The organism is Streptomyces sp. NPDC093071 (genome assembly GCF_044754545.1).
Classification (GTDB): Bacteria; Actinomycetota; Actinomycetes; order Streptomycetales; family Streptomycetaceae; genus Streptomyces.
In genome coordinates, this window is the sequence record NZ_JBIVPH010000005.1 from 270,860 (window position 1) to 382,322 (window position 111,463).

The window sequence follows — 111,463 nt, forward strand, 5'->3', positions numbered from 1 at the left end:
ATGACGTCCAGGGACGCCTCGCGGGGTGGTTCCGCGCCGCCGTTCATGGGGGCTCCCTCGTCGTGGTGCGGGCTCGTGCGGACGCTGTTCGCCCCTCACGGCCTTTCGGTTGTATAGTACAACGGTTCTTTAGTTGTAAAAGCCAACCATGGAGGTCTCGGTGTCCGCAGGACCGAACACCAGGGGAGCGTTGAAGCACGTCCTCGGGCATCTGCTCACCCCCCTGCTGATGTGCGTCGGCATGGGACTCGCCTACCTCGGCGCCTTCCACGCGCCCGCACCCCACGACCTGCGCGTCGACGTCGTCGGCTCGGCACCCGCGCACCAGGTCCTCGCCCAGTCGCTCCAGGACGAAGGGGCGGGCGCCCTCGACGTCCGGACCGTCGCCGACCGGGAGGCGGCCGTCACCGCGCTGCGCGGGCAGCACAGCTTCGGCGCGTACGTACCGGGCGAGAAGCCCGAACTCCTCGTCGCCTCGGGCTCCTCCGACACCAGCGCCATGGCGGTCGAGAAGGTGTTCACCAAGGTCGCCGCCGCACAGGGCGCCCCGCTGAAGGTCACCGACGTCGCCCCCACCGCCTCCGGCGACCCCACCGGCCAGGGCGTCTTCTTCCTCCTGGTCGCCCTCAGCATCGGCGCGTACGCCTCGGTCGCCGTCATCGGCGGCGCCGGAGCCGTCCTGCCCCTGCGGATCAGGGTCCTCCTCGCCGCCGGGATGTCGTTCGTCGTCAGCCTGATCGGCACCCTCTTCGCCGGACCGGTCTTCCACCTGGTCGACCACGGACTCGGCGGGGTGTGGGCGATGTCCTGGCTGTACGCGGCGGGCATCCTGCTGGTCGGCGTCGGGCTGCACACCTTCCTGCGCCGCTGGACCACGCTCGGCGTGATGGTCCTCTTCGTCATGCTCAACTTCACCAGCTCCGGCGGCATCTACCGGCCCGAGCTCCAGCCCGGCTTCTTCGGCGCCCTGCACGCCTTCTGGAACGGCGCGGGCTTCGTCGAGGGCGTGCGCGCCCACGTGTACTTCGACGGCCACGCCCTCGGCGGGAACGTCCTCGTCCTCGCCCTCTGGCTCCTCGCCGGAGCCGCTCTCGTCGCCGTCGCGGGCCGCGCGGAGGCACGGCGCGCGAAGGCGGCCGCCGGGCCCTCCGAGGCGCGGACCGTGGAGAGGAAGGCCGAGGCCGAGGAGGAGATGGAGGAGGCCGTCGCGGTCTGATTCCCGCCCCGGGCCCGGCGGCGGGGAGTTGTCCACAGGTGCTTGTCCACAGGGGGAGACGGCCGATCGGCGGCGGAGGTACCGTCAGGGCCGAACGAGGACGAACATCGCATCGGGGGAGGGCGTCCCATGGACGTGATCACGGCTGTCGTGCCGGAGCGGCGGGGCACGGACGGAGCGCCGCGCGCGGAGCGCGTCCCGCACGTGCCGGGGTTCGCGCGCCGGGCGGACGCGGGGGCCGGCGCCTCCCCCAAGGAGCGGGGCAAGGAACTGCGCCGACGGGTCCCCCGTTCCTCGCACGACCGGCAGGACCCCGTCGCCGACCGCCCGGACGCCGTCCGCGCCGTCGAGGAGTCGAACTTCGGCCGGGTCCCCGAGCTGACGCCGATGCGGGTCGGCAGGATGGCGGCGAGCCCGTTCGCCTTCCTGCGCGGCTCCGCCGGACTGATGGCCCAGGACCTCGTCGGGACCCCTGTCACCGGGATCGCCGCGCAGATATGCGGCGACGCGCACGCCGCCAACTTCGGCCTCTACGGGGACGCCCGCGGCCGGCTCGTCATGGACCTCAACGACTTCGACGAGACCGTCGTCGGCCCCTGGGAGTGGGACCTCAAGCGGCTCGCCACCTCCCTGGTCCTCGCCGGGCGGGAGGTCGGCGCGAGCGAGGAGGTCTGCCGGGCCGCCGCCTTCGACGCCGTCGGCGCCTACCGGCGCACCATGCGCCTGCTCGCCCGCCTCCCCGCCGCCGACGCCTGGAACGCGATCGCCGACGAGGAGCTCGTCTCCCACGCCGACGCCCACGACCTCCTCGGCATCCTGGAGAAGGTCTCCGCCAAGGCCCGCAACAACACCAGCGCCCGGTTCGCCGCCCGGTCGACCGAGGCCGTGGCGGACGCCGAGGGCGGCGGCCGCAGGTTCGTCGACGCTCCCCCGGTGCTGCGCGGGGTCCCGGACGCCGAGGCGGCCCTGGTCGCCTCCTCCCTCGGCGCCTACCTGGAGACCCTGTCCGAGGACCGGCTGCCGCTCCTCGCCCGGTACGCCGTCCACGACGTGGCCTTCCGGGTGGTCGGCACCGGCAGCGTCGGCACCCGCTCCTACGTCGTGCTGCTCCTCGACCACCGGGGCGAGCCGCTGGTGCTCCAGGTCAAGGAGGCCCGGCCCTCGGTCCTGCTCCCCCACCTCCCGCCCGCCGGGTTCGGGGTGGAGGACGCGGGCCACGAGGGGAGGCGCGTGGTGCTCGGGCAGAAGCGGATGCAGGTCGTCAGCGACATCCTGCTCGGCTGGACCACGGTCGACGGGCGCCCGTTCCAGGTGCGCCAGTTCCGCAACCGCAAGGGCAGCGTCGACCCCGCCGCGCTCACCGCCGACCAGGTCGACGACTACGGGCGGATGACCGGGGCCCTGCTCGCCCGCGCCCACGCCCACAGCGCCGACCCGCGCCTGATATCCGGTTACTGCGGCAAGAGCGAGGAGCTGGACGAGGCCGTGGCCTCTTTCGCCGTCGCGTACGCGGACCGCACCACGGCCGACCACGCCGACCTGCTCTCCGCCGTCCGCTCCGGACGCGTGGCGGCCGAACTCGGCGTCTGAACCCCTCCGTGGGGGCGGGCTCCTCCGCGAGGGCGGGCGGTCCCGGCCCCTTACGCTGGGAGGGTGACGAGCCGGAGCGAGGACAGCGACGTGGACCAGGGCCGGGATCAGGAGCGGGACGGCACCGAGAACGCGGTCGGCGGTGCGGCCGAGGGCGTGACCGGTGACGCGGACGGCGGCGTGGCCGACGGTGCGACCGGTGGCGTGACCGGTGGTGCGGACGGCGGCGTTGCCGGTGGGCAGCCCGGGGCGGACGCCGGGGGTGACGAGCGGCCCGAGGCGCGGCTGGAGCGTGCCGTGCGGGTGGCCGAGCAGGCGCTGATCGAGTTCGAGATCGCCGTCGAGACCTTCCGGGTCGAGGTGGAGAACTTCTCCCGGCTGCACCACCAGAAGCTCGGCCCGATGTACGCGCGGCTCGACGAGCTGGAGGCGCTGATCGCCGAGGCCCGGGCGGCGCGCACCGGCGATCCCGAGGACCTGCGGCGGGCCCAGGAGGCCCGGGCGGCGGTCATGCCGATGCCCGGGGTGGAGGAGCTGTTCCACGACTGGATCGACACCGACGGACTCTCCCCCGAGGCGGCGGCCATGCTCACCGAGCGGCCGGTGCAGCCGCCGAAGCGGGTCCGGCCCGGCGAGGAGGCCCGCAGGCTCTACCGCGAGCTGGCCCGCAAGGCCCACCCCGACCTGGCCCGGGAGGAGGGCGAGCGGAAGCGGCGCGAGGAGTTCATCACCCGGGTCAACGCCGCCTACGCCCGGGGCGACGAGGGACTGCTGCGCGAGCTGTCCGCCGAGTGGGAGGCCGGTCCGGCACCGGCCGAGGAGCGGCTCAGCGAGAGCGAGGAGCTGTACGCGCGCCTGGAGTGGCTCGCGGAGCGCAAGGACATGCTGTCGGCGGTGGCGCGCGAGCTGGAGGAGAGCGCGATCGGCGCGATGCTGCGGATGGCGCCGGACGACCCCGACCGGCTGCTCGAAGAGATCGCGGAGCAGCTGCTCGCGCAGGTCTCCGAGCGGGAGAACGAGCTGTCCGGCCTGGTGCAGTAGGTTTTTCCGTGCGCCCGAGACCCCGCTTCGGGCGGTTCCGGCGAGAGTCGGGCGGTTTCGACGAGAGAAGGCCAATCCCATGAATTTCTCCCCGCTGCCCTCGGTGGACGCGGCTGCCGTGCCGGCCGATGCCCTGGTGCTGGACGTCAGGGAGGAAGACGAGTGGGCCGCGGGCCACGTCGAGGGCGCGGTGCACGTGCCGATGAGCGACTTCGTGGCCCGCTTCGGCGAGGTCACGGAGTCCCTGGCCGAGCACGGCCGCGCCTATGTGATGTGCCGGGTGGGCGGCCGGTCGGCGCAGGTCACCCAGTACCTGGTCCAGCAGGGCTTCGACGCGGTGAACGTCGACGGCGGAATGCTCGCCTGGGACGGAGCAGGGCGCCCGATGGTGACGGAGAACGGCGCTCAGGCGTTCGTGCTCTGAACCCTTCCCGGGAGCCTCGGTCCCGGCCCCCGCGCCGTTCTCCGTGAAAGCCGGACCCGACCGGCCCCGTCAGCGGTCGAAGTCCAGCTCCACGTCGGCGGTGGTGGGACGGGACTGGCAGGCCAGGACGTAACCGGCCTCCGTCTCGTCCGGCTCCAGGGCGAAGTTGCGGTCCATCCGCACCTCGCCGCCGACCACGAAGGCGCGGCAGGTGCCGCACACCCCGCCCTTGCAGGCGTACGGGGCGTCCGCGCGGGCGCGGAGCACGGTGTCCAGGAGCGTCTCGCCCCGCTCCACCGGCCAGGTGCCGGACCGGCCGTGCAGGGTCGCGGTCAGGGTGGCGTGCGCGGGGGCGTCGGCCGCCGGGGCCGCCGAGGGCGCGGAGCCGTCGTCAACGTGGAAGATCTCCTGGTGGATCCGGCCCCGGTCGACGCCCAGGTCGCGCAGCGCCCGCTCGGCGCCCTGCACGAGCCCGAACGGCCCGCACAGGAACCAGCCCTCGACCTCGCCGACCGGCAGCAGCGCGGGAAGCAGCCCGGCGAGCCGCTCGCGGTCGAGCCGGCCGGACGGCAGGCCCGCCTGCTGCTCCTCCCGGGAGAGCACGGTGACCAGCTGGAAGCGGCCGGGGTAGCGGTCCTTGAGGTCGGCCACCTCGTCCAGGAACATCGTGGACGCGGCGGTGCGGTCGCTCCGGACCAGGCAGAACCGGGCCTCCGGCTCGCGAGCGAGCAGGGTGGCCGCCATCGAGAGCACCGGGGTGATGCCGCTGCCGCCGACGACGGCCGCGAAGTATCCGGGGCGCGGGGCGAGCGTGAAGCGGCCCATCGGCTCCATGACCTCGACGAGGTCGCCGACGGCCAGCTCCTTGAGGGCGTACGTCGAGAACGCGCCGCCGTCCACGAGCCGGATGCCGACGCGCAGGACGGGGGGCTCGCCGGCCGGGGCGGCGGGGGCGCAGATCGAGTACGTGCGCCGCACCTCCCCGCCCCGCTCGTCGGTGCGCCGCAGCGCGAGGTGCTGGCCGGGCAGGTGCCGGTACGTCTCGTGGAGCTCGGGCGGGACCGCGAAGGTGACGGCCACGGAGTCGTCCGTGAGCCGCTCGACCTCGCTGACCGCGAGCGGATGGAACCCGGCCCGTCCCGCGCCTGAGGACACCATCTACAGCTCCTTGAAGTGGTCGAACGGTTCGCGGCAGGCGGTGCAGCGGCGTAGGGCCTTGCACGCGGTGGAGGAGAAGCGGCTCAGGAGCTCGGTGTCGGTGGAACCGCAGTGCGGGCAGCGGATCGCCAGCGTCAGCGGCACCGGGCCGCCGGCCGGGCCCTGCGGGCGCGGCGGGGCGATGCCGAACTCGGTGAGCTTGCGCCGCCCCTCCTCGCTGATGTCGTCGGTGGACCAGGCGGGGGTGAGGACCGTGACGACGGAGACCTCCGGGACCCCGTGGTCGTGGAGGGCGCGCTCGATGTCCGAGGACATGGCCTCGATCGCGGGGCAGCCCGTGTACGTCGGGGTGAGGGTGACCTCGACCCGGCCGGGGCCGGTGACGTGGACGCCCCGCATGACGCCCAGCTCCTCCAGGGTGAGGACGGGCAGCTCGGGGTCGGGGACGGAGCCGGCGACCCGGCTCAGCTCCTCCTCCAGGGCCGTCATGGTCACCACGACGCCCCCGGGTGGCTGCGGTGCAGGTGCTGCATCTCGGCCAGCATCCGCCCGAAGGACTCGGTGTGCAGGCCCTGGCGGCCCGCGCCCGCGCTCCAGGCGCCGGTGCGCGGCCCGGAGGGCACGGTGAGCGTGGCCCTGCCGAGGACGTCCGTCACCGACTCCAGCCAGGCGCTCTCCAGGGCCGCGTGGTCCACGTCGAGTCCCTCGACCGGCCGGAACAGTTCGCCGGTGTACCGCCACAGGGCCTCGCAGGCCCGGCTCATCCGCGCGTGGCTCTCGGGGGTGCCGTCGCCGAGGCGCAGCGTCCAGTGCTCGGCGTGGTCCCGGTGGTAGGCGACCTCCTTGACGGCCTTCGCCGCGAGGCCCGCGAAGGGCCCGTCGCCGGAGGCCAGCCGCGCGTACAGGAGGTGCTGGTAGGTGGAGAAGTACAGCTGCCGGGCGATGGTGTGGGCGAAGTCGCCGTTCGGCTGCTCGACGAGCTGGACGTTCCGGAAGGAGCGCTCCTCCCGGAGGTAGGCCAGTTCGTCCTCGTCGCCGACGAGGGAGAGCAGGACGCGGGCCTGGCCGAGCAGGTCCAGCGCGATGTTGGCCAGGGCGACCTCCTCCTCCAGCACGGGGGCGGAGCCGGCCCACTCCCCCAGGCGGTGGGAGAGGACGAGGGCGTCGTCGCCGAGGGCGAGGGCCGCGCCCACGGGCACGGCGGCACCGGTCTCGCGGGTGGCGGGGCCTTCTCGGGTGTCCGGGGTGCTCACAGGTGCTTCACCCCTTCCGGGATCTCGTAGAACGTCGGGTGGCGGTAGGGCTTGTCCGCCGCCGGGTCGAAGAAGGGGTCCTTCTCGTCGGGCGAGGAGGCGGTGATCGCCGCGGAGGGCACGACCCAGATCGAGACGCCCTCGCTCCTGCGGGTGTACAGGTCGCGGGCGTTGCGCAGGGCCATCTCCGCGTCGGGCGCGTGGAGACTGCCCGCGTGGGTGTGGGACAGTCCGCGGCGCGAGCGCACGAACACCTCCCACAGCGGCCAACCGTCGCTCGTCATGCCTGTGCCTTCCCGTTGTTCCCGCCGGTGTGCTTGTCCGCGTAGGCCGCCGCCGCTTCCCTGACCCAGGCGCCGTCCTCGTGGGCCTGGCGCCGCCTGCTCAGCCGCTGGTCGTTGCAGGGGCCGTTCCCCTTGAGGACGTCCCAGAACTCGGTCCAGTCGATCGGCCCGAAGTCATAGTGCCCGCGCTCCTCGTTCCACCGGAGGTCCGGGTCGGGGAGGGTGAGGCCGAGCGCGTCGGCCTGCGGCGCGGCGATGTCGACGAAGCGCTGCCGCAGCTCGTCGTTGGAGTGGCGCTTGATCTTCCAGGCCATCGCCTGGGCCGTGTGGGTCGACTCGTCGTCCGGCGGGCCGAACATCATCAGCGAGGGCCACCACCAGCGGTCCACCGCGTCCTGCGCCATGGCGTGCTGGGCCTCGGTGCCGTTCGACAGGGCGAGCAGCGCCTCGTACCCCTGGCGCTGGTGGAAGGACTCCTCCTTGCAGACCCGGACCATCGCGCGGGCGTACGGGCCGTAGGAGCAGCGGCAGAGGGGGACCTGGTTGGTGATCGCGGCGCCGTCGACCAGCCAGCCGATCGCGCCGACGTCGGCCCAGGTCAGCGTGGGGTAGTTGAAGATTGAGGAGTACTTCTGGCGGCCGGAGTGGAGCTTGTCGAGCAGCTCGTCGCGGCTGGTGCCGAGGGTCTCCGCCGCGCTGTACAGGTAGAGGCCGTGGCCGGCCTCGTCCTGCACCTTGGCCATCAGGATCGCCTTGCGGCGCAGCGAGGGCGCGCGGGTGATCCAGTTCGCCTCGGGCTGCATCCCGATGATCTCGGAGTGGGCGTGCTGCGCGATCTGCCGGACGAGCGAGGCGCGGTAGGCCTCGGGCATCCAGTCGCGCGGCTCGATGCGCTCGTCGGCGGCGACGGCGGCGTCGAAGACGGCCTCGTGGGCGGCCGCCTCCACCGCGGCCGCGTCCGCCGCGCCGGTCGTGCCCGCGCCGCCCGCCGTGCCCGCGGTCCCTGCCGTTCCTGCCGTCACTGCGGTCATCAGATCCCCTACCGACCGATCGTTCGGTTCATTGGCTTCAATGGTGAGACGGCGGCCCGTATGGTGTCAACCCTGTGGATAACCGAGGTGGGCCGATCGGGATCGGGGCGGGATGGACGCGTACGTCGAAAAGGACGCGGTCGAGGTGAGCGGCGACCGGCGGACACCCCCGGAGGAGCCGCCCCCCGCCTCCCTGGACCCCGCGTCCCCGCAGGCCGCCGGAGGGCCCGGCACGACCGGCGGGACGGGGACGCCCGGCACCTCCGGGGCGGGCACCGGGATCATGGCCCTGTCCCTGCCGTACCAGGTCGTCGTCGCCGTCGCGCTCGCCGTCACCGGCGTCTTCGCCTGCGTCCACCTGGCGATGGTCTTCCTGCACGTGGCGCCGTCCAACACGCTGACCAAGCAGAACGGCCAGGCCGTGGACGACTGGATCTACCCCGAGTTCGAGCAGAACTGGAAGCTCTTCGCGCCCAACCCGCTCCAGCAGAACGTCTCCGTCGAGGTCCGCGCCGAGGTCACCGCCCCCGACGGCACCCGCCGGACCACCGGCTGGATCGACCTCACCGCCCAGGACACCGAGGCGATCCGCCACAACCCGCTGCCGAGCCACACCCAGCAGAACCAGCTCCGCAGGGCTCTGGACTTCTACTCCAACACGCACTCCGACGACCACCGCTCCAACGGGCCGCGCGGCCGCCTCTCGGAGCAGTACATGCGCCGGATCGCGGTGCAGCGGCTCGACGCCCTCCCGGCCCTCGCGGACTCCGAGGTGCGGCGCATCCAGCTCCGCTCCGTCACCCGGCGCGTCCCCGCGCCGGCGTGGAGCACCGAGAAGTCGAAGCCCTCCCCCTCCTCCCGCGACTTCCCGTGGTGGCGGATCACCGACGCCGACCGGTCCGCCGACGCCGGCGCCGACCGGAACCCTACGGAGGAGGCCCGATGAGCGCCCCGACGCCGACGCCCGTGTCCGCCGCCACGCCCGCGCGTGCCCGCGAGCCCTTCGACCGACGGCTCGCCCGCGCCGTCCAGACCGTCACCGGCCGCTCCCTCGGCCCGTACCAGACCGCGATCGTCCGGATCGGCTTCTCGCTGACCTGGTTGGTCTTCCTGCTGCGCGAGCTGCCCCACCGGCACCGGCTGTACGGCCTCGACAGCCCCTGGTCCTGGGGGATGGCCGAGCGGCTGATCTCCGACAACCGGGCCTTCAGCGTGCTCATGTGGTCGGACGGCCGGATCTGGTTCGAGCTCGTCTACGCACTCGCGGTGCTCTCCGCCGCCCTCCTCCTGGTGGGCTGGCGCACCCGGGCCGTCTCCGTGGTCTTCATGGCCGGGGTGCTGTCACTGCAGAACCGCGCCGTCTTCGTGGGCGACGGCGGCGACAACGTCCTCCACCTCGCCGCGCTCTACCTCGTCCTGACCCGCTGCTCGCAGGTGTGGTCCCTGGACGCCCGGCGGGCGGCCCGCGAGGACCGCGCCGCCCGCGCCGGGGAACCCCCGCGCCGCGACCTCACCGGGCCACTGCTGTGGGTCGTGCTCGGCGGCTTCCTCATGGCCGCCACCTGGTTCTCCGACGTCAGCGGCGAGTGGTGGATGCCGGTGCTGCTGTGGGTGCTCTGGCTGGGAAACGCGCTGTGGTGGCTGGTCTCCCGGTACGCCCCGGGGGAGCCCCGCACCCTGCTCGACGCCCTCGCCCACCTCGCGCACAACGCCGCCCTGCTGGTGCTCATGGCGGAGGTCTGCCTGATCTACGCCACGGCCGGCTGGTACAAGATCCAGGGCTCGCGCTGGCAGGACGGCACCGCGCTGTTCTACCCGCTCCACCTCGACTACTTCACGCCCTGGCCCGCCCTCTCCGAGCTGCTCGCCTCCAGCGGGATCATGGTCATGGTGCTCACCTACGGCACGGTGATCGTGCAGGTCGCCTTCCCCTTCACGCTCTTCAACCGCAAGGTCAAGAACGTCCTCCTCGTCGCGATGATGCTGGAGCACGCCGGGATCGCCCTGCTCCTCGGCCTGCCGGTCTTCTCGCTGGCGATGATCTCCGCCGACGCGGTGTTCCTGCCGACGGTCTTCCTGGTGGCCCTGGGCGCCCGGGCGACCCGGATCCGCGACCGGCTGCTGCGGCGGACGCCGGACGGGACGCTGCCCGAGCAGCGCCGTACGGACGAGGAGCACGGCCCCCGTACCCTCGTCGGGTGAGCACCACCGAAGAGACGCCCGGGACCGGGCCGGAGACCGCCGGGCCCGACCGGGAGCCGGTCCAGTACGACGAGGGGTACGGCCCCGAGGTCGGCGTCGGGCCGCACCCGGAGCCGTGGCCCGAGGACGAGCGGTACGACCCCGAGCTGCTCGCCGGGGGCGACCGGCGCAACGTCGTCGACCGCTACCGGTACTGGACGCGCGAGGCGGTCGTCGCCGACCTGGACACCCGGCGCCACGACTTCCACGTGGCGGTGGAGAACTGGGGCCACGACTTCAACATCGGCTCGGTGGTGCGGACCGCCAACGCCTTCCTGGCCAAGGAGGTCCACATCGTGGGCCGGCGGCGCTGGAACCGGCGCGGCGCCATGGTCACCGACCGCTACCAGCACGTCCGCCACCACCCGGACACCGAGTCGCTGACCTCGTGGGCGGCGGCCGAGGGCCTGCCCGTCATCGGCATCGACAACCTGCCCGGCGCCGTGCCCCTGGAGCGGACCGTGCTCCCCCGGCGCTGCGTGCTGCTCTTCGGGCAGGAGGGGCCCGGGCTCACCGAGGAGGCCCGCGCCCATGTGGAGCGGGTCTGCTCGATCGCCCAGTTCGGCTCCACCCGGTCGATCAACGCGGGGGCGGCCGCCGCCATCGCCATGCACGCGTGGATCCAGCGGTACGCGGAGATCGACGCCCCTTAGGACACCCCTGAGGACGGCGGGGCCCGGCCGGGCCCCGCCGCACGCGGGAGGTCAGGCCTGGCGGCGGACCTCCACCACCCGGAAGCGGTTGGAGACGAAGGCGCCGTCGCACAGGGCGGCGTTCGCCGCCGGGTTCCCGCCGGAGCCGTGGAAGTCGGAGAACGCGGCCGTCTGGTTCACGTACACCCCGCCCGTCAGGTTCAGCGAGAGCTGGGCCGACTCCTCCAGGCAGACCTCCTCCACCGCGCGCTCGACCTCCGCCGAGGTCGTGTACGCGCCGACCGTCATCGCGCCCTTCTCGCGGACCGTGCGCCGCAGCAGCTCCAGGGCCTCGGCGGTGGAGTCCACCGCGACGGCGAAGGAGACCGGGCCGAAGCACTCCGAGAAGTACGCGTCCTGGGCCTCCGGCTTGGCGCCGTCCAGCTTCACGATCACCGGGGTGCGGACCACGGCGTCGGGGAAGTCCGGGTTGACCACCTCGCGGGAGGCCAGCGCCACCTCGCCGAGGTCGGCGGCGGCCTCCAGGCGCGCCTTCACGTCCGGGTTGACCAGGGCGCCCAGCAGACCGTTGGCCCGGGCGTCGTCGCCGAGCAGGCCGCCGACCGCCGCCGCCAGGTCGGCCGTGACCTCGTCGTACGACTTGGGGCCCTGGTCGGTGGTGATGCCGTCGCGGGGGATCAGCAGGTTCTGCGGGGTGGTGCACATCTGGCCGCTGTAGAGGGACAGCGAGAAGGCCAGGTTGCCGAGCATCCCCTTGTAGTCGTCGGTGGAGTCCACCACGACCGTGTTGACCCCGGCCTTCTCGGTGTAGACCTGGGCCTGGCGGGCGTTGGCCTCCAGCCAGTCGCCGAAGGCGGTCGAGCCGGTGTAGTCGATGATCCGGACCTCGGGGCGCACGGCCAGGGTCTTCGCGACGCCCTCGCCGGGACGCTCGACGGCGAGCGCCACCAGGTTCGGGTCGAAGCCCGTCTCGGCGAGCACCTCGCGGGCGATCCGGACGGTGAGCGCGAGCGGCAGGACCGCGCGCGGGTGGGGCTTGACCAGGACCGGGTTGCCGGTGGCGAGGGAGGCGAACAGGCCCGGGTAGCCGTTCCAGGTGGGGAAGGTGTTGCAGCCGATCACCAGGGCGACGCCCCGGCCGACCGGAGTGAACTCCTTGCTCAGCTCCAGGGGGTCGCGCTTGCCCTGGGGCTTGGACCAGCCGGCCCGTCCGGCGGGGGTGCGGGTCTGCTCCGCGTACGCGTACGCCACGGCCTCCAGGCCGCGGTCCTGGGCGTGCGGGCCGCCGGCCTGGAACGCCATCATGAACGCCTGGCCGCTGGTGTGCATGACGGCGTGGGCGAACTCGTGGGTGCGGGCGGAGATCCGGGCGAGGATCTCCAGGCAGACCAGGGCGCGCGTCTCGGCCCCGGCGTCCCGCCAGGCGCCCACTCCCGCGCGCATGGCGGGCAGCAGGACGTCGATGTCCGCGTGCGGGTACTCGACGCCGAGCTCCGGCCCGTACGGCGAGACCTCGCCGCCGGTCCAGCCGTCCGTGCCGGGCTGGTCCAGCTCGAAGCGGCCGTTCAGCAGGGACTGGTACGCGGCGAGGCCGGCCGCCGCGTCGAGCGAGCCGTCCGCCCCGTACGCCTTCGGGTGCTCGGGGTGCGGCGACCAGTAGGCGCGGGTGCGGATGGTGTCGAGCGCCTGGTCGAGCGTGGACCGGTGCTTCTCGGCCAGACGGTCGGTGGTCGGCTGAGCGGTGGCCATGGATGGACCAACTCCTCGTCGAGCTGGGCAGGGAGACACGTACGGAGTTAGAGTAACCGAACGATCGGTCGGGACAAGGGGGCCCGGCGATCCTGTGGAAAACCCATCGGGGAGGATCACTCCCATGAGTGCCGACGTGACCGTCAGGGGGAGCGACGACGTGACCGCCAACGAGGCCGCCGCCGTGGAGCAGGAACGCGTTGAAGCCGTGGAGACGGACCGGGCCGGGGCTGTGGAACCGGACCGGACCGAGGCCGTGGAGCCGGACCCGGCCGGGGCCGCGGAGCCCGTCGGGCGGGACCGCGTCGTCGCCGTCGTCGGCACCGGGACCATGGGGCAGGGCATCGCCCAGGTCGCGCTGGTCGCCGGTCACCCCGTGCGCCTCTACGACAGCGCCCCCGGCCGCGCGGAGGAGGCCGTGGCCGCCCTCGCCGCCCGCCTCGACCGGCTCGTGGAGAAGGGTCGCCTGGACGCCGGCGCGCGCGAGGCGGCCGTCGGACGGCTGCACGCGGCCGGGGAGCTCGCCGAGCTCGCGGACGCGGCCCTCGTCGTCGAGGCGATCGTCGAGGACCTGGCGGTCAAGCGGCGGCTCTTCGCGGACCTGGAGGAGGTCGTCGGCGACGACGCCGTCCTCGCCACCAACACCTCGTCGCTCTCCGTCACCGCCATCGCCGGGGGCCTGCGGCTGCCCGGCCGGTTCGTCGGACTGCACTTCTTCAACCCGGCGCCGCTGCTCCCGCTGGTCGAGGTCGTCAGCGGCTTCGCCACCGACCCGGACGTCGCCACGCGCGCGTACGGGACGGTGAAGGGCTGGGGCAAGACGCCGGTGCGCTGCGCGGACACCCCCGGCTTCATCGTGAACCGGATCGCCCGCCCCTTCTACGCCGAGGCGCTGCGGGTGTACGAGGAGGGCGGGGCCGACCCGGCCACCATCGACGCGGCCCTGCGCGAGAGCGGCGGCTTCCGCATGGGCCCGTTCGAGCTGACCGACCTGATCGGCCAGGACGTGAACGAGGCCGTCACCCGCTCCGTCTGGGACTCCTTCCACCAGGACCCCAAGTTCACCCCGTCGCTCGCGCAGCGCCGGCTCGTCGAGTCCGGGCGCCTCGGCCGCAAGACGGGCCACGGCTGGTTCTCGTACGCGGAGGGCGCCGAGCGTCCCGAGCCGCACACGGCCCCGCCGGCGAAGGCCCCGGAGAAGATCACCGTCCGGGGCGACCTGGAACCCGCGGAGCCGCTGGTGGGGCTCTTCGAGGAGGCCGGGATCAAGGTTCGGCGCAAGGGTGGCAACGGGTACATCCAGCTGCCCGGCGGCGCCCGGCTCAGCCTGGCCGACGGCGAGACCTCCTTCGAGTACCCCGACGAGGAGATCATCTACTTCGACCTCGCGCCGGACTACGCGCGCGCGTCCCGGATCGTGCTCTCGACCGGCGAGCACACCTCGCCCGAGTCCCTCGCCGAGGCCGTCGGCCTCTTCCAGGCCCTCGGCAAGCAGGTGTCCGTCATCGGCGACGTGCCCGGCATGATCGTCGCCCGTACGGTCGCGATGCTGGCCGACCTCGCGGCCGACGCGGTCGACCGGGGGGTCGCCACCGCCGAGGACGTCGACACGGCGATGCGGCTCGGCGTGAACTATCCGCTGGGGCCGCTGGAGTGGGCCGGGAAGGTGGGCCACGCGCGCGTGCGGGGCCTGCTCTTCTCGCTGCACGAGCGCTACCCGACGGGGCGGTACGCGCCGTGCCTGGGCACCGTCCGCCGGGGATACGCCGAGGAAGGACGGGAATCGCGATGACCACGGCGAAGCGCGACACGTACACCCCCGAGACGCTGCTCTCGGTCGCGGTGCGGGTCTTCAACGAGCGCGGTTACGACGGCACCTCCATGGAGCACCTGTCCAAGGCGGCGGGCATCTCCAAGTCGTCGATCTATCACCACGTGTCCGGCAAGGAGGAGCTGCTCCGGCGGGCGGTCAGCCGGGCGCTCGACGGCCTGTTCGCGGTCCTCGACGAGCCGGGGGCCGGGCGGGGCCGGGCCGTCGAGCGGGTCGAGTACGTCACGCGCCGCACGGTCGAGGTGCTGGTCGAGGAGCTGCCGTACGTGACGCTGCTCCTGCGGGTGCGCGGCAACACGGCCACCGAGCGGTGGGCGATGGAGCGGCGCCGCGAGTTCGACCACCGGGTGGCCGACCTGCTGAAGGCGGCCGTCGCCGAGGGCGACCTGCGGGCCGACGTGGACATCCGGCTCGCGACCCGGCTGCTCTTCGGCATGATCAACTCGCTGGTGGAGTGGTACCGGCCGCACCCGGACACGGTGGCGGAGCGGCGGCGGATCGCCGAGACCGTCGTCCACCTGGCCTTCGACGGGCTGCGGACGGCCCGCTGACGTTCTCGGCGGGTCCGGCCCGGGCGTCTCAGTGGTCCGGCCCGGGCGTCTCAGTGGTCCGGGTCGAGGTCCGTCTCCTCGAAGACCAGCAGGGTCCGGGTGGAGAGCACCTCCGGGATCGACTGGAGCTTGGTGAGCACCAGCTCGCGCAGGGTCCGGTTGTCCGGGGTGTGGACCAGGAGCAGCACGTCGAAATCGCCGCTGACCAGCGCGATGTGCGCGGCTCCGGGCAGGGCCTGGAGCTGCTCGCGCACGGTCCGCCAGGAGTTCTGGACGATCTTGAGCGTGATGTAGGCGGAGGCGCCGTGGCCCGCCCGCTCGTGGTTCACGCGGGCGCTGAAGCCGCGGATCACCCCGTCGTCGATGAGCCGGTTGATCCGCGCGTAGGCGTTGGCCCGGGAGACGTGCACCCGCTCGGCCACGGAGCGGATCGAGGCGCGGCCGTCCGTTTGGAGTATGCGCAGGATGTCGCGGTCGATGGCGTCCAGCGGGCGCGCGGGCGGGCCCGGCAGCGCCGCGTCGGGCGCCGGTGACACGACCTGCTCCCATTCGTCGGCCATTTGTTCATCCGCCATGTGCCCCCGCCTTCCTCCGGTGGACGACCTGTTCCCATCCCAGGCTGTGGAGAACCGTTTGTCCACAGGCTGGAGGCGCCTGTAGCCAAAATGCCTCCACGACCGAACAATCGGTAGGTGAGGCGCACCACACTCGCGCCGCCCGCCTTCGGGCTGTATGCCCGCTCCCACGAGGAGGTGGACTCGTTGCGACAGCGCAGTTCGACAGTCCAAGAGCCGCCCGGTGCCGCCCACGCCCACCGGACCACCCCGCCGACGTGGCAGCCGCGCACCGACCCCGCGCCGCTGCTGCCCGACGCCGAGCCGCTGCGCGTGCTCGGCACGGACGCCGTGGCCGACGCCGATCCCGCGCTGTTGCTGAGGCTCTACGCGGAGCTGGTCCGCGGCCGCCGGTACAACACGCAGGCCACCGCCCTCACCAAGCAGGGCCGGCTCGCCGTGTACCCGTCCACCACCGGCCAGGAGGCGTGCGAGATCGCCGCCGCGGCCGTCCTGGAGGACCGGGACTGGCTCTTCCCCTCGTACCGCGACACCCTGGCGGCGGTGGCCCGCGGCCTCGACCCCGTCCAGGCCCTGACCCTGCTGCGCGGCGACTGGCACACCGGCTACGACCCGCACGAACACCGGATCGCCCCGCTCTGCACGCCCCTGGCCACCCAGCTCCCGCACGCGGTGGGCCTCGCCCACGCCGCCCGCCTCAAGGGTGACGACGTCGTCGCCCTCGCCATGGTCGGCGACGGCGGCACCAGCGAGGGCGACTTCCACGAGGCGCTCAACTTCGCGGCCGTCTGGCAGGCCCCCGTGGTCTTCCTCGTCCAGAACAACGGCTTCGCGATCTCCGTGCCGCTCGCCAAGCAGACCGCCGCCCCCTCCCTCGCCCACAAGGCCGTCGGATACGGGATGCCGGGCCGGCTCGTCGACGGGAACGACGTGGTCGCCGTCCACCAGGTCCTCACCGAGGCCGTGGCACGCGCGCGGCGCGGCGGCGGACCGACCCTGGTCGAGGCCGTCACCTACCGGATCGACGCCCACACCAACGCCGACGACGCCACCCGCTACCGGGAGGCCGACGAGGTCGAGACCTGGCGGGCGCACGACCCCGTCCTGATCCTCGAACGGGAACTGACCGGGCGCGGCCTGCTCGACGAGGACGGCAGGCGCGCCGCCGCCGAGGCCGCCGAGACCATGGCCGCCGACCTGCGCGAACGGATGAACGCCGACCCGGTGCTCGACCCGATGGACCTGTTCGCCCACGTGTACGCGGAGCAGACCGCGCAACTGCGCGAACAGGCGGCGCAGCTGCGCGCCGAGCTCGAAGCCGAGGGTGAGGCGTGATGACGACCGCGACGACCGGACCCAAGGCGGCCGGGACCGGCGGCAGGGCCGGGAAGGCCAAGCCCGCCACGATGGCGCAGGCGCTCCAGCGTGCCATGCGCGACGCCATGGCCGAGGACCCGACCGTCCACGTGATGGGCGAGGACGTCGGCACCCTCGGCGGGGTCTTCCGGGTCACCGACGGGCTCGCCAAGGAGTTCGGCGAGGACCGCTGCACGGACACCCCGCTGGCCGAGGCCGGCATCCTCGGCGCGGCCGTCGGCATGGCCATGTACGGTCTGCGGCCGGTCGTCGAGATGCAGTTCGACGCCTTCGCCTATCCGGCGTTCGAGCAGCTGATCTCCCACGTGGCGAAGATGCGCAACCGCACGCGCGGCACGATGCCGATGCCGATCGTCATCCGGGTGCCGTACGGCGGCGGGATCGGCGGCGTCGAGCACCACAGCGACTCCTCCGAGGCCTACTACACGGCCACCCCGGGCCTGCACGTCGTCACCCCGGCCACCGTCGAGGACGCCTACGGCCTGCTGCGCGCGGCCATCGCCTCCGACGACCCGGTGGTCTTCCTGGAGCCCAAGCGGCTCTACTGGTCCAAGTCCGACTGGTCCCCCGAGGCGCCCGCGGCCGTCGAGCCGATCGGCAGGGCCGTCGTGCGGCGCCGGGGCACCAGCGCCACCCTGATCACCTACGGCCCCTCGGTGCCGGTCTGCCTGGAGGCCGCCGAGGCCGCGCAGGCGGAGGGCTGGGACCTCGAAGTCGTCGACCTGCGCTCGCTCGTGCCGTTCGACGACGAGACCGTCTGCGCCTCGGTGCGGCGCACCGGACGCGCGGTCGTGGTCCACGAGTCGACCGGCTTCGGCGGCCCCGGCGCGGAGATCGCCGCCCGGGTGACCGAGCGCTGCTTCCACCACCTGGAGGCGCCGGTGCTGCGGGTCGCGGGCTTCGACATCCCGTACCCGCCGCCGATGCTGGAGCGCCACCACCTGCCCGGTGTGGACCGGGTCCTGGACGCGGTGGCCCGGCTCCAGTGGGAGGCGGACAACTGATGGCCCAGGTCCTCGAATTCAAGCTGCCCGACCTCGGCGAGGGACTCACCGAGGCCGAGATCGTGCGCTGGCTGGTCGCCGTCGGCGACGTCGTCGCCGTCGACCAGCCGGTCGTCGAGGTCGAGACGGCCAAGGCCATGGTCGAGGTGCCCTGCCCGTACGGCGGCGTCGTCACCGCCCGGTACGGCGAGGAGGGCACCGAACTGCCCGTCGGAGCACCGCTCCTGACGGTCGCCGTGGGCGGTACGGGGGAGGCGGAGCCGGTGGCCGTCTCCGCCGTCGCGGAGGGAGCCGTCGCCGGGTCGTCCGAGTCGGCGGCGTCCCCGGAGTCCGCAGTGTCCTCCGAGTACTCCGGCAACGTCCTCGTCGGGTACGGCACCGCAGGGCCCGCCGCCCGGCGCCGCCGGGTGCGGCAGACGGGTCCGGCCGCGACCCCCGCGCCCGTGCCCGCACCCGCACCCGTCCCCACCCACCAGGGGCCCGTGCCCGTCATCTCGCCGCTCGTCCGCAAGCTGGCCAGGGACGGGGGGCTCGATCTGCGGCAGGTGCGCGGGTCGGGGCCCGAGGGCCTGATCCTGCGGGCCGACGTGGAGCTGGCCCTCGCGACGGACCGGGGCCCGCAGGATGCCTCTCCGGCGCCCGTCCCCGTGGCCCCTGCCGTTCCCACCGCTTCCGTCACGTCGGCGGGCGAGCGGGTTCCGCTGCGCGGGGTCCGTGGCGCGGTGGCGGACAAGCTGTCCCGCAGCCGTACGGAGATCCCGGACGCGACCTGCTGGGTCGACGCCGACGCGACCGAGCTGATGGCCGCGCGGGCGGCGATGAACGCGGCGGGCGGGCCGAAGATCTCGCTGCTCGCGCTCCTCGCCCGGATCTGCGTCCACGCCCTGGCCCGGTTCCCCGAGCTCAACTCCACGGTCGACACCGCCGCCCGGGAGATCGTCCGGCTGCCGGACGTGCACCTCGGGTTCGCCGCCCAGACCCCGCGCGGCCTGGTCGTCCCCGTGGTCAGGAACGCGGGGACGCGGACGGCCGAGTCGCTGACGGAGGAGTTCGGGCGCCTGACCGAGGCCGCCCGGCAGTCCGCGCTCACCCCGGCCGATCTGACGGGGGGCACGTTCACCCTCAACAACTACGGGGTGTTCGGGGTCGACGGCTCCACGCCGATCATCAACCACCCCGAGGCCGCCATGCTCGGCGTCGGCCGGATCATCCCCAAGCCCTGGGTGCACCGGGGCGAACTGGCGGTCCGTCAGGTGGTGCAGCTCTCGTTCACCTTCGACCACCGCGTCTGCGACGGCGGCACGGCGGGCGGCTTCCTGCGGTACGTGGCGGACTGCGTCGAACAGCCGGCGGTGCTGCTCCGCACGGTCTGACGGCACCCGCCGCCGCCCGGCCCGTCCCTCCCCGTGGGACGGGCAGGGCGCCCGCGACCCCCGGCGGCCCATACTGCTGGGGTGACCACCGCATACGACGCCGTCGTACTCGCCGGGGGCGCCGCCCGGCGCCTCGGCGGCACCGACAAGCCCGGGGTACGGGTCGGGGGCCGGACCCTCCTCGACCGGGTCCTCGCGGCCTGCTCCGGCGCCGGCCGGACCGTGGTCGTCGGATCCCCCCGGCCGACCGCCCGGCCCGTCCGCTGGACCAGGGAGGACCCGCCCGGCGGCGGCCCGGTGGCCGCCCTCGACGCGGGAGCGCGGGAGACGGAGGCCGCCGTCCTGCTCGTCCTCTCCGCCGACCTGCCCTTCCTGGACGGCGACACCGTCCGGAGCCTCCTCGGCGCGCTGGACGAGGACCCCGGCGCCGAGGCCGTGCTCCTCACCGACGCCGAGGGGCGCGACCAGCCGCTCGTCGCCGCGTACCGGACCGGTTCGCTGCGCCGCGCGCTGGACCGGCTCGCGGACGACCGCGACGGTCTCGCCCACCTGCCGCTGCGTCACCTCACGCACGGGCTCCGGCTCGTGAGGCTCCCCGCCGGTCCCCTCGTCTCCTTCGACTGCGACACCTGGGAGGACATCGCCACGGCCCGCGCCCGCATCAGGGAGCATGGGAGCGTGCTGGACGAATGGATCACCGCAGTCAAGGACGAACTGGGCATCGAGCTGGACGTCGACACCGGCGTGCTGCTCGATCTGGCCCGCGACGCCGCCCACAACGTGGCCCGTCCCGCCGCGCCCCTGACCACCTTCCTGGTGGGGTACGCGGCGGCGTGCGCGGGCGAGGGCGGCCCCGAGGCGGTCGCGGAGGCCGCCCGCAAGGCCGCGGCACTGGCCCTGCGCTGGGAGGCCGAGCAGGACGGAGCCGGATGAGCCTGAAGGAGCCCGCTCCCGTGGCCCCCGGACCCACCGACGGCCCCCCTGGATCCGCTGAGGAGCCCGCCGGGCCCACTGACGAGTCCGCCGGACCTGCCGCCGGGCCCGCCGACGGTCTTTCCGGCTCCACCGACGAGTCCGCCGGACCCGCCGACAAGCCCTCCGGGCCCGGCGGTGGCCCGCAGGCCGGTCATGCGCACCGGGCCACCGGCTGGCCCGAGGCGCGGGCCGTCGCGCGCCGCGCCGGGGTCGCGGCCCGGACCGGCCGGGAGCCGCTGGCGCTCCCGCTGGGGCGGGCGCTCGGCCAGGTTCTGGCGGGGCCGCTCCCGGCCCTCGCCGACCTGCCGTCCTTCGACACCTCCGCCATGGACGGTTGGGCGGTCGCGGGCCCGGGCCCCTGGCGCGTCCGCGAGGAGACCGCCGTCCTCGCCGGTCACGCCCCGGCCGCCGCGCTGGCCGCCGGAGAGGCGGTACGGATCGCCACCGGCGCCCCCGTCCCGCCCGGGACCACGGCCGTCCTCCGTACCGAGCACTCCCGTACCGAGCACTCCCGTACTGAACAGGCCCGTACCGAACAGGCCCGTACCGAACAGCCCCGTGCCGCAGACCCGTCTGCCGAGCACCTGCCCGCCGAGCGCCTGTCTCCTGAGCGCCCGTCCACCGAGCGCCCGTCCACCGAGCGCCCGTCCACCGAGCGCCCGTCCGCCGAACGACCGGCCCCCGCGCACCCGGGCCCCGGGGCTCGCCCCCTGCTCCACGCCCTGCGCGAGGTCGTCGACGGGCAGGACATCCGGCCCCGGGGCCAGGAGTGCCGTTCCGGCGACGACCTGCTGCCCGCCGGTACCGCCGTGACCCCCGCCGTCCTCGGTCTCGCCGCGGCCGCCGGATACGACGAACTCCTCGTCCTGCCCCGCCCCCGCGTGGAGATCCTGGTCCTCGGCGACGAACTCCTCACGTCCGGGCTCCCCCGCGAGGGGCTCATCCGGGACGCCCTCGGACCGATGCTCGGCCCCTGGCTGGCGGCGCTCGGCGCGGACGTCCTCGCCACCCGCCGGATCGGCGACGACGCCGAAGCGCTGTACGCGGCCGTCACCGGCTCCACCGCCGATCTGGTCGTCACCACCGGGGGCACCGCCGCCGGGCCCGTGGACCACGTCCACCGCGTGCTCGACAAGGCCGGTGCCACGCTCCTGGTCGACGGGGTGAAGGTGCGGCCGGGGCACCCCATGCTCCTCGCCCGCCTCGGCACCGATCCCGCCCGCCCGCTGCACGTGCGCCATCTCGTCGGTCTTCCCGGCAATCCGCTCGCGGCCGTCTCCGGCCTCCTCACCCTGGCCGCCCCGCTGCTCGCCGCCCTGGCGGAGCCCGGGACCCCCGCGGAAGGCGGGGCCGGATCAGAGCCCCGCACCCCCGTGCCGTACCGTGTGCCCGTTCGGGACGAGGTGCACGGGCACCCCCATGACACACGGCTCGTCCCGGTCGTCCGTCGCGGCGGGTCGGTCGTACCGCTGCGGTACAACGGCCCGGCCATGCTCCGCGGCATCGCCGCCGCGGACGGTCTGGCCGTCGTCCCGCCCGGCGGGGCACGGCCCGGACAGGAACTGGACGTCCTCGATCTTCCCTGGCCGCCGACGGCGGGGGCCGTACCGGCCCAAGGAGCGTGTTTCACGTGAAACTTCCCAGTCGTGACGTGATGGCCCGCCACGCGGAGGAGAAGATCTCCGGCCCGCGGGTCACCCTGCCCCGCCGGGAGGTGGAGAGGCCGCTCCGCCAGGTCGGCAAGCGTCTCCTCATGGCGCTCGGCGTGCTCGTCGTGACGATCTTCCTCGTCTACTTCGACCGCGACGGCTACCACGACAACGCCGACGAGACGCTCGACTTCCTCGACTGCGCCTACTACGCGACCGTGACGCTCTCCACCACCGGATACGGCGACATCGTCCCGTACAGCGACACGGCGCGGCTCGTCAACATCCTGCTGGTCACGCCCCTGCGCGTGCTGTTTCTGATCATCCTGGTCGGCACCACCCTGGAGGTCCTCACCGAGCGGACCCGGGAGGAGTTCCGGCTGAATCGCTGGAGGTCCACCTTGCGCGACCACACCGTCATCGTCGGGTTCGGCACGAAGGGGCGGTCCGCGATCCAGACCCTCTGCGCGACCGGGCTCAGCAAGGAGCAGATCGTCATCGTCGATCCCTCCAGCAAGGTGATCGAGACGGCGAACGCGGACGGCTTCGTCGGCGTCATCGGCGACGCGACCCGCAGCGCCGTGCTGCTCCGCGCCGAGGTGCAGCGGGCCCGGCAGATCGTCATCGCCACCCAGCGCGACGACACGGCCGTCCTGGTCACCCTGACCGCGCGCCAGCTCAACAGGGGCGCGAAGATCGTCGCCGCCGTCCGCGAGGAGGAGAACGCGCCGCTGCTGCGCCAGTCCGGCGCGGACGCGGTCATCACCAGCGCCAGCGCCGCCGGGCGCCTGCTCGGCCTCTCGGTCCTGAGCCCCAGCGCCGGCACGGTGATGGAGGACCTGATCCAGCAGGGCTCCGGCCTCGACCTGGTCGACCGTCCCGTGACCAAGAGCGAGGTGGGCAAGGGCCCCCGGGAGACCGAGGACCTGGTGGTGAGCGTGCTCCGGGGCCACCGCCTGCTCAGTTACGACGACCCCGCGGCCAGCCCGCTCCAGGCCACCGACCGGGTGATCACCATCGTGCGCGCCACGCCGGTGACCCGGCTCTCCACCCCGCCGGAGGACTGAGCCCGCCGCACCCGCCCCGCTGCCGGACCGCCCCCGCCTCACCGCCGGACCACCCCCGCCCCGCCGCCGGATCGATCCCGACCCGGCGGCGGTCGCGGGAGTAGCCTCGCCGCCATGTATGCGATCACGATTCCGGAACCCGGCGGGCCCGAGGCCCTGGCCTGGGCCGAGGTGCCCGATCCCGTACCCGGCGAGGGTGAGGTGCTCGTCGAGGTGGTGGCGAGCGCGGTCAACCGCGCCGACCTGCTCCAGCGGCAGGGCTTCTACGACCCGCCGCCGGGCAGCTCCCCGTACCCCGGTCTGGAGTGTTCGGGCCGGATCGCCGCGCTCGGTCCGAGGGTGTCCGGCTGGAGCGTCGGCGACGAGGTGTGCGCGCTGCTCTCCGGCGGCGGTTACGCGCAGCGGGTCGTGGTCCCGGCCGGGCAGCTCCTGCCGCTGCCGGAGGGCGTCGACGCGGCCACGGCCGCCGCGCTTCCCGAGGTCGCGTGCACCGTCTGGTCCAACGTCTTCATGATCGCCCACCTGCGGCCGGGCGAGACGCTCCTCGTGCACGGCGGCGCGAGCGGCATCGGCACGATGGCGATCCAGCTGGCGAAGGCGATCGGGGCCCGGGTCGCGGTCACCGCCGGAAGCCCCGAGAAGCTGGCGCGCTGCGCCGAGCTGGGCGCGGACGTCCTCATCGACTACCGCGAGCAGGACTTCGTCGAGGAGCTGGCCAAGGCGACGGACGGGGCCGGGGCGGACGTCATCCTGGACATCGTCGGCGCCAAGTACCTGGAACGGAACGTGAAGGCGCTCGCCGTGAACGGACGGCTCGTGATCATCGGCCTCCAGGGCGGGGTGAAGGGCGAGCTGAACCTCGGGGCGCTGCTCGCGAAGCGCGGCGCCGTCATGGCGACCACGCTGCGGTCCCGTCCCCCGCAGGAGAAGGCGGCGATCGTCGCCGCCGTCCGGGAGCACGTCTGGCCGCTGATCGGGGCGGGTACGGTCCGGCCGGTCGTCGACCGCACGGTGCCGCTGCCGGAGGCCGCCGACGCGCACCGGGCGCTGGAGGCCGGCGACCACGTCGGCAAGGTCCTGCTCCTCGCTCCCCGGGACTGACCCGGCACACGGACACGGACGCGGAGGGGCCCGGCACACACCGGGTGTGCCGGGCCCCTCCGCGTGCGTCCTACAGGTACGGCCCCGAACGGACCGCGTGGCCCGGGCCGTGGTCGTCGTCATCGTCGTGACCGGAGCCCGGCGGCAGGGCCCGGCGCATCTGCTCCAACTGGGCGCGGGCCGCCATCTGCTGGGCGAACAGCGCCGTCTGGATGCCGTGGAAGAGGCCCTCCAGCCAGCCCACCAACTGGGCCTGCGCGATGCGCAGTTCCGCCTCGGAGGGGATCGCCTCGTCCGTGAACGGCAGGGAGAGGCGCTCCAGTTCCTCGACCAGCTCGGGCGCGAGCCCGTCCTCCAGCTCCTTCACGGAGCTGGCGTGGATGTCCTTGAGCCTGACCCGGCTGGCCTCGTCGAGAGGAGCCGCGCGTACTTCTTCCAGGAGCTGCTTGATCATGCTGCCGATCCGCATGACCTTCGCAGGCTGCTCGACCATTTCCGTCACCGGGACCTCGCGGGATTCGTCGTCGCCCTGAGCGCCGCCGAGGGCCATCCCGTCCTGTCCCACGATGAGGACCTGGGGGCTCTCCTGCGACCTGTCATTCCTCGGCATCTCCATGCCGCCATTCTCTCGTACACGTGCCTCACCACGGGGTGTGCCCCTGTACGAGGGTGATCCACCCTCGTACAGGGGCACAGATGGGCGACGAAGACCGTCAGGTCGCCGCGCGCCGGGCCAGCGCGCCGCGCGAGCGGGTCACGAGGGCGGCGAGCAGGGCCGCGCCCAGCGGGACGGCGACGAGCAGGAGGCCCAGGGTCTCCCACGGGACGACGATCGGCAGGTCCGGCGGCGCCGTGTCGGCGCTCCAGCCCTCGGCGACGCTCATCTCGTGGTAGCGGAGCCGGTCGCGCTCCTCGGTGAGCCGGAGCCCCACGGCGGGCAGCAGCCCGGCCGCCGAGCCGAGGACCACGCCCATCGCGGCGACGACTCCGCACTGGAAGCCGCTGAGCGTACGGCGGACCCGGGGCGGGGCGCCCACGGCGGCGAGCGTCTTCAGATCGGCCTCGGCGTCGGCCTGGGCGAGCCCGGTGGCGATGCCGGCGGCGCCGATGGTGACGAGGCCCGCGAAGATCGCCAGGGAGAGCAGGACGATCCCGTACTCGTTGACGAAACCCTCCTCCACGTGCAGGTCCACGCTGCTGCCGAGCTTGGCGAGCTCGCCGTCGAGCTTCTGCCGCTGCTCGCCGTCCGCGAGCCGGTCGGTGGCGGCGTACACGCCCAGCGGCACGGTGGAGAGACCGGCGGCCTTGGCCGTGGCCGGGGTGATCAGGGCCTGGAGCCCGTAGGAGTTCTTGTCGCCGGGCACCAGGTAGGCGGGCACGGAGCTGACCTTCCCGGGCACGGGCCGGCCTTCCTCCATGGCCTTGTCGGCGGCGGCGGTGTCGGTGATCTGCTTGAGCCCGACGGTGCCGTTCTTGTCGATCTGGGCCCGGTCGAAGGTGACGACTTTGCCGTCGGCGAGGGCCTTCACGGCCCCGGGGTCGTCGACGCCGAGGACCTGGAGGACCTTGGCGTCACCGACGAGCAGGCCGCCGTCGACGTAGATCCCGGCGTGGAAGGACTCCTTGCAGCGCCAGTCGTCGGTGATCAGCTTCCGCCGCTGGTCGGGCGTGAACCGCTCCGCGGGGTCGCCGCCGCCCGGCAGCGACACGTACAGCGGGCACTCGTTCGCCGGGGGCACGACGACCTCGAAGCGGCCGCAGCCCGCGTCGTCGCCCCACGGGGGGCAGCCGGGCCTGCCGACCGAGACGCGGTCGACATCGGCGCGCAGCTCGACGGGCAGGTACCGCTGGATGGCCTCGCGGACCGCCGGGACGTCCCGGCCGCCCTCTTCCCGGACGAAGGCGGCGGCGGCGCCGTACGGCAGCTTGGGCTCGTACGAGGCCCTGTTCTCGGCCTCCCGGCTCGCCATGTACGTGGAGACGGCGACCGTTCCCGCGACGGCGGCGAGGACGGCGGCGACGGCCGGAGCCGTACGGCCCCGGTTGCGGACGGCGTCCCGCAGCGCGAGGCGCGGCGAGAGCGGGAGCCAGCGTCCGCTGCGGCCGAACAGGCCCACCAGGGCCGGGGTCATCGCGACGACACCCAGCTCGGCCAGGGCGGAGCCGGCCGCCACCACGGCGACCTGCTCGGTGACGAGGGAGCCGAAGAGGGCGACGGACCCGCCGAGCAGCAGGGCCACGAGACCGATCACCGGCAGGACCCGGTTGCTGCGGCGGACACCGCGCCGGCCGGTGAGCGAGGAGAGGACGCTCTGCCGGGAGGCGGTGACGGCCGGGACGATCGCGGCGAGCAGACCGGTCAGGACCGCGAGCAGCGCGATGACCAGGATTTCGAGCGGCCGGACGTCGAAGGCGCCGAACCGCTGGCCCATCGCCTGTTCGAGGAGCGGCTGGAGCGCCAGGGTCAGGACCACGGCGAGCACGGTGCCGACGACGGCCGCCGCGACGCCGATGACCAGACCGCCGCTCAGCACGATCGCCCGGATGTGGCTGCGGGCACCGCCGTTGGCACCGACCAGACCGAGCTGGCGGCGTGAGCGGCGGGCGCCGACCGCGAAGGCGGGACCGGCGAGGAGGCAGATCTCCAGCATCGCCAGGCCCACGACGGTCGCGACCGCGGCGAGTTCGGCGGCCCGGTCCGCGCTCCCGGCCTCGTAGGTGCCCCAGCCGTCCTTCTGGTAGAGCGGGACGTCGGCGTCGGCGGGCGGGGAGAGCAGCACGGCGCGCGAGGCGACGAGAACGCCCTTGGTGTTGATCTCCTGGACCGTGTTCCACGTGAAACCACCGGGCTTCCGCACCAGGTACGACACGGAGGAGTCCGGGGCCGACAGACCGGCCTTCTCGGCGGCCTTCCCGTACGGGGCGAGGAAGGCGCCGGGGAGCGCGTTGACCTGATCCGTCTTGAGCGAGTCGGGAAGTTCGTAGGAGCCGACGATGCGATACGGACGCTCGAAGTTGCGAGCGGAAAGGGTCGAGCCGATCGACAGACCGCTGGTCTCCAGGAAGTGCGAGGTCGCCATGATCTCGTCGTTCTTCTCCGGGTAACGCCCTTCCAGGAGCGGCATGATGCCCCGGGCGACGGGGTCGGACGCCTTCAGCTCGCGCACCTCGGTCATCAGCAGACCGTGGGACGTGGTCAGCTTCGCCGATCCGACGCGGTCCGTGAGGACGGTGGAACCCGCCGGGAAGGTCTTGGTGACGTCGGTGGGGCCCGACGGCCACCGCTCGTCGTCCTCCTTCCTGGCCGGCGCGCTCATCTCACCGGCCGGGTCCTGGAGGATCGGCACGCCGGCCATGTCGGCGTCCCGGAAGCGGGCGTCGGCCGCGCCGATCGTCCGGTCCAGCTTCTCGGCGGGGGACAGCTCCGCGCTGCGGAAGGTCAGGTCGAAGGCGCTGACGCCCAGGATGGGCAGGGCGATCATCGCGAGGACGAGGGCGCTGCGGCCCTTGGCGCGCCAGGCGTCACGGCGGGCTATGCGGATCGCGGCCCGCCAGGAGTGGAACCAGGTCTTCACGCTTCCGCCACCCGGCCCGAGAGGAGGGAGTCGGCCTCGCTGCGCACGGTCTGGTCGACGATGGCGCCGTCCCGCAGGAACACGACGCGGTCGGCCCAGGCGGCGAACCGCGGCTCGTGGGTGACGAGGACGCCGGCGGCGCCCGCGTCGCAGCGGGAGCGGAGCAGGGCGAGGACGGACTCGCCGGTCTCGGAGTCGAGGGCGCCGGTCGGCTCGTCGGCGAGGACCAGCCGGCGGTCGCCGACCAGGGCGCGGGCGATGGCCACGCGCTGCTGCTGGCCACCGGACATCTCGTCGGGGAACCGGTCGGCGAGGTGGCCGAGGGACATCTCCTCCAGGGCGGCGAGGGCCTCGACGCGCGCCTTGCGGGCGGAGGTCCCGTCCAGCTCGCGGGGCAGGGCCACGTTCTCGGCGGCGGTGAGGGCCGGGATGAGGTTGTAGTCCTGGAAGACGTAGCCGATGCTGCGGCGGCGCAGGGCCGCGAGCTGCTTGATGCCGACCTTGGTGATGTCGGTGTTCTCGACGATCACCGCGCCCGAGGTGGGGGAGTCCAGGCCGCCCGCGATGGTGAGCAGGGTGGACTTGCCGGATCCCGAGGGGCCCATGACGGCGACGAGCTCACCGGGGTACACGGCGAGGTCGATGCCGCGCAGGGCGTGCACCTCGGTGGCGCCCGAGCCGTGGACCCGGGTCAGGTTCTTCAGTTGCAGCACGGGCTGCTGTGCGGACATGGAAGGGTTCCCCCCTTGGGCGTGCCGGGCGGTCGGCCGGGCACGGAGCGTGCGGTGGAAGGTGGTGCGTCAGAGGTTCGGAGGTGGAGCGGAGGTCGTGCGGAAGCGGTGCGGAGGTGAGGTGAGATACGGAAGGGGCGCGGGCGGTCGGCCTCCGCGCCCCGGTGTCACGGGCGGGCGGCGTCCGCGCGAGCCGGGACGTCCTGGGCGTCCTGCGAGGCCGGGGTGTCCTGCGCGCCCGGGGCGTCCTGTGCGTCCGGGGCCGACCGCGCGGTCGCCGAGAGGCGGATCAGCCGGGACTCGCAGTGGTCCAGCCAGCGCGCCTCGGCCTCCGTCTGGAAGATCAGCTGCTCCAGGACGAGCAGCCAGGCCACGTCGTCCCGCTCCCGCGCCCCGCCGCTCTCGACGGCCAGGAGCGCCTGGGCCTTGAGCCGGGTGTAGTCCTGCATCGCCCGCACGGTGTGCCGGCGCTGGGACTGGATGACGTCGCGGATGTCGACGCTCGGCGCGCCCACCGCCATGGCGAGCTTGATGGCCAGCTCGTCACGGGCGGGGCTGGTGCGGTCCACCGGCTTCTCGAACCAGGCCCGCAGCTCGGCACGGCCGTCGTCGGTGATCGTGTAGAGCGTGTGCCCGGCCCCGTCCTCGCCGCCCTGCCGGACCATGCCGTCGCGCTCCAGACGGCCGAGGGTCGTATAGACCTGGCCGACGTTGAGGGGCCAGGTGGAGCCGGTGCGGGACTCGAACTCCGTACGGAGCTGAGAGCCGTAGCGCGGGCCGCGTTCGAGGAGGGCGAGGAGCCCGTGGCGGATCGACATACTCAGTATGTATACCGGGTATGCAGCGGCGGACAACCGACCTGAGGGGGAAGCCGGAGGTCCCACTCAAGGGGGACCCCGGTCCTTCGCGCCGGCTCAGCGGCGCCGCATCCGAAGCCCCAGGAAGCCGATTCCGAGCCCCACCAGAGCGAGGCCCACGCCCAGGGTCAGCACGGGAACCCGCTGGTGGGCGAGGTCGGGAGCGGCCTCGCCGTCCGCCCGGGGCGCGACGGCGGGCAGGCTGGCGGGCGCGGCCTCGGGCGGCAGGGCCTCCTCCTCGGGTACGGCTCCGATCCCCTCCTCCTCGTCCTCCCAGGGGTCCGCTTCCGTAGCGGTTTCGGTACGGGAGGAGCTTTCCGAGGGAGGCGGGGCGGTCTCGGTGCGGCCGGGCCGGAGCCGGCCCTCGGCGGCGGGCCGGCCCGCGAGGGAGGCGGAGGGCTCCGGCGCGGGGGCACCGGAGGGCCCGGTCTGCGCGACCGGAGAGACCGCGCCGGAACCGGCGGGAGCGGGAGCCGGCGCGGGCCCGGGCGGGACGATGCCCCCGGTCCGCCCCGGCGCGACGGAGACGGGAGCGGGGGCCGGCGCGGAGACAGAGGAGGATGCGGGGGCGGACGGCGGGGCGGTCGCGGAGGGCGGACCCGAAGGGGGCTTGGAGGACGTCGAGGGAGCCGGGGGCGCCGCCGGGGTGGTACCGGGGGGCGTGGACGCCGGTGCCGTGGCGCTCGCCGTGGCCGCGGGAGGCTCCGCCGCGTGCGCGAGGGGTGCGGCGCACAGGGCGCAGGCGCAGAGGAACGCGCAGGTGAGCGCGGGGCGCAGGGCTCGCGCCCGCGCCCTGCGGAGTACTGGAGTCACCGGGTGACCCCCTCCCGTACCGAGCCGCCGAGGTGTTCGACCCAGCGTCACATGTCGGGACGAAACCGGCATCCGGTAGGCCGCCGGTAGGCGACCGGCAGGCCTCCGGAGGGGGTGGACAGAGAGCGCCGGTATCTACTTGCCCACCGCTCTACTCGCCCGCCCGCCTGTCCACCGCCCGCCCGTCCACCGCCCTACCGCTCCACCGCCCTACCGCTCCACCGCCCTACCGCTCCACCGCTCTACTGCGGCGGGTTGCCCGTCGAGATCTGGAGCGTGAACTCCGCGTCCTTGGCGGTGATGTCCGTACCGGACGGCGGGTACTGCTCCAGGACCGTGCCCTCGCCGTACGTGGACTCGTCCACCGGGGTCTCGACCTTGATCTTCCACCCGGCCGCCTGGACGCAGTCCTTCACCGACTGGATGTTCCGGTACTTGAAGTTGGGCACCTCGAACTTCTCGGGGTCGTCGCTCGACTCCCTCGGCTGGGTGCACTTCTTCGCGTCGATGGTCTTGGTCAGGTCGGGGCCCTTGTGGCCCGGCGCCGCCGTCTGGGTCTGCTGGGTGCCGGTGCCTCCGGTGCCGCCGGCCTGCGGGTCCTTCGGGTCGTCCTTGTCGAGGTTGAGCGCCACGAGCAGGCCGCCGATCGCGAGCACGGCGACCGCGATCGCGCCCACGAGTACCGGGGTGTTCCGCCGGGAGCCGCCGCCCGCCGGGGCGGGCACGTGCTGCGCCTGGGTGTACGGCGCCGGCGTCGGGGCCTGGGCGTACGGCGCGGGCGTCGGGGCCTGCTGCGGGTAGCCGTACGTCGGGGCGGGCGCCGGGGTCACGGGGCCGTACGGGCCCGGCTGCGGCGTCGGCGCCATGTACTGCTGCACGCCGTGCGGACCGGAGTGCGGACCGGGCGGCGGGGTCTGGCCGACCGGCGGGAAGACGGCGGAGCCGACGCCCGAGCCGCTGCTGACCGGACCGCCCGCGACGATCACGGGGGCGCCGGTCTGCCCGGCCGACAGGACCCGCAGGCACTCGTCGCGCATCGCCGCCGCGCTCGGGAACCGCTCGTTCGGGTTCTTCCGGAGCGCGCGGGCGACGAGCGCGTCCATCGCCGGCGTCACCGAACGGTTGACGGAGGACGGGGCGACCGGCTCCTCCTGCACGTGCGCGTACGCGATGGCGAGCGGGGAGTCGGCGTCGAAGGGGAGACGGCCGGTGAGGAGCTGGAAGAGCATGATGCCGACCGAGTAGAGGTCGGAGCGGGCGTCCACCGCGCGGCCGAGGGCCTGCTCGGGGGAGAGGTACTGCGGGGTGCCGACGACCATGCCGGTCTGCGTCATCGAGGTGACCCCCGACTGCATGGCCCGCGCGATGCCGAAGTCCATGACCTTGACCACGCCGCGCTTGGTCGTCATCACGTTGCCCGGCTTGATGTCGCGGTGGACCAGGCCCATCTCGTGGCTGACGTCGAGGGCGGCGAGCACGTCGGCCGTGACCTTCAGCGCCTTGTCGGCCGGCATCGCGCCGTACTGCCGCACGTCGGAGGCGAGGACCGCGCCGAGCGGCTGCCCCTCCACGTACTCCATGACGATGTACGGCATGACGGCGCCGTCGAGGGTGTCCTCGCCGGTGTCGAAGACCGAGACGATGTTGGTGTGGGAGAGCTTCGCGACGGCCTGCGCCTCGCGCCGGAACCGCTCGCGGAAGGACTGCTCCCGGCCCAGCTCCGTGTGCAGCGTCTTGATGGCGACCTGCCGGTCGAGGGCGGTGTCGTACGCCAGGTACACCGACGCCATGCCGCCCTCGCCGAGAAGATCGCGCAGCTGGTACCGGCCGCCCGCGACCGAACCGCCCGCGTAGCGGCCCTGTGCGCCGTCCTGGCTCATCTGTGCTTCCCCCTACGCGCGCGTGGCGGCGTCGTTCCCGGATTTTCCCGGCCAAGTCTGCCCCAGGGCGGTGACACGTCAAGCCGGGTGCCCGTTACGTGACCCTCCGCACAGGAAGCGTTTCCGAACCGGTGCGGGAATGCGTCGAATTTGCACAGGTGTACGTGAACGGGATTGGATGGCCGGTCCATCTCGGACCGTGATGTCGTACGGAGCCTGTAGCGTGACGACTGGACACGGCACGACAGACGACGGCGAGGACTGATGGCACCCGAATCCGGAGCAGGCGGCGGCGTGCCGGACTCGTCGGCGGAGTCCTGGGGCGTCGGCGGAGTCGTCGGCGACGGGCGCTACCGCCTGACGCACCGTCTGGGACGCGGCGGCATGGCCGAGGTGTTCGCGGCGGAGGACGTACGGCTCGGCCGCACCGTGGCGGTCAAGCTGCTGCGCGCCGACCTCGCCGAGGACCCGGTCTCCAAGGCCCGCTTCACGCGCGAGGCGCAGTCCGTCGCCGGTCTCAACCACCACGCGATCGTCGCCGTGTACGACTCCGGCGAGGACCTGGTGGCCGGCCGCCCCGTGCCGTACATCGTGATGGAGCTGGTCGAGGGCCGCACCATCCGCGACCTGCTGCTGAGCGCCGAGGCGCCCGGCCCCGAGCAGGCCCTGATCATCGTCTCCGGGGTCCTGGAGGCGCTGGCCTACTCGCACCAGCACGGCATCGTGCACCGCGACATCAAGCCGGCGAACGTGATCATCACCCACAGCGGTGCGGTGAAGGTCATGGACTTCGGCATCGCCCGCGCCCTGCACGGCGCGCAGTCGACGATGACCCAGACCGGCATGGTCATGGGCACGCCGCAGTACCTCTCCCCCGAGCAGGCGCTCGGCAAGGCCGTCGACCACCGCTCCGACCTGTACGCGACGGGCTGCCTCCTCTACGAACTCCTCTCGCTGCGTCCCCCGTTCACCGGCGAGACGCCGCTGTCCGTCGTGTACCAGCACGTCCAGGACGTGCCGGTCCCGCCGTCCGACGTGACCGGGTCCGTGCCGCCGGAGCTGGACGGCCTGGTGATGCGCTCGCTCGCGAAGGACCCGGACGACCGGTTCCAGAGCGCCGAGGAGATGCGCGGGCTCATCCAGTACGCCCTCCAGATGCTCCAGCAGCAGGGCGGCTACACCGGCACGTGGAACACCGGTCCGATCGAGGTCCACGAGGGCGGGCGCACCCCGGCCGGCGGCGTGGCCGCGACGACCGCGATGGGCCACCCGATGCACGGCGAGACCGCGCAGGGACCGATCCTGCCGCCGGTGAACCCCGACGACGGCGGGTTCGGCGGCTACGACGGCGGTACGGGCGGCAGCGGCGGCTACGGCCAGGGCGGCTCGTACGGGTCGCAGGGCGGCGGTGGCGGCCGGGGCAAGGTGTGGCTGTTCGCCGCGCTCGCGCTGGTCGCGGTGGTCGCCGGGGTCGCGTTCGCCCTCAGCAAGGCGGGCGGGAACGGCGGCGGCACCACGGAGGACAAGACGCCGACCGTCACCACCTCGCCCTCGGTGACGGCCTCGGAGGAGCCCCCGCCCTCGGAGCAGCCCACCCAGGACCAGACGCAGGACCCGGGCACGTCCAACGGCGGGTCGACCCAGCAGCCGTGGACCGAGCAGCCGACGCGGCAGCCGGACTGGCCCACGGGCACGCCGACCACCGAGACCCCGACCGAGCCGGCCACCACGCCGCCGGTCGAGCCCACGGGCACGCCCACGAAGACGACCGCGCCGCCGACCCGTCCCACGACGCCTCCGGTCACCGAGCCTACCGGCGACCCCTCCGGGGGCACCGACGGCGGCGACGACGGCGATCCGGGCACCCAGCCGCCGGCCACCGGCGAAACCGGCTGACACGGGGCTCCGCCGCCACGGAGACCGCCCTCCGACACGGAGAGCCCCTGAGACACGGGGACCTTCCGACACGGAGCCCCTCTGACACGGGGGCTCCGCCGGGCGCCCGTCGCGGTCACCCCGCGAAGGCCTCCCGGACCGCCTCGTACTCGCGGGTCCACCAGACCGCCAGGGCCGACACCGCGGGGAACTGCGCGTCGGCCCTCCGGTCGTGCAGCTGGTAGCGCCAGCGCAGGGTCCAGAAGTCGTTGAGCCGCTCCCACCACACCCGGTGCGCCGCCGCCGCCAGCTCGGCGCCGTCGGCGCCCGTCGCCCGCCGGTACGCGCGCGCGTAGGCCCGCACCTTCCCCAGGGGCAGCTCGCCCCCGGGCCGTACGAAGAAGATGGCGGCGGCCCGGACCGCCTCCTCGGCCCTCGGGCGGCGGCCGAGCCGGTCCCAGTCGACGATCGCGGCGGGTTCCGCGCCCCGGTAGAGCAGGTTCAGCGGGTGGAAGTCGCCGTGCACCCAGCCGGCGGCCGAGGCGGCCGGGGGCCGGTGGTGGGCGTGCCGGGCGAGCAGCCCGCGGCGCTCCCTGAGCCGGTGCTCGGCGAGCGCGTCGAAGCTGTCGCGGGGGCGGTGCGCGCGGACGAGGCGGATCAGCTCGTCGATGGCCCGGAAGGTGTCCTGGGGGTCCGCGCTCGCGCACGCGCCCGCGTCCGTCCCGCCGGGACCGCCGGCCTCCGGGTCGTCCATCACCCGGTCGAGCGCGGTGTGGACCTGCCCGAGGAGGGTGCCGAGGCGGCGGCAGCCGCCGGTGGAGAGCTGGCCGCCGTCCCGGTGCCGACCCTCGACCCAGGGGTGCAGGGCGTAGCAGTGACCGCCGATGACGGCGACCGTGCGGCCCCGGGCGTCGGCAAGCGGCGGGGCGACGGGCAGGCCCAGGGCGTGCAGGCGGTGGGTGGCCCGGTGCTGGCGGGCGACGGTGGCCCGGTCGGCGGTGGCGGCGTCCAGGTGCTGCTTGAGGAAGTAGGTGCCGCGGGTGGTGGTGAGCCGGAAACCGCGGTTGAGCAGCCCCTCGGTGACCGGCACGCAGTCCAGCGCCTCCCCGGCGTGCCGGTGCCGCCGCAGCAGCGCGTCGACGGGCGGGGCGCCGACGGGCCGGACGCCGCCCGGGCGGGGGGCGGTGGGCCGGGAGCGTGCGGGCGGTGCGCAGGTCGGCGGGGTGAGGGTTTCAGATGAGCGCGGCACCCGCCAGATGTTAGATCACGCTACGTGGTGAAGGTGTCGCCGTACGGAACGGGCCGCGGGCCGCGTGCTCCGCGACTCGCTCGGGTAGTCGAGCGCGTGCACCGTCACGAACTGGGGTTCGATCCGCAGGTAGACGGGGACGAAGGGCTCGCCGTCCACCAGCTCCGGCTCGGGCCCGAAGGCCGCGCGCTCCTCCCGGGTCGGCTCGACGACCCGCGCGGTGCCGCTGAACTGCACGGACCAGATGTGCTCGGCCCCCGAGCCGAAGTTGTCCGCGCCGTACGCGACGACACCGCCGTTGCAGGCGCGGTGGTAGCCGAGCCCCTCGTGCATCCGCAGCAGCACCCGGCCGTCGACCACGACGTGGCGGGCCGGGGCGACGAAGGGCATCGCCCTCATGCTCGTCGCCACCCGGCCGTACGACACGCGGTTCAGCAGCTCGATGGCGCGGATCTCGTCGGTGGACATGTCCTCCACCCTCCGTCACCACCGCGCGTCCGGAAAAGGGGCCCCCGCCCCCTCGCGGGGGGACGTAGGTCCCGAAGCGGACCGGTCAGCGCTTCTCGGCCTGCATCCGCGCCACGTACGCCGCGGCCTGCGAGCGCCGCTCCATGCCCAGCTTCGACAGCAGGCTGGAGACGTAGTTCTTGATGGTCTTCTCCGCGAGGTGGAGCCGCTCGCCGATGGCCCGGTTGGTCAGGCCCTCGCCGATCAGGTCCAGGATCCTGCGCTCCTGCTCCGTCAGATGGGCGAGCTTGTCGTCACCCTTGGGGGCGTTCCCGTCGCGCAGCCGCTCCAGGACCCGGGCGGTCGCCACCGGGTCGAGCAGCGACTTGCCGGCCGCCACGTCCCGCACCGCGCTCAGCAGCTCGTTTCCCCGGATGGCCTTGAGGACGTAGCCCGAGGCGCCGGCCATGATCGCGTCGAAGAGGGCCTCGTCGTCCGCGAAGGAGGTCAGCATCAGGCACTTGATGTCCTCGTTCTGCGAGCGGATCTCCCGGCACACCTCGACCCCGCTGCCGTCCGGCAGCCGGACGTCGAGCACCGCGACGTCCGGACGGGTCGCGGGGATCCTGACCAGCGCGTCCGCCGCCGTTCCGGCCTCGCCGACGACCTCGATGTCCGCCTCCACGGAGAGCAGCTCGTGGACGCCGCGCCGGACGACTTCGTGGTCGTCCAGCAGGAATACCGTGATTTTTCCATCTTCGCGCACGCTGTCAGTCTCACATATTGGCTCTTCCCGCGCCCGGGGTGCGCGGGATAACGTGCCGCTTGTTCCGGCGGCCCTCCAGGCCGTTGCCGACGCGCTGACCAGCCGCTGTTCCCCCTTTTCTCGATTTACTTGGAAATCCAAGCAAAATCGCAGGTCAAGAGGGGTTTCGCGGGAATGCCGCGCTGTGGGTAACGTGCCTATGACAGGGCGCTCGCCGGGGCACTTGTCACGCCCGACCCCGGCCGCGTCGCACCCACCCCGTGCGAAGGGTACGGACAAGGCGGAGAGCCGCACTGGCCTCACCGGCGAACCCGGGGGCCGGACCGACGGAGGAGCACGCACGTGACCGTGGAGAGCACTGCCGCGCGCAAGACGACGCGACGCAGCAGCGGCACCAAGCGCACCGCAAGCGCGAGCCCGAGCACCACCAAGAAGACGAGCACGCGCGCCGCGGCGGGAGCGACGGAGCCCGAGCTCGTCCAGCTCCTGACGCCCGAAGGGGAGCGCGTCCAGCATCCCGACTACGACATCGACCTGAGCGGCGAGGAGCTGCGCGGCCTCTACCGCGACATGGTCCTCACCCGTCGCTTCGACTCCGAGGCCACCTCCCTCCAGCGCCAGGGCGAGCTGGGCCTGTGGGCCTCGCTCCTCGGCCAGGAGGCCGCCCAGATCGGTTCGGGCCGCGCCCTGCGCGACGACGACTACGTCTTCCCGACCTACCGCGAGCACGGCGTCGCCTGGTGTCGCGGGGTCGACCCGACGAACCTCCTCGGCATGTTCCGCGGCGTGAACAACGGCGGCTGGGATCCGAACAGCAACAATTTCCACCTGTACACGATCGTCCTCGGCTCGCAGACCCTGCACGCCACCGGTTATGCCATGGGCATCACCAAGGACGGCGCGGACTCCGCCGTGATCGCCTACTTCGGCGACGGCGCCTCCAGCCAGGGCGACGTCAACGAGTCGTTCGTCTTCTCCGCGGTCTACAACGCCCCGGTCGTCTTCTTCTGCCAGAACAACCAGTGGGCCATTTCCGAGCCCATCGAGAAGCAGACCCGCGTCCCGCTCTACCAGCGCGCCCAGGGCTTCGGCTTCCCCGGCGTCCGGGTCGACGGCAACGACGTCCTGGCCTGCCTCGCGGTCACCCGCTCCGCCCTGGAGCGCGCCCGCCGCGGCGAGGGCCCGACGCTCATCGAGGCGTTCACCTACCGGATGGCCGCCCACACCACGTCCGACGACCCGACCCGCTACCGCCGCGACGCGGAGCGCGAGGCGTGGGAGGCCAAGGACCCGATCCTGCGCCTGAAGGCCTACCTGGAGAACGAGGGCCACGCCGACGCGGCCTTCTTCGAGGAGCTGGAGGCGGAGAGCGAGACCCTGGGCAAGCACGTCCGCGAGGTCGTCCGCGCCATGCCCGTACCGGAGCACATGGCGATGTTCGACAACGTGTACGCGGACGGGCACGCGCTCGTCGACGAGGAACGCGCGCAGTTCGCCGCCTACCAGGCGTCCTTCGCGAACGGAGAGGCCGAGTAACCATGGCTGTTCAGAAGCTCCCCCTCGCGAAGGCGCTCAACGAGTCGCTGCGCACGGCCCTGGAGACCGACCCCAAGGTCGTCGTCATGGGCCTGGACGTCGGCAAGCTCGGCGGCGTCTTCCGGATCACCGACGGCCTGCAGAAGGACTTCGGCGAGGACCGGGTCGTCGACACCCCGCTCGCCGAGTCCGGCATCGTCGGCACCGCGATCGGCCTCGCCCTGCGCGGCTACCGGCCGGTCGTGGAGATCCAGTTCGACGGCTTCGTCTTCCCCGCGTACGACCAGATCGTCACGCAGCTCGCGAAGATGCGGGCCCGCTCGCTCGGCGCGGTCAAGGTGCCGGTCGTCATCCGCATCCCGTACGGCGGCGGCATCGGCGCCGTCGAGCACCACTCCGAGTCCCCCGAGTCGCTCTTCGCGCACGTCGCGGGCCTCAAGGTCGTCACTCCCGCGACCCCCTCGGACGGCTACTGGATGCTCCAGCAGGCGATCCAGAGCGACGACCCGGTCGTCTTCTTCGAGCCCAAGCGCCGCTACTGGGACAAGGGCGAGGTCGACACCGAGGCCATCCCCGGCGAGCTGCACAAGGCCCGGGTCGCCCGCGAGGGCACGGACCTCACCCTCGTCGCCTACGGCCCGATGGTGAAGACCTGTCTGGAGGCGGCCTCGGCCGCCGCCGAGGAGGGCCGGTCGATCGAGGTCGTGGACCTGCGCTCGATCTCCCCGATCGACTTCGACACCGTCCAGGCCTCGGTCGAGAAGACCCGCCGCCTGGTCGTCGTCCACGAGGCCCCGGTCTTCTTCGGCTCCGGCGCGGAGATCGCCGCCCGGATCACCGAGCGCTGCTTCTACCACCTGGAGGCCCCCGTCCTGCGGGTCGGCGGCTACCACGCGCCGTACCCGCCGGCGCGCCTGGAGGAGGAGTACCTGCCGGGTCTCGACCGCGTGCTCGACGCCGTCGACCGCTCGCTGGCGTACTGAGGAGAGCACCGTGACGATCCGCGAATTCAAGATGCCCGACGTGGGCGAGGGCCTCACCGAGGCCGAGATCCTCAAGTGGTACGTCCAGCCGGGCGACACCGTCACCGACGGACAGGTCGTGTGCGAGGTCGAGACGGCCAAGGCGGCCGTCGAGCTGCCGATCCCGTTCGACGGCACGGTCCACGAGCTGTGCTTCCCCGAGGGGACGACGGTCGACGTCGGCCAGGTCATCATCTCGGTGAACGTCGGCGGCGGCGCGCCCCCCGCCCCGGCGGCCCCGGTCACCGAGTCCGTCGCGGCCCAGGCCGTGCCGGCGGAGCCGGTGGCGGAGGAGGGCGAGCCGCAGGGCCGCCAGCCGGTCCTCGTCGGCTACGGCGTGGCCGCCAGCTCCACCAAGCGGCGCCCCCGCAAGGCGGCCGGGGACGTGGCCCCGGCCGCTCCCGCACCGCAGGCGCCCGCCGTCGTCTCCGTACCGGAGCAGCTCAACGGGCACGCGGCGGGGGCCGGTCGGCCGCTGGCCAAGCCGCCGGTCCGGAAGCTCGCCAAGGACCTCGGCGTCGACCTGGCGACGGTCGTCCCGACCGGCCCGGACGGCGTCATCACCCGTGAGGACGTCCACGCGGCCGCCGCCCCGGCGCCCGCACCGGCCGTCGAGACCCCGGCTCCGGCCCCGGCCCAGGCCCCGGCGCCCGCAGCGGCCCCGGCCGCCGCGCCCGCGGCGGAGACGTCCGGCGCCCGGGAGACCCGCGTCCCCATCAAGGGCGTGCGGAAGGCCACGGCGGCGGCGATGGTCGGCTCGGCCTTCACCGCCCCGCACGTCACCGAGTTCGTGACCTTCGACATCACGCGCACGATGAAGCTGGTCGAGGAGCTGAAGTCCGACAAGGACATGGCGGGCCTGCGGGTCAACCCGCTGCTCCTCATCGCCAAGGCGATCCTGGTCGCGATCCGGCGCAACCCGGAGATCAACGCGGCCTGGGACGAGGCGGCGCAGGAGATCGTCCTCAAGCACTACGTGAACCTGGGCATCGCCGCGGCCACCCCGCGCGGTCTGATCGTGCCGAACATCAAGGACGCGCACGCCCAGACCCTGCCCGAGCTCTCGAAGTCGCTGAGCGAGCTGGTCGCCACGGCCCGCGAGGGGAAGACGACCCCGGCGGCGATGCAGGGCGGCACCTTCACCATCACCAACGTCGGAGTCTTCGGCGTCGACACCGGTACGCCCATCCTGAACCCCGGCGAGTCCGCGATCCTCGCGGTCGGCGCGATCAAGCTCCAGCCGTGGGTCCACAAGGGCAAGGTGAAGCCGCGTCAGGTCACCACCCTGGCCCTCTCCTTCGACCACCGCCTGGTCGACGGCGAACTCGGCTCCAAGTTCCTGGCGGACGTCGCCGCGATCCTGGAGCAGCCGAAGCGGCTGATCACCTGGGCGTGACGCGTAGCGCCCGGTACGCGTGGTTTCACGTGAAACCGGCATGAACGGCCAGAGAGCCCCGTCCACGATGCGGACGGGGCTCTCTGTTGCACCCCTGTTGTATCTATGCTGTGTTCATGCCTTCAGCTCCCCCCGCCGCCGACCGCGTCTACATGCACGTCAAGCAGGCCGTACTCGACCGGCGCTACGCGGGGGGCACCCTCCTGACCGAGGGCGAACTCGCCACGGCCGTGGGGGTGTCGCGGACCCCCGTCCGCGAGGCGCTGCTCAAGCTGGAGATGGAGGGGCTGCTCAAGCTCTACCCGAAGAAGGGCGCCCTCGTCCTCGCCGTCTCCGCGCAGGAGATCGCCGATGTCGTCGAGACCCGGCTCCTCGTCGAGGAGTTCGCCGTCCGCCGGGCCGTGCCCGCCCCCGCCGCGCTGATCACCCGCCTCGAAGAACTCCTGGAGGAGCAGAAGCGGCGGGCCGAGGCCGGGGACCTCGCGGAGGTCGCCGTCACCGACCGCTGCTTCCACGCCGAGATCGTCCAGCACGCCGGCAACCAGATCCTCGCCCGGCTCTACGACCAGCTCCGCGACCGCCAGTTGCGCATGGGCGTCGCCGTGATGCAGTCCCAGCCCGACCGCGTCGCCAAGAACATCACCGAGCACGCCGAGATCCTCGACCGCATCAAGGCCGGCGACGCCGAGGGCGCCGCGCACTGCGTCCGCCAGCACCTCAGCTGGGTCAAGGTCCTGGTCCGGGGTGAGGACCGGTGAGCAACCGCAACGGATACGGCTCCGCCGTCACCCTCCCCGGCGACCCGCCCGGCGGCCGCCGCGCCGCCCTCGTCTGGGGCGTCGGCGTCGCCGTCTACTTCGTCGCCGTCATCTTCCGCACCTCGCTCGGCGTCGCCGGACTCGACGCCGCCGAACGCTTCGACGTCAACGCCTCCGCCCTCTCCACCTTCTCCATCCTCCAACTGCTCGTCTACGCGGGGATGCAGATACCCGTCGGCCTCATGGTCGACCGCCTCGGCACCAAGAAGGTCCTGGTCCTCGGCGTCGTCCTCTTCACCGTCGGCCAGCTCGGCTTCGCGCTCTCCCCGTCGTACGGCACGGCCCTCGCCTCCCGCGCGCTCCTCGGCTGCGGCGACGCCATGACCTTCATCAGTGTCCTGCGGCTCGGCAGCCGCTGGTTCCCCGCCCGGCGCGGCCCGCTCATCGGCCAGGTCGCCGCCCTCTTCGGCATGGCCGGGAACCTGGTCTCCACCGTCTTCATCGCCCGCGCCCTGCACGGCCTCGGCTGGACCGCCACCTTCGTCGGCAGCTCCTTCGCCGGCGTCCTCGTCCTCGTCCTGCTGCTGCTCTTCCTCAAGGACCACCCCGAGGGGTACGAGCCCCAGCCCGCCGCACACGCGGGCGCCGCCTACGTCCGCCGCCAGATCGCCGAGTCCTGGCGCGAGCCCGGCACCCGGCTCGGCATGTGGGTGCACTTCACCACCCAGTTCCCGGCCATGGTCTTCCTGCTCCTGTGGGGACTGCCCTACCTGGTCGAGGCGCAGGGCCTCTCGCGGTCCACCGCCGGGACGCTGCTCACCCTGGTCGTGCTCTCGAACATGGTCGTCGGCCTCGCGTACGGGCAGATCATCGCCCGCCACCACGCGGCCCGCGCCCCGCTCGCCCTCGGCACGGTCGCGGCCACCGCCCTGCTGTGGGCGTCCACCCTCGCGTACCCCGGCGACCACGCCCCGATGTGGCTGCTCGTCACCCTCTGCCTGGTCCTCGGCGCCTGCGGACCGGCCTCGATGATCGGCTTCGACTTCGCCCGCCCGGCGAACCCGCCGGAGCGTCAGGGGACCGCCTCCGGAATCGTCAACATGGGTGGTTTCGTCGCCTCGATGACGACGCTGCTCGCCGTCGGCGTGCTGCTCGACGCGACCGGGGACGACTACCGGATCGCGTTCTCCTCGGTCTTCGTCCTGGAAGCCCTCGGCGTCGTGCAGATTTTGCGCCTCAAGGCCCGCACCCACCGCCGCGAACGGGAACGGCTCGTCGCCAGCCGCGTGGAGGCCGTGCACGTACCCGTGTAGGGGGCGGGTCAGCGGGGCGTCACCGCGAAGTTGTCGAGGATCGCCCACGCCAGCCGCTCGTCGCCCTCCACCTTGATCCGGTCGGCCGCGTCGGCCGCCCGGACCCGGCCGCAGGCCAGCCGCACGTACGTCTCCCAGTCCGTCGCGAGCGTCACCGCCGGGCCGAGCGAGGGCGCGCCGTCGATCGACCCGCGCCCCTCCGCGTCCACCCGCACCGTCCGCAGGAACTCCACCGGACCGGTCACGTCGAACACCACCGCCGAGGACGCCGGCGCGCCCGCGTCCTTGGCGACCACCTTCGGCAGCGCCTCCAGGAGCACGTCCCGGACCACGTGCGCCCCGGGCGAGTCCAGGTTCCCCGGCACCCCGAGCGCCGTCCGCAGGTCCTGCTCGTGCACCCACACGTCGAAGGCCCGCATCCGGTAGGCCGCTTCCAGGGTCTGCTCGGCGCCCAGCGGGGCGCGGATCAGATGGTCGGGGGAGCGGTTCTCGTTGCGGAGCTGACGGGCCCGGCGGATCAGGATGTACTCCAGCTCCGAGGTCATCTCCGGCGCCGTGTGGTGCCGCCGCACATCGACCTGGACCTCCATGTAGCGCGCGAAGTCACTGCGCACGTGGTAGAGGTCGCGCGGCAGCGAGTGGATCGGCCGGGGGTCGCCGAGCATCTCCGTCTCCATGCCGATGACGTGGGACACGATGTCCCGCACCGACCAGCCCGGGCAGGGGGTCCGCCGGTTCCACTCGCCCTCCACGAGCGGCTGCACCAGCTCGGCTATCGCCTCGATGGAGTGGGTCCAGGCGTCGGCGTGGTTCTGGAGGCTGGGATGGACGGTCACGGGACCCCTCGGCGGTTCTTCGGTGCGCGGGCTGAAAACACGACTGGGTGGGAGGCTCGGACGCTAAGTTACGCTGCCCGAAGGCACCCCGGCAGTGCTTTCGTGTGACGATCGTAGGCCGGTGTTGACGGCTCGAATGCCAGGACGGTGGTAGTGTGCGCGCCTCGCTGATCCAGATCGCGGTAGACCCGGACGAACCGGTCGACGCTCGTCGCGCCCGCGCGGCCCGCCTCGTACGGGAGGAATCCGGCCGCGCCGACCTCGTCGTCCTCCCCGAACTGTGGACCGTCGGCGCCTTCGCGTCCGACCTCTTCGCCGCCGAGTCCGAGCCGCTGAACGGCCCCACGCACCGGGCGATGGCCGGGGCCGCGCGGGACGCCGGGGTCTGGCTGCACGCCGGCTCCTTCGTCGAGGCGGAGGCCGGCGCCCTCTACAACACCTCGCTCGTCCTCTCCCCCGACGGCGAACTCGCCGCCTCCTACCGGAAGATCCACCGCTTCGGCTTCGACAAGGGCGAGGCGGTGCTCATGGCCGCCGGGGAGGACCTGGTCACCGTCGACCTGCCGCACCTCACCGTCGGCGTCGGCACCTGCTACGACCTGCGCTTCCCCGAGCTGTTCCGCGGTCTGGTCGACGCGGGCGCCCAGGCCTTCGTCGTCCCGGCCGGCTGGCCCGCCCGCCGCCGCGCCCACTGGACCCTCCTGGCCCGGGCCCGCGCGGTCGAGAACCAGGCGTACGTACTGGCCTGCGGCACCGCGGGCACCCACGCGGGCATCGAGCAGGCCGGGCACTCGATCGTCGTCGACCCCTGGGGCGAGACCCTCGCGGAGGCCGGCCCCGGCGAGGAGGTCCTGCGCGTCGAGCTCGACCCCGGCCGGGTCGCCACGACCCGCGAGGAGTTCCCGGCCCTCAAGGACCGGGTCCTGGGCGTCAGGCCGCCGAAGCGGACCTGAGGACGTAGACGGGGGCCTCCCGCGCGGGGCCGGGGCGTACGTCGAGGACCTGTGGACGGACCTGGCCCAGGCCCTGGACCAGGCCCTGAAGGAGGCCTCCTGACGGGAGGTCAGTCCTCTCGCTCCGCCATCCGGATCACGCACACCGCCACCGCGACCATCAGGGCGGCGTCGGCATCCTCCCGGACCACGTTCACCGCGTACGTGTCGCGGACGCGGAACCACTGCCGGGAGACGTGGACCAGCAGCTCGCCCTCGTACTCGACGGTGAACTCCCGGTCCAGGATCCGGCCGCTGACGTCCAGCTCCGTGCCCTCGACCAGCGTCACCCGGTAGTGGTTGCGCAGCAGCGAGAGCCGCTTGCGGCGGACGGTCGCCAGCGGCCGCTCGTCCCGCTCGATCGTCATCGCGTCCCGCAGGCTGAACATCTTCTGCCGCAGGGTGATCAGGACCCGCCCGTCGGGGTCCTTCAGCTCCAGGGTGTCGCGCAGCCGCATGGCCTTGCCGTCGGCGAGGAAGGCGTGGCGGCCGTCCTCGTCCTCGATCCAGTAGTCGTCGCCGATCGCGAAGATCTTGTCCCGTACGAGATATTTCACCCGGTTACTCCTGCCCGGTCGGCGCCGCTTCTCACGCGAAGCGGCGTTCTCACCCGAAGCGTTCTCACCCGAAGTAGCGGGTGAACGCGTCCGGACCCGCCCCGAGCATCTCCCCGAACGGCGAGTCGAGCTGATGGATCAGCAGCACCGTGAAGGCGATGAACCCGGACAGGCCCATCACCATCACCACGTGGGTCGTGCTCCGCTTGATCCCGAAGAGGAACATGAACGCGAGCGTCAGCACGCCGCCGATCAGCAGCCCCGTCCACAGCACGGGCGAGAGCCGCTCCTGCGCCGCCGCCTCCCGGCCGCGCCGCGCGTCGTCGACGTAACCGAGCTGGGCCAGCAGCTCCTGGGCCGCGATCTGCTCGGACACCCGGTCGGAGCGGGTCACCTCGCCCGCCCGCCGCAGCTGGTCGAGCAGCGTCCAGCCCGAGGCGTCGAGCGGCTCGCGGCCGACCATCGCGGGCCACTCGACGTCCACGACGTGGCTCGCGTACGTCCGGGCCGCGTCGCGCACCGGCTGCCGCTGGGCGAGCGGGAGCGCGTCCGCGAGCAGGTACGTCTGGTGCAGGGCGCTCGCCTCGGCCTGGACGTGGTCGGCGGCGGCGGACCGCGTCTCCCAGACGGAGACCAGGCAGAGGCCGAGGACGACGGCGTAGAGGACCGACACCATCATGGCGATGTACTCGGCCACGTCCTCGCGCGGCTCCTCGTCCTCCCCGACCGGGAAGAGCCTGGTCTTGGCGAAGACGGAGAGGGCGGCGACGAACGCGACCCCGAGGACGACGACGAGGGTTTCGAGCAGGGCCACGGTCACTTCCTCCGGCTGCCGAGGAGCGCGGCGGCGACGGCCGCCGGGATCAGGAGCAACAGCAACGTCGTGGCCACCCCGAACTCCGCCGCCTCCCGGCCCCGCCGCCGCACCCGCCCGAGGAACCCCTCGTCGTCGACCCCGGCGGCGCGCCGGAGGCCTGGGGGAGGGGCGGGCGGTACGGCTCCGGGGGACACGGAGGACGGCGGTACGGCTCCGGGCGGCACGGCCCCCGGGGGTACGGCTCCGGGGGCGGCGCCCGCGCCGGGAGCGGCGGGGGCCGCGGGCCGCCCGGCCGCATCCGTACCCGTCCCCGTACCCGTCCCCGTACCCGTATCCGTACGCGCGAGGGCCCCGGGAGCCCCCGGCGCGGGTGCGGCCCCGGCCCCCGCCGAAGCCCCGGCGGCCCCCGCCGAAGACCCCGCAGCAGGGGCCCCGGGCGCCGGGGTCCTCGGAACAGGCGCCACCGGCGCCTCCCGCACCACGAAGACGGCCGAGGCCCCCGCCGTGAGCACCGGGGCCGTGACCCGCTCGCCCCCGGTCCCGAGCGTGGTCGCCCGGTCGCTCCCGGAGGCGCGGCCGGCGCTCCGGTAGGTCCCCGGGCGGAGCCGTACGGTCGTCCGGCAGAAGGCGGAGGTGTCCGGGGCGAGGACGGCCACGGTCCCGCCCCGCCCCCCGCAGTCGGGCGCCCCGGGCGCGAGGGCGAGCCCGGGGTCCTCGACCCGCACCGTGTAGAGGGGGAGGTTCCCCCGGTTGGTGACGGTGTACGTCACGATGGCCGAGGCCCCGCCCCCGCCCGTCCCCGGGGTGGCGACCACCACCTCCTCGGTGAGGCCCAGCGCCCCCGCGACCCCGGCGTACCCGGCGCGGGCGGTCGCGGTGAGCCGGGTGCGGAGGGCGGGGACGTCGCCCTCGGCCCGTACGGGATGCACGTGCCTGCCCGCCACGGCCCGGAAGCGGGCCGTGCACTCCGCCTCCTCGGCCGCGGGGAGCACCGCGGGGCACCGCACGGACCCGGCGGGGGCGCCGGGATCGAGGACCCGCACCCGGTGCAGGTCCGCCTCGCTCACGTTCAGCAGCCGGTACCGCTTCACGACCCACGTCCCGACGCGCACCTCGGGCGGCCGGACGTCGCTGTCGGCCCGGCCGTTCACGGTCACGGACAGCCGCAGGTTTCCGTCGCCGACCCCGCCGGCCCACCCGGAGCCCTCCAGGAGGGCGGACGCGAGCAGCACCGCCACGAGTAACCCGGCACTCACCCGAAAGCCGGAATAGTCAGATGATCTGCCCACGTGCTCCATGTCCGCCATGCTGACCGGCCCCCACCCCGGAACCCGCCCCCGGACACGCCCGCCGCCCCCGCCCGACCCCCACTTTCCACCCGTACGGCACCCTTGGATCCATGAACGATCCCGCGCCCACCCCCGCGCCCCGACGTGCCCGTGTCCGCGCCCCCGAGCTGATCGGCAAGGGCGGCTGGCTGAACACCGGCGGAGAAGAACTCACCCTCGCCGACCTGCGGGGGAAGATCGTCCTCCTCGACTTCTGGACCTTCTGCTGCGTCAACTGCCTGCACGTCCTCGACGAGCTGCGCGACCTGGAGGAGAAGCACCGCGACACCCTGGTGATCGTCGGGGTGCACTCGCCGAAGTTCGTGCACGAGGCCGAGCACCAGGCCGTGGTGGACGCCGTCGAGCGGTACGAGGTGCACCACCCCGTCCTGGACGACCCGGAGCTCGCGACCTGGAAGCAGTACGCCGTGCGCGCCTGGCCGACGCTCGTCGTGATCGACCCCGAGGGGTACGTCGTCGCCCAGCACGCGGGCGAGGGCCACGCCAACGCGATCCGGACCCTGGTCGAGGAGCTGGAGGCCGAGCACGGCGCCAAGGGGACGCTGCGGCGCGGCGACGGGCCGTACGTGCCGCCGGAGCCCGCCGCCACCGACCTGCGCTTCCCCGGCAAGGCGATCGCGCTCCCGTCCGGGAACCTCCTGGTCTCCGACACCACCCGGCACCAGCTCGTCGAGCTGGCGGCGGACGGCGAGACCGTGGTGCGCCGCATCGGCGAGGGCGTCTTCCGCGAGCCGCAGGGCCTCGCGCCGCTGCCCGACGGCAGGGTCGTCGTCGCGGACACGGTGAACCACTCCCTGCGCACGTACGACCCGGAGAGCGGCGCGATCGAGCGGATCGCCGGCACCGGCAGGCAGTGGTGGCAGGGCTCCCCGACCTCGGGCCCCGCCCTGGAGGTCGACCTGTCCTCGCCGTGGGACGTCGCCTGGTGGCAGGGCAAGGTGTGGATCGCCATGGCCGGCGTCCACCAGCTGTGGACGTACGACCCGGAGACCGGGACCGTGGAGGTCGCGGCCGGCACCACGAACGAGGGCCTGGTCGACGGCCCCGCCGCCGAGGCCTGGTTCGCGCAGCCCTCCGGCCTCGCGGCCGCCGGCGACCGGCTGTGGATCGCGGACTCCGAGACCAGCGCGCTGCGCTGGATCGACGCGGACGGCGTCGTGCGCACTGCCGTCGGCACCGGCCTCTTCGACTTCGGCCACCGCGACGGCGACGCCGGCCAGGCGCTCTTCCAGCACCCGCTGGGCGTGACCGCCCTGCCCGACGGCTCGGTCGCCGTCAGCGACACGTACAACCACGCCCTGCGCCGCTACGACCCCGCCACCGGCGAGGTCACCACCCTCGCCACCGATCTGCGCGAGCCGAGCGACGCGGTCCTGGTCGACGGGGACATCGTGGTCGTCGAGTCCGCCCGGCACCGGCTGACCCGGCTGCGGCTGCCCGAGGAGGCCGTCCGGGTCGAGGCGGTCGCCCACCGCACCCGGCGCGAGGCCACCGAGGTCGCCCCCGGCCGCCTCCGCCTCGACGTCGTCTTCCGCGCCCCGACCGGCCAGAAGCTGGACGAGCGCTACGGCCCCTCGACCCGGCTCCTGGTCTCCTCGACCCCGCCGGAGCTGCTCCTCGGCGGCGAGGGCACGGGCACGGACCTCTTCCGCGAGCTCGACCTGAACCCGGAGCTCACCGAGGGCGTCCTGCACGTCTCCGCGATGGCCGCCTCCTGCGACGACGACCCGGCCAACGAGTACCCGGCCTGCCACGTCCACCAGCAGGACTGGGGCGTCCCGGTGAAGGTCACGGACGCGGGCGCCTCCCGGCTCCCGCTGATCCTGGCGGGCATGGACGAGGCCGTCTAGCGCACGAGCCCCTGGTTCCTGGACGGGCGCCCCGCGGCCCCGTCCAGGCAGCCCGCCACCCAGGCGGCCGGGTCGTGGACGGCCCGGTCGCCGCCCATGCCGTCCCGCTCCATCCGCACGCACTCCCCGGCGATCAGCGCCTTCGTCCGCGACCCGTCCACGTCGTACCCGCGGATCCGGGAGGCCAGGACGAAGCCGCCCTCGTACGCGATGTCCGTGCCCCACGGCGGCCGGTCGTCGTACTCCCCGATCAGCAGCCCCGCCCCGGTCAGGGCGGCGAGCACGCCGACGACGGCGAACGGGACGAACTTCCGCGGCGGCGGACCCTCATGACGGTGCATGGGGGCGAGCCTGCCGGGCGGGACCTTTCGCGGATGTTTCGCCCGCGGCCCCGCCCCGGCCTCAGCCCTCCAGGAACGCCACCAGCGCGTTCGCGAGCAGGTACGGGTCCTGCGCGCCGCACAGTTCGCGGGCGCTGTGCATGGAGAGGATCGCGACGCCGATGTCCACGGTGCTGATGCCGTGGCGGGCGGCCGTGATCGGGCCGATCGTGGTGCCGCAGGGCATGTCGTTGTTGGAGACGAAGGACTGCCAGGGCACGCCCGCCTTCTCGCAGGCGGCGGCGAAGACGGCCCGGCCGCTGCCGTCGGTGGCGTAGCGCTGGTTGACGTTCACCTTGAGGATCGGGCCGCCGTTGACGCGCGGGTGGTGCGTCGGGTCGTGCCGCTCCGCGTAGTTGGGGTGGACCGCGTGGCCGGTGTCGGAGGAGAGGCAGACGGTGCCGGCGAAGGCGCGCGCCCGGTCCTCGTAGGAGCCGCCCCGGGCGTACACCGAGCGCTCCAGGACGTTGCCGAGCAGGGGGCCCTGGGCGCCGGTGTCGGCCTCGGAGCCGTTCTCCTCGTGGTCGAAGGCGGCGAGGACCGGGATGTACGGCAGGTCGTCGCGGCCCGCGAGGGAGGCGAGCGCGGCGGCGCCCGCGTGCACGGACAGCAGGTTGTCCATGCGCGGCCCGGCCAGCAGCTCGCGGTCGCGGCCCAGGTAGGCGGGGGCCTCCACGGCGTGGACCATCAGGTCCCAGCCGGTGACGTCCTCGGCGTCGATCCCGGCCTCGGCGGCGACGAAGGAGATCAGGTCGCCCTCGTGGACGTCCCCGATGCCCCAGACGGGCTGCATGTGGCGCTGGCGGTCGAGCTTCAGGCCGTCGTTGGCCTGCCGGTCCAGGTGGATGGCGAGCTGCGGGACGCGCAGCAGCGGCCGGTCCACGTTCACCAGGCGGTGGCTGCCGTCGCGGAGGGTGAGACGGCCCGCGAGGCCGAGGTCGCGGTCGAGCCAGGTGTTGAGGAGGGTGCCGCCGTAGACCTCGACGGCGACCTGCCGCCAGCCCTGCGACCCCAGGTCGGGGCGCGGCTTCACGCGCAGGTTGGGGGAGTCGGTGTGCGCGCCGACGATCCGGTACGGGGTGTGGGCGGCGGCGCCCTCCGGCACGTACCAGGCGATGATCGCGCCGCCGCGCACCACGTACTTCCCGCCGCTCGTCGCGTCCCAGGCGGCGGTCTCCTCGACCCGGCGGAAACCGGCCTTCTCCAGTCGCTCCGCCGCGTTCGCCACCGCGTGGTACGGCGAGGGGGAGGCCGACAGGAAGGCCATGAGGTCGTCGGTGTGCCCGCGGTCGAAGGGGCCGGCGGTGGGACGGGAGGCTGCGCTGCTCATGGGGTTCACCTTACGCAGGGTCCGGGACGCGGGGACGGGGCCCCGGAGGAGCACCGGGGGGCAACGGGAGGGGCCGGAAGGGCAGGAACGGCGGGACGGCGCGCACCAAGCGCACACCAAGCGCGCACCGGGCGTGAATCACCCTCCGGGAGCCCGTTTTCGGGCAGGAGGAAAAGGGAACGGCCCGCCCCCCTCCCCGGGGACGAGCCGTTCCTGTATGGACGAGAAGTGCTCTCGAACGCCCTGGGGCGTCCTAGAACGCGGCCTCGTCCAGGTCCATCAGCGAGCCGTCGACCGACTCGGCGAGCGCGCGCTCGGCGGAGACGCCCGGCAGGACGTTCGCGGCGAAGAACTTCGCGGCCGCGATCTTGCCCTGGTAGAAGGCGACGTCCTTGCCGGAGGCCCCGGCGGCCAGCTTCTCCGCGGCCACGGCCGCGCTCTTGAGTAGCAGGTAGCCGACGACCACGTCGCCGGAGGCGAGCAGCAGGCGGGTGGTGTTCAGGCCGACCTTGTAGATGTTCTTGACGTCCTCGCCGGTGGCGGTGAGGTCGGTGATCATCGTGCCGACGATCGCCTCCAGGTCGACGGCCGCCTTGGCGAGCGCGTCGCGGGCGCCGGCCAGCTCCTCGCCGCCGGTGCCGACCGCGAGGAACTTCTTGATCTCCTCGGACAGCGTGTTCAGGGCCGCGCCCTGGTCGCGCACGATCTTCCGGAAGAAGAAGTCCTGGCCCTGGATGGCCGTGGTGCCCTCGTAGAGGGTGTCGATCTTGGCGTCCCGGATGTACTGCTCGATCGGGTACTCCTGGAGGAAGCCGGAGCCGCCGAAGGTCTGGAGCGACTGCGCGAGCTGCTCGTAGCCCTTCTCGGAGCCGTAGCCCTTCACGATCGGGAGCAGCAGGTCGTTCAGGCCGTGCAGCGCCTTGGCGTCCTCGCCGGCCGCCTCCTTGATCGCGATCTCGTCCTGCACGGAGGCCGTGTAGAGGACGAGGGAGCGCATTCCCTCGGCGTACGCCTTCTGCGTCATCAGCGAGCGGCGGACGTCGGGGTGGTGCGTGATGGTGACCTTGGGCGCGGCCTTGTCCATGAAGTTCGCCAGGTCGGTGCCCTGGACGCGCTCCTTGGCGTACTCCAGGGCGTTGAGGTAGCCCGTGGAGAGGGTGGAGATCGCCTTCGTGCCGACCATCATGCGGGCGAACTCGATGATGAGGAACATCTGGCGGATGCCGTCGTGCTTGTCGCCGATCAGCCAGCCCTTGGCGGGGTGCTGGTCGCCGAAGGTCATCTCGCACGTGTTGGAGGCCTTGAGGCCCATCTTGTGCTCGACGTTGGTCGCGTACACGCCGTTGCGGGCGCCCAGCTCGCCGGTCTCCCAGTCGAACTCGTACTTCGGCACGAGGAAGAGCGAGAGGCCCTTGGTGCCGGGTCCCGCGCCCTCGGGGCGGGCGAGGACGTAGTGGAGGATGTTCTCCTCCATGTCGTGCTCGCCGGAGGTGATGAAGCGCTTGACGCCCTCGATGTGCCAGGTGCCGTCCTCCTGCTGGACGGCCTTGGTGCGGCCGGCGCCGACGTCCGAGCCCGCGTCGGGCTCGGTGAGGACCATGGTGGAGCCCCAGCGCTTCTCGACGGCGATCCGCGCGACCTTCTTCTGCGCCTCGTTGCCCTCGTTGTAGAGGATGCCGGCGAAGGCCGGGCCGGAGGAGTACATCCAGATGGCCGGGTTCGAGCCGAGGAGCAGCTCCGCGTACGCCCAGATCAGGGAGCGCGGGGAGACGGTGCCGCCGATCTCCTCCGGGATGCCCAGGCGCCAGTACTCGGACTCCATGAAGGCGTCGTACGACTTCTTGAAGGTGGCCGGGACCGGGGCGGTGTTGGTCGCGGGGTCGAAGACCGGCGGGTTGCGGTCGGCGTCGGCGAAGGACTCCGCGAGCTCGTTCTCGGCGAGGCGGCGGATCTCGTCGAGGATGCTCTTGGCGGTCTCGACGTCCATCTCCTCGAACGGACCGGTGCCGTACACCTTGTCGCGGCCGAGGACCTCGAAGAGGTTGAACTCGATGTCGCGGAGATTCGACTTGTAGTGCCCCATGGCGACGGCTCCGTAAGGCTCGGGGAGGGAGGTTCCTCGTACACGTACCAGTGAGTAGCAAAACGCTCTCCACCATGATGCTACCCACCAGTAATAAGGGCAACCCCTGACGGCCGTCTGTGACGTGACTCGCCTTCCTCAGGCGTCCCGGGAGCCCCCGGCGCCCCGTGCGCCCCGCGCGTCCCGCAGCCGGAGGACCCCCGCCGTGCCCGCCCCGGCGCCCGCGAGCAGCAGGGCGGCGCCGGTGCCGGCCACCCCGGCCCCGTGGGCGATCCACCGGGAGCCGAAGCGGGTCGCGGTCACCTCGGCCGGGTCCTCCCGCCCGTCGTGGTCCACGAAGGACAGCCGGGTGCGCCGGTCGGGCGGGGAGGGGCGGCGGGGCCACGCGGGGTCGTGGGCGTGCAGGGCGTCCTCCGCGGCCCTCCGCAGGTCCTCCCCGGCCGCCGCGATCTGCCCGGCGGTCATGCCGGAGCAGTGCCACACGCTCCCGCCCTTGGCCGTCCGCTGCTCGTGGCAGGCGATCCGGGTGAAGGTCCGCGTCTCCAGGCCGGGCGCCCCGGTCCCGACCGCGACCACCCCGCCGCCCACGGCCGCGAGCAGCGCTCCCGCCGCGAGCCACGCGGCGCCGACCCTCCTCGGCCCGCCCGTCCCGACCCCCCGTCGTCGAACGTACGGACAGGGTACGGACCGTGGCCCCCCGGCGGGCCCCCGTCGCTCGATAGGCTGGGGGCATGTACGGATACGGCCAGCACGCGGACGGCAGTGCCGCCCAGCAGCAGTACATCCCGCCCCAGCAGGGCGGGATGCAGGGCGGTATGCAGGGGGGCGTGCAGGGCGGTTACGGGCAGCAGGCCCCGCTCTACCCGGAGCCCTCGCCGCCCTCCCTCGCGGACGCCGTGCGCGCCTTCACCACCGGCACCCTGGCCGCCGAGGACTTCCAGCAGGTCTTCGCGACCTCCAAGGTCTACTGCCCGCGCGGCGACAACCCCGGCTTCCTGGCCCTGCACAACACCCAGCAGCCGGTCATCCCCATGTTCACCTCGCTCAAGGAGCTGCGGCGGTACGCGGGCAAGGAGTCGAAGTACTTCGTGATCACCGGCGCCGAGGTGATCGACCTGCTGCCGACCGGCTACGGCTTCGTCCTCGACATGGAGGGCGACCACCGCATGGTCTTCGACGCGAAGGCCGTGGAGCAGATGGTCGACTTCGCGATGCGGCGGATGTACGGCTGACGCGGGCGGGGCGCGGTCGGGCCCGGCACCCCTCGGCGGGGGCGCCGGGCCCGACCGCGTCCCGTCCCCTACTAGGAGGCGTCCTCGGCGATGTACTCCTCGTACTGCGCGGCGCTGAGCAGCCCGTCGAGGGCCTTCGTGTCGGCTGGTTCGATCTCCAGGATCCAGCCGTCGCCGTACGGGTCGTTGTTGATCAGGTCGGGGTCGGAGTCGAGGTCACCGTTCACGGCGGCCACCCGGCCGTCGAGGGGCGCGTACAGCTCGGAGACCGCCTTGACCGACTCCAGGTTGCCGACCGGCTCCCCCGCCTTCAGCCCCTCGCCCGGCTTCGGGGTCTCCACGAACACGATGTCCCCGAGTTGCTTCTGCGCGAAGTCGGTGATGCCGACGCGGACGCGGCCGCCGTCCCGCGCCTCCACCCACTCGTGGTCCTTCGTGTACTTCAGGTTCTCCGGGTGGGACGACATGCAAGCTCCTTCGGGGGGATCGGGGTGCCGGGCGGGCCGCCCGGCGGAGCCAGCGTGCCCGAGCGGGCGGGGGCGGAGAGGCGGCCTTCACCCGCGAGGGTGAGCGACTTCAGGACAGTCGGGGAATGTCTGCCGGGCGTTCCGCGTTCCGGGTGGCAGAAAGTTCAGCGTTCAACTAAAGTGGACGTGCAAGGTCGCCCAAGGAGGTCCCGCCATGCCCGCCGTGACTGTCGAGAACCCGCTCGCCCTGCCGCGCGTCGCCGCCCCCGCCGACGCCCCGGCCCGCCCCGTGCTCGCCGTGACCACGGCCCCCTCCGGATTCGAGGGAGAGGGCTTCCCGGTCCGCCGGGCGTTCGCGGGGATCAACTACCAGTACCTCGACCCGTTCATCATGATGGACCAGATGGGCGAGGTGGAGTACGCGCCCGGAGAGCCCAAGGGCACGCCCTGGCACCCCCACCGGGGCTTCGAGACCGTCACCTACATCATCGACGGCACCTTCGACCACCAGGACTCCCAGGGCGGTGGCGGCACCATCACCAACGGCGACACCCAGTGGATGACCGCCGGAGCCGGCCTCCTCCACATCGAGGCCCCGCCGGAGTCCCTCGTCGTCAGCGGCGGCCTCTTCCACGGCCTCCAGCTGTGGGTGAACCTGCCGGCCGCCGACAAGATGATGGCCCCCCGCTACCAGGACATCCGCGGTGGCCAGGTCCAGCTGCTCACCTCCCCCGACGGCGGCGCGCTGCTCCGCGTCATCGCGGGCGAGCTCGACGGCCACGAGGGCCCCGGCATCACCCACACCCCGATCACGATGATCCACGCCACCCTGCGCCCCGGAGCCGAGATCAGCCTCCCGTGGCGGGAGGACTTCAACGGCCTCGCGTACGTGCTCGCCGGGCGCGGCACCGTCGGCGCCGAGCGGCGCCCGGTCCACACCGGCCAGACCGCCGTCTTCGGCAAGGGGGGCGCCCTGACCGTCCGCGCCGACGAGAAGCAGGACGGCAACACCCCGGACCTGGAGGTCGTCCTCCTCGGCGGGCGCCCGATCCGCGAGCCCATGGCCCACTACGGCCCGTTCGTCATGAACACCCAGGCCGAACTGCGCCAGGCCTTCGAGGACTTCCAGGCGGGCCGCCTCGGCACGATCCCGGCGGTCCACGGGATGGGCGAGTAAGGAGTGCAGGGGGGTGGGGGCCGGGGCGCGCACCCCAGCCCCCGCCCCCCTCCGCTGACGGGCCGTCACCCGTACGGACCGTCAGCGCGCGACGGCGCGCCCGGCGGCGTGGTCCGGTGGTCGGGTGCAGACGCCCACCGCCGGACCGCTCCTTCCCGAACCCGCCCGCCGGGTCGCCGCCTGGTGCGTCGTCCTGCTGCTCGTCGCCGGGGTCGCCGCCGTCGGCATCTGGCTGTGCGTCGTCTTCAAGACGGCCGTCACGCCCGCCCTGCTCGCGATCCTCGGCACCGCCCTGCTCGGCCCCCTCTACCGGCGCCTGCTGCGGATGAAGGTCCAGAAATCGCTCGCCGCCGGGCTCACCGTCGTCGCCGTCCTCGCGGTCGTCGGCGGTGCCACGTACATCGTCGTCGCCGCCCTCATCGACACCGGCGACCAGATCGTCGCCTCGCTCCGGCAGGCCGCCGAGGACATCGCGAAGCACTTCGGCGCGGCCGGGACCTCCCTCGACGACCTCAGCAGGAACGCCGAGAGCCTGCTCAAACGGTTCGGCGGCACCGCCGCCTCCGGGGTGATCTCCGGCATCAGCGTCGTCGGCCAGCTCATCGCCACCGCCGTCCTCGCGCTGCTCCTCATCTTCTTCTTCCTGCGCGACTCCGACCGGGCCGCCGGGGCCCTGCGCTCCCTCGTCCCGCGCACGACCGGGGACACCGTCGAGGCCATGGCGCGCCGCGCCTTCGAGGCCGTTGAGGGCTTCATGCGCGGCACGACCTTCATCGCCCTGGTCGACGCGACCCTCATCGGCATCGGGCTGCTCGTGCTGCGCGTGCCCGGGGCGGTCGGGCTCGCGGCGCTCGTCTTCGTCACCGCGTACATCCCCTACCTCGGCGCCTTCCTCTCCGGCGCGGTCGCGGTCCTCGTCGCCCTCGCGGACCGGGGCTTCGTCATCGCCCTGTGGGCGCTCGGCGTCGTCCTCGCCGTCCAGGTCATCGAGGGGCACCTGCTCCAGCCCATGGTGCAGAGCAGGACCGTCCACATGCACCCGGCCGCCGTGATGCTCGCGATCACCGCCGGCGCCTCCGTCGCCGGCATCCTCGGAATGCTCCTGGCCGTCCCCCTGACGGCCGCCGCGACGGGGGTCCTGGGGGAGCTGCGGGGACGGTACGGCTCGGGCGACGGTCCCGAGGCGCCGGACGGGGGCCGGGCGGACGGGGCCTAGCCGGACGGGTCTGGCTCGGCGGGACTCAGCCGGGCGGAGCCTGGCCCGGCGGGATCTGGCCCGGCGGGTCCTGGCCCGGCGAGGCCTGGTCACAGTGGTCCTCGTGGTCCTCGTGGTCCTCCCCCGCCCCCGCCTCGTCCAGCTCGAACCAGATCGCCTTGCCCTCGCCGCGCGGGTCGACGCCCCACGCGTGCGCCAGCATCTCCATCAGGACCAGGCCGCGCCCGCTGGACGCCATCTCGCCCGGCTGGCGCCGGTGCGGCAGCTCGTCGCTGGTGTCGGAGACCTCCACGCGCAGCCGGCGGGACCTCTCGCCGCAGACGACCTCCGCGACCAGGAGCGCGTCGCCGTCCGTGTGGACGAGGACGTTGGTGAGCATCTCGGAGACCATCAGGACCGCCGAGTCGAGCTGGTCCCCGTCCGACCAGTCGTGCAGCAGCTGCCGCACCTGCTCCCGGGCCTCCGCGATCCGCTCCGGCTCCGCCTGGGCGATCGTCATCAGGGTGCGGCGCGGGCTCTCCCGTACGGATCCGGCGGGGCGGCGGGAGAGCAGCAGGACGGCGATGTCGTCCTCGCGCCGGTCCGCGAGCGGGCCCGTGGTGTGGTGCGAACCGGGGCCGTGGACGGCCTCCACGAGGGTGTCGGCGAGGTCCTCCAGGTCCTCGCCGTCATGGGCCTCCAGGAGCTTCCTGACCCGCTCCCAGCCGGTGTCCAGGTCGTGCCCGCCGGTCTCCAGGAGGCCGTCGGTGCAGATCATCAGGGTCTCGCCGGGGTCGAGCGCGATCCGGGTGGTGGGGTAGTCGGTGTCGGGGACGATGCCGAGGGGCAGCCCGCCGGCCGTGGGCCGCAGCAGCACCGTCCCGTCGTTCGTCCGCACCGCCGGGTCGGGGTGCCCCGCCCGCGCGATGTCCACCGTCCCCGTCTCCAGGTCGACCTCCAGGTACAGACAGGTCGCGAAGCGCGGGCCGCCGTCGCCCTCCCCGTCCTCGCCGTCCGTGATCCCGTACAGGAAGCGCGAGGCCCGGGAGAGGACCGCGTCCGGCCGGTGCCCCTCGGAGGCGTACGCGCGCAGGGCGATCCGCAGCTGCCCCATCAGGCCGGCCGCCCGCACGTCGTGCCCCTGCACGTCCCCGATGACCAGGGCGATCCGGCCCGCGCCGCCCCCGTTCCCGCCGGGACGCGAGGCGCCGCCGGGCAGCCGGATCATGTCGTACCAGTCGCCGCCGACCTGGAGCCCGCCGCCGGTCGGCACGTACCGGGCGGCGACCCGGATCCCCGGGATCCCCGGCCCCAGGACCGGCATCATCGTCCGCTGGAGGCCGAGCGACAGCTCGCGCTCCGACTCGGCCACGCCCGCGCGTGCGAGGGCCTGCGCCAGCATCCGCGCCACCGTCGTCAGCACCGAGCGCTCGTCGGGCGTGAAGACCACCGGGTGCTTGAAGGCCGCCATCCAGGCGCCCAGCGTGCGCCCGGCGACGACCAGCGGCACGAAGGCCCAGGAGCGGCGCCCGAAGCGCCGGGCGAGCGGCCAGGTGACGGGGAAGCGGCGCAGGTACTCCTCGGGCGACGGCAGGTAGATCGCCCGGCCCGTGCGGACCACCTCGGCCGCCGGATAGTCGGTGTCGAGCGACATCGACGCGAAGGGCCCCTCGTCGTCGTGGCTCTGCCCGTGGTGCCCGATGATCGTCAGCCGGTCGCCCGCGACCCCGAAGACGGCGAGGCCGTCCGGCGAGAAGCCCGGCATGGACAGGGAGGCGGCCACCCGCAGCACCTCGGCCGTCGACCGCGCCTCCGCGAGCGCCCGGCCCGCGTCGAGCAGGAAGGCCTCGCGGGAACGGCGCCAGTCGCCGGTGACCGGGGTGCGGACGGCGGTGCCCGGCGGCTGCTCGGCGACCTCCTGGAGGGTGCCGACCAGCTGGTAGTCGTTCCCCTCGACCAGCGGCTTGGACCGGCTCCGTACCGTACGGATCACCCGTCCGTGCTCGTCCATGATCCGCAGCCGGGACTCGGCGAGGGTCTCCTCGGCGACGGCGAGGTTCACCACGCCGTCGATCTCGTTCCAGTCGACCGGGTGGAAGCGGGAGCGCACGGCCGCCTCGCTGAGCCGTACGGGCTCGGCGGGCAGCCCGAGCAGCCGGGCCGCCTCGGCGTCGAGCGAAACGGTCCCGGACGCGTTGTCCCAGCGCCACAGGCCGGTCGCGATCGCGGCCAGGACGTCCTCGGTGCGCATTGCCCCACTTTATGAATATCGGACCGCGGGCCGCCACCGACGGTGTCCGAAGAGCGATCACGGCCCGGCCGGTAGGCTGGGAAACCTTGACACCGTCAAGCCCTTCACCATCGATCCCGAAGACTGGATGAACGACGATGCATCGGTACAGGTCCCACACCTGCGGCGAGCTCCGCGCCTCTGACGTCGGCACCGACGTCCGGCTGAGCGGCTGGCTGCACAATCGGCGCGACCTGGGCGGCATCCTCTTCATCGATCTGCGCGACCACTACGGCATCACGCAGCTCGTCGCCCGGCCCGGCACCCCCGCGTACGAGGCGCTCGACAAGCTGACCAAGGAGTCCGTCGTCCGTGTCGACGGCCGGGTCGTCTCGCGCGGCGCCGAGAACGTCAACGCCGAGCTTCCCACCGGCGAGGTCGAGGTCGAGGTCGCCGAGGTCGAGATCCTGGGCGCCGCCCAGCAGATCCCCTTCACCATCAACGCCGACGACGGCGTCAACGAGGAGCGGCGCCTGGAGTACCGCTTCCTCGACCTGCGCCGCGAGCGGATGCACCGCAACATCATGCTGCGCTCGGCCGTCATCGCCGCCATCCGCTCCAAGATGGTGGCCCTCGGCTTCAACGAGATGGCGACCCCGATCCTCACCGCGACCTCCCCCGAGGGCGCCCGCGACTTCGTCGTCCCGTCCCGCCTGAACCCGGGCAAGTTCTACGCGCTGCCGCAGGCCCCGCAGCAGTTCAAGCAGCTGCTCATGATCTCGGGCTTCGACCGCTACTTCCAGATCGCGCCCTGCTTCCGCGACGAGGACGCCCGCGCGGACCGCTCGCCGGGCGAGTTCTACCAGCTCGACGTCGAGATGAGCTTCGTCGAGCAGGAGGACGTCTTCCAGCCGATCGAGAAGCTCATGACGGAGCTCTTCGAGGAGTTCGGCGGCGGCCGCCACGTCACCTCGCCGTTCCCGCGGATCCCGTTCCGCGAGTCGATGCTGAAGTACGGCAACGACAAGCCGGACCTGCGCACCTCGCTCGAACTGGTCGACCTCACCGACGTCTTCGCGCACTCCGAGTTCAAGGCGTTCGCCGGCAAGCACGTCCGCGCGCTCGCCGTCCCGGACACCGGCGACCAGCCGCGCAAGTTCTTCGACGGCCTCGGCGACTACGCGATCTCGCTCGGCGCGAAGGGCCTGGCCTGGATCCGCGTCGGCGAGGGCAACGCCCTGACCGGCCCGATCGCCAAGTTCCTCACCGAGGAGAACGTCAAGGTCCTCACCGAGCGCCTGGGCCTGGAGCCCGGCCACGCCGTCTTCTTCGGCGCGGGCGAGTTCGACGAGGTCTCCAAGATCATGGGCCCGGTCCGGGTCGAGGCCGCCAAGCGCGCCGGCCGGTTCGAGGAGAACGTCTTCCGCTTCGCGTGGATCGTGGACTTCCCGATGTACGAGCGGGACGAGGAGACCGGGAAGATCGACTTCTCGCACAACCCGTTCTCGATGCCGCAGGGCGGTCTGGAGGCCCTGGAGACCCAGGACCCGCTGGACGTCCTCGGCTGGCAGTACGACATCGTCTGCAACGGCATCGAGCTCTCCTCCGGCGCGATCCGGAACCACGAGCCCGACATCATGTTCAAGGCCTTCGAGATCGCGGGCTACTCCCGCGAGACCGTCGAGACCGAGTTCGCCGGAATGCTCCGCGCCTTCCAGTTCGGCGCCCCGCCGCACGGCGGCATCGCCCCGGGCGTGGACCGCATCGTCATGCTCCTCGCGGACGAGCCCAACATCCGCGAAACCATCGCCTTCCCCCTCAACGGCAACGCCCAGGACCTCATGATGGGCGCCCCCACGGAACTGGAGGAGACCCGCCTGCGTGAGCTGAACATCCAGCTCCGGAAGCCGGTGGAGTCGAAGGTGGTGGAGGGGCGTCCGGTGACGGAGGCCGTGCATCCGGACGCGGCGCGGTAAGCAGGACGTCGCACTGAGAAGGGGCCCGGGATCTTCCGATACCGGGCCTTTTCGTATTCCATGGCCTTCGGTATTTCATCGACCTGCGGCGGAAGGTTTACCTCCCCCGTGGCCCGGACGCGGCACTACGTGGGCTCGTCAGCAGCGAATCGTGCCTCCTCGATGGGGCCAGGGTCATAACGCAAGAGGGGCTTATCAACTTCATAGGGAGGGTTCCACCAGTCGGGTACGTAACCGTCGGGGTAATGCTCGTACGTGTGGCAGTTGCTGCACCATTCCCACAATCGCCCGTGTCCAACGAATGCCTGGCCGCGCAGAGTTACAGCGTGATTGCTTTCGATCGCGTACCAGCGGTGGAGGGTTTGTTTCGAGCAGACTGGGCACGATGCCGCAAGATCGGGCCCCGTCCAGTCATCATTGAATGCGCGACGCCAGGCAGGCCGTCGATCCAGGTCCACTTCTTGCCAGGTTTTGGCATTCATCGGTTTCCGTTGATCCAATCTTCCAGTGCATTTCCAGACCCGTAGGGCGTCCCGTCGCCCAAGGAGTCAGCGCTGCCGTGTTCCTCGCCCTTGAAGCTTCCGTGCCGGAGGAAGTATCTCGCGTGGCTCAATTCATGGGCAATTGTGTTAGCGGCGGTCGCATCGTCATAGATGCCGTCCGGTCCTACACGGATTATTCGGCCACCATCGATCTCCCGAGTGACCCCGGCGACGCCGCGTCCAAGATCAGGGTCGAATACAACCGATATTTCCTGCCCGGACCCCCTCAGGTTAATACCATACTTGGCAGCGACGTCCTGGAGGTATGTGGTTTTATCCAGTGAGTTGTCAAGAGTTCGTTCGACACCTTCCTGGACCACGCCTAGTCTCTCGCGACCTCTCGTCCCGTTACTGGGGCACGGTGACAGGCCTAGAGGGTCGGCGGCTGCGAACGGGTTGTAAACGTAGCTCACCGGATTGGGAGCCGGTGCTAGACCGAGTGGGTCCGTGGAGAGATAGCGGGCGGTTTCCGGGTCGTAATACCGGAAGTAGTTGTAGTGCAGCCCCGACTCCGGGTCGAAGTACTGGCCCGGGAAGCGGAGCGGGGTGTATGTCGTGGCGTCTCGGGTCCAGGTCGTCGTGCCCCAGAGGGTGGAGCGGGTGCGCCAGGCCAGCTCTCCCGACTCGTCGACGAGTTCCGTCGGGGTGCCGATCAGGTCGGTGACGACGGCGAAGAAGCGTTCGTCGTCCGTGTCCGTGCGGCGCTCGGTCTGGGAGAGGGGGCGCAGGCCCGCGTGGTCCCAGGTCAGGACCACGTTCGCGGTGGTCTGCTCGCAGAGGGTCGTGCCGTCCCAGGTGAAGTGGGTCGTTTCCAGAGCTGATCGCTTGGATATGCGGCGGCCCAGCGGATCGTACGCATAGCTCCAGACCGTGCCGTCCGGCGTCGTCACCGACCTCAGCCGGTCCTCCGCGTCCCACGCGTACCGCCAGGTGTCCGGCTTCCGGGACAGACGGGTCTTCCGGCGCAGGACGATCCGGCCCTGGCCGTCGTGCTCGTAGCGGACCGCCCCCGCACGGGTGATCCGCGTGCCCTCGTACGCGCGCGGCCCCGTCGCCGCGTGCGACGGATGCGCCGACGGCCACTCCGCCTCCGTCTGGTTGCCGGCCTCGTCGTACGCGTACCGCTCCGTCCACCGGTCCGCCCGCACCGCCGTGACCCGCCCCGCCCCGTCCAGGTCGAAGCGGCGCGTCCCCGAGAAGCCGTCCGTGGCGGCGACGAGGCCGCCGTCCGGGCGGTAGTCGTAGGAGCGGTGCTGGAGACGGCCGCCGCCCCGCGGCGACGTGACCTCCTGCGCCGTCAGCCGGCTCATCACGTCGTACGACGACTTCAGGAACACGAAGTCCGCGACCGTGCGATCGACCTCCCGGCCCAACGCATCGAAGGAGAAGGACAGTTCGCGCCCCGAAGCGGTGAGACTCGTCCGGCGGCCCGCCGCGTCGTACGCCCACGTGCTGACCGAACCGCCCGGCGTCGTTCTCCCCACCCGCCGCCCCGCCTCGTCGTACGCGTACGACAGCGTCCGGCCGTTGACCGTCTCCGACAGCAATCGGCCGTAGCGGTCCCGCAGGCGTTCCAGGTGCGCGTCCGGGTTCGTCGCCACCGCCAGCTCGTCGAAGACGTCGTACGCGTACGTGCTGACCGCGCCCTCCGCGTCCTTGCGGACGATCCGGCCGAGCGCGTCGCGCTCGAACCGCACCGCCTGCCCGAGCCCGTTCGTACGGGAGACCAGCCGGCCCGCCGCGTCGTACGCGTACCCCAGCGTCCGGCCGTCGAAGTCCGTCTCGGTGAGCGTCCGGCCCGCCGGGTCGTAGGTGTACTCCCAGGTCAGCCCCTGCGGGTTCGTCACCCGCGTCAGCCGCAGGTCCGTGTCGTGCGCGAACGCGTACCGCACCCCGTCCGGGTCCGTGCGCGAGGTCAGCAGGTCGAAGTCGGTGTACGTGAAGCGGGTCGTGCCGCCCGTCGCGTCCGTGTGGCTCAGGCAGTTGCCCTCGCCGTCGTACGTCCAGGACTCCACCGTCCCGTCGGGCGCGACGCGCCGGGACGGCAGGCCCTCCACCGTCCACTCCAGGCGCGTGACCGCGCCGAGGGGGTCGGTGATCCGGACCGTACGGCCGAAGGCGTCGTACGCGTACCGGGTCGTGGCCCCCAGCGGATCGGTGACCTCGACGGGCAGGCCCCGGGCGTCCAGGACGAGCCGGGTGGTGGCGCCGAGCGGGTCCGTCACCGAGGTGAGCCGCCCCGCCCCGTCGTACGCGAACTCCGTCCGGGCCCCCGAGGGAGCCGTCACCGAGGTGCGGTTGCCGCGCGCGTCGAAGGTCTGGCGCACGGCGTTGCCGTCGGCGCCGACGATCCGCACCGGGAAGCCGTCCTCGTCGTACTCGGCCCGCGCCCGCCGCCCGTCCGGGCGCTCCACGGACGTCGGGCGGCCCCGTTCGTCGTAGGTGGTGCGGCTGACGTGCCCCAGCGGGTCGGTGCGGGACAGCAGGCGGCCCAGGCGGTCGTATTCGAAGCGGGTGGCCGCGCCCAAGGGGTCGATCTCCGCGACGACCCGGGCGCGCTCGTCGATCAGGTGGCGCTCGGTGTGCCCTCGCCCGTCCGTGAGGGTGGTGACGCGGAGTCCGGTCGCGGGATCGATGTCGTCCCAGGTGAAGGTGGTTTCCAGGTGACCGTTGGTCCCCGACTGGTAGGTGCAGCGGTCCCGGTCGTCGTAGACGTAGTCGAAGCGGCTGCCGTTGGTGTCGGTCCACGACGTGACGCGGCCGTGCTCGTCGCAGCCGAAGCGCAGGGGGCGCCCGGAGGAGTTGACGACCTCGGTCAGGTGCCCGTCGGTGTAGCCGTAGCGCAGGATCTCCTGGTCGGAGCCGTCCGGTGCCGCGCCCGCGAGGCGGAGGGCGGTCACCCGGCCCTCGTCCGTGGTCAGCCTCAGGTGGTAGCCGCCGTGGTGGACGACCGATGTCGGAGCGCCCGACTCGTCGTACTCGAAGGTGATCCAGTTGCCGTTGCGGTCGTCGAGCTGGACCAGGAGCGCGAGCCCGTCGCCGTGGTCGGCGAAGTGCCGGACCGTGCGGGTGTCGGGATCGGTGATCGTGTAGCCGCCCTCGACCCGGTCCAGGGGCCACCGCCGGCCGTGCGTGGGCATGACCGGAACCCCGGGGGCCGGATGCGGATAGGCGAGGATACTGCCCTCGTCACAGCTGAAGACGACGCCTTCCGAGTCGACCTCCAGGCGTTGGTCCACCGTCGACGACCACGTCGGGCCGAACCAGCGGCCGGAGCGGCGCGAGGAGTCGAAGACGCGCCGGAAGACGAGGGGCAGTGAACCGGGCAGGACGATGTCGGTCTGGGGCAGCAGCATGCGGCCCGTCGCGATGTCGATCGGGTCCTTCTTGCAGGCCGTCTCGCAGTTTCGCTTGCCGTTGCTGTCCGGGTCCTTCTCGTGGTCCCCACGGCTGCTCCCCGGCTTCTCCGGTTCCGGGGCGGCCGGCTTCCTCGGTTCGGGCAGGTGCTTGGCCCCGTTCAGCCCGAGCCGCACGCCGCTGCGTGCGAGCCCCGCACCCTTGGTGCCGATCAGCTCCGGCACCAGCCGGCCGAGGAACTCCGACGGGTCGCCCTTCGCCGCGTCCCAGGCGTTCTTCAGGACCCGGTCCGGGTTCGCCGCCGAGGACGCCAGACCGGCGAGCGTCATGTTGACGCCCTTGTAGTACTCCGCCGGGTGGGTCAGGTTGTACGTGTCCATCGGGTTCACCGAGCGGACGAAGTTGAGCAGACCGGCCGTGCCCTTGATGACGCCGCCGCCGAAGTGGGCCAGCTCCACGCCCTGGGCCAGGCCCCGGTCCCACAGCTCCAGCTTGGCCCGCTCGCGGCCCGTCGGCTCCTTCGGCGCGTGGGCGAGCGCGGCGGCGACCGCCGCCTTCGCCGTCTCCCCGGCCTCGTTGCGGGCCGTGCGCGCGTCGTTCAGGACCTCCTGGGCGCGCTGCCGCTTCGCCGCGCCGGGGTCGGAGTACGCCCCGGGGTGGGGCAGCGGGCTGTCCCCGTCACGGGCCGCCTCGTAGGCCGCGGTCTTCTTCTTGTGGTCCTCCTCGGCCTTCCTCGAGTCCTGCTCGCCCTCCTTGTACAGGGCGATCGCCTCGCGCGCCTTGCCCTGCGCGCTCACGATCGCCCTGGAGTACGTCTCCAGGGCCTTGGCCGCGCTCTCCATCGCGTCCGCCGCGCGGAGCCAGTCGGTCGGCAGGGTCTGGAACTTCTTCCGGAACGCGTTGGCCGCCTCGCCCTTCCAGTGGTCGGCGTCCAGCTTCTTCATCCCGCCGCCGACCAGGTCGAACGCGCGCTGGAAGTCCCGGAGGTTCTTCACCGTCGCGGCGATCTTCTCCGGTTTGCCGTGGACCAGCTCGTCCGCGTCCTCGGTCTGCCCGAGCTGCTTCTCCCCGACCCGCGCGCCGAGCGAGGAGGCGGTCTCGTCGCCCCAGTCCTCGACCGAGTCGGCCCAGTCGTGCGCCCCCGCCTTGTCCAGGAGCCGGCCGGTCTGGTCGGTCGCGAAGTCGACGCCCTCGCCGACGAGTTCCTTGCCCTTGTCGACGCCTTCGCCGAACTTGTCGATGCCCTTGTCGACCAGGCCGCCCCAGTCCACCATCAGCGGTTCTCCCCCCACCGGGGCTGCTCGGCCTGTTCGATCGTCGCCCGGTCGGGGGCGAGCGTCTCCTTCAGCTCCTCGTCCATCTGGTCCCGCAGCTTCGGGTCGAGCGCGCCCGAGCGCTCCATCGAGTCGAGCAGTGAGTCCTCGACGTCGTACGCCGTGTTCTTCCAGGTCTGCTCCACCTCCTGGTGGGCGCCGGTGAACGACTCCGGGCTCCAGTCGGCGCCGTCCCACGCGTGTTGGTCGCGGACGGTCTCCCAGCTCATCTTCTTGACCTCGTCCTCGGAGAGGTGGGGGTTGCCGTTGAGCGAGTTCACCCCGATCTTGAACGAGTCCTTGATGTACTGCTCCTGCTCGGCGAACGCGCCGGCCGACAGGCCGACGCCCTGGGCGAAGCCGTTCCCCCGCAGGGTCAGGGCGCGGACGCCCCACTCCCACCGGTTGCAGAAGGTCTCGAACTCCGACGTCAGCCCGTCGTGCCCCAACTCAAGCCCTGAAAGGGCGAGTTCGGAGAACCCCCGGCCCGCCGACGCCTGACCCGTCATGCCGAGCTCCTTCAGCTCGGCGTGCGCCAGGTCGATGCCCTTCGCGATCGCCGCCAGCGCCTCGCCCGACGCCGCGAGCTCGGGCTCGTTCCCGCCCACTACGCCCCCGCCTTCCCGTCCGTCTCCCCGAGGTCCACCGCGACCCCGTCCGGCACGATGCCCGCCACCGGCGGGAACAGCGCCCCGTCCGCACTGCCCGCGTCCAGCGCGACCCCGCCTGGACCGGGCAGCATCGGCACCATCACGTCGAGGAGCCGCGCGCCGAGGACCGTCCGGTACGTCCACTCGCGCTCCGCCTCTCCGCGCGCGACCGCGAACCGCGCCAGCGCCTCCTCGTCCGAGAACGCGCAGATCCACCGCACCCCGTTGAAGTCCGCGGTCCACAGACTCTCCCGGTCGTCGAACGGCACCAGGACGGCGGTACGCCGGAACTCCCCGAGCAAACGCGCAAATTCACGCCGTGCCGCCGCGATCTCGTCGTCGGACGTGCCCTGTTCCGAAGCGGCGGGAGGGGGAGCGGGCGCGGGCACCGGTGCCGGCGCGGGGCGCGCGGGCGGAACCGCCGTGTCGGCCGCCCCCACCGCCTCCCCCGAATCCGCCGGCTCCTCCGCCTCCACCAACTCCGTCAGCCTCGAAACCCGCCGAGGCTCCGGTATGCCGTCCCCGTGGTCGTCCCCGTTGTCCTTCACGTCCGCATGTTGCCATGGGCTCATTCACGCGAGCAACGAACAAAGGAGCTATCTCGTCACGTCGGTCGGGCCGCACGTCGGTCGCACCGCCCCGGGACGATCGGGCCCTCGTGCGCGTAGTGACGCAACGACCTCGGACGCACCCCGCCGACCCTGGAAGCCTCACCGATCTTCATACGGGGCAACGCCCGGCGTGCCACGGCCTTCCCGACCCGTTCAGGGCAGTCCCGGGACGAGCTCCAGCCAGGCGCGGAGGTCGTCCAGGGGGAAGTCCCCGTCCTCCAGGAGCGGCAGGACGGGACGCAGCGCGGACAGCGTGTTCTTGACGAGCCGCAGCCGGAGCATCCGCTCCCGGGGCAGGCCCCGCCACTCACCGGCCGGCCGCGCGGCCGTCTCCCTCGACATGCCCAGGTTCCGCATGGCGTCCGCGAGGAGCGCGGAGAGGTCCCGGGCCGGGTCGGCGTCGTCGGCCCCGAACTCCCTGATCAGATAGGCGCGTACGCGGATCGACTCGATCACCGTCCTCTGCGAAGGTCCCTCCGGGTACTTCCCCGGAAGCGCGGCGAGCGCGAGCCGGCCCCACCGGATCCGGGTCCCGTCGGGAAGGTCGTGGCGCTGCATACCGCCGACGGCGAGGACCCGCAGCTTCAGGAGACCAGGCCTCCGCCCCGCGCGCCGACACCAGCCGCTCCAGGCCCTCCAGCGAGGTGCGGAGAGGACCGCTGTCGTGGCTCATGCCTCCGCCGCCCGGAACTTCCGTACGGCCGTGGAGTAGTCGATCCGCACCCCGTCCCCCTCCGGGAGGCTCGAAAGCCCTTGCTCGGCGAGCTTTTCGGCAGCGCGGAGGAACACCCACGCGAGGTCTTCGACACGGGCCCTGCCCACCGGTACCCCTCGTGACGAGACCGAGACGAGCCCCTTCCCGACGCGCTCGAAGTCGATCCGCACCGACATGTCGACGCCGCTGAACGAGACGTTCTGCCGCTTGCCGAAGAGCAGGGGGCGGAGGTCGTCGAGCAGGAGGGCCACCGACAGGTGGACCATCAACCCGCGATCGGCCGACCGCACCGACCCGCTCTCCCCCTCACAGACGATGTCCCCCAGGTCGAACCCACTGGGCTCCCCCTGCCCCGGCCGCACCGAGAACCGCACCGCGATCACGCCCGGTGGCTCCTTCCGCCCCGTCACGCCGGACCGAGTCGGCGGAACTCGTGTACGGCGCGGGGGAACGAGGACGAGAGGATGCCCGAGCGCAGCTCCCCGGACAGGACGGCCGCGAGGAAGTGCGTGCAGGACACGGAGAAGTGCTCCCACCGGGCGCCCCGCGCCTCGTTCACCATCACGGTCCACCGGTCCGGGTCAAGCCCGGGCCGGACGAGCCAGTACAGACACTCCCCGTTGTCCGTGACCGCCCACGGAACGACCCGAGCCCCCTCCTCCAGCTCCGCCGGCCTCTCCTCGTACACCCACAGGTCCTCCAGGTCCTCGGCCTGCTGCTCGGCCCAGGTGAGCAGGTCGTAGTGCCGGTTGGGGCAGCCGGGTTCGAGGACGTACAGGTAGTCGTCCCAGTCGCTTCCGCCGTAGACGCGGACGAGTTCCTTGTAGTCGGCGGGGAGACCGGTTCCGAGGGCGCGCTCGATCGCGGTCCAGTCCTTTTGGCGGGGCGTGTCCGGGGCCGGGAAGATCGCGCGGAGGTGCGGAAGGACGTTGCCGGTGCGGTCCACTCGTCACCCTCCTCACTCAGGGGTCGTCGTGCGGGCGGACAGCCGGGCGAGGAGCGAGGTCCAGTTCATCGGTACGTCCTGTCGGTGTTCGAACGGGGGCCGGGCTGGGGGTGGTGGCCAACCCGTACAGGGTCTCCAGCATCGCGTCCATGTCCAGCAGTGTCCTTACGCAGAAGTCCTGGTCCCGCACGGCCAGGGTGACGCGCTCGTCGAAATCGGGGGAGGCCGCGGGGTTCTCGCCCTCGCCCAGGAGGCGGGACGGGACCAGGAGCCGGTTCCGCCGCGACGTGTCGATCGCCCACTCCTCCCGGGTGGGAGTCGTCCGCACGGCCTCCTCCACGACCCGGAGCTTCTCGGCGTCCGGCTCCTCGAACCTCCACCCCAGGAACGAGACCTGCTGATGGCCGTGGAGCGGGTGGCGGTCGCCGCTGAGCCTGAGCCACCGCAGGGGGCCCAGGAGGCTGAGGGTCCGGCCGGCTTGTTGGAATCGGCTCGTCATGGGGGATCGGGCCTACCGTGCGGTTTCGAAGGAGTGCGTGATGATCCAGTCGTCGTACTCCTCGACCGAGACGGCGCACATGCGCCTTCCGTCCAGGGAGGCCGCGATGAACTCCCGGTTTCCGGTCGCGGCGGCGATGCGGGAGGGGAGGCGGGTGCCGATCGGGTCCCTGACCCTGAGCCATCCACCGGTCGGGTCCCCCGGGATCCAGAAGAAGAGGAGGAACTCCCCGTCCTCGCCGAAGAGCCCCGCCCGGTCCGCCTCTTCGTGCCAGACGAGGTCCACCCGGTCCCGTGCGTCCGGGGCCTTCCGGGGGACAGTCCTGGTCGGTTTCACCTCGTACCCCACCATGGCGTAGAAGGCGCTCTTGGGATCCGGCGCGGTCTCCGGTACCCCTCCGGCCGCCTCCACCACGCCCTGCCGCCCGAGGGCCTCAAGCCGGTCGAGAACCCGTCGGTCCCTGTCCGCGTCCCGCTCCGTCATGTCCGTCCCCGTGCATCCGTATGACCGTCAACCGCTCCTCGTGGTCGAGGACCAGCACTGACGTGCCGTCCGTCCCCTCACGGAGGACGACCAGGTCGTCCGTCGAGGGGTACCAGAGGGCGTCGACCGACGTGATCAGTCGCGCCGCCGTCATTCTCGTCGCGATCCCGTCGGCGGGCCACGCGGTTTTCACCACCCCGTCTCTGGAGGGGAGTTGGGAGGCAAGGCAGGCGCGCAGCTCGGTCTCCGTCAGTCCGGAGACGTCCACCGGCGTTCCGACCGCCCGGACGACCTCGGCGAGGGCGGTGGGATCGGGCGGGGTGCCGAGGGACGTGAGCGTCGCGCGGAGACGGGGAGGCACGGGGCCGGGGCTCCTCCAGGGTCGATGATCACGGCAATCGGCTGAGCAACAAGGGTACTTCGGACGAGGACAGGCGTGCGGGGACTCCGGTCACTGATCCCCGGGGCGTCCCTGCCCCGGCGGTGTGCAGGCCCCGCACGTCCCCGGCTCCGGGCCCCGGAAGGCGCGGTCGCAGGTGTCGCAGTTCTGGAGGGGGTGCCGGGGGGCCGCCGGGTCCCCCGTGCCGAGCGGCGGCAGGGGCGGGAGCCGGTCGGCCAGGCGGTGGGCCAGGAGCGCGGCCGGGCGGCGCAGGGGCTCCTGGGGCAGGGCGCAGGTCAGGACCCGACGTACGGCCTCCGGCGTCAGGTCGCGCTCCAGCCAGGCGGCGACCCCCGGCGCCAGGTGCTCGGTCTCGGCGGCCGACAGGTACAGGCGGGGGTCCTCGCGCCGCAGGCCGGCGAGGACGCCGAGGGCCGCCCTGAGGAGGTCCGCGGCCGGGAACGCGGGCTTCGGCACGGCGGGCAGGGCCCGGCGCGGGGCCTCCGTACGCGGGGCCTCCGTACGGCGGGCCGGGGCCCGGCGCTCCGCCGTCTCGCCCTCCCCACCGGACGGGCCCGGGTGGTTGCAGGAGATCGTGAGCGTGACGATCTTCCCGGTGTCGTCGCGGTCGAGCACGCGGCGCAGATAGCCGTGGGCCTCCAGCTGGCGCGGCCCGGCGGCGATCCGGGCCGCCCCCTCGGGGAAGCGCGCGGCGAGGCTCTTGATGTCGATGCGGGCGCCGCTGGGCAGCGACTGGATGTGCACGGCCAGACCGATGCCGAGCAGCGACAGCCGGGGATGCTGGGCGAGGTGGTTGCCGACCACCGTGAAGCGGGTGGTGTGGCGGATGTTGTCGTGGATGACGCCGCCCGCGCGCACGGACCTCGTGCCCCTCCGTACGGGGCGGTTTTGCCCGCCGTTGCGGGACGGGAGGAGGGGGCGCGCGCTAGTGTGCTGGGTACCCATCAGGAAGGCCTTTTCCTTGGTGGTCAGGCCCCCGCCCATGGAATGCCAGTTCCGGCGGGGGCCGACGCATGTCTGTGGTCATATGCCAATCGCGCTGAGGATAGATCCGACAACCCGCCCTTCATCCAGCCCTTTTGACGCTTTTCACTCCTGAGGGTGAGCGCCCCACGGGGCGGGAAAGGGTGGGGCTTGGTACGGGTTCTTTCTCTCCCCGTTCCTTTGGAAGGCAGCCCGGGTCACCGGAGCACGGGTTTCCGTGCTCCGGTGGGGCGGGCGGGGGACTCGGCCCGCCGCGCTCAGCCGAGGCGGTGTTCCCAGCGCAGCTCCGGGTGGCCTTCGATCCCGTACACGTGCGACTCCCTGGTGACGGTGAGCCGTACGGAGTCGATGGCGGGGCTTCCCGCCGTGCGCCAGGCGACCAGCGCCTCCTCGACGCGGTCCCAGAGGGCGACCGGGCCGCCCTGGCGCACCGTCCAGGACCCGCCGACGGCGGTGAACTCCGCGAACGACTCGCGGTCGGGGTCGAACAGGTACAGCAGCGGCCGACCGTCGCTCGTGGCGGCCCGTACGAGATGGGCTCCGGACACCGCGAGTTGGGCGAGGAAGGCCGGCATCCATGCGTCCAGGAGGAGCGGGCTCACCTCCGTCCTCCGCTCGCTGTCCGCGTAGGCCGTCCGGGCGGACAGGTCACCGGATACGGGGACCACCGCCTGTGCCCGGGCCTGCATGAACGAGGACTCTCCGATCATGCGCCCGTGAGCGTTGCCGTCCCCGTCCACGGTGACTTTGGCGAGACCGGTGCCCCAGGGCCAGGAGCCGACCGTGGCGAGGACGATGCCGCCGGGACGGGTCTGCCGGATCCAGGCGTACGGGATGCGGCGTACGGCGCACGTGGCGATCACGCGGTCGTACGGCGCGTTCCTCGGGAAGCCGAGGAGTCCGTCACCGGTCACGGTCCAGGTCGAGAAGCCGACCGCCTCCAGCGCCTCGTCCGCCCGCCGGGCCACCCCGGGGTCCACCTCGACGGTCGCCACGTCGTCCTCGCCGAGGTGGTGGCACATCAGGGCCGTGGAGTATCCCGTACCCGTGCCGATCTCCAGGACGCGGTGTCCCACCGCCAGGTCCAGGGCCTCGATCATGCCGACGACGGTGGTCGGATCGGTCGAGGACGACGTGGGCACACCCGTGACGGGGCCGTCGGCCCGGTCGGCGGTCAGATGCCCGTCGAGCTGGGTGGTGAGGGTGTCGAGGCCGTACGCGATCCTCAGCCACTCGTCCGGGTCCGTACCGGTGGTGGTGACGGGCCGCCAGGCCCGGCCCTCTTCGAGGAAGACTCCGGGGTGGAGGAACCGCTCGCGGGGGACGGCCTCGACGGCCCGGCGCAGCCAGGGGGACTTCAGGACGCCCTTGTCCGTGAGCGCGTCCGCCATGCGACGACGTTCGGATGCCGGGTCGGTCATCGGTGGTCTCCTTGTACGGGTGGGCCGGATCGTACGAGTGGTCCGGCCTGCGAGAGCGGTTCGTCTCGTACAGGTGGGGCGGATCGTGCGAGCGGTTCGGTGTGCGCGAGCAGGTCGGCGAAGGCGGCGGACATCGGCAGACCGGTCTCCTGCTCCAGCCATCCCCACTGCCCATTGGGATTCAGCTCCAGCCACCAGAGGACCCCTGCCCGGTCCACCGCGAGGTCGAAGCTCCCCGACACCAGCTCCAGATGACCCAGGTAGGCGCGCAGAGCCTCTTCCACCCCGGTGGGGAGGTGTTCGACGGTGTACGTCAGCGCGCTGTAGTCCTTGCGCCAGTCCAGCAGTTCGGAGTCGATGCGCACGGCAAAGGTGTGCCGGCCCGCGATCAGGACGCGGAGGTCGGCGACCTTGTCGACCCGGGCCTGGAACAGGTGCGGGACGACCCGGACACTGTCGTCGATCTCGTCGGCGGTGACGGGATCGGCCCAGCCGGTCACCGGCACGCCGTCACGGGTGTACGGGGTCCACCGCAGCGTTTTGGAGATCGCCTCTCCTTGAGCGCGGACGAATGCGCGCGCCTCGCAGGGGTCGTTGGTGACGAGAGTGGGTGGTACGGCGAAGCCGAGCCGCTGGGCGAGGGCGAGCTGGGCGGGTTTGTGGTCGGCCGCGGCGACGCGTAACGGATGGTTGACCCAGAGCGGGCCGTTCAGGGCGTAGAGCGTGCCCCCGAGCCCGTGGCGGACCTGCGCCGCCGCGAAACGGGAGTCGTCCGGCGACAGGCGGGGGAACGACGGCCACTCCGGACGGCGCCAGTACACCGATCGGACGCGGCTCAGGTCGGCGGTCCTCGACGGGGTGCGGACCCGCCCGGCCACGGGGGCCGGGCAGGTGCCGAACCAGGCCGAGACCGTGAGGTTCTCGCCGATGTCGGCGGGGTTGAACCGGACCACCGGCACGTCACGCCGGTTGAGCTCGGTGATCACCATGTCGGCGGTGACGTCGTCCGCCTCGGTGGCCACCAGAACCGGGCTCTCCTCGGTCACGGCCATCAGTCCTGGCTGCTGTCCTGGTCGTGACCCTGGTCGTTCTTGGAGTCCGAGTTCGTCGTCGTGGAGGTCTCGGTCCCGGAACTGGTGCCGTGCTTGCCCATCTCGACCACCCGCCCGGCACGGTCGCGAAACACCCCGAGCTGCGTCACGGGGTCGACGGTGACGGTGGCGTGGGGGCGGCGGACGGTGGCCGGGTAGGGCGCGAGGCGGCCGGCGCCCCAGGGACGGACGGTGCTGGTCCGCTCGGTGTCGATCGTCGTCACGAATGCTCCTTGGAATGAGAAGGGGTATCGACCGGTGGTGCTGCCGCGCTTCCGCGCCCGGCGGTTCGGCGGCGGCCGCGAAGAGGATCGGTGGGGGCGGTGATCACGGACGAGGAGACGCCTCACTCCGGGCGGGTGGCTCGGGGCCGCTCACAAGCCCCAGCGCCTCGTCACCTCGTTGCGTGCGGCATTGCGGGCGCTCAGCTCCTCGCGCGCCGTCAAGGGGCGCACCTCGAAGGCGTCCCACTCCCTGCCGCCCATGATCGGGCGGAGCTGGACGCGGTCTCCGCCGTGATGTCCCATCACGACGCCGATCGCGTCCCTGGCGACGTCCCTCACCAGGGTGCCGGGCTCGCAGTCCTCGGGAGGCACGCCCGGCCGGTCTCTCTCCGTTGTGGCCATGCGACGACGCTACGACCGGTAATCACTCTGCGTCGATGACACTTTGACGAAGCGTCAGGGTAAAGTGCCATCGGCTGTCACATGGGAAGACCGACGACATCCGCGAGCATCCGCATCTCGGGCGTCAGCGTGCGCCGTCGGCTCACGACGCGGCCCAGGATGTCGCGGGCGTACCGCTGGTTCGGCAGCCACTGGGGGGAGCCGGTCAGGATCTTCTGGAAGGTGTCCACGGCTTCCGCGTACTGGCGGAGCTGCGCCTGGGCGCTCGCGACGTCGAGCAGGTGCCGGTTCCGGTTGTTCGAGGTCGGCTTCAAGGTGTCCAGGGGGATCGCGGCGGCCAGGGAGAGCACCTGGTCGGGCCGGCCGGCCACCATCGCGTTCTCCGTGCGCTTCAGGTCCACCGTGACCGGCCCGAAGGTGCGCAGGAAGTCGTTCTCGGGGGTGCACTCGCGTCCCAAAGCCACGGCGGCCGACTTGGCGAGCCGCAGGGCGTCCTCGGCCTCGCCGGGGCGGTTGTCCCGGACCGCCGCGGCCGACAGGCGGAGCAACAGCCAGCCCCAGGTACTCAGTTCGGCCGGTGTGGCGCGGGACATGCGGGGCTCGACCTCGTCGGCCCAGTGCGAGGCCAGGGCGCGGGCCTCCGCGAGCCTCCCGCGACGGAGGAGGAGCCAGCACCGGGTGATGACGATCGCGGCGGCCTGCGCGCGGTCCGTGGCGTCGTCCATGGCCCGCTCCAGGGCCGTCCCGGCGGCGTCGAACTGCCGGGTCTGGGTCATCAGCCAGCCGGTGAGCTCCAGGAGCCGTGCGCGGAGCCGCCGGCCGCGCGGATCGGCCTCGGTGAGCACTTCCACGTCGCGCAGGAGGGGCGGGAGGACCGTTCCTAGCTCGGTGAAACGGTCGCCCGCGAACAGGGGCACGGCGGCCCGGAGGGCGTCCCGTACGCCGTCGTAGGTCGGTTCCTCCGCGAGCCCGTCGGGGCTCGGGGAGGCCGCGAGCGCGGTGTGTACGGGAGCCCAGCGGTTCACCTCGTCCCGATCGGCCGCCTCTTCGGCGTGCTCGACGACGAGCCTCGTGGTGGGGACCTTCAGCGCCTGGGCGAGGCGGCGGGCGGTTTCCAGGCGCGTGGCGTCGCGCTCACCCTGTTCCAGCTTCCGGATCAGGGACAGGGAGACACCCGAGAGCCCGGAGAGCTCCCGTTGACTCAGGCCCCGACGCTTTCGGATCTCCCGCAGGCGGTCACCGAGGTTGGCGCTCATGCCTGGAGCGTACGGCGTGCGGCAACGGGCCGTCAGGGCGTTCGTCGAGGCCCGTCACACTTCCCCTCCCCGCTCCGTCGACGGAGTGTCCGGCCCGGTCGGGGCGGGCGTCGGGAGCGTCGAAGGAGACCGTCATGTCCGCCACCGCCACGTCCGTCGTCGTCACCGCCGTCGCCGCGTTCGCGGCCGGGTTCTCCGGGGTCGCGGTCCTCGTGCGGGCCGGGTTCGTCGTCGGACCGCCGGCCGCGTACGGGGTGCCCCGGGGCTGGTGGGGCCGGCTCGGGGCCGTCAAGGTCGCCGGGGCCGTCGGGCTGCTCGTCGGGTACGTCGTGCCCGTCGTCGGGGTGCTGGCCGCAGGCGGGCTCGTCCTGCACTTCGCCGGGGCCGTGGTCACGGTCCTGCGGGCCCGCGCGTACGGGCACGTGCCCTTCCCGCCGGTCTCCACGGCGCCCGCCGCGGCCGTGCTCATCCTCGTGTGAGGGCCGTCACCGCCGCGAGGAGCTCCGCGTCCGAGAGGTCGCCCTCCTCCCGGAGGGACGGGTCGTGGGTGTAGTCCTCCAGGAGCATGAAGACGCGGTCGAAGAGGTCGGACAAAGGGCCGTGGAGGCGTTCGCCGTTCGCCGTCGACTCCCGGCGGGCCGGGTGCCAGGCGAGGGCGAAGGCCGCCGCCGTGATCCTTCCGGACGTGAAGTCGGCGAGGAGGCGGAGCTGCTTCGCCGTCGCGCTGTCCGGGGCGACGTCGGCGGGGGTGCGCCAGGAGCGGCGCCGGGGCGGGCGGGGAGACGTGTGCACGGGGTCAGGTGAACAGGAGCTCGTCGTCGACCGAGACCTCCGGGAAGACCTCGATCCGGAGCGTGCCCGTCATCGTGTCCGTCGCGAAGTCGACGTACAGGCCCGTCCTGCCGGGGGATTCCACGATCCGCAGGCGCGTCGCGCCCTCCCGGTAGATGTCGACGCGGCCCCACCGCAGGCGGATCGACCGCTCCACGGCGTGGAAACTGAACTTCAAAGGCTCGCCGACGACCTCTGTCAGGTCGAGCTCCTGCGCCTCGACCTCGACCTCCACCGGCTCGACGCCCAGCGCTTCCGCGAAGTCGCGCGGTTCAGGGGTCAGCATGAACGGTTCTCGTGACACGGCGGTCCTCCTGTGCGCAAGGGTACGGCGAAGGCCGCCGCCCCCGTGCGTACGGGAACGGCGGCCTCCGGCACGGCGGCACGCGGCCGTCAGTCCTTCTTCGGCTCCTCCAGGCGCGGGAACAGCACCGCGCCCTTCGTCACCGTCGCGCCGGCCGGGAGCTGTCCCCACGTGGCCGCGTCCTGGACCGGCTGCGAGGCCAGGGCGCCCAGCGACGCCTCGGCGCCCAGGGAGTCCCAGAGGGACTGGGAGGTCTCCGGCATGATCGGGTTCAGGAGGACGGCGACCGCGCGGAGGGACTCGGCGGCCGTGTAGAGGATCGTCGCCAGGCGGGCGCGGCCCTCCTCCGACTCGTCCTTCGCGACCTTCCACGGCTCCTGCTCCGTGATGTAGCCGTTGACCTGCTTCACGAAGTCGAAGATCGCCAGGATGCCGGCCTGGAAGTCCAGCTCCTCGCCGATCTTCGCGTCGGCGACCGCGACCGCCTTCGCCAGGCCGTCCTGGACCGCCTTCTCCGCGTCGCCGTCGGCCGCCGACGCGGGCAGCTCGCCGCCGAAGTACTTGCCGACCATCGCCGCCACGCGCGAGGCGAGGTTGCCGTAGTCGTTCGCCAGCTCGCTCGTGTAGCGGGCGGTGAAGTCCTCCCACGAGAACGAGCCGTCCTGGCCGAAGGCGATCGCCCGCAGGAAGTACCAGCGGTACGCGTCCACGCCGAAGTGCGAGGTCAGGTCCTGCGGCTTGATGCCGGTCAGGTTCGACTTCGACATCTTCTCGCCGCCGACCATCAGCCAGCCGTTGGCCGCGACCCGGCCCGGGACCGGCAGGCCCTGCGCCATCAGCATCGCCGGCCAGATCACCGCGTGGAACCGCAGGATGTCCTTGCCGATCAGGTGCACGTCCGCCGGGAACGTCTCCTCGAACTTCGCCGGGTTCTCGTTGTAGCCGACGGCCGTCGCGTAGTTCAGGAGCGCGTCGATCCACACGTAGATGACGTGCTTCTCGTCCCACGGCACCGGGATGCCCCAGTCGAACGTCGAGCGCGAGATGGAGAGGTCGTCCAGGCCCTGCTTGACGAAGTTCACGACCTCGTTGCGGGCCGACTCCGGCTGGATGAAGCCCGGGTTCGCCTCGTAGAACTCCAGCAGCTTCGGGCCGTACGCGCTCAGCTTGAAGAAGTAGTTCTCCTCCTTGAGGATCTCCACCGGCCTCTTGTGGACGGGGCACAGCTTCGTGCCGTCCTCCGCCTCGATGAGGTCGCCGGGGAGCTTGAACTCCTCACAGCCCACGCAGTACGGGCCCTCGTACCCGCCCTTGTAGATCTCGTCCTTGTCGTACAGGTCCTGCACGAACTCCTGCACGCGGTCGGTGTGACGCTTCTGCGTGGTGCGGATGAAGTCGTCGTTCGCGATGTTCAGGTGCTCCCAGAGGGGCTTCCACGCCTCTTCCACGAGCTTGTCGCACCAGGCCTGGGGCGTGACATTGTTCGCCTCGGCCGTGCGCATGATCTTCTGACCGTGCTCGTCCGTGCCGGTGAGGTACCACACCTTCTCGCCGCGCTGACGGTGCCAGCGCGTGAGCACGTCGCCTGCGACGGTCGTGTAGGCGTGGCCCAGGTGAGGAGCGTCGTTGACGTAGTAAATGGGGGTCGTGACGTAGAACGCCTTCGCCCCCTGCTTCTCGGATCCAGTGGCCGCCATGGTCGAAATCCTAACGGCCCCGCGAAGATCCCCTCACATCCGTAAACCCGGGGAGGGGGGAGGGCGGGGGCTTCGGGAAGATGGGGGGATGCGTGTACTGGTAGCCGAGGACGAGCGCGTCCTCGCCGGGTTCGTCGCCACCGGCCTGCGGCGGGCCGGATTCGCCGTCGACACCGTCCACGACGGCGAGGACGCCCTGGAGCGGCTCGGCCTGTACGCGTACGACGTCCTCGTCCTCGACCGCGACCTGCCCCGCGTCCACGGCGACGACGTCGCCCGGCGGCTCGTCGCCGGCGGCTCCCGCACCCGGATCCTGATGCTGACCGCCGCCGCGGCCGTCGAGGAGCGGGTCGAAGGGCTCGACCTCGGCGCCGACGACTACCTCGGCAAGCCCTTCGAGTTCCCCGAGCTGGTCTCCCGGGTCCGCGCCCTGCGCCGCCGCTCCGCCCGGCCCCTGCCGCCGCTCCTCGAACGGCACGGGCTGCGGATGGACACCGTCCGGCGGACCGCCGACCGCGACGGGCGCGACCTCGACCTCTCCCCCAAGGAGTTCTCCGTCCTCCAGATCCTCCTGGAGGCCGACGGGGCCGCCGTCTCCGCCGAGGAACTCCTCGAACGCGCCTGGGACGCCCACGCCGACCCCTTCACCGGCGCCGTGCGCGTCTGCATGAGCAAGCTGCGGGCCAAGCTGGGGGAACCGGGGATGATCCGGACCGTGCAGGGCGTGGGGTACGTGCTGTGAGCCCTCCCGGTACCGGATACCTCGGGGCCGGGTCGACCATCCGGACCCGGATCGCCCTCGTCTACGGAGGGGTCTTCCTGGTCCTCGGCGCCCTGCTGCTGCTCGTGGTGAACCTGCTGGTCAGGGCCGGTACGGACGGGCAGACGGAGGCGATTGTGGCGCAGGCCGACGAGGTCGCCGTGGTCGAGGCGTACCGGATCGGGGACGACGTCGGCCGGGCCGCGAACGAGCAGATGCTGATGTGGTCCTGCATGTCCCTGCTCGTGATCGCCTGCGGCGCCGTGGTCGTGGGCTGGTGGACGGCGGGGCGCGTGCTGCGGCCCGTTCACGAGATGACCGCCCGCGCCCGGCGGCTCTCCGAGCGGGACCTGGGCGGGCGGCTCGCGGTGCGCGGGCCCGACGACGAGCTGAAGGAGCTCGGCGACACGATCGACGCGCTGCTCGGGCGGCTGGAAACCGCCTTCGACAGCCAGCGGCGGTTCATCGCCAACGCCTCGCACGAGCTGCGCACCCCGCTCGCCACCCAGCGCGCGGCCCTCCAGGTCGGCCTGGACGAGGACTGCGAGGTCCGGCAGGTCCTCCTCGACACCAACCGGCACAGCGAACGCCTCCTCGACGGCCTGCTCCTCCTCGCCCGCGGCGAACGGGGACTCGCGGAGCGCGAGGACGTGTCCTTCGCCGAGGTCGTGAGGGAGGAGTACGAGGACGCGGCCGTCGCGGGGCACGGCGTCGTACGGGGGAGCCGGGTGCTGCTCCGGCAGCTCGTGCGGAACCTCGTCGCGAACGCGGTCGTCCACAACGTGCCCGGGGGCTTCGTGGACGTGCGGGTCGACGGGGGCGTCCTGACCGTCGTCAACACCGGGCCCGTCGTTCCGCCGGACGACGTCGAGGGCCTCTTCGAGCCCTTCCGGCGCGGCGAGGGGCGCGACCGGACGGGGCCCGGCGCCGGGCTCGGGCTCTCCATCGTCCGGTCGGTCGCCATCGCGCACGGAGGGACCGCGACGGCGGCGGCGCGCGGCGCCGACGAGGGCGGCGGACTCGTGGTGACGGTGACCCTGCCGGCCACCGTCACCCGGCCGTAGGGCCTACAGCTCCAGGCCCTCCAGCAGGCCGCGGTAGAAGGCGGCGTGCGCCGTCCCGGCCGGGGCCGCGCCCGGGAAGTACGCGGCGGTACGGGGGGTGCCGCCGAGCTTCCTGAGGTAGTCGAAGGCCTTGCTGTCCTGCTCGCCCCAGGCCACGAACCGCCAGTGCAGCGGGCGGTCCGCCGCCCCGGCGAGCGCCTGCGTGGCGGCCGTCTTCGCGTCCGGCGCGCCGTCCGTCTGGAAGACGACGAGCGCCGGGCGGGCGGGGTCGGTCTTCTCGTGGTGGGCGAGGACCTCCTCCACCGCGCGGTGGTAGTGGGTGCGGCCCAGGCGGCCGAGACCGGCGTTGATCTCCTCGATGCCGGTGGGGGAGAGCGTGGCCGGGGTCAGCTCGGCGGTGCCGTCGATGTCCGTGGAGAAGAACACGGCCGTGACGGCGGCGTTCTCGTCGAGGTGCGCCGCGAGCGCCACCGTCTGCTCGGCGAGCCGCTGCACGGAGCCGTCCTTGAAGTACCCGCGCATCGAACCGGACCGGTCGACGACCAGGTACACGGCGGCCCGCGCCCCGGCGAGGCCCTGCTTCTTGAGCACGGTCCCGGCCGCCTTGTACGCGTCCGCGAGGTGCGGGGCGGCGGCCTTGACCTTGGCGAGGGAGAGCGCGGGGCCCGCGGCGACCGGGGCGGCGACCTCGGAGGCCTCGGTGACCTCGGGAGCCTCGGGCTCCAGGGCCGTGATCACGGGGGTCTCCGGCGTCGGTACGGGGGCGGATGCCTGCGGCGCGGGGGCGGCGACCACGACGGGCTCGGGCTCCGGCTCGGTGACGGCTTCCGGCTCGGTGACGGTCTCCGGTTCGGCCGGGGTCTCCGCTGCGGCGGGCTCGGGCGCGGGGGCCTCTGCCGTGGCGGGCTCGGGCTCCGGCTCCGTGACGGTGACGGTCTCCGGCTCGGTCGAGGTCTCCGCCACGACGGGCTCGGACTCCTGGGTGACGGCTTCCGGTTCGGTGACGGTCTCCGGCTCGGCCGGGGCCTCCGCGACAGCGGTCTCAGCCTCAGGGGTCTCCGCCACCACAGGCTCGGGCTTCGGCTCGGCCGGGGTCTCGGGGTAGGAGATCTCGACGGCCTCCACCTCCGCGGACAGCCCGGTCTCGTCGTTCCGCTCCTCCGGGAGGGAGACCTCCACGGGCTCCGGCCCGGGGGCGGTCGCGGCCGCCGCGTCCCGCTCCGCCGCCTCCGCCGCGGCGGAGAGGACGGGGGTCTCCGCCTCCACCGGCTCCACCGACTCCGGGGTCTCCACGGGCTCCACGGCACTGGTCTCCGCAGGAGCAGGCACAACCTCCACCGGCTCCGGCTCCGCCGAGCGCGCCTTCGGTACCTGCGGGTTGTCGAAGGACGCCGCCACCAGGTCGTCCGCCGCGCGGCGGACCTCCTCGGGCGCCTCCGGGGAGGTCACCGGCTCCGAGGCCGGCACGGCCTCCGCCGTCTTCCCCGCCTCCGCCGTCTCGGCCGTCTCCGCCGTCTCACGCGACTGGGGCGGGACGGAGGTTGCCGGGGAGTCCTCGCGGTCCCGGCCGAACACCTTGCGCAGCATGTTCCGAATACCCATGAGCGAACCCTTTCGCATGAGTGGGGGTGCGGTGTGAATGTCCGTACTGGGTGTTTCAGGACTTTCATCCCTGGCCAGGGCGGATACGTAAGGTTAGCGGCCACTTCCCGCCACCTCCGTGCCCCGGTCGCCCCCGGACGCCCCGCATTCATCCGGCGTTCATTCCGCCGCCGCCCCCGTGCAGGGACCCGCACCTAGCGTCACCGCCGAAGACATCCCGACACCATGTCGGCGCAGTGCTGCGCCGGAGGAGGACGAAGTGCGCAAACTGCTGCCGCTCCTGAGCACGAACCCGCACGGAGGCGGCCGTTCCGCTCTCACCTGCCGCTACCGCTGTGGTGACGCCTGCTTCCACGAGGTGCCCAACACCAGCGACAACGAGTACGCCGGAGACCTCATAGCCGGTGTCCTCTCCCGCCGTTCCGCCCTGCGCGCCGCCGCCGTCGTCACCGTCGCCTCCGCCGTCGGTGGGGCCGCCGTGCTCGGCGAGGCCCCGGCCGCCGAGGCCCACGGCGGCCACGGTCACGGCCACCCGCCCGTCAAGACCGACGGCGCCCGCGGCCTCCGCTTCGCCCCCGTCGCGCCCAACACCGCCGACAAGGTCACCGTCCCCTCCGGCTACTCCCAGAACGTGGTCATCCGCTGGGGCGAGCCCATCCTGCGCGGTGCCCCGGCCTTCGACGCCGAGAGGCAGACCGCGAAGGCCCAGGCCGGCCAGTTCGGCTACAACAACGACTTCCTCTCCCTGCTGCCGCTGTCCGGGGAGCGCGACCGCCAGGTCCTCGTCGCCAACCACGAGTACACCGACGAAGTCCTGATGTTCCGCGGCTACGACCCCCAGAACCCGACCCGCGAGCAGGTCGAGATCGCCTGGGCCGCGCACGGCCTGTCCGTCGTCGTGGTCGAGGAGGAGCGCCGTACGGGCAGGCTGACGCCGGTCTCCCGCCACCACCTCAACCGGCGTCTGCACACCACCAGCGAGTTCCGGGTCACCGGGCCCGCCGCCGGATCCCCGCTGCTGCGCACCTCCGCCGACCCGACCGGCCGCGAGGTCCTCGGCACGCTCAACAACTGCGCCGGCGGCACCACCCCGTGGGGCACCACCCTCCACGGCGAGGAGAACTTCAACCAGTACTTCGCGAACGGCTCCAGCGCCACCGACAAGCGCTACGGCGTCGGTTCCGGCGCCACCGAGCGCAAGTGGGAGCGGTTCGACAGGCGCTTCGACCTCAAGCAGGAGCCCAACGAGGTCCACCGCTTCGGCTGGGTCGTCGAGCTCGACCCGTACGACCCCGACTCCACGCCCCGCAAGCGCACCGCCCTCGGCCGCTTCAAGCACGAGGCCGCGCAGCCCCGCCTCACCGCCGACGGCCGCCCGGTCGTCTACATGGGCGACGACGAGCGCTTCGACTACTTCTACAAGTTCGTCTCCAGCAAGCGGATGAAGAAGGGGAGTTCGCGGGCCGCCCGCGAGCACAACCTCACCCTCCTCGACGAGGGCACCCTGTACGTCGCCAAGCTGACCGGCGACTCCCCGGCCGCCGAGGTCGACGGCACCGGAAAGCTCCCGAACGACGGCGAGTTCGACGGCTCCGGCGTGTGGATCCCGCTCGCCACCGGGAACGTCTCGCACGTCCCCGGCATGACCGCCGAGGAGGTGTACGTCTTCACCCGCCTGGCCGGCGACAAGGTCGGGGCGACGAAGATGGACCGCCCCGAGGACGTCGAGCCCAGCCCCCGCACCGGCCGCGTGTACGTCGCGCTCACCAACAACACCGACCGCGGCAAGGCCGGCAAGGCGGGCGCGGACGAGGCCAACCCGCGCAACCTCAACAAGCACGGGCAGATCCTGGAGCTGGCCGAGCACTGGGACGACCCGGCCTCGGACGGCTTCGCCTGGCGCCTCTTCCTCGTCGCGGGCGACCCGAACGACCCGGCGACCTACTTCGCCGGCTTCCCCAAGGAGAAGGTCTCCCCGATCTCCTGCCCGGACAACGTCGCCTTCGACCCGCACGGCAACCTGTGGATCTCCACCGACGGCTCCCAGCTCGGCTCGCACGACGGCCTGTTCGGCGTCGCCGTGCAGGGCGAGCGGCGCGGTGAGCTGAAGCAGTTCCTGACCGTGCCCAAGGGCGCCGAGACCTGCGGCCCGGTCATCCAGGACCGGCGCGTGCTCGTCGCCGTGCAGCACCCGGGCGAGGTCGACGGGGCGTCCGTCGAGAAGCCCGCGTCGACCTGGCCCGACGGGCCCGGGAAGATCGTCCGCCCGTCGGTCGTCGCCGTCTGGCGCGCGGACGGCCGCGACATCGGCGTCTGACCGGAGCCGTACGGCGGAACCGGTCTCAGTCGCGGGCCTGGGGGCACTCCACCCCCAGGCCCTCCCTGAACCGGACGAACTGCTCCTCCGGCTCCCCCGTGTACGCCCACGGCACCCACGCCGCCCGCCGCCCCAGCATCCCGAGCAGCTCCCTGGCGATGTCCACCTGGCCCGCGTAACAGGCCGCGTGCGCGAGGAAGTTGAGGTCGCCGATCTCCTCGGGCGCCACCGGGCTCCCCGGCTCCCGGCCGCCGATCCAGCGGGCGTGCGTGCGGCGCAGCTCGGTCACCGCCAGCTCGTGCTTCCAGTGCTGGTCGAAGCCGCGCACCGGGCCCCGGCCCAGGGCCCCGTCCGCGATGTAGCGGTACTCCTCGACCCGGGCCACCTGCACCAGGACCGGCAGCGGGGAGCCGGGCGGCGCCACCCCGGCCGCGTCGCGGGCGAAGTCGTACATGCTGCCGTGCGTCCCGTGCCACCGCGCCGACCAGTACCGCAGCACCTGGATGTGGCCCTCGGTGTTGTACGGGTCGCGGCGCCGCAGCTCGTCGAACCAGTGGCGCAGTTCGCGGCGCGGCACCCCGCCCTCGTACAGCCTGGCCACCGACAGGAGCGACACCCACGGCATCGGGTCGGCGGGCGCCGCCTCGGCGGCGCCCCGGCAGGCGTCCACGGCCGCGTCGATCCGGCCCCGGTCGACGGCCGCGCCCCGGCCGGCCGCGATGGCCGCGTCGAAGACCCGCACCACCTCGGTCGCGGCCCGCAGCACGGCGGCGTCCGGGTTGCCCGGCTCGGCGCCCCGCCAGGTCTCGACGGTGGAGCTGCCCGCGGCGGCGTGCGAGAGGAGCCGGACGCGGTGGGTGCGGCGCGCCCAGTCGTCGCCGGTGGCGGCCAGGAGGTCCCGGACGCCCTGCCAGCGGCCGATGACGATGTCGTGGCGCGCCTCGGTCAGCGCCCGGTCCCCGAAGTCCGGGTCGAAGTCGGGCACGAAGCGCTCCGGACGTGAAGGGCGCGAGGAGCGCGAGGAGCGGCGGCGTACGGCCATCGGGCCTCCTTCTGGTTCGGCTGCCGTCAGAAGTCCGTCGCGTAGCCCTTGTCCCGGCCGCCCGTGCGGGCGCCCGGGGTGGCCGCCCCGGCGTCGGCCGAGGCCGCGAGGGCGCGGACGGCGTCGAGGCGGGCCGGGCGGCGGTAGTAGTCGCTGCCCCTCCGGCCGTACACGGCCAGCGGGACCACGCCGAGGAGCAGGCCGCCGAGGCCGATGAAGAGGGCGGTCGTGGAGAGTTCGCCGAGCGACTCGACGAAGGCCCACAGCATGAACGCCGAGCCGAGCAGCGGCCAGAGGCCGCCGACGACCAGGTTCTTCACGGAGCGCAGGAGCAGGCCCTTGTAGGCGACGACGGCGGCGATGCCCGCCAGGCCGTAGTAGAAGGCGATCTGGAGGCCGATCGCGGAGACGGCGTCCCGGAGGATCTGCTGCACGGAGCCGGCCGCCGCGGCGGCGGCGAACAGCAGCAGCGCCGCCCCGCCGACCGCGGCGATCGCGACCCACGGGGTGTTCCAGCGCGGATGGACGGTGCCGAGCGCGGCCGGCAGGGTCCGGTCGCGGCCCATCGCGAAGAGCGAGCGGGTGACCTGGATGAGGGTGGTCTCCAGGGTGGCGACGGTCGACAGGAGGACGGCCACGACGAGGAGCTTGCCGCCGACGCCGGGCCAGACCTCCTGGCCGACGACGGCGAGGACGTTCGGTCCGGCGCGGCGGATCTCCTCGGAGCTCAGCAGCACGTTGACGGCGACGGTGATGGCCTCGAAGAGGACGAAGACGAAGCCGACGCCGACGAGCGCGGAGACCCCGGCGGTCCTGCGGCTGTTCCGGGTCTCCTCGCTGAGGTTGCTGGTGACGTCCCAGCCCCAGTAGTAGAACGCGGCGATCAGCGCCCCGGCGGCGAACCCCTCGGGGCCGTCGAACTGGGCGAGGCCGAACCAGGACCAGTCGAAGGCGGTCGCGTAGCCCCGGTGGGCCACGGCGGCGAGGACGAAGCCGAGCAGGATCAGCATCTCCACCCCGGACATGATCAGCTGCGCCCGTACGGTGAGCCGGGCGCCGCCCAGGACGACGAGCAGCATCACCAGGAACCAGCAGGCGCCGACGGCCGCCGCGAGCGCGGTGTGGTCGGCGAGGCCCGGGGCGACCAGGGAGAGCGTGAGGGAACCGGCGGGCAGCGAACCGGCCACCATGAAGACGGTGGTGGAGAAGACGAGCGCCCAGCCGGAGAGGAAACCGAGGAAGGGGTGGAGGGCGCGGCCCACCCAGGAGTACGCGGCGCCGGCGTTGACGTCGATCCGGCCGAGCCGGGCGTACGCCAGGACGATGCCCAGCATGGGTATCGCGCAGTACAGCAGGGCGGCCGGGCCGCCGAGGCCGACCGCGCCGAAGAGGACGGCGGTGGTCGCGGCGAGCGAGTAGGCGGGGGCGCTGCCGGCGACGGCCATCACGACGGTGTCGAAGGTGCCGAGGACATTGGGCTGGAGCCCTCTGCTGCTGGGGGTGGTGCGCATGGCGGATCCTCGGGGCGCGGGGGGTGAGGCAGGGCGAAGTGGCCCGCCCGCCGAGCCGGTTGCCGACGGCGGCGGGCGCGGATCACGGTGAATCGAGCGCATCGTAGTCGCCGGGACGGCTTCGGGTAACGGCGGCGGGGAGGGTTCCGTTCCGTGACCGCCGGTAAGTTCTCCCGTGCGCCCCCCGGAGGGGGTTTACCGCAGGTCGGGACCGGCGATGGCACGGGCCGCGCGGACCTCCTGGCGGAGCGGTTCCAGGACTCCGTTCTCGTCTCCGGGCAGCTCGGTGCGGACCTCCACGAGGGTGTCGTCCGCCCGCAGCCCGTCGGCGAGTTCGCGCAGCTCCCGCTCCACTTCGGCGGCCTCCTCGGGCGCGGGGGCGGGGGCGCCGTGGTCGATCCGGACGCGGGCGGCGGTCGTGGCGTCCACGATCCGTTCGACGGCGACGACCAGCGGCCACCAGGCGGCGGCCCGGGGGCCGGTCGGCGGGGGCTCGGTCAGGGCCCGCTGGAACTCGGAGCGGACGGTGGACAGGTCCCGGTAGAGCGCCCGGCGGGCCCGCAGCCGGACGCTCCGGTCGGGCCGCTCCCCGCCCGCGAACGCGAGGGCCACGTAGTCGGCGGTGTCGGAGACGGCGTCCGCGAGCCGGTCCCCGATCCGGGTGTGCCAGGACTCCGGCCAGAGCAGGTAGCCGGCGACCAGGGCGATTCCGCAGCCGATGAGCGAGTCGTAGAGGCGGGGCAGGACCAGGCCGAAGCCCTGGTGGTTGAGGACGTCGGAGAGCAGCAGGATCACCGGGGTGATGGCCGCCGTCTGGAAGGCGTACCCCTTCGCGGAGAACGCCGGGATCAGCCCCGCGAGCACCATCATCACGGGCACGTCCCACCAGCCCCGGGGCACCTCGGCGAGGACGAGGGCGGCCAGCAGGATGCCGAGGGCGGTGCCGAAGGCGCGGAGCACGGCCCGGGAGAAGACCGAGCCGAAGTCGGGCTTCATGACGAAGGTGACGGTGAGGGCGACCCAGTACGAGCGGGGCACGGCGATCAGCGACACCAGGGCCTGCGCGAGGCCGATGCAGAGCGCGAGCCGCAGGCCGTAGCGCCAGGACGCCCCGGAGAGGAGGACGGCGCGGGTGTTCCGGCGGATCCGGACGCGCAGGGCGGCGGGGCGGCCGAGCCGGTCGTCCACGTGGTGGGGGTCGGGATCCGTCTCGTGGACGACGTGCGCCGCGTGCCGCAGGGCGTGGTCGACGGCCTTCTCCGAGGGCCGCTCGGGGACGGGCAGGTCGAGGGCGGGGTCGCCGGCGCGGCCCTCCTCGACGGCGTCGGCGAGCTTCCGCACGGCGGCCGGGACCTCGGCGGGCAGCGGGCCGACGAGCCGGGCCCGCAGATGGGCGGCGGGCGCGGCCTCGACGAGCGGGACGACGACGTTGAGCCGGGCGAGCAGCCGGACCGGGGCGGGCGCGCGGCCGTGCTGCCGGGCCCGGCGGGCCAGGACCAGGTCGTACGCGTGGTTCAGGGCGGCGGTGACGGCCTGCCGCCGCTCGTCGTACGCGGAGGTCCCCGCCGCCTCGTAGAGGTCGGCGACCGCCCGGTAGGTGGCGGCGACGGCGCCCCGCTCGGGCGCGGCGCGGCGCAGCGGCCAGCCGAGCAGGGTGAGGACGAGGACGACGAGCCCGCCCAGGGTGAGCAGCAGCGGGGCCGTCCACCACGGGTCGGGCATGGGCAGGCCCGCGCCGACGACCGCGTTGAGCAGCAGGAGCAGTCCGGAGACGGAGGCGACCGCGCCGATCGAGGAGATCATCCCTGAGACGAGCGCGACGCAGGTCAGGACGGCGACGGCGGCCCAGCCGTGGCCGAAGACGAGGGTGCCGAGGGTGACGCCGACGGCCCCGAAGAGCTGCGGCACGGCGATGTTGAGGACCCGCATCCGGTAGGCGTCGGCGGTGTCCCCGATGACCCCGGACAGGGCCCCCATCGACACCAGCGCCCCGTACGCGGGCCGGTCGGCGGCCAGGCCGGCGGCGAGCGGCGCGGACAGGGCGACGGAGGCGCGCAGCACGGCGGCCCACGGGACCGGCGCGGGGGCGGGCCGCATTCCGGCGGTCAGCCAGGCGGGCGGGGTGAGCCGTCCGGCTCCTTCGGATCGCGCCATGCCCTCCAACGTACTGGCGGGGCGCCCGCGCCGCCGCGCCCGCGCGCCCCGGGCCGTCACATGGGCTCGACGAAGGGCGCCCGCCAGGCGGGACTCGGGTCCGAGCCGGGGCTCGTCCAGTACTCCGTGCCCCGGACGATCCGGCCGTCGCGGACGGTCCAGAACGACACCGCGCGGAACGTCCCGACGCCCTCGTGCGGGACCTCGACCTCGGAGACGGCCTCGCCGTCCCGGGCCACGATCCGCAGCACCCGGATCGACCAGCCCTCGGGGTACTCGCGGTTCACCGCGACGTAGTCGTCCCGGCCCACGATCCGCTCACCGCTGACCGGCCACTCGACGACGGCGTCCTCCGCGAACAGGGCGGCCAGACCGTCCCAGTCCCGCGCCTCCATCCGGTCCCACAGCGCCTCGACCACGCTCGACGATTCCATGCCGGGCACTCTGCCAGAGGGGTCCGACAACCGGCCCTCCCCCGGTGCTCAGTTGCGGTACGACTCCACCTCGGCGGCCGGGCGGAGGGTGGCCGTGTCCGGATCCTCGCCGAACTCCGCTTTGGCGCGGCGCTGGCGCAGCAGGTCCCAGCACTGGTCGAGGCGCACCTCCAGTTCGGTCAGGCGGGCGCGTTCCTCGGGCAGGAGGCCGCCGGTGCGCTGCCGCAGGGCGCGCTCCTCCTCGACGAGGGTGCCGATGTCGTCCAGGATCTCCTCGTTGTCCATGCCTTCCAGCGTGGCCGATCAGCGGTCTCCCCGCAGGTCGAGATCGGCGAGGACGGCCCGGTGGTCGGTGCCGTCGAGGTCGAGGAACCGGACGTCGTCCACGCTGAACTCGTCGCTGACCAGGACGTGGTCGATCTGCACGTACGGGGGGACCGGGCCTTCCACGGGCCAGGTGGCGGCGCGGCTCCTGCGCACCGCCCAGGCCGCGTCGCGGAGGCGGCCCTCCTTGAGGATCGCGCGGAAGGCCGCGTGGTCCTGGGAGGCGTTGAAGTCCCCGGCGATCAGCGTCGGGCCCGTGCGCAGGGCGGCGAAGTCCTCGATCCGGCCCAGCTCCCGCTTCCACACGTCCACCTGGCCCGGCAGCGGCGGCATCGGGTGGGCGAGCTGGACGCGCACGGAACGCCCGGCGATCTCGGCTGTGGCGCCCGGCATCCCCATGGTCGCCGGGATCATCCGCCAGTCGCGCAGCGGATGGGCGCTGAGCAGCACGGAGCCCGCCGATCCGTCGGCCTCCACGGAGGCGTAGTGGGGGAGTTCGGCGGCGAAGGCGGTGGTGAGGGCGCGTCCGCAGGCGCGGTCGCACTCGGAGACGTAGACGAGCGCGGGGCGTTCGCGCCGGACGGTGGCGATCAGCGCGTCCGTGGCCTGGCCGAACTCGACGTTGGCGGCGAGGACGCGGACCCGGGCGACGGGGAGGCCGTGGCCGATGGTGGTCCACGTGGTGTACGGCAGGGAGCTCCAGGCGGTGGCGGCGAGGACGACGACGGCGGTGAGGGCGAGGCCCCGGCGGCGGGCGACGGCGGCGAGCAGCAGCCCGAGCCCGGCGGGGACGGTCAGCCAGGGCAGGAAGGAGAGCAGCTGCGGGACGGGGGTGATCCCGTCCGTGTCGAGCAGACGGCAGGCGGTGACCAGGGCGGGCACGACGAGCAGCAGCCCGGCGAGGAGGGCGGCGGGGCGGCCGGGGCGGCGGGACGAGGGGTGCGGGCCCATGAAGGGGCCCGTCACACCGGGCGCCGGCCCGACCGCGCCGGACTTCGGCTTCTGCGCGCCGGGCTCGGCCGCCGGCTTCTGCGCGGCGGGCTCGGGCGCTTGCTGCGGATCGGGCGCCGGGTCTGGCTTCGGTGCGGCGGCGAGGGCGGGGTCGGAGTCCACGTCGTTCAGTGTCGCAGGGTCCGTCCCGGCGCCTCCGGGACCGGACGGGACCGGATCAGTGCCGCAGGGCCTGGCCGATCTCCGCCTTCGTCACGTCCGACAGCTGTCGATTGCTGCGCGCCGTACCGGACTTGGAGGCGCCCGGTGCGACGGCGTCGATGTTCAGGACGACGGTGTCGAGCAGTTTCCCGTCGGCGTCGCGGAAGTCGACCTTGACGGTGTAGTCGGCGTTCTGGTCCTTCGGGTTGGTCGCGGTGATCTCCGCGACCGTCCGGTCCCCGTCGGCGCGGGGCTCCCCGGCCTTCACGTCGGCCTTCGCGTCCACCCCGTCCCTGACCTCGTCCATCTTCTGCTCGGCGGCCGAGGCGACCGCGGCCGTCGCGGAGGCGACGGCACCACCGGCCGCGTCCTTGGCGGCGTCGCAGCCGGTGGTGAGGGCGAGCGCCCCGGCGAGGGCCAGGGCGGCTCCGGCGGTGCGTCCCACGTCCCTCAGTACCTCTCGTCCGGGCCGTACGCGTCGTCCGTGGCCAGCGCCCAGATCACGAAGATCGAGACGGCCATGGAGAAGAGCGCCCACCAGGGCTGGTAGGGCAGGGAGAGGAAGTGGAAGAGGACGTTGAGGGAGGCGAGCGTGATGCCCGCGACCCGGCCCCACTCGGCGCCCTTGAGGATGCCGGACCCGGCGATGACCAGGATCACGCCGAGGATCAGGTGGATCCAGCCCCAGGTGGTGAGGTCGAACTTGAAGACGTAGTCGCCGACCCGGGTGTAGACGTCGTCCTCGGCGATGCCGGCGATGCCCTGGAAGACGTCCATGAAGCCGATGACCAGCATGAGGACACCGGCGAAGAGGGTGCCGCCGGAGGCCCAGGCACCGGCGGTGCTCTGCCCGCGGGGCGGCGCTGCGTTGGGGTTGCGGGGCGGCGCTGCGTGCTGGCCCTGGCTCTGGCCCTGGCCCGGACGCGCGGTCCCGTCGTCGTTCTGGCTCATGGCCCCATCGTGGGAGCGCCCGCCCGCCGGCGAACCTTTAACTGGGCCGTTCGAGTGAGCGCAGGAACGCGTCGAGGGCCGCGTCGAACTCCTCCGGCCGCTCCAGGTTGGGCAGGTGCGCGGCCCGGTCGACCACCACGAGCGCGGAGCCGGGGATCAGCGCGTGCGTCTCCTCCGCGTCGGCGACCGGGGTGTACGTGTCGTCCCGGCCGACCACGACGAGCGCGGGCACGGTGGCGGCGGCGAGCGACTCCCGGTAGTCGGGCCGCTCGGCCCGGCCGCGCAGGGCGGCCGCCGCCGCGACGGGGTCGGTGGCGCGCATCATGCGGTGGACGTGGGGCGCGGCGTGCGCGTTGTACGGGGCGACCATCCGGTCGAGGACCTCGTCGGCGTACCCCGCCATGCCCTCGGCGAGGAGCCGGTCGGCCATGGCGTTCCGGTCGGCCCTGCCCTCCTCGGTCTCGGCGGCGGGGAAGGTGTCCGCGAGGACCAGGCCCCGGACGCGGCCGGGGTGGCGGCGGTGGAACTCCATGACGACCTGGCCGCCCATGGAGAGCCCGGCGAGGACGCAGTCCTCGACGCCGAGGTCGTCGAGGAGGGCGGCCAGGTCCCCGGCGAAGACGTCGAGCCCGACGGCCTTCGCGTCCGTCGCGAGCGGAGTGGCGCCGTAACCGCGCAGGTCGGGGGCGATCACCCGGTGCGTGCGGGAGAAGCGGTCGAGCTGCGGCCGCCACATGGTGTGGTCGAAGGGGTGGCCGTGGACGAGCAGGAGGACGGGACCGGAGCCCCGGTCCTCGTAGAAGGTCTCGGTACCGACTGTTCGGGAGACGGGCATGACGGCAGGCTAGGCAGCGCCGACTCGTCGGTGCAATGAAATCTTTGCCCTCGGTGCAATGGGAGAGGGGTGCCCCGTGGAGGAGTACCGGAGGATCGCGGACCGCGTCGAGGCGGCCGTGCGGGACGGGCGGCTGAGACCCGGCGACCGGCTGCCGCCGCAGCGCGTCTTCGCCCGGCGGCACGGGATCGCGAACTCGACGGCGATCCGGGTGTACGGGGAGCTGGCGCGCCGGGGCCTGGTCGTCGGGGAGGTCGGGCGCGGCACCTTCGTCCGGGCGGCGCCCCCGCTCCCGGGGCCCGCGCTCGTCGAGGCGAGCGGGACCGCGCCCGTCGACCTCCAGCTCAACTACCCGGTCGTGGACGGCCAGCAGGAGCGGATGGCCCGCGCGCTCACGGCCCTGGCCCGGCCCGGCGTCCTCGCCGGGGCCCTGGCCCGCCCGCCCGCCGCCGACGGCACCCCGGAGGCCCGCGACGCGGCCGTGCCGGTGCTCGCCGGGCCCGGCTGGGCCCCGGACCCCGGGAGCGTCCTCTTCGCCGGGAGCGGCCGCCGGGCCGTCGCCGCCGCGCTCTCCGCGCTCGTGCCGCCCGGCGGCCGCCTCGGCGTCGAGGAGCTGACGTATCCCCCGCTCAGGGCCGTCGCCGAACGGCTCGGCATCCGGCTCGTGCCCCTCGCCCTCGACGCGGAGGGGGTGCGGCCGGAGGCGCTCGCGGCGGCCCACCGGGCGGCGCCGCTCGCCGCCGTCTACCTCCAGCCGACCCTGCACAACCCGCTCGCGGCGACCGCCGGGGAGGAGCGGCGGGACGCGCTCGCCGAGCTGCTGCGGCGGCTGGACCTGACCGCCGTCGAGGACGCCACCTGGGCCTTCCTCGACCCCGGGGCGCCCGCCCCGCTCGCCGCCCGCGCGCCCGAGCGCGTGGTCCTGGTGGACAGCCTCTCCAAGCGGCTCGCGCCCGGCCTGACCGTCGGTTACCTCGTCGTCCCGGGGCGGCTGCGGGCTGCGGTCGCGGAGGCGCTGCGCTCCGGCGCCTGGACGGCGGACGGGTTCGCGCTCGCGGCCGCCACCCGCTGGGCCGGGGACGGGACGGTCGCGGAGACCGTCGCCGCCAAGCGGGCGGACGCGGCGGCCCGGCACGCCCTGGTGCTGCGGCGGCTCGCCAGGCAGGCGCTCCGGACCTCCCCGCACGCCTACTTCTGCTGGTGGGAGCTGCCCGCGCCCTGGCGCGCCGAGACCTTCGCGGCGGCGGCCGCCGCACGCGCGGGCGTGGCGGTCACCCCGGGGAGCGCCTTCGCGGCGGCCCCGGGGGCGGCGCCCGGCGCGGTCCGGGTGGGCCTGGCCTCGCCGCCGCACGCCGTGCTCGACGCGGCCCTGGCCCGGCTCGCGGCCCTCGCGGAGGCCGGTCCGGGCTGATCAACTTGCGGCGCACCGGCCGCGGGTGTGCCCTGGAGGGTGCGGGAACCAGGGGGCGAGCGGCGCCGCGCGCGCCAGAGACGAAGGAGCTCCTGCCATGGCCGCACACGCAGCGGTGCCCACCCGGCGGCGCCACGTCAGCACGCACGGCTGGGCCGTGCCGATCACGATCGGCGTCCTGTACGGCTTCTACGCCGAGACGAACGCCCGCCACGGCGGCCCCCTCGCCCTGAGCCAGCTCTGGATCGGCCTCGTCTCCGCCGTCGTGCTCTCCGTGGCGATCTACGCCCTCCACCGCTACGGCCGGGCCCTGCCCCGCGTGCCGCGCGCCGCCGCGTGGGGCGCCCTGGTGGGCATCGCGGTCGGCTACGCCTACAGCCTCACCGACGCCACCGTGCTCTCGTCGAGCGGGCTCGGCCTGGCATCCGCCCTGGCCACCACGGTCGCCGCCCACTACTTCTTCTACACCCACGAGGGCACGGCGGGCCGCCCCGCGACCCGCTGACCGGAACCCGGGCGCCGGGGACGACGGAGGAGACCGCATGACCGACCTCGCCATCGAGACCGAGGGCCTGGTCAAGGTCTTCGGCACCAACCGTGCCGTGGACGGCGTCGACCTGCGCGTCCCCGCCGGAACCGTCTACGGGGTCCTCGGCCCCAACGGCGCCGGCAAGACGACCGTCGTCAAGGTGCTCGCCACCCTGCTCCGCCCGGACGGCGGCCGGGCCGGCGTCTTCGGCAAGGACGTCGTCAAGGACGCCGACGCGGTCCGCGGGCGCGTGAGCCTCACCGGCCAGTACGCCTCCGTCGACGAGGACCTGACCGGCACGGAGAACCTGGTCCTCCTCGCCCGGCTGCTCGGCCACACCCGGCCCGCCGCCCGCGAGCGCTCCGCGCAGCTGCTCGCCGCGTTCGGCCTGGAGGAGGCCGCCGACAAGCAGATCAAGAACTACTCGGGCGGCATGAGGCGCCGCATCGACATCGCCGCCTCCATCCTCAACACCCCCGACCTGCTCTTCCTCGACGAACCGACGACCGGCCTCGACCCGCGCAGCCGCAACCAGGTCTGGGACATCGTCCGCGCGGTGGTCTCCCAGGGCACCACCGTCCTGCTGACCACCCAGTACCTGGACGAGGCGGACCAGCTGGCCTCCCGGGTCGCCGTCATCGACCACGGCAAGGTGATCGCGGAGGGCACCAAGGGTGAGCTGAAGGCCTCGGTCGGCTCGGGCTCGGTGCACGTACGGCTCCGGGACCCCGAGCGGCGGCGGGAGGCCGAGCGGGTGCTGCGCGGCGCGCTGCGGGCCACCGTGCAGCTCGACCCGGACCCGGTCGCGCTCACCGCCACCGTCGACGGCCACGGGACGGACCTCGGGGCCGCCGAGCAGGCGGCGCGGGCGCTCGCGGAGCTGGCGCGGGCCGGGATCACGGTCGACAGCTTCGCGCTGGGACAGCCCAGCCTCGACGAGGTGTTCCTGGCGCTGACGGACAGGAAGGGAACGGCGGCATGACCACCGTCACCACCGGCAAGGACACGAAGGGCGCCGACACCGCCGAGTTCACCGCCCCCAGGGCCGAGGAGCTCGCGGAACTCCTGGTGGGACGGTCGCGGCCGCCCCGCCCCGGCGCGCTCTCCGCCTCGATGACGTTCGGCTGGCGGGCCATGCTGAAGATCAAGCACGTGCCGGAGCAGCTGTTCGACGTGACGGCGTTCCCGATCATGATGGTGCTGATGTACACGTACCTCTTCGGGGGCGCGCTGGCCGGTTCGGTCTCCTCGTACGTCCAGTTCCTGCTGCCGGGCATCCTGGTGATGAGCGTCGTGATGATCACGATGTACACCGGGGTCTCGGTGAACACCGACATCGAGAAGGGCGTCTTCGACCGCTTCCGCACGCTGCCGATCTGGCGTCCGGCGCCGATGGTCGGCTACCTCCTCGGCGACGTCGTGCGCTATCTGATCGCCTCGGCCGTGATGCTGACGGTCGGCGTGGTCATCGGCTACCGCCCGGCCGGCGGGTTCCCGGGGGTGCTCCTCGGGGTCGCGCTGCTCATGGTGTTCTCGTTCGCCTTCTCGTGGATCTGGACCATGTTCGGGCTGCTGCTGCGCAGCGAGAAGTCCGTGATGGGCGTCTCGATGATGGTGATCTTCCCGCTGACCTTCCTGTCGAACGTCTTCGTCGACCCGAAGACCATGCCGGGCTGGCTCCAGGCCTTCGTGAACAACAACCCGGTCACCCACGTGGCGAGCGCGGTCCGCGAACTGATGGCCGGCGGCTGGCCGGGCGTCGACATCGCCTGGTCCCTGGGCTGGTCGGCGCTGTTCGTCCTGGTCTTCGGCTGGGTCACGATGCGGCTGTACAACCGCAAGTAGCGGGCGTACGGGGGACGGTTGACCTTCCCCACGGGGGAAGGCCGAGCATCGGTGGGGCCGGGCGCCACGGGGGCGGCCGGCACGGGGAGGTGGCACGCCGGTGGAACGGCACGGGACGCACGGGGCGGACGAACGGTACGGGACGGCCGGGGCGGCCGGAGTACGGGAACCGCTCATGACGATCGGGGAGTTCGCCCGCGCGTCCCGGCTCTCCGCCAAGGCGCTACGCCGCTACGACGAACTCGGCCTGCTCCCGCCCGCCCGCGTCGACGCGTACACCGGCTACCGGTACTACGCCGGGGCGCAGGTGGAGCGGGCGCGCCTGGTGGCCTGGCTGCGGCGGATCGGGATGCCGCTCGCCGGGGTCCGGGACGTGTGCGCGCTGCACGGCACGGACCCGGGGGCGGCCGCCCGCGCGGTCCGCGCCCACTGGGCCCGGGTCGAGGCCGAGACGGCGGAACGGCGCGACCTGGCCGCCTCCCTGCTGGACCGACTGGGAGGAACCACAGGCATGACGACGACCGTACGGCCCCACGCCCTGCTCGCCGCCGCGCTCTCCGAGCGCGGACGGGTGCGGGGGACCCAGCAGGACCGGGCGCACGCCGGCCCGCGCCTGCTCGCCGTCGCGGACGGCTACGGCCCGGCGGGAGACCTGGCCGCGACGGCCGCCCTCGCGGCCGTCTCGGGGCTTCTGGCGCCCGGCGGCCGGGCCGGGGACCTGCTCAACGCCCTGGAGGACGCCGTCCGGCGCGCGGACGCGGAGGTCGGCGCGGCGGCGCCCGGCTCGGGGACGACCCTGACGGCCGGGGTGTGGACGGGGTCCCGGCTCGCGCTGGCGCACGTGGGGGACGGGCGCGCCTATCTGCTGCGGGACGGGGCCCTCGTACGCCTCACCCGCGACCACACGGCCGTCCAGGCGCGGGTGGACGCGGGCGAGCTCGCTCCGGCGGAGGCCGCGGCCCACCCGGACCGGGCCCTGCTCCTGCGGGCCCTCGACGGGGCGGGGGACGGGCCCGCGCCCGATCTGAGCCTGCACGAGGGGCGGCCCGGGGACCGCTGGCTGCTGTGCACGGACGGCCTGTCGGCGGTCGTCCCGGAGGCGGAGCTGCACGCCGCCCTGGCGGCCGGGGCCGACCCGGACGCGACCGCCCGGTCCCTGCTCGCCCTCGCCGACGCGCGGGGCGGCCCGGACAACGCGTCCTGCGTCGTGGCGGACGTCCTGCCCGCGGGCGAGGCCGGTTAGGCGGCCGTGCGGGGGACGGTCTGCTGGACCGACCAGCGGTTGCCGTCGGGGTCGGTGAAGTACACGAAGGAGCCCCACGGCCGGTCGTCGATCTCGCTGACCTCGATGCCGCGTCCGGCGAGGTCGTCGTGGGCCTCCTGGACGTCGGCGACGACGACCTGGAGGTTGTCGAGCGAGCCCGGCTCCATGGCGGTGATGCCCTTGCCGAGGGCGATCGAGCAGGCCGAGCCGGGCGGGGTGAGCTGGACGAAGCGGACGTCCTCGCTCACGGTGACGTCGTGGTCGGCGTGGAAGCCGACCTTCTCGTAGAAGGCCTTGGCCCGGTCGACGTCGGTGACGGGGACGCCGATCAGCTCCAGTTTGATGTCCATGCCGGGCTCCTCACGCTCCTCGCGGGCGGGGGCCGCGCCGCGCGGCCCCACCGGCATCATGCGCCGGGAGGCCGCGCGCCGCCGCTCGGGAAGGTCCGGGCCCCGGCCGTCACTCGCCGCGGACGACCACGACCGGGCAGGGCGCGTGCTGGGCGACCTGGGTGGAGACCGAGCCGAGGACGGCCGCCCGGAAGCCGCTGTGGCCGCGGTCGCCGACGACGAGGAGGCTCGCGCCCTTCGCCGCGTCGACCAGGGCCTGCGAGGCGTTGCCGCCGACCACCGTACGGGTGGCGTCGGCGGCCTCCTCCGGGGTGAGCGCGTCGGCCAGGGCCTGGTCGAGGATCTGCGCGGCGAGCCGCTCGGGGTCGAACTCCGCCGGAACGCCCGGCATCAGCGTCGCCCACGAGGCCGGGTACTCCCAGCCGATGACCGCCTCCAGGGAGTCCCCGGTCAGGGCGGCCTGCCCGGCCGCCCACTTCAGGGCCTTCAGGGAAGGCTCCGACCCGTCCACGCCCACCACGATCCTGCCGGCCATCGCCGACCTCCGTCCGTCGTACGGCACATCTGTGCGATCCGCCTCCAACGTAACAAATCGGTTGGACCGGCCGGTCAGTCGAGGCGCAGATCGGCCAGCTGCCGCTCGAACGGGACGACCTCGTCCCCGTCCGCCTCCCGGGCCGGCCGGGCCGCGACCGCGTCCGCGAACGCGTACCCGGCCCGGTTGATCCGGGCGGGCAGCCCCTCCGTGTACTCGTCGCCGCCCGAACCCCAGTCCTCCGAGGCCGCGTAGACGGCGGTCGGGACGGTCAGGGCCCGCAGGTAGGCGAAGAGCGGCCGCAGGGCGTGGTCGAGGACCAGCGAGTGGCGGGCGGTGCCGCCGGTCGCCCCGATCAGGACCGGGACGCCGGTCAGCGCGGCCGGGTCGACCAGGTCGAAGAACGACTTGAACAGACCGCTGTACGAGGCGGTGAAGACCGGGGTCACCGCGATGACCCCGTCCGCGCCGGTCACCGCGTCGAGCGCCTCCTGGAGCTTTCCGGAGGGGAAGCCGGTGACGAGGTTGTTGGCGATGTCCACGGCCAGGTCGCGGAGTTCGACCACCTCGACGTCGACCGCGTACTCCTGCTCGGCCAGCCGGTAGCGGGCGGCTTGGAGGAGCCGGTCGGCGAGGAGCCGGGTGGAGGAGGGGCTGCTGAGTCCGGCCGAGACGGCGACCAGCTTGAGCGTGCGCATGACGGTTACGCCTCCTTGGCGGCGGTGACGGCGGGGTGGAGCGGGGCGGTGGCCGGGACGTCGGCCGGGCGCAGGTTCGCGAACTCCTTGCGCAGCACCGGGACGACCTCCTCGCCGAGGATGTCGAGCTGCTCCAGGACGGTCTTCAGGGGCAGTCCGGCGTGGTCGACCAGGAACAGCTGGCGCTGGTAGTCGCCCACGTAGTCGCGGAAGGACAGGGTCCGCTCGATGACCTCCTGCGGGGAGCCGACGGTCAGCGGGGTCTCGCGGGCGAACTCCTCCAGGGAGGGGCCGTGGCCGTAGACCGGCGCGTTGTCGAAGTACGGGCGGAACTCCCGTACCGCGTCCTGCGAGTTCTTCCTCATGAACACCTGGCCGCCGAGGCCGACGATCGCCTGTTCGGGAGTGCCGTGGCCGTAGTGCGCGTACCGCTGCCGGTAGAGCCGGACCATCTTCTCGGTGTGCTGCTTGGGCCAGAAGATGTGGTTCGCGAAGAAGCCGTCGCCGTAGTAGGCCGCCTGTTCGGCGATCTCCGGGGAGCGGATGGAGCCGTGCCAGACGAACGGCGGGACGCCGTCGAGCGGGCGCGGGGTGGAGGTGAAGCCCTGGAGCGCGCCGCGGAACCTGCCCTCCCAGTCGACCACGTCCTCGCGCCACAGCTTGTGGAGCAGCGCGTAGTTCTCGATGGCGAGCGGGATGCCCTGGCGGATGTCCTGGCCGAACCACGGGTAGACCGGGCCGGTGTTGCCGCGCCCCATCATCAGGTCCACGCGGCCGTCGGCGAGGTGCTGGAGGGTCGCGTAGTCCTCGGCGATCTTCACCGGGTCGTTGGTGGTGATCAGGGTCGTGGACGTGGACAGGACCAGGTTCTCCGTGCGGGCGGCGATGTGCCCGAGGAGGGTGGTGGGGGACGACGGGACGAACGGCGGGTTGTGGTGCTCCCCGGTCGCGAAGACGTCGAGTCCGACCTCCTCCGCCTTGAGCGCGATGGCGACGGTGTTCTTGATGCGCTCGTGCTCGGTGGGGGTGCGGCCGGTGGTGGGGTCGGTCGTCACGTCGCCGACGGTGAAGATCCCGAACTGCATCGTGCTCACCTCTCGCGTTCCCGGGTGCCTTTCCCGGCTAGTGGTTGAATCTTAAACCATCACGTCCAACGGTGCGACCCCCCTCCCTATTCCTGGCCCCGGCACCTCCCTCCGGGCCCGTACGCTGGAGGGCGTGACCGATCCCGGGACCGACACCGAGCGCTGGAAAGAGCGCGGCGTGATGCTCCGCGTCTTCGTGTACGTCTTCGCCACGCACGCCTTCGCCGGCTTCGTCTGGATCCTCTTCTCCGTGGGGCAGCACGCCCAGAAGTGAGCACGGCCACGCGGAAGGGGAGGCCGGGGCTCCCGTAGAGTTCGGCGGCGTGGACGGTGCGGGTGTGAACGGTGTGACGGGTGGCGCGACAGCGGGTGCGGCACCGGATGCGGGCGCGATATCCGTCGTCGGGATCGGCGCGGACGGCTGGGACGGGCTCCCCGAGGCCTCCCGCCGCGTCCTGCGCGCCGCCGGGGTCCTGATCGGCGCCCCCCGCCAGCTCGGCCTGCTGCCCGGCGACTGCCCCGGCGAGCGGATCGCCTGGCCCTCCCCCCTCCGCCCGGCCGTCCCCGGCCTGCTCGCCGCCCACGCGGGCCGTGCGATCGCCGTCCTGGCCAGCGGGGACCCCTCCTTCTACGGCATCGGCCGCACCCTCGCGGAGGCCGTCGGCGCCGACCGGCTCCGGATCCACCCGCACCCGTCCTCCGTCTCGTACGCCTGCGCCCGGCTCGGCTGGCCCCTGGAGGAGACCGAGACGGTGTCCCTGGTGGCCCGGCCGCTCGCCGCCCTCGCCGCCGTCCTGCACCCCGGGCGCCGGGTCCTGGTCCTCGGCGAGGGCCCGGAGACCCCCGCCCGGGTGGCGGCCCTGCTGAGGGACACCGGCTGGGGCGGCACCCGGATCCGGGTCCTGGAACAGCTCGGCGGGCCCCGCGAGCGGATCCTCGACGCGACCGCCGCCGCCTGGCCGCACGAGCGGACCGACGCGCTGCACGTCCTCGCGCTCGACTGCGTACGGGACGCGGACGCCCTGCGGCTCGGCGCCGCGCCGGGCCTGCCGGACGAGGCGTACGAGCACGACGGGCAGCTCACCAAGCGGTACGTGCGCGCCGCCACCCTCGCCGCGCTCGCCCCGGCGCCCGGCGAACTCCTCTGGGACATCGGCGGCGGCTCCGGCTCCATCGGCATCGAGTGGATGCGGACCCACCGCTCCTGCCGGGCCGTCGCGATCGAGAAGGGCCCCGAGCGGGCCGCCCGCATCGCCCGCAACGCCGACGCGCTGGGCGTCCCCGCCCTGCGGGTCGTCACCGGCCCCGCCCCCGAGGCCCTGGCGGGCCTCCCGACTCCGGACGCGATCTTCGTCGGCGGCGGCCTGACCGCCCCCGGCCTGCTCGCGGCCTGCTGGGACGCGCTGCCCGACGGCGGCCGGCTCGTCGCCAACACCGTCACGCTCGAATCCGAGGCGCTGCTCGCCGACGCCCACCGCCGCCACGGCGGGGAACTCGTCCGGCTCGCGGTCGCCACCGCCGTCCCCGTGGGCGGCTTCACCGGCTGGCGGCAGGCGATGCCGGTCACGCAGTGGTCCGTCACGAAGCGGTCCGTCACGGAGCGGTCCGTCACGGAGCGGTCCGTCACGGAGCGGTCCGTCACGGAGGGGTCCGTCACGGAGGGGTCCGGCACTCAGCGGCCCGTCGCTCGGCGGCCCGTCACGAAAGGTTCTGAAGAGGGATGACCGTCTACTTCATCGGCGCGGGCCCCGGCGCGGCCGATCTGATCACCGTGCGCGGCGCGCGGACCCTGGCGGCGTGCGGGGTCTGCCTCTACGCGGGCTCCCTCGTCCCCGTCGAGCTGCTCGCCGAGTGCCCGCCGGACGCGCGGCTCGTCGACACGGCCCGGATGGACCTGGACGGGATCGTCGCGGAGATCGCCGCCGCCCACGAGGCGGGGCAGGACGTGGCCCGGCTGCACTCCGGGGACCCGTCGGTGTTCAGCGCGGTCGCGGAGCAGATGCGCCGCCTGGACGCGCTCGGCATCCCGTACGAGGTCGTGCCCGGCGTCCCGGCCTTCGCGGCGGCGGCGGCCGCGCTGAAGCGGGAGCTGACCGTCCCGACGGTCGGCCAGACCGTCATCCTCACCCGGATCGCGCAGCAGGCCACGCCGATGCCGGAGGGCGAGGACCTGGCGACCCTGGGCCGCAGCGGCGCCCTGCTCGTCCTCCACCTGGCCGCCCGCTACGTCGACCGGGTCGTCGCCGAGCTCGTCCCCCACTACGGCGCGGACTGCCCGGCCGCCGTCGTCGCGATGGCCAGCCGCCCCGACGAGGTCGTCCTGCGCGGCACCCTGGACGACATCGCGGAGCAGACGAAGGCGGCCGGGATCACGAAGACCGCCGTCATCATCGTCGGCCGCACCCTCGCGGCCTCGGAGTTCCGCGACAGCCACCTCTACGACCCGGCCCGCGACCGCCACGCCTGCTGACGCCCGCGCACGCGCGGAGGGCGACCGGACACGCGGAGGGGCCCCGGGGATCTCCCCGGGGCCCCTCCGTCACCACGACCCGGCTCAGGTGTTCGGCCGCTTGCCGTGGTTCGCGCCCTTCTTCTTCCGGGCCCGCCGCTTGTTGCCACGCTTCGACATGAGACTCCCTCTCGGTCGCTCGTCGGGTGTTCGCCGCCAAGCCTAGGGGCGGAGGGCGGGGACCGCATGTGGGCCGAAAGTCGGTACGGCGTCCGGTACGGGGAGTATGGTCACGAGTATGGCCACGAAGAAGGTGACGGTGACGATCCCGGAGGACCTCCTGGAGGAGGTCCGCGCCGAGGCGGCCGAGTACGGCTTGTCGGCGTACGTCGCGGAGGCGCTGCGGCTGCGCCGCGACCGCGACCGGCTGCGGGAGCTGGTCGACTGGCTGGAGGAGGAGCACGGGCCGGTCACGGAGGCCGAGCGGGCCGACGCGCACGCCGAGCTGGACGAGCTCGACGCCGAGCACGAACGCCGCCGGCGGGCGAGGGAGGCGCACACGGGTGAGGCCGCGTGACGAAGCGGACGGACCGGCGGCTCCGGGTCTTCGTCCTGGACAGTGAGGCGCTGTCGCTCGCGGTCCGGGGAGACCGCGCGATGATCGCCCGCCTCGACCTGGCCGCCCGTGGGGAGGCCGACGTGGTCACCTCCCCGCTGACCCTCGTCGAGGCGTACGACGGCCGGACGACCGAGCAGCGCTGGGACTGGGTGCTGTCCCGCGTCCGGGTCGCGGACATCGGCAGGGACGAGGCCCGCCTGGCCCGCCGGCTCCTGGCCGACACCGGACTGCACGGCCACGAGTACGCCATCGACGCCGTCCTCGCCGTCGTCGCCCGGGCTCAGGCGGGCGACGTCACGGTCTTCACGTCGGACGTGGACGACTTGGAGAAGCTGGTCCCCGACCGGATCGTCGTCGTCAAGGTCTGACGGCCGGGCCTGACCGCCCTACGCCCCCGGCCCCCGCACCGAAGACCTCCCCACCACCGCCCCCGCGCGGTCGACGCAGATCACGTCCACCGCGACCGGGGCGCCGCGCAGGACCGCCAGGGACTCGTCGCGGGCGCGGGCGGCGACCAGGTCGCCTAGGGGGACGGCGGCGGCCTCGCAGAGGCGGAGGGCGGCCAGGCCGGTGTTCGCGGTGGCGATCTCCGCCGCCAGGGACGCGGACGCGCCTCCCGAGCGGGCCAGGTCCGCCAGGAAGCCCTTGTCGACCTGGGAGCGGGCCGAGTGCAGGTCCAGATGGCCCGCCGCCAGCTTGGAGAGCTTCGCGAAGCCGCCGCAGACCGTCAGGCGGTCCACCGGGTGGCGCCGGATGTACTTGAGGACCGCGCCCGCGAAGTCGCCCATGTCGAGGAGGGCGATCTCCGGCAGGTCGTACAGGCCCGTCACCGTCCGCTCCGAGGTCGAGCCGGTGCAGCCGGCGACGTGCGTGAGGCCGCCCGCGCGGGCCACGTCCACGCCCCGGCGGATCGAGTCGATCCAGGCCGAGCAGGAGTACGGGACGACGATCCCGGTCGTGCCGAGGATCGACAGGCCGCCGAGGATGCCGATCCGGGGGTTCCAGGTGGAGCGGGCGATCTCGGCGCCGCCGTCGACGGAGATCGTGATCTCGACGTCGCCCGTGCCGTCGTGCGCGGCGGCGACCCGCGCCACGTGCTCGCGCATCAGCTGCCGGGGCACCGGATTGATCGCCGGTTCGCCCACGTCCAGGGGGAGCCCGGGCAGGGTGACCGTGCCGACGCCCTCGCCCGCCCGGAAGACCACCCCGGAGCCCGGCCGCAGGAGCCGTACCGTCGAGCGGATCACGGCCCCGTGGGTGACGTCCGGGTCGTCGCCCGCGTCCTTCACCACGGCCGCCATGGCCGTACCGCCGTCGAGCCTCTCGCCGGTGAGCGCGAACGCCGGCGTCTGCCCCTTCGGCAGCGTGATCGTCACCGGATCGGGGAAGTCGCCGGTCAGGAGGGCCGTGTACGCGGCCGTCGTCGCCGCCGTCGCACAGGCGCCGGTCGTCCAGCCCGGGCGCAGACCGGTGTGCTTGAGTTGGGCCTCGCGCCCGCCGCCTGAACTCACGAAGGGGCTCCTGTGCACGTACTCATTCTCGGCGGGACCACCGAGGCCCGCGCCCTGGCGGGACTGCTCCACCCCCGCGTCCGGGTCACCAGCTCGCTCGCGGGACGGGTCGCCCGGCCCCGGCTGCCCGAGGGCGAGGTCCGGATCGGCGGCTTCGGCGGCGCCGACGGGCTCGCGGCCTGGATCGGGGAGCACGCGGTGGACGCGGTCATCGACGCCACCCATCCCTTCGCCGAGCGGATCAGCTTCAACGCGGCCCTCGCGGCCGCCACCGCCCATGTTCCCCTGCTCGCGCTGCGCCGGCCCGGCTGGGTCCCGGAGGAGGGCGACGACTGGCGCGACGTGGGCTCCCTGGCGGAGGCCGCCGCCGCGCTCGACGGCCTCGGCCGGGGGCACCTCCCAGGACGAAGTCCTAGGGGGCGCGTCTTCCTGACCACCGGCCGCATGGGCCTCGCCGCCTTCGCCGACCGCCCGGAGTGGTTCCTGGTCCGCTCGGTCGACGCCCCCGAGGCGCCGGTGCCGGGCCGCGCCGAGGTCCTCCTCGACCGGGGCCCCTTCACCCTCGAAGGGGAGCGGGAGCTGCTGCGCCGCCACCGGATCGACGTCCTGGTGACCAAGGACAGCGGCGGCGCGGCGACCGCCCCGAAGCTGACCGCCGCCCGCGAGGCCGGCATCCCGGTCGTCGTCGTCCGCCGCCCGCCGGTCCCGGAGGGCGTACCGGTGGCGACGACCCCCGAGGAGGCCGCCGCCCGGGTGCTGCGGGGCCCCGCCTGAACGGACGGCCCGGCACGCAGGAGGAATCGCCGGACGCGCATCGAACTCGCGTTCGCGTGATGTGTTGATCATCCATGCCCTAACCTGACGGGTCTTCGACTGTTCGAGCCAGGGGCGGGGGCCGCATGGCAGCACACACGACCGACGGCGCGGGGCCGGGACGGGAGCGGCGACCGCCGGGTCGTCGGGGAACGGGGCCGCGCCCCTCCTCGCGGCCGTCACCGCACTCCTCGTCGCCGGCCTCGCCACGGGCTGCTCCGCGTCGGGAGGCTCGCTGAGCGTCGTCTGGGAGGCCCCGGCCGACAGCGACACCAGGGAGTACGGCAACGGCGCCTGGCTGGTGGGCGACACACTCGTCCGCAGCAGGTACGACGCGGTCACCGCCTTCGAGGCGGGAACGGGGAAGGGCCGCTGGAAGTACGCCCCGCCCGCACAGGAGCACATCTGCGCCGTCAGCCGCCGGACGGCCGGCTCCGTCGTCCTGATCGCCCGGGGGAACATGACGGGCACGGGCTGCTCGACCGTCGCCGCGCTCGACCTCACGACCGGCCGCGAGCGATGGCACACGCCCCGCGCCCCGGGGGACCTGACCGAGACGCTCGCCGACGTGGTCGCCGTCGGCGGCGGGCTCGCCGTCCTGCGCGACACCGACGACATGTGGGCCCTCGACGTCCGGCCCGCCGTCCCCGGGACGAAGGCCCTGCGCGCCTTCGACCTGCGGACCGGCGCCCCGCGCTGGACGGCGACCGTCCCCGGGGGCTGCGTGCCCGAGCAGGTCGGCGCCGGGGAGCGGCAGGTCGTCGCCGTGCTCGCCTGCGGCCGCACCGAACTGCGGCTCGCCGCGTTCGATCCGGCCGACGGCCGGCAGCGGTGGACCGCCCCCCTCGGCGGCCGGGCGACGCCCGTACCGGACGGGCAGGTGACCCTGCGGTCCGCCGAACCGGCGGTCGTGCAGACCGGCGGGACGGTGGAGGGGCAGCCGGGTGCCTTCCTCGCCTTCGACGAGGGCGGAAAGCCCACCGGCCGGATCGAGACCACCGGCGGATACGGAACGGTCCAGGCGCACACGCCGGCCCTCGTGGCCGTCGCGGACGGGCGGCTCTACCTCGGCGCCGAGAGCAGGGAGCGCGAGGCCTACCGGGACCGCGTGGTCGCCTTCGACCTCACGAGCGGCGCTCAGGTCTGGCTGGAGGACGTGGCCGTCGCGGGCGGTCTGCGCGCCCTCGACGTGACCGGCGGCCGGGTGACCGTCCTCGCCGACCGCGGCTCCCGGCACGACGGCCTCGACGAACTGCGAGTGCTCGACGCCGCTACCGGCGACGAGAAGGAGAGCGTCGAGACCGGTCTCGACGTGGCCCGGGCGGAGGGCGAGCCGGCGGACCTGTTCGTGTACGAGGAGCTGATCGTCGCCGTGCGCCAGGGTGCGGGGGTGCGCCCCTTCTCGGTGTACGGGCGTGGCTGACGACCGACGACCGACGACCGACGGCTGGCGGCGGCCTGCTCCGGTACCGACCGCCGTCGCACCGACCACCGACCGCCGCCGCACGGATCAGGGCCTTCCGGCCCCGATCCGGCGGACGGGACCTACCCGTACCGCCTCGGCGTCCACGCGATCGTCCGGCCGTCCGCCCGCTCGACCGCCCGCGTCTGGGAGGAGCCGATCAGGAGGAGGGTGCGCATGTCGACCTCGGAGGGGTCCAGGGTCTTCAGGGTCAGGACCCGGACGGACTGCTCGGGGCCGCCCACGTCGCGGGCGACGACCACCGGGGTGTCGGGGGAGCGGAGTTCCAGGAGGAGGTCGCGGGCGGCCGCCACCTGGTGGGTGCGGGACTTGGAGCCCGGGTTGTAGAGGGCGATGACCAGGTCCGCGCCGGCTGCCGCGCGCAGCCGGTCCGCGATCACGTCCCAGGGCTTGAGGCGGTCGGAGAGCGAGATCGTCGCGTAGTCGTGGCCGAGCGGGGCGCCGGCCGCCGCCGCGGCCGCGTTGGCGGCGGTCACCCCCGGGAGGACCCGTACGGGCACGTCCGCGTACTCCGGTTCCGACGCCACCTCCAGGACCGCCGTCGCCATGGCGAAGACGCCCGGGTCGCCGCCCGAGACGACCGCGACCCGGTGTCCGCGCCGGGCCAGGTCGAGGGCGAACTCGGCGCGCTCCGACTCCACCTTGTTGTCGGAGCCGTGCCGCCGCTGCCCGGGGCGGAGCACCGGCACGCGGTCCAGATAGGTGGTGTAGCCGACCAGGTCGTCCGCGTTGACGAGCGCGCCGCGCGACTCCGGCGTCAGCCAGGGCGCGCCCGCCGGGCCGGTGCCGACCACGACGACCTCGCCCCGCTCCCGTACCGGGGGCTCCTCGTCGACGCGGGAGGGCAGGACGGCGACCGAGAAGTACGGGACCGACTCCGGGTCCACGTCCGCCAGGCGCTCCGTCCGCTCGCCCGCCATGAACGCCCGCTCCACGTACCGCGCGTCCTCCAGGCGGCCCGCCCGCTCCAGGGCCCGCCGCACGGTGGGGAAGGTGCGGCCGAGCTTCATCACGACCGCCGAGTCCGTGCCCGCGAGCCGGGCCGTCAGCTCGTCCTCCGGCAGCGTGCCCGGGACGATCGTCAGCACCTCCTCCGCCTCGCACAGCGGCTCCCCGAGCCGGGCGGCGGCGGCGCTCACCGAGGTGACACCGGGGATGACGGTCGTGTCGTAGCGGTGCGCGAGCCGCTTGTGCATGTGCTGGTACGAGCCGTAGAAGAGCGGGTCGCCCTCGGCGAGGACCGCGACCGTGCGGCCCGCGTCCAGATGGGCGGCGAGCCGGGCCGCCGCCTCCTCGTAGAAGTCGTTCAGGGCGCCCCGGTAGCCACCGGGGTGGTCCGTGGTCTCCACCGTGAGCGGGTACACCAGGCGCTCCTCGACGTGGTCCTCGCGCAGGTGCGGGGCCGCGATCGAGCGGGCGATGGAGCGCCCGTGGCGGGCCGAGTGGTAGGCGATCACGTCGGCGGACGCGATGGCCTTCACGGCGGCGAGGGTGAGGAGGTCGGGGTCGCCGGGCCCGAGCCCCACGCCGTACAGCTTGCCGACGGTGCTTCCGGCCGGGTTCCCGGTCACTGCTGGATCTCCGCTTCGTGCGCGAGGGCGTTGAGGGCGGCGGCCGTCATGGCGCTGCCGCCGCGCCGGCCCCGGACGACGAGGTGGTCGAGGCCGAGGGTGTTGGCGGCGAGGGCGTCCTTGGACTCGGCGGCGCCGATGAAGCCGACGGGTATGCCGAGGACGGCGGCGGGCCGTCCCGCGCCCTTCGCGACCATCTCCAGGAGGTGGAAGAGGGCGGTGGGCGCGTTGCCGATGGCGACGACGGAGCCTTCGAGGCGGTCGCGCCACAGTTCGAGGGCGGCGGCGGAGCGGGTGGTGCCCAGCTCGGCGGCCAGGGCCGGGACGGCCGGGTCGGAGAGCGTGCAGAGCACCTCGTTGTCGGCGGGCAGCCGCTTGCGGGTGACGCCGCTGGCGACCATCCGCGCGTCGCAGAGGATCGGCGCGCCGGCCCGGAGCGCGGCGCGGGCGCTCGCGACGACGCCCGGCGAGTACGCGATGTCCTGCACGAGGTCGGTCATGCCGCAGGCGTGGATCATCCGGACCGCCACCTGGGCGACGTCGGCGGGCAGGCCCGTGAGATCCGCCTCGGCGCGGATCGTGGCAAAGGAGCGGCGGTAGATCTCTGTGCCGTCCTTCTCGTAGTCGAACATCCTGTTCTCGCTCATCTCGTTGTACGGGGCGCGGTGCGGGCCGTGGTGACCGCGGGGGCCAGGTCGGTGCGGGGGACGGGGGCGCCGTCGACCAGGTAGCCGCCGCCGGGGGCGGCGAGGACGTCGACCCAGTCGCCGTGCGGGTGGCCGCAGCGGCGCTCGCAGCCGGAGTAGTGGACGGGCAGGCCGGGGCGGCCGGGGACCGCGTCCGCCCGGACGTCCGCGAGGGACTTGGCGCAGCCGGGCCGCCCGGTGCAGGCGCTGACGCCGGCCCAGGGGGAGTCGGGCCGGGTGATCAGGCCGTGCGCCTCCAGGGCGGGCAGCCGGGCGGGGTCCGTCCCGGCGACGACGGCGCCGCGCCAGGGCGTGAGCCGCACCTCGTCGGCGGGCAGCAGGGCCCGCAACCGGCCGGCGGTGAGGCGGCCGAGGGGGGCGAGGACGTGGAGGGCGGCGGGTCCGAGGGGGCCGGGGGCGGGCGGCGGCCCCTGCGGCAGGACCGCTTCCGGCACCTCCTCCGCCGCGAGCGCCTTCCGTACGTCTCGTACGTCGAGCCCTGAGCCCTCCGGCAGCTCCCGTACGCGCCAGGCGCCGGTGCCGGCCGCGCGGGCGGCGGAGAGGAAGGCGCGGGCGGCGGCGAGGGCGGCGCGGGGGGCGTCGGCGGCGGCGACGCGGACGGCCCGGCCGCCCATGTGCAGGTGGGCCGCGTCCGGGGCCACTGCGACCAAGGTCACATCTCCGCCGAGGCCTGTGACGTCGCCGCGGCCGTCGTCCAGGACGAAGAGGAAACGGCCCGAGAGCCCGGCGGCCCAGGGCGCGGCGCAGAGCCGTTCGTCCAGCTCACGGGCCCACAACTGCACGTCGGCCGCGCCGAGTCCGTCGAGCCCCGAGGCCGGGGAGGCCACGATGTTGCGGACGCGCTCGTGGGTGGGGGAGGGCAGCAGGCCCGCCTCGGCGAGGAGCGGCGCGAGCTCCGCGCCGCAGCCGTCGGCCAGGCCGCGCAGCTCGGCGTTCCCGCGCGAGGTGACGCTGATCCGCCCGTCCCCGAGGGCCTCGGCGGCGTCCGCCAGGACCTCGACCTGACGTGCCGTCAGACGCCCTGCGGGCAGCCGCAGTCGGGCCAGGTGCCCGTCGTCTGCGGAGTGCAGCCGCAGCGCCCCCGGACAGGCGTCACCGCGCTCCCGCACACGGGGTGCGCCGGGGGCGGGCGTCGGGGACGGGACGGGCGGCGGCATGGCGGCGAGCATACCCACGGGAAAACCGGCGGCCGGCGGGGTGTGACCGGCCTGACTCGGGGCGCCGAGGCGCGTACGCGGGGCTTGGGCGCCGGAGCCGCGGCGGGCGTGCGCCGGCCTCCGGCCCCGTACCTAGGTCGTTCTGTTCAAGGTCGCGAGCAACGCGCTCACCGCCAGGACGGGGACGAGCAGGGTGGTGTAGATCCAGACGGAGGAGAGGCGGTCCATGGTGATCTTCTCGCCGGTCAGCAACTGGGCGAAGTACCGCCGGTACATCCGGCGCCGCAACGGGAGCAGGGCAATCGCCATGGACACGACCGCGACGCCGTACAGGAACAGGTAGAGCCCGTCCTGCTGCCCCGACAGCAGATCCAGCAGGACGACCACGGCGAAGAAGGCGGGAATCCACGCGAAGACGACCCGGCCGGCGGTCTTCCTCAAGCTTTCCGCCTTGTCCCGCAGCTCCTCCGGCGCCTCCTCGACGGCGACGGCGGAGAGCCTCTCCACCGTCATCATGAACACCACGGTCGCCATGACCCCGATCAACCACCACGTGTGCTCCGGTATCGAGAACAGCACCGCCCACCTCCTTCCCCTCCACCGGCCCGCGCCGGACGACACCAGCATCGTCGGCGGCCCCGCACCGCGCACTGCCGGTGCCCGGCAGTCTTCGGCTCCCGTTCCTGCGCGGCTCCGGATCCGGCTCCCGCTCCGGTGTGATCCGCCCGACCC

At 73.4% G+C, this 111,463-nt stretch carries 110 protein-coding genes (1 of these 110 only partly in view); 44 read left to right on the plus strand and 66 right to left on the minus strand.

The annotated features are described in order from the left end of the window. Positions 1-47, minus strand: partial view of a MarR family winged helix-turn-helix transcriptional regulator gene (locus tag ACIQD7_RS22020; protein ID WP_402443583.1) — the 5' portion only. The gene continues 421 nt to the left of window position 1, outside the view; 47 of the gene's 468 nt are visible here — the first part of the coding sequence; its start codon is at positions 45-47; the stop codon falls past the left edge of the window. Positions 48-148: 101 nt separating this feature from the next. On the opposite strand from ACIQD7_RS22020, the gene ACIQD7_RS22025 reads away from it, so the two are divergent. The 4 genes from ACIQD7_RS22025 to ACIQD7_RS22040 all read left to right on the plus strand — a co-directional run bounded on the left by ACIQD7_RS22025 (position 149) and on the right by ACIQD7_RS22040 (position 4,271). Further along, a complete protein-coding gene (locus tag ACIQD7_RS22025; RefSeq protein ID WP_402443585.1) occupies positions 149-1,216 on the plus strand; it encodes a hypothetical protein in 1,068 nt (355 codons plus the stop codon). Between the two features lie 129 nt (positions 1,217-1,345). Next, entirely contained in the window at positions 1,346-2,806 is a 1,461-nt protein-coding gene (locus ACIQD7_RS22030) for a DUF2252 domain-containing protein (protein ID WP_402443587.1), read from the plus strand. Positions 2,807-3,010: 204 nt separating this feature from the next. After that, the gene (locus tag ACIQD7_RS22035) at positions 3,011-3,847 is read left to right on the plus strand and encodes a hypothetical protein (protein WP_402443800.1); all 837 of its coding nucleotides are present in this window, start codon (positions 3,011-3,013) and stop codon (positions 3,845-3,847) included. A gap of 79 nt (positions 3,848-3,926) precedes the next feature. After that, a complete protein-coding gene (locus ACIQD7_RS22040; RefSeq protein WP_121830098.1) occupies positions 3,927-4,271 on the plus strand; it encodes a rhodanese-like domain-containing protein in 345 nt (114 codons plus the stop codon). Positions 4,272-4,340: 69 nt separating this feature from the next. Here the strand turns inward: ACIQD7_RS22040 and ACIQD7_RS22045 are convergent, their stop codons facing one another. The 5 genes from ACIQD7_RS22045 to paaA are packed head-to-tail and all read right to left on the minus strand — an operon-like array spanning position 4,341 to position 7,997. Continuing rightward, positions 4,341-5,429, minus strand: a complete 1,089-nt coding sequence (locus ACIQD7_RS22045; protein WP_390755745.1) for a 2Fe-2S iron-sulfur cluster-binding protein — start codon at positions 5,427-5,429, stop codon at positions 4,341-4,343. Next, on the minus strand, positions 5,430-5,927 hold the full coding sequence (gene paaD / locus ACIQD7_RS22050) for a 1,2-phenylacetyl-CoA epoxidase subunit PaaD (RefSeq protein WP_351971073.1): 498 nt from the start codon (positions 5,925-5,927) through the stop codon (positions 5,430-5,432). Beyond that, positions 5,921-6,682: a 1,2-phenylacetyl-CoA epoxidase subunit PaaC gene (gene paaC, locus ACIQD7_RS22055; protein ID WP_399756163.1), complete on the minus strand. Its 762-nt coding sequence runs from the start codon at positions 6,680-6,682 to the stop codon at positions 5,921-5,923. The genes paaD and paaC overlap by 7 nt, the downstream gene beginning before the upstream one ends. After that, positions 6,679-6,966 carry a 1,2-phenylacetyl-CoA epoxidase subunit PaaB gene (gene paaB / locus ACIQD7_RS22060; RefSeq protein ID WP_030206642.1) on the minus strand — a complete coding sequence of 96 codons (288 nt, stop codon included), beginning with the start codon at positions 6,964-6,966 and terminating at the stop codon, positions 6,679-6,681. Before paaB ends, paaC begins: the two co-directional genes overlap by 4 nt. Then, on the minus strand, positions 6,963-7,997 hold the full coding sequence (paaA, locus tag ACIQD7_RS22065) for a 1,2-phenylacetyl-CoA epoxidase subunit PaaA (protein ID WP_121830102.1): 1,035 nt from the start codon (positions 7,995-7,997) through the stop codon (positions 6,963-6,965). Before paaA ends, paaB begins: the two co-directional genes overlap by 4 nt. A 112-nt stretch (positions 7,998-8,109) precedes the next feature. Between paaA and ACIQD7_RS22070 the strand changes: the two genes are divergently transcribed. From ACIQD7_RS22070 to ACIQD7_RS22080, 3 genes are read left to right on the plus strand one after another with little or no spacing between them, the layout of a single operon-like run. Further along, complete coding sequence (locus ACIQD7_RS22070; RefSeq protein ID WP_402443591.1) at positions 8,110-8,943, plus strand: DUF5819 family protein; 834 nt, start codon at positions 8,110-8,112, stop codon at positions 8,941-8,943. Continuing rightward, on the plus strand, positions 8,940-10,199 hold the full coding sequence (locus ACIQD7_RS22075) for an HTTM domain-containing protein (RefSeq protein ID WP_402443593.1): 1,260 nt from the start codon (positions 8,940-8,942) through the stop codon (positions 10,197-10,199). The genes ACIQD7_RS22070 and ACIQD7_RS22075 overlap by 4 nt, the downstream gene beginning before the upstream one ends. After that, positions 10,196-10,891 (plus strand): TrmH family RNA methyltransferase, encoded by a 696-nt coding sequence (locus ACIQD7_RS22080; RefSeq protein WP_402443595.1) that lies wholly within the window; start codon positions 10,196-10,198, stop codon positions 10,889-10,891. Before ACIQD7_RS22075 ends, ACIQD7_RS22080 begins: the two co-directional genes overlap by 4 nt. 51 nt (positions 10,892-10,942) lie before the next feature. On the opposite strand, the gene paaN is transcribed toward ACIQD7_RS22080, so the two are convergent. After that, positions 10,943-12,640 carry a phenylacetic acid degradation protein PaaN gene (gene paaN / locus ACIQD7_RS22085; protein ID WP_402443597.1) on the minus strand — a complete coding sequence of 566 codons (1,698 nt, stop codon included), beginning with the start codon at positions 12,638-12,640 and terminating at the stop codon, positions 10,943-10,945. 124 nt (positions 12,641-12,764) lie between these two features. Here paaN and ACIQD7_RS22090 point away from each other — a divergent pair, with 124 nt between their 5' ends. Together ACIQD7_RS22090 and ACIQD7_RS22095 are read left to right on the plus strand one after the other, a co-directional pair. Beyond that, positions 12,765-14,432, plus strand: a complete 1,668-nt coding sequence (locus tag ACIQD7_RS22090) for a 3-hydroxyacyl-CoA dehydrogenase (RefSeq protein ID WP_402443599.1) — start codon at positions 12,765-12,767, stop codon at positions 14,430-14,432. After that, positions 14,429-15,022, plus strand: a complete 594-nt coding sequence (locus ACIQD7_RS22095) for a TetR/AcrR family transcriptional regulator (RefSeq protein WP_121830108.1) — start codon at positions 14,429-14,431, stop codon at positions 15,020-15,022. The genes ACIQD7_RS22090 and ACIQD7_RS22095 overlap by 4 nt, the downstream gene beginning before the upstream one ends. A 50-nt stretch (positions 15,023-15,072) precedes the next feature. Here ACIQD7_RS22095 and ACIQD7_RS22100 read toward each other — a convergent pair whose 3' ends face one another. Continuing rightward, positions 15,073-15,582: an Lrp/AsnC family transcriptional regulator gene (locus ACIQD7_RS22100; protein ID WP_121830109.1), complete on the minus strand. Its 510-nt coding sequence runs from the start codon at positions 15,580-15,582 to the stop codon at positions 15,073-15,075. 192 nt (positions 15,583-15,774) lie between these two features. Between ACIQD7_RS22100 and pdhA (ACIQD7_RS22105) the strand changes: the two genes are divergently transcribed. From pdhA (ACIQD7_RS22105) to ACIQD7_RS22135, 7 genes are all read left to right on the plus strand, one after another. After that, entirely contained in the window at positions 15,775-16,932 is a 1,158-nt protein-coding gene (gene pdhA / locus ACIQD7_RS22105) for a pyruvate dehydrogenase (acetyl-transferring) E1 component subunit alpha (RefSeq protein WP_121830127.1), read from the plus strand. Continuing rightward, entirely contained in the window at positions 16,932-17,978 is a 1,047-nt protein-coding gene (locus tag ACIQD7_RS22110) for an alpha-ketoacid dehydrogenase subunit beta (RefSeq protein WP_402443602.1), read from the plus strand. The genes pdhA (ACIQD7_RS22105) and ACIQD7_RS22110 overlap by 1 nt, the downstream gene beginning before the upstream one ends. Then, complete coding sequence (locus ACIQD7_RS22115) at positions 17,978-19,351, plus strand: dihydrolipoamide acetyltransferase family protein (RefSeq protein ID WP_402443604.1); 1,374 nt, start codon at positions 17,978-17,980, stop codon at positions 19,349-19,351. Before ACIQD7_RS22110 ends, ACIQD7_RS22115 begins: the two co-directional genes overlap by 1 nt. Before the next feature lie 81 nt (positions 19,352-19,432). Then, the gene (locus ACIQD7_RS22120) at positions 19,433-20,284 is read left to right on the plus strand and encodes an NTP transferase domain-containing protein (RefSeq protein ID WP_402443606.1); all 852 of its coding nucleotides are present in this window, start codon (positions 19,433-19,435) and stop codon (positions 20,282-20,284) included. 278 nt (positions 20,285-20,562) lie between these two features. Further along, positions 20,563-21,960 (plus strand): molybdopterin-binding protein, encoded by a 1,398-nt coding sequence (locus tag ACIQD7_RS22125; protein ID WP_402443802.1) that lies wholly within the window; start codon positions 20,563-20,565, stop codon positions 21,958-21,960. Continuing rightward, positions 21,957-23,042, plus strand: coding sequence for a TrkA family potassium uptake protein (locus ACIQD7_RS22130; RefSeq protein ID WP_161373788.1), 1,086 nt, complete (start codon positions 21,957-21,959; stop codon positions 23,040-23,042). Before ACIQD7_RS22125 ends, ACIQD7_RS22130 begins: the two co-directional genes overlap by 4 nt. A gap of 114 nt (positions 23,043-23,156) precedes the next feature. After that, entirely contained in the window at positions 23,157-24,143 is a 987-nt protein-coding gene (locus tag ACIQD7_RS22135) for an NAD(P)H-quinone oxidoreductase (protein ID WP_402443608.1), read from the plus strand. 70 nt (positions 24,144-24,213) lie between these two features. Here ACIQD7_RS22135 and ACIQD7_RS22140 read toward each other — a convergent pair whose 3' ends face one another. The 6 genes from ACIQD7_RS22140 to ACIQD7_RS22165 form a co-directional block, all read right to left on the minus strand. Beyond that, the gene (locus ACIQD7_RS22140) at positions 24,214-24,759 is read right to left on the minus strand and encodes a bacterial proteasome activator family protein (RefSeq protein WP_121830115.1); all 546 of its coding nucleotides are present in this window, start codon (positions 24,757-24,759) and stop codon (positions 24,214-24,216) included. Between the two features lie 97 nt (positions 24,760-24,856). Beyond that, positions 24,857-27,718: an ABC transporter permease gene (locus ACIQD7_RS22145; RefSeq protein WP_402443610.1), complete on the minus strand. Its 2,862-nt coding sequence runs from the start codon at positions 27,716-27,718 to the stop codon at positions 24,857-24,859. Then, complete coding sequence (locus tag ACIQD7_RS22150) at positions 27,715-28,449, minus strand: ABC transporter ATP-binding protein (RefSeq protein WP_121830117.1); 735 nt, start codon at positions 28,447-28,449, stop codon at positions 27,715-27,717. Before ACIQD7_RS22150 ends, ACIQD7_RS22145 begins: the two co-directional genes overlap by 4 nt. Positions 28,450-28,616: 167 nt before the next feature. Continuing rightward, on the minus strand, positions 28,617-29,267 hold the full coding sequence (locus ACIQD7_RS22155; RefSeq protein ID WP_402443612.1) for a PadR family transcriptional regulator: 651 nt from the start codon (positions 29,265-29,267) through the stop codon (positions 28,617-28,619). Between the two features lie 96 nt (positions 29,268-29,363). Continuing rightward, the gene (locus ACIQD7_RS22160) at positions 29,364-30,119 is read right to left on the minus strand and encodes a hypothetical protein (protein ID WP_402443614.1); all 756 of its coding nucleotides are present in this window, start codon (positions 30,117-30,119) and stop codon (positions 29,364-29,366) included. A 242-nt stretch (positions 30,120-30,361) separates the two neighbouring features. Further along, on the minus strand, positions 30,362-31,999 hold the full coding sequence (locus ACIQD7_RS22165; RefSeq protein WP_402443616.1) for a protein kinase: 1,638 nt from the start codon (positions 31,997-31,999) through the stop codon (positions 30,362-30,364). Between the two features lie 264 nt (positions 32,000-32,263). Between ACIQD7_RS22165 and ACIQD7_RS22170 the strand changes: the two genes are divergently transcribed. Beyond that, positions 32,264-33,895 (plus strand): protein kinase domain-containing protein, encoded by a 1,632-nt coding sequence (locus tag ACIQD7_RS22170; protein ID WP_121830120.1) that lies wholly within the window; start codon positions 32,264-32,266, stop codon positions 33,893-33,895. Between the two features lie 115 nt (positions 33,896-34,010). On the opposite strand, the gene ACIQD7_RS22175 is transcribed toward ACIQD7_RS22170, so the two are convergent. From ACIQD7_RS22175 to ACIQD7_RS22185, 3 genes are all read right to left on the minus strand, one after another. Further along, complete coding sequence (locus tag ACIQD7_RS22175) at positions 34,011-35,123, minus strand: phosphotransferase (RefSeq protein ID WP_402443619.1); 1,113 nt, start codon at positions 35,121-35,123, stop codon at positions 34,011-34,013. A 15-nt stretch (positions 35,124-35,138) separates the two neighbouring features. Then, positions 35,139-35,591 carry a pyridoxamine 5'-phosphate oxidase family protein gene (locus ACIQD7_RS22180; protein WP_121830122.1) on the minus strand — a complete coding sequence of 151 codons (453 nt, stop codon included), beginning with the start codon at positions 35,589-35,591 and terminating at the stop codon, positions 35,139-35,141. A gap of 85 nt (positions 35,592-35,676) precedes the next feature. After that, positions 35,677-36,336 carry a response regulator gene (locus tag ACIQD7_RS22185; protein WP_402443620.1) on the minus strand — a complete coding sequence of 220 codons (660 nt, stop codon included), beginning with the start codon at positions 36,334-36,336 and terminating at the stop codon, positions 35,677-35,679. 342 nt (positions 36,337-36,678) lie between these two features. On the opposite strand from ACIQD7_RS22185, the gene pdhA (ACIQD7_RS22190) reads away from it, so the two are divergent. The 5 genes from pdhA (ACIQD7_RS22190) to ACIQD7_RS22210 all read left to right on the plus strand — a co-directional run bounded on the left by pdhA (ACIQD7_RS22190) (position 36,679) and on the right by ACIQD7_RS22210 (position 42,361). Next, positions 36,679-37,872 carry a pyruvate dehydrogenase (acetyl-transferring) E1 component subunit alpha gene (gene pdhA / locus ACIQD7_RS22190; protein ID WP_391165827.1) on the plus strand — a complete coding sequence of 398 codons (1,194 nt, stop codon included), beginning with the start codon at positions 36,679-36,681 and terminating at the stop codon, positions 37,870-37,872. A 2-nt stretch (positions 37,873-37,874) separates the two neighbouring features. Further along, positions 37,875-38,855 (plus strand): alpha-ketoacid dehydrogenase subunit beta, encoded by a 981-nt coding sequence (locus ACIQD7_RS22195; RefSeq protein ID WP_402443622.1) that lies wholly within the window; start codon positions 37,875-37,877, stop codon positions 38,853-38,855. 31 nt (positions 38,856-38,886) lie between these two features. After that, entirely contained in the window at positions 38,887-40,290 is a 1,404-nt protein-coding gene (locus ACIQD7_RS22200) for a dihydrolipoamide acetyltransferase family protein (RefSeq protein WP_402443804.1), read from the plus strand. A gap of 116 nt (positions 40,291-40,406) precedes the next feature. Beyond that, positions 40,407-41,048 carry a GntR family transcriptional regulator gene (locus ACIQD7_RS22205; protein WP_402443624.1) on the plus strand — a complete coding sequence of 214 codons (642 nt, stop codon included), beginning with the start codon at positions 40,407-40,409 and terminating at the stop codon, positions 41,046-41,048. Beyond that, positions 41,045-42,361, plus strand: a complete 1,317-nt coding sequence (locus ACIQD7_RS22210; protein WP_402443626.1) for a nitrate/nitrite transporter — start codon at positions 41,045-41,047, stop codon at positions 42,359-42,361. The genes ACIQD7_RS22205 and ACIQD7_RS22210 overlap by 4 nt, the downstream gene beginning before the upstream one ends. A gap of 8 nt (positions 42,362-42,369) precedes the next feature. Here ACIQD7_RS22210 and ACIQD7_RS22215 read toward each other — a convergent pair whose 3' ends face one another. Beyond that, positions 42,370-43,197, minus strand: a complete 828-nt coding sequence (locus tag ACIQD7_RS22215) for a maleylpyruvate isomerase family mycothiol-dependent enzyme (RefSeq protein ID WP_402443628.1) — start codon at positions 43,195-43,197, stop codon at positions 42,370-42,372. Positions 43,198-43,352: 155 nt separating this feature from the next. On the opposite strand from ACIQD7_RS22215, the gene ACIQD7_RS22220 reads away from it, so the two are divergent. Beyond that, a complete protein-coding gene (locus ACIQD7_RS22220) occupies positions 43,353-44,150 on the plus strand; it encodes a carbon-nitrogen family hydrolase (protein ID WP_121832258.1) in 798 nt (265 codons plus the stop codon). A 110-nt stretch (positions 44,151-44,260) separates the two neighbouring features. Here ACIQD7_RS22220 and ACIQD7_RS22225 read toward each other — a convergent pair whose 3' ends face one another. The 3 genes from ACIQD7_RS22225 to ACIQD7_RS22235 all read right to left on the minus strand — a co-directional run bounded on the left by ACIQD7_RS22225 (position 44,261) and on the right by ACIQD7_RS22235 (position 46,819). Beyond that, the gene (locus ACIQD7_RS22225; protein WP_121832264.1) at positions 44,261-44,746 is read right to left on the minus strand and encodes an LURP-one-related/scramblase family protein; all 486 of its coding nucleotides are present in this window, start codon (positions 44,744-44,746) and stop codon (positions 44,261-44,263) included. A 64-nt stretch (positions 44,747-44,810) separates the two neighbouring features. Beyond that, a complete protein-coding gene (locus ACIQD7_RS22230; protein ID WP_161372817.1) occupies positions 44,811-45,560 on the minus strand; it encodes a DUF4239 domain-containing protein in 750 nt (249 codons plus the stop codon). A gap of 2 nt (positions 45,561-45,562) precedes the next feature. Beyond that, positions 45,563-46,819: a hypothetical protein gene (locus tag ACIQD7_RS22235; protein ID WP_402443631.1), complete on the minus strand. Its 1,257-nt coding sequence runs from the start codon at positions 46,817-46,819 to the stop codon at positions 45,563-45,565. Between the two features lie 143 nt (positions 46,820-46,962). On the opposite strand from ACIQD7_RS22235, the gene ACIQD7_RS22240 reads away from it, so the two are divergent. Continuing rightward, positions 46,963-48,762: an NHL domain-containing thioredoxin family protein gene (locus ACIQD7_RS22240; protein WP_402443633.1), complete on the plus strand. Its 1,800-nt coding sequence runs from the start codon at positions 46,963-46,965 to the stop codon at positions 48,760-48,762. Here the strand turns inward: ACIQD7_RS22240 and ACIQD7_RS22245 are convergent. The 4 genes from ACIQD7_RS22245 to ACIQD7_RS22260 form a co-directional block, all read right to left on the minus strand. After that, the gene (locus ACIQD7_RS22245; protein ID WP_402443635.1) at positions 48,759-49,103 is read right to left on the minus strand and encodes a hypothetical protein; all 345 of its coding nucleotides are present in this window, start codon (positions 49,101-49,103) and stop codon (positions 48,759-48,761) included. The two genes, ACIQD7_RS22240 and ACIQD7_RS22245, sit on opposite strands and share 4 nt — an antisense overlap. 61 nt (positions 49,104-49,164) lie before the next feature. Beyond that, a complete protein-coding gene (locus ACIQD7_RS22250) occupies positions 49,165-50,472 on the minus strand; it encodes a M18 family aminopeptidase (protein ID WP_402443636.1) in 1,308 nt (435 codons plus the stop codon). 253 nt (positions 50,473-50,725) lie between these two features. Beyond that, positions 50,726-52,555: an acyl-CoA dehydrogenase gene (locus ACIQD7_RS22255; RefSeq protein WP_121832274.1), complete on the minus strand. Its 1,830-nt coding sequence runs from the start codon at positions 52,553-52,555 to the stop codon at positions 50,726-50,728. Positions 52,556-52,693: 138 nt separating this feature from the next. Beyond that, positions 52,694-53,143, minus strand: a complete 450-nt coding sequence (locus tag ACIQD7_RS22260) for a hypothetical protein (RefSeq protein WP_402443639.1) — start codon at positions 53,141-53,143, stop codon at positions 52,694-52,696. A 143-nt stretch (positions 53,144-53,286) separates the two neighbouring features. On the opposite strand from ACIQD7_RS22260, the gene ACIQD7_RS22265 reads away from it, so the two are divergent. After that, the gene (locus ACIQD7_RS22265; RefSeq protein ID WP_121830927.1) at positions 53,287-53,787 is read left to right on the plus strand and encodes an SseB family protein; all 501 of its coding nucleotides are present in this window, start codon (positions 53,287-53,289) and stop codon (positions 53,785-53,787) included. A 71-nt stretch (positions 53,788-53,858) separates the two neighbouring features. Here the strand turns inward: ACIQD7_RS22265 and gcvH are convergent, their stop codons facing one another. Beyond that, positions 53,859-54,254, minus strand: a complete 396-nt coding sequence (gcvH, locus tag ACIQD7_RS22270) for a glycine cleavage system protein GcvH (RefSeq protein WP_402443640.1) — start codon at positions 54,252-54,254, stop codon at positions 53,859-53,861. Between the two features lie 214 nt (positions 54,255-54,468). Between gcvH and ACIQD7_RS22275 the strand changes: the two genes are divergently transcribed. Together ACIQD7_RS22275 and ACIQD7_RS22280 are read left to right on the plus strand one after the other, a co-directional pair. Beyond that, entirely contained in the window at positions 54,469-55,431 is a 963-nt protein-coding gene (locus ACIQD7_RS22275) for a pirin family protein (protein ID WP_121830929.1), read from the plus strand. Between the two features lie 124 nt (positions 55,432-55,555). Further along, positions 55,556-56,647, plus strand: coding sequence for an AI-2E family transporter (locus ACIQD7_RS22280; protein ID WP_402443642.1), 1,092 nt, complete (start codon positions 55,556-55,558; stop codon positions 56,645-56,647). Positions 56,648-56,672: 25 nt separating this feature from the next. Here ACIQD7_RS22280 and ACIQD7_RS22285 read toward each other — a convergent pair whose 3' ends face one another. Next, positions 56,673-58,877 (minus strand): SpoIIE family protein phosphatase, encoded by a 2,205-nt coding sequence (locus ACIQD7_RS22285; protein ID WP_402443644.1) that lies wholly within the window; start codon positions 58,875-58,877, stop codon positions 56,673-56,675. A 137-nt stretch (positions 58,878-59,014) separates the two neighbouring features. On the opposite strand from ACIQD7_RS22285, the gene aspS reads away from it, so the two are divergent. Next, positions 59,015-60,832 carry an aspartate--tRNA ligase gene (gene aspS / locus ACIQD7_RS22290; protein ID WP_402443645.1) on the plus strand — a complete coding sequence of 606 codons (1,818 nt, stop codon included), beginning with the start codon at positions 59,015-59,017 and terminating at the stop codon, positions 60,830-60,832. A 478-nt stretch (positions 60,833-61,310) separates the two neighbouring features. Here aspS and ACIQD7_RS22295 read toward each other — a convergent pair whose 3' ends face one another. From ACIQD7_RS22295 to ACIQD7_RS22370, 16 genes are all read right to left on the minus strand, one after another. Next, entirely contained in the window at positions 61,311-66,005 is a 4,695-nt protein-coding gene (locus ACIQD7_RS22295; protein ID WP_402443646.1) for a putative T7SS-secreted protein, read from the minus strand. Beyond that, the gene (locus ACIQD7_RS22300) at positions 66,005-66,652 is read right to left on the minus strand and encodes a hypothetical protein (RefSeq protein WP_402443648.1); all 648 of its coding nucleotides are present in this window, start codon (positions 66,650-66,652) and stop codon (positions 66,005-66,007) included. The genes ACIQD7_RS22295 and ACIQD7_RS22300 overlap by 1 nt, the downstream gene beginning before the upstream one ends. Continuing rightward, positions 66,652-67,266, minus strand: a complete 615-nt coding sequence (locus ACIQD7_RS22305; protein WP_402443650.1) for an SseB family protein — start codon at positions 67,264-67,266, stop codon at positions 66,652-66,654. Before ACIQD7_RS22305 ends, ACIQD7_RS22300 begins: the two co-directional genes overlap by 1 nt. Before the next feature lie 32 nt (positions 67,267-67,298). After that, on the minus strand, positions 67,299-67,418 hold the full coding sequence (locus ACIQD7_RS22310) for a MerR family transcriptional regulator (RefSeq protein WP_391165814.1): 120 nt from the start codon (positions 67,416-67,418) through the stop codon (positions 67,299-67,301). 40 nt (positions 67,419-67,458) lie between these two features. Beyond that, the gene (locus ACIQD7_RS22315; protein WP_402443652.1) at positions 67,459-67,863 is read right to left on the minus strand and encodes a hypothetical protein; all 405 of its coding nucleotides are present in this window, start codon (positions 67,861-67,863) and stop codon (positions 67,459-67,461) included. 111 nt (positions 67,864-67,974) lie between these two features. Then, on the minus strand, positions 67,975-68,403 hold the full coding sequence (locus ACIQD7_RS22320; protein ID WP_402443654.1) for a hypothetical protein: 429 nt from the start codon (positions 68,401-68,403) through the stop codon (positions 67,975-67,977). A 23-nt stretch (positions 68,404-68,426) separates the two neighbouring features. Continuing rightward, positions 68,427-68,966, minus strand: a complete 540-nt coding sequence (locus ACIQD7_RS22325) for an SMI1/KNR4 family protein (protein WP_402443656.1) — start codon at positions 68,964-68,966, stop codon at positions 68,427-68,429. A 16-nt stretch (positions 68,967-68,982) separates the two neighbouring features. Next, on the minus strand, positions 68,983-69,465 hold the full coding sequence (locus ACIQD7_RS22330; RefSeq protein ID WP_402443658.1) for a hypothetical protein: 483 nt from the start codon (positions 69,463-69,465) through the stop codon (positions 68,983-68,985). A 12-nt stretch (positions 69,466-69,477) separates the two neighbouring features. Then, positions 69,478-69,948, minus strand: a complete 471-nt coding sequence (locus ACIQD7_RS22335; protein ID WP_402443660.1) for a hypothetical protein — start codon at positions 69,946-69,948, stop codon at positions 69,478-69,480. Then, positions 69,899-70,309 carry a hypothetical protein gene (locus ACIQD7_RS22340; RefSeq protein WP_402443662.1) on the minus strand — a complete coding sequence of 137 codons (411 nt, stop codon included), beginning with the start codon at positions 70,307-70,309 and terminating at the stop codon, positions 69,899-69,901. The genes ACIQD7_RS22335 and ACIQD7_RS22340 overlap by 50 nt, the downstream gene beginning before the upstream one ends. A gap of 90 nt (positions 70,310-70,399) precedes the next feature. Next, complete coding sequence (locus ACIQD7_RS22345; RefSeq protein WP_402443806.1) at positions 70,400-71,293, minus strand: helix-turn-helix domain-containing protein; 894 nt, start codon at positions 71,291-71,293, stop codon at positions 70,400-70,402. Positions 71,294-71,589: 296 nt separating this feature from the next. Beyond that, a complete protein-coding gene (tgmC, locus tag ACIQD7_RS22350) occupies positions 71,590-72,753 on the minus strand; it encodes an ATP-grasp peptide maturase system methyltransferase (protein WP_402443664.1) in 1,164 nt (387 codons plus the stop codon). After that, positions 72,750-73,805: an ATP-grasp ribosomal peptide maturase gene (gene tgmB / locus ACIQD7_RS22355; protein ID WP_402443666.1), complete on the minus strand. Its 1,056-nt coding sequence runs from the start codon at positions 73,803-73,805 to the stop codon at positions 72,750-72,752. The genes tgmC and tgmB overlap by 4 nt, the downstream gene beginning before the upstream one ends. Continuing rightward, positions 73,805-74,059 (minus strand): putative ATP-grasp-modified RiPP, encoded by a 255-nt coding sequence (tgmA, locus tag ACIQD7_RS22360; RefSeq protein WP_402443808.1) that lies wholly within the window; start codon positions 74,057-74,059, stop codon positions 73,805-73,807. Before tgmA ends, tgmB begins: the two co-directional genes overlap by 1 nt. A gap of 159 nt (positions 74,060-74,218) precedes the next feature. After that, entirely contained in the window at positions 74,219-74,470 is a 252-nt protein-coding gene (locus tag ACIQD7_RS22365) for a hypothetical protein (RefSeq protein ID WP_402443668.1), read from the minus strand. A 77-nt stretch (positions 74,471-74,547) separates the two neighbouring features. Further along, entirely contained in the window at positions 74,548-75,726 is a 1,179-nt protein-coding gene (locus ACIQD7_RS22370) for a helix-turn-helix domain-containing protein (protein ID WP_402443669.1), read from the minus strand. Positions 75,727-75,860: 134 nt separating this feature from the next. Between ACIQD7_RS22370 and ACIQD7_RS22375 the strand changes: the two genes are divergently transcribed. Further along, positions 75,861-76,205: a DoxX family protein gene (locus tag ACIQD7_RS22375; RefSeq protein ID WP_402443671.1), complete on the plus strand. Its 345-nt coding sequence runs from the start codon at positions 75,861-75,863 to the stop codon at positions 76,203-76,205. Here the strand turns inward: ACIQD7_RS22375 and ACIQD7_RS22380 are convergent. The 3 genes from ACIQD7_RS22380 to metG all read right to left on the minus strand — a co-directional run bounded on the left by ACIQD7_RS22380 (position 76,192) and on the right by metG (position 78,558). Continuing rightward, positions 76,192-76,518 carry a hypothetical protein gene (locus ACIQD7_RS22380; protein ID WP_402443673.1) on the minus strand — a complete coding sequence of 109 codons (327 nt, stop codon included), beginning with the start codon at positions 76,516-76,518 and terminating at the stop codon, positions 76,192-76,194. The two genes, ACIQD7_RS22375 and ACIQD7_RS22380, sit on opposite strands and share 14 nt — an antisense overlap. 4 nt (positions 76,519-76,522) lie before the next feature. Further along, on the minus strand, positions 76,523-76,861 hold the full coding sequence (locus ACIQD7_RS22385; protein WP_402443674.1) for a hypothetical protein: 339 nt from the start codon (positions 76,859-76,861) through the stop codon (positions 76,523-76,525). A gap of 89 nt (positions 76,862-76,950) precedes the next feature. Continuing rightward, on the minus strand, positions 76,951-78,558 hold the full coding sequence (metG, locus tag ACIQD7_RS22390; protein WP_402443676.1) for a methionine--tRNA ligase: 1,608 nt from the start codon (positions 78,556-78,558) through the stop codon (positions 76,951-76,953). Positions 78,559-78,646: 88 nt separating this feature from the next. Here metG and ACIQD7_RS22395 point away from each other — a divergent pair, with 88 nt between their 5' ends. Together ACIQD7_RS22395 and ACIQD7_RS22400 are read left to right on the plus strand one after the other, a co-directional pair. Further along, positions 78,647-79,300, plus strand: a complete 654-nt coding sequence (locus ACIQD7_RS22395; protein WP_121830941.1) for a response regulator transcription factor — start codon at positions 78,647-78,649, stop codon at positions 79,298-79,300. Then, positions 79,297-80,382, plus strand: coding sequence for an ATP-binding protein (locus ACIQD7_RS22400; RefSeq protein ID WP_402443678.1), 1,086 nt, complete (start codon positions 79,297-79,299; stop codon positions 80,380-80,382). Before ACIQD7_RS22395 ends, ACIQD7_RS22400 begins: the two co-directional genes overlap by 4 nt. A 3-nt stretch (positions 80,383-80,385) precedes the next feature. Here the strand turns inward: ACIQD7_RS22400 and ACIQD7_RS22405 are convergent, their stop codons facing one another. Then, on the minus strand, positions 80,386-81,984 hold the full coding sequence (locus tag ACIQD7_RS22405; RefSeq protein WP_402443680.1) for a VWA domain-containing protein: 1,599 nt from the start codon (positions 81,982-81,984) through the stop codon (positions 80,386-80,388). A 259-nt stretch (positions 81,985-82,243) separates the two neighbouring features. Between ACIQD7_RS22405 and ACIQD7_RS22410 the strand changes: the two genes are divergently transcribed. Next, entirely contained in the window at positions 82,244-84,301 is a 2,058-nt protein-coding gene (locus tag ACIQD7_RS22410) for a PhoX family protein (protein WP_402443682.1), read from the plus strand. Between the two features lie 25 nt (positions 84,302-84,326). Here ACIQD7_RS22410 and ACIQD7_RS22415 read toward each other — a convergent pair whose 3' ends face one another. From ACIQD7_RS22415 to ACIQD7_RS22455, 9 genes are all read right to left on the minus strand, one after another. After that, complete coding sequence (locus tag ACIQD7_RS22415) at positions 84,327-85,343, minus strand: hypothetical protein (RefSeq protein ID WP_121830945.1); 1,017 nt, start codon at positions 85,341-85,343, stop codon at positions 84,327-84,329. A 26-nt stretch (positions 85,344-85,369) separates the two neighbouring features. Next, the gene (locus ACIQD7_RS22420; protein WP_402443684.1) at positions 85,370-86,854 is read right to left on the minus strand and encodes an APC family permease; all 1,485 of its coding nucleotides are present in this window, start codon (positions 86,852-86,854) and stop codon (positions 85,370-85,372) included. A 195-nt stretch (positions 86,855-87,049) separates the two neighbouring features. Then, positions 87,050-89,008, minus strand: coding sequence for an FUSC family protein (locus ACIQD7_RS22425; RefSeq protein ID WP_402443686.1), 1,959 nt, complete (start codon positions 89,006-89,008; stop codon positions 87,050-87,052). Positions 89,009-89,064: 56 nt separating this feature from the next. After that, positions 89,065-89,442, minus strand: a complete 378-nt coding sequence (locus ACIQD7_RS22430) for a nuclear transport factor 2 family protein (protein WP_121830950.1) — start codon at positions 89,440-89,442, stop codon at positions 89,065-89,067. 48 nt (positions 89,443-89,490) lie between these two features. Further along, positions 89,491-89,727, minus strand: a complete 237-nt coding sequence (locus tag ACIQD7_RS22435) for a DUF2630 family protein (protein ID WP_121830948.1) — start codon at positions 89,725-89,727, stop codon at positions 89,491-89,493. Positions 89,728-89,745: 18 nt separating this feature from the next. After that, on the minus strand, positions 89,746-90,717 hold the full coding sequence (locus tag ACIQD7_RS22440) for an endonuclease/exonuclease/phosphatase family protein (protein WP_402443810.1): 972 nt from the start codon (positions 90,715-90,717) through the stop codon (positions 89,746-89,748). A gap of 217 nt (positions 90,718-90,934) precedes the next feature. Continuing rightward, on the minus strand, positions 90,935-91,363 hold the full coding sequence (locus ACIQD7_RS22445; protein WP_402443688.1) for an FxLYD domain-containing protein: 429 nt from the start codon (positions 91,361-91,363) through the stop codon (positions 90,935-90,937). Positions 91,364-91,368: 5 nt separating this feature from the next. Next, positions 91,369-91,869 (minus strand): hypothetical protein, encoded by a 501-nt coding sequence (locus tag ACIQD7_RS22450; RefSeq protein ID WP_402443690.1) that lies wholly within the window; start codon positions 91,867-91,869, stop codon positions 91,369-91,371. A gap of 37 nt (positions 91,870-91,906) precedes the next feature. Continuing rightward, complete coding sequence (locus ACIQD7_RS22455) at positions 91,907-92,704, minus strand: alpha/beta fold hydrolase (protein ID WP_402443692.1); 798 nt, start codon at positions 92,702-92,704, stop codon at positions 91,907-91,909. A 76-nt stretch (positions 92,705-92,780) separates the two neighbouring features. On the opposite strand from ACIQD7_RS22455, the gene ACIQD7_RS22460 reads away from it, so the two are divergent. From ACIQD7_RS22460 to ACIQD7_RS22480, 5 genes are all read left to right on the plus strand, one after another. Beyond that, on the plus strand, positions 92,781-94,115 hold the full coding sequence (locus tag ACIQD7_RS22460) for a PLP-dependent aminotransferase family protein (RefSeq protein WP_402443694.1): 1,335 nt from the start codon (positions 92,781-92,783) through the stop codon (positions 94,113-94,115). Between the two features lie 97 nt (positions 94,116-94,212). Next, complete coding sequence (locus ACIQD7_RS22465) at positions 94,213-94,620, plus strand: hypothetical protein (protein ID WP_402443696.1); 408 nt, start codon at positions 94,213-94,215, stop codon at positions 94,618-94,620. A gap of 37 nt (positions 94,621-94,657) precedes the next feature. After that, complete coding sequence (locus ACIQD7_RS22470; RefSeq protein WP_121833062.1) at positions 94,658-95,626, plus strand: ATP-binding cassette domain-containing protein; 969 nt, start codon at positions 94,658-94,660, stop codon at positions 95,624-95,626. Continuing rightward, on the plus strand, positions 95,623-96,489 hold the full coding sequence (locus ACIQD7_RS22475; protein WP_402443698.1) for an ABC transporter permease: 867 nt from the start codon (positions 95,623-95,625) through the stop codon (positions 96,487-96,489). The genes ACIQD7_RS22470 and ACIQD7_RS22475 overlap by 4 nt, the downstream gene beginning before the upstream one ends. Positions 96,490-96,664: 175 nt before the next feature. After that, complete coding sequence (locus ACIQD7_RS22480; RefSeq protein ID WP_402443700.1) at positions 96,665-97,732, plus strand: MerR family transcriptional regulator; 1,068 nt, start codon at positions 96,665-96,667, stop codon at positions 97,730-97,732. Here the strand turns inward: ACIQD7_RS22480 and ACIQD7_RS22485 are convergent. The 4 genes from ACIQD7_RS22485 to ACIQD7_RS22500 all read right to left on the minus strand — a co-directional run bounded on the left by ACIQD7_RS22485 (position 97,729) and on the right by ACIQD7_RS22500 (position 100,421). After that, on the minus strand, positions 97,729-98,103 hold the full coding sequence (locus ACIQD7_RS22485) for a VOC family protein (protein ID WP_391055303.1): 375 nt from the start codon (positions 98,101-98,103) through the stop codon (positions 97,729-97,731). The two genes, ACIQD7_RS22480 and ACIQD7_RS22485, sit on opposite strands and share 4 nt — an antisense overlap. Positions 98,104-98,212: 109 nt before the next feature. Further along, complete coding sequence (locus ACIQD7_RS22490) at positions 98,213-98,638, minus strand: universal stress protein (RefSeq protein WP_383416962.1); 426 nt, start codon at positions 98,636-98,638, stop codon at positions 98,213-98,215. Between the two features lie 74 nt (positions 98,639-98,712). Beyond that, positions 98,713-99,336 carry an FMN reductase gene (locus ACIQD7_RS22495; protein ID WP_402443702.1) on the minus strand — a complete coding sequence of 208 codons (624 nt, stop codon included), beginning with the start codon at positions 99,334-99,336 and terminating at the stop codon, positions 98,713-98,715. Positions 99,337-99,341: 5 nt separating this feature from the next. Beyond that, on the minus strand, positions 99,342-100,421 hold the full coding sequence (locus ACIQD7_RS22500; protein ID WP_402443812.1) for an LLM class flavin-dependent oxidoreductase: 1,080 nt from the start codon (positions 100,419-100,421) through the stop codon (positions 99,342-99,344). 133 nt (positions 100,422-100,554) lie between these two features. Between ACIQD7_RS22500 and ACIQD7_RS22505 the strand changes: the two genes are divergently transcribed. The 3 genes from ACIQD7_RS22505 (at position 100,555) to cobM (ending at position 102,891) form a co-directional block, all read left to right on the plus strand. Continuing rightward, the gene (locus ACIQD7_RS22505) at positions 100,555-100,695 is read left to right on the plus strand and encodes a DUF6126 family protein (RefSeq protein WP_163013961.1); all 141 of its coding nucleotides are present in this window, start codon (positions 100,555-100,557) and stop codon (positions 100,693-100,695) included. Positions 100,696-100,759: 64 nt separating this feature from the next. Beyond that, positions 100,760-102,145 (plus strand): precorrin-6y C5,15-methyltransferase (decarboxylating) subunit CbiE, encoded by a 1,386-nt coding sequence (gene cbiE / locus ACIQD7_RS22510; RefSeq protein ID WP_402443705.1) that lies wholly within the window; start codon positions 100,760-100,762, stop codon positions 102,143-102,145. Continuing rightward, entirely contained in the window at positions 102,142-102,891 is a 750-nt protein-coding gene (cobM, locus tag ACIQD7_RS22515; protein WP_402443707.1) for a precorrin-4 C(11)-methyltransferase, read from the plus strand. Before cbiE ends, cobM begins: the two co-directional genes overlap by 4 nt. A gap of 84 nt (positions 102,892-102,975) precedes the next feature. Here the strand turns inward: cobM and ACIQD7_RS22520 are convergent, their stop codons facing one another. Then, entirely contained in the window at positions 102,976-103,050 is a 75-nt protein-coding gene (locus ACIQD7_RS22520; RefSeq protein WP_372460710.1) for a 50S ribosomal protein bL37, read from the minus strand. A gap of 118 nt (positions 103,051-103,168) precedes the next feature. On the opposite strand from ACIQD7_RS22520, the gene ACIQD7_RS22525 reads away from it, so the two are divergent. Further along, positions 103,169-103,447 carry a CopG family transcriptional regulator gene (locus ACIQD7_RS22525; protein ID WP_402443708.1) on the plus strand — a complete coding sequence of 93 codons (279 nt, stop codon included), beginning with the start codon at positions 103,169-103,171 and terminating at the stop codon, positions 103,445-103,447. Next, the gene (locus tag ACIQD7_RS22530) at positions 103,444-103,857 is read left to right on the plus strand and encodes a hypothetical protein (protein WP_402443709.1); all 414 of its coding nucleotides are present in this window, start codon (positions 103,444-103,446) and stop codon (positions 103,855-103,857) included. The genes ACIQD7_RS22525 and ACIQD7_RS22530 overlap by 4 nt, the downstream gene beginning before the upstream one ends. An 18-nt stretch (positions 103,858-103,875) precedes the next feature. On the opposite strand, the gene ACIQD7_RS22535 is transcribed toward ACIQD7_RS22530, so the two are convergent. Further along, on the minus strand, positions 103,876-105,000 hold the full coding sequence (locus ACIQD7_RS22535) for a cobalt-precorrin-5B (C(1))-methyltransferase (RefSeq protein ID WP_402443711.1): 1,125 nt from the start codon (positions 104,998-105,000) through the stop codon (positions 103,876-103,878). Between the two features lie 12 nt (positions 105,001-105,012). On the opposite strand from ACIQD7_RS22535, the gene ACIQD7_RS22540 reads away from it, so the two are divergent. Together ACIQD7_RS22540 and ACIQD7_RS22545 are read left to right on the plus strand one after the other, a co-directional pair. Continuing rightward, on the plus strand, positions 105,013-105,774 hold the full coding sequence (locus tag ACIQD7_RS22540; protein ID WP_402443713.1) for a cobalt-precorrin-6A reductase: 762 nt from the start codon (positions 105,013-105,015) through the stop codon (positions 105,772-105,774). A 274-nt stretch (positions 105,775-106,048) separates the two neighbouring features. Then, entirely contained in the window at positions 106,049-107,236 is a 1,188-nt protein-coding gene (locus tag ACIQD7_RS22545; protein WP_402443815.1) for a PQQ-binding-like beta-propeller repeat protein, read from the plus strand. Between the two features lie 122 nt (positions 107,237-107,358). Here ACIQD7_RS22545 and ACIQD7_RS22550 read toward each other — a convergent pair whose 3' ends face one another. The 4 genes from ACIQD7_RS22550 to ACIQD7_RS22565 form a co-directional block, all read right to left on the minus strand. Continuing rightward, complete coding sequence (locus tag ACIQD7_RS22550) at positions 107,359-108,867, minus strand: precorrin-2 C(20)-methyltransferase (protein ID WP_402443715.1); 1,509 nt, start codon at positions 108,865-108,867, stop codon at positions 107,359-107,361. Beyond that, positions 108,864-109,514: a precorrin-8X methylmutase gene (locus ACIQD7_RS22555; RefSeq protein WP_402443717.1), complete on the minus strand. Its 651-nt coding sequence runs from the start codon at positions 109,512-109,514 to the stop codon at positions 108,864-108,866. Before ACIQD7_RS22555 ends, ACIQD7_RS22550 begins: the two co-directional genes overlap by 4 nt. Further along, positions 109,511-110,743 (minus strand): cobalamin biosynthesis protein CobG, encoded by a 1,233-nt coding sequence (locus tag ACIQD7_RS22560; protein WP_402443817.1) that lies wholly within the window; start codon positions 110,741-110,743, stop codon positions 109,511-109,513. The genes ACIQD7_RS22555 and ACIQD7_RS22560 overlap by 4 nt, the downstream gene beginning before the upstream one ends. Before the next feature lie 120 nt (positions 110,744-110,863). Beyond that, positions 110,864-111,310, minus strand: coding sequence for a hypothetical protein (locus tag ACIQD7_RS22565; protein WP_402443719.1), 447 nt, complete (start codon positions 111,308-111,310; stop codon positions 110,864-110,866). Positions 111,311-111,463 lie beyond the last annotated feature (153 nt).

Bases quoted from the DNA above. Each gene is read 5' to 3' on its own strand.
- ACIQD7_RS22265 (WP_121830927.1), top strand. From the start codon at position 53,287: ATGTACGGATACGGCCAGCACGCGGACGGCAGTGCCGCCCAGCAGCAG.
- ACIQD7_RS22170 (WP_121830120.1), top strand. From the start codon at position 32,264: ATGGCACCCGAATCCGGAGCAGGCGGCGGCGTGCCGGACTCGTCGGCG.
- paaN (WP_402443597.1), bottom strand. From the start codon at position 12,640: ATGGCCACCGCTCAGCCGACCACCGACCGTCTGGCCGAGAAGCACCGG.
- ACIQD7_RS22045 (WP_390755745.1), bottom strand. From the start codon at position 5,429: ATGGTGTCCTCAGGCGCGGGACGGGCCGGGTTCCATCCGCTCGCGGTC.
- ACIQD7_RS22435 (WP_121830948.1), bottom strand. From the start codon at position 89,727: ATGGACAACGAGGAGATCCTGGACGACATCGGCACCCTCGTCGAGGAG.
- ACIQD7_RS22370 (WP_402443669.1), bottom strand. From the start codon at position 75,726: ATGAGCGCCAACCTCGGTGACCGCCTGCGGGAGATCCGAAAGCGTCGG.
- ACIQD7_RS22465 (WP_402443696.1), top strand. From the start codon at position 94,213: ATGGCCGCACACGCAGCGGTGCCCACCCGGCGGCGCCACGTCAGCACG.
- cobM (WP_402443707.1), top strand. From the start codon at position 102,142: ATGACCGTCTACTTCATCGGCGCGGGCCCCGGCGCGGCCGATCTGATC.
- ACIQD7_RS22480 (WP_402443700.1), top strand. From the start codon at position 96,665: ATGACGATCGGGGAGTTCGCCCGCGCGTCCCGGCTCTCCGCCAAGGCG.
- ACIQD7_RS22025 (WP_402443585.1), top strand. From the start codon at position 149: ATGGAGGTCTCGGTGTCCGCAGGACCGAACACCAGGGGAGCGTTGAAG.
- ACIQD7_RS22135 (WP_402443608.1), top strand. From the start codon at position 23,157: ATGTATGCGATCACGATTCCGGAACCCGGCGGGCCCGAGGCCCTGGCC.
- paaA (WP_121830102.1), bottom strand. From the start codon at position 7,997: ATGACCGCAGTGACGGCAGGAACGGCAGGGACCGCGGGCACGGCGGGC.
- ACIQD7_RS22315 (WP_402443652.1), bottom strand. From the start codon at position 67,863: ATGCAGCGCCACGACCTTCCCGACGGGACCCGGATCCGGTGGGGCCGG.
- ACIQD7_RS22375 (WP_402443671.1), top strand. From the start codon at position 75,861: ATGTCCGCCACCGCCACGTCCGTCGTCGTCACCGCCGTCGCCGCGTTC.
- ACIQD7_RS22425 (WP_402443686.1), bottom strand. From the start codon at position 89,008: ATGGCGCGATCCGAAGGAGCCGGACGGCTCACCCCGCCCGCCTGGCTG.
- tgmC (WP_402443664.1), bottom strand. From the start codon at position 72,753: ATGACCGACCCGGCATCCGAACGTCGTCGCATGGCGGACGCGCTCACG.
- ACIQD7_RS22150 (WP_121830117.1), bottom strand. From the start codon at position 28,449: ATGTCCGCACAGCAGCCCGTGCTGCAACTGAAGAACCTGACCCGGGTC.
- metG (WP_402443676.1), bottom strand. From the start codon at position 78,558: ATGGCGGCCACTGGATCCGAGAAGCAGGGGGCGAAGGCGTTCTACGTC.
- ACIQD7_RS22195 (WP_402443622.1), top strand. From the start codon at position 37,875: ATGGCTGTTCAGAAGCTCCCCCTCGCGAAGGCGCTCAACGAGTCGCTG.
- ACIQD7_RS22155 (WP_402443612.1), bottom strand. From the start codon at position 29,267: ATGTCGATCCGCCACGGGCTCCTCGCCCTCCTCGAACGCGGCCCGCGC.
- ACIQD7_RS22440 (WP_402443810.1), bottom strand. From the start codon at position 90,717: ATGGGCCCGCACCCCTCGTCCCGCCGCCCCGGCCGCCCCGCCGCCCTC.
- ACIQD7_RS22090 (WP_402443599.1), top strand. From the start codon at position 12,765: ATGAGTGCCGACGTGACCGTCAGGGGGAGCGACGACGTGACCGCCAAC.
- paaB (WP_030206642.1), bottom strand. From the start codon at position 6,966: ATGACGAGCGACGGTTGGCCGCTGTGGGAGGTGTTCGTGCGCTCGCGC.
- ACIQD7_RS22165 (WP_402443616.1), bottom strand. From the start codon at position 31,999: ATGAGCCAGGACGGCGCACAGGGCCGCTACGCGGGCGGTTCGGTCGCG.
- ACIQD7_RS22430 (WP_121830950.1), bottom strand. From the start codon at position 89,442: ATGGAATCGTCGAGCGTGGTCGAGGCGCTGTGGGACCGGATGGAGGCG.
- ACIQD7_RS22030 (WP_402443587.1), top strand. From the start codon at position 1,346: ATGGACGTGATCACGGCTGTCGTGCCGGAGCGGCGGGGCACGGACGGA.
- ACIQD7_RS22420 (WP_402443684.1), bottom strand. From the start codon at position 86,854: ATGCGCACCACCCCCAGCAGCAGAGGGCTCCAGCCCAATGTCCTCGGC.
- ACIQD7_RS22200 (WP_402443804.1), top strand. From the start codon at position 38,887: ATGCCCGACGTGGGCGAGGGCCTCACCGAGGCCGAGATCCTCAAGTGG.
- ACIQD7_RS22110 (WP_402443602.1), top strand. From the start codon at position 16,932: ATGACGACCGCGACGACCGGACCCAAGGCGGCCGGGACCGGCGGCAGG.
- ACIQD7_RS22245 (WP_402443635.1), bottom strand. From the start codon at position 49,103: ATGCACCGTCATGAGGGTCCGCCGCCGCGGAAGTTCGTCCCGTTCGCC.
- ACIQD7_RS22285 (WP_402443644.1), bottom strand. From the start codon at position 58,877: ATGCGCACCGAGGACGTCCTGGCCGCGATCGCGACCGGCCTGTGGCGC.
- ACIQD7_RS22310 (WP_391165814.1), bottom strand. From the start codon at position 67,418: ATGAAGATCGGTGAGGCTTCCAGGGTCGGCGGGGTGCGTCCGAGGTCG.
- ACIQD7_RS22070 (WP_402443591.1), top strand. From the start codon at position 8,110: ATGGACGCGTACGTCGAAAAGGACGCGGTCGAGGTGAGCGGCGACCGG.
- ACIQD7_RS22490 (WP_383416962.1), bottom strand. From the start codon at position 98,638: ATGGCCGGCAGGATCGTGGTGGGCGTGGACGGGTCGGAGCCTTCCCTG.
- ACIQD7_RS22475 (WP_402443698.1), top strand. From the start codon at position 95,623: ATGACCACCGTCACCACCGGCAAGGACACGAAGGGCGCCGACACCGCC.
- ACIQD7_RS22555 (WP_402443717.1), bottom strand. From the start codon at position 109,514: ATGAGCGAGAACAGGATGTTCGACTACGAGAAGGACGGCACAGAGATC.
- ACIQD7_RS22365 (WP_402443668.1), bottom strand. From the start codon at position 74,470: ATGGCCACAACGGAGAGAGACCGGCCGGGCGTGCCTCCCGAGGACTGC.
- ACIQD7_RS22275 (WP_121830929.1), top strand. From the start codon at position 54,469: ATGCCCGCCGTGACTGTCGAGAACCCGCTCGCCCTGCCGCGCGTCGCC.
- ACIQD7_RS22495 (WP_402443702.1), bottom strand. From the start codon at position 99,336: ATGCGCACGCTCAAGCTGGTCGCCGTCTCGGCCGGACTCAGCAGCCCC.
- ACIQD7_RS22455 (WP_402443692.1), bottom strand. From the start codon at position 92,704: ATGCCCGTCTCCCGAACAGTCGGTACCGAGACCTTCTACGAGGACCGG.
- ACIQD7_RS22500 (WP_402443812.1), bottom strand. From the start codon at position 100,421: ATGCAGTTCGGGATCTTCACCGTCGGCGACGTGACGACCGACCCCACC.
- ACIQD7_RS22470 (WP_121833062.1), top strand. From the start codon at position 94,658: ATGACCGACCTCGCCATCGAGACCGAGGGCCTGGTCAAGGTCTTCGGC.
- ACIQD7_RS22395 (WP_121830941.1), top strand. From the start codon at position 78,647: ATGCGTGTACTGGTAGCCGAGGACGAGCGCGTCCTCGCCGGGTTCGTC.
- ACIQD7_RS22240 (WP_402443633.1), top strand. From the start codon at position 46,963: ATGAACGATCCCGCGCCCACCCCCGCGCCCCGACGTGCCCGTGTCCGC.
- ACIQD7_RS22405 (WP_402443680.1), bottom strand. From the start codon at position 81,984: ATGGGTATTCGGAACATGCTGCGCAAGGTGTTCGGCCGGGACCGCGAG.
- ACIQD7_RS22450 (WP_402443690.1), bottom strand. From the start codon at position 91,869: ATGAGCCAGAACGACGACGGGACCGCGCGTCCGGGCCAGGGCCAGAGC.
- ACIQD7_RS22095 (WP_121830108.1), top strand. From the start codon at position 14,429: ATGACCACGGCGAAGCGCGACACGTACACCCCCGAGACGCTGCTCTCG.
- aspS (WP_402443645.1), top strand. From the start codon at position 59,015: ATGCATCGGTACAGGTCCCACACCTGCGGCGAGCTCCGCGCCTCTGAC.
- tgmB (WP_402443666.1), bottom strand. From the start codon at position 73,805: ATGGCCGTGACCGAGGAGAGCCCGGTTCTGGTGGCCACCGAGGCGGAC.
- ACIQD7_RS22330 (WP_402443658.1), bottom strand. From the start codon at position 69,465: ATGACGAGCCGATTCCAACAAGCCGGCCGGACCCTCAGCCTCCTGGGC.
- ACIQD7_RS22560 (WP_402443817.1), bottom strand. From the start codon at position 110,743: ATGCTCGCCGCCATGCCGCCGCCCGTCCCGTCCCCGACGCCCGCCCCC.
- gcvH (WP_402443640.1), bottom strand. From the start codon at position 54,254: ATGTCGTCCCACCCGGAGAACCTGAAGTACACGAAGGACCACGAGTGG.
- ACIQD7_RS22140 (WP_121830115.1), bottom strand. From the start codon at position 24,759: ATGGAGATGCCGAGGAATGACAGGTCGCAGGAGAGCCCCCAGGTCCTC.
- ACIQD7_RS22485 (WP_391055303.1), bottom strand. From the start codon at position 98,103: ATGGACATCAAACTGGAGCTGATCGGCGTCCCCGTCACCGACGTCGAC.
- ACIQD7_RS22250 (WP_402443636.1), bottom strand. From the start codon at position 50,472: ATGAGCAGCGCAGCCTCCCGTCCCACCGCCGGCCCCTTCGACCGCGGG.
- ACIQD7_RS22345 (WP_402443806.1), bottom strand. From the start codon at position 71,293: ATGGGTACCCAGCACACTAGCGCGCGCCCCCTCCTCCCGTCCCGCAAC.
- ACIQD7_RS22100 (WP_121830109.1), bottom strand. From the start codon at position 15,582: ATGGCCGACGAATGGGAGCAGGTCGTGTCACCGGCGCCCGACGCGGCG.
- ACIQD7_RS22075 (WP_402443593.1), top strand. From the start codon at position 8,940: ATGAGCGCCCCGACGCCGACGCCCGTGTCCGCCGCCACGCCCGCGCGT.
- ACIQD7_RS22335 (WP_402443660.1), bottom strand. From the start codon at position 69,948: ATGACGGAGCGGGACGCGGACAGGGACCGACGGGTTCTCGACCGGCTT.
- ACIQD7_RS22525 (WP_402443708.1), top strand. From the start codon at position 103,169: ATGGCCACGAAGAAGGTGACGGTGACGATCCCGGAGGACCTCCTGGAG.
- ACIQD7_RS22305 (WP_402443650.1), bottom strand. From the start codon at position 67,266: ATGAGCCCATGGCAACATGCGGACGTGAAGGACAACGGGGACGACCAC.
- ACIQD7_RS22040 (WP_121830098.1), top strand. From the start codon at position 3,927: ATGAATTTCTCCCCGCTGCCCTCGGTGGACGCGGCTGCCGTGCCGGCC.
- ACIQD7_RS22415 (WP_121830945.1), bottom strand. From the start codon at position 85,343: ATGGCCGTACGCCGCCGCTCCTCGCGCTCCTCGCGCCCTTCACGTCCG.
- ACIQD7_RS22205 (WP_402443624.1), top strand. From the start codon at position 40,407: ATGCCTTCAGCTCCCCCCGCCGCCGACCGCGTCTACATGCACGTCAAG.
- ACIQD7_RS22295 (WP_402443646.1), bottom strand. From the start codon at position 66,005: ATGGTGGACTGGGGCGGCCTGGTCGACAAGGGCATCGACAAGTTCGGC.
- ACIQD7_RS22180 (WP_121830122.1), bottom strand. From the start codon at position 35,591: ATGTCCACCGACGAGATCCGCGCCATCGAGCTGCTGAACCGCGTGTCG.
- ACIQD7_RS22115 (WP_402443604.1), top strand. From the start codon at position 17,978: ATGGCCCAGGTCCTCGAATTCAAGCTGCCCGACCTCGGCGAGGGACTC.
- ACIQD7_RS22255 (WP_121832274.1), bottom strand. From the start codon at position 52,555: ATGGGGCACTACAAGTCGAATCTCCGCGACATCGAGTTCAACCTCTTC.